This window comes from Neobacillus cucumis, from assembly GCF_002860255.1.
GTDB classification, from domain to species: Bacteria; Bacillota; Bacilli; order Bacillales; family Cytobacillaceae; genus Neobacillus; species Neobacillus cucumis_A.
This window is the reverse complement of record NZ_PGVE01000052.1, coordinates 57,672-158,423: the sequence shown is the minus strand read 5'-3', so window position 1 is coordinate 158,423 and position 100,752 is coordinate 57,672. Positions and strand designations below refer to the sequence as shown.

The 100,752-nt window shown below is 38.9% G+C and carries 90 protein-coding genes, 3 pseudogenes and 1 riboswitch (1 of these 94 cut by a window edge); of the genes and pseudogenes, 28 read left to right on the top strand and 65 right to left on the bottom strand.

Going from position 1 to position 100,752, the window contains the following annotated elements:
• Positions 1 to 306: 306 nt before the first annotated feature.
• The 5 genes from CVD27_RS14020 to CVD27_RS14005 form a co-directional block, all read right to left on the bottom strand.
• Positions 307 to 918 (bottom strand): VanZ family protein, encoded by a 612-nt coding sequence (locus tag CVD27_RS14020; protein WP_257984360.1) that lies wholly within the window; start codon positions 916 to 918, stop codon positions 307 to 309.
• 118 nt (positions 919 to 1,036) lie between these two features.
• Entirely contained in the window at positions 1,037 to 1,189 is a 153-nt protein-coding gene (locus tag CVD27_RS28150; RefSeq protein ID WP_180960280.1) for a hypothetical protein, read from the bottom strand.
• Between the two features lies 1 nt (position 1,190).
• Entirely contained in the window at positions 1,191 to 2,438 is a 1,248-nt protein-coding gene (locus CVD27_RS14015; RefSeq protein WP_101648527.1) for a Ger(x)C family spore germination protein, read from the bottom strand.
• On the bottom strand, positions 2,413 to 3,519 hold the full coding sequence (locus tag CVD27_RS14010) for a GerAB/ArcD/ProY family transporter (protein ID WP_101648526.1): 1,107 nt from the start codon (positions 3,517 to 3,519) through the stop codon (positions 2,413 to 2,415). The genes CVD27_RS14015 and CVD27_RS14010 overlap by 26 nt, the downstream gene beginning before the upstream one ends.
• A gap of 5 nt (positions 3,520 to 3,524) precedes the next feature.
• Positions 3,525 to 5,066, bottom strand: coding sequence for a spore germination protein (locus CVD27_RS14005; RefSeq protein ID WP_101648533.1), 1,542 nt, complete (start codon positions 5,064 to 5,066; stop codon positions 3,525 to 3,527).
• A 144-nt stretch (positions 5,067 to 5,210) separates the two neighbouring features.
• Between CVD27_RS14005 and CVD27_RS14000 the strand changes: the two genes are divergently transcribed.
• From CVD27_RS14000 to CVD27_RS28145, 6 genes are all read left to right on the top strand, one after another.
• Positions 5,211 to 5,780, top strand: a complete 570-nt coding sequence (locus tag CVD27_RS14000; RefSeq protein WP_101648525.1) for an HAD hydrolase-like protein — start codon at positions 5,211 to 5,213, stop codon at positions 5,778 to 5,780.
• A 54-nt stretch (positions 5,781 to 5,834) separates the two neighbouring features.
• Complete coding sequence (locus tag CVD27_RS13995) at positions 5,835 to 6,857, top strand: S66 family peptidase (RefSeq protein WP_101648524.1); 1,023 nt, start codon at positions 5,835 to 5,837, stop codon at positions 6,855 to 6,857.
• 112 nt (positions 6,858 to 6,969) lie between these two features.
• On the top strand, positions 6,970 to 7,668 hold the full coding sequence (locus tag CVD27_RS13990) for a DUF421 domain-containing protein (RefSeq protein WP_101648523.1): 699 nt from the start codon (positions 6,970 to 6,972) through the stop codon (positions 7,666 to 7,668).
• A 170-nt stretch (positions 7,669 to 7,838) separates the two neighbouring features.
• On the top strand, positions 7,839 to 8,717 hold the full coding sequence (locus CVD27_RS13985) for a DMT family transporter (RefSeq protein WP_101648522.1): 879 nt from the start codon (positions 7,839 to 7,841) through the stop codon (positions 8,715 to 8,717).
• A 239-nt stretch (positions 8,718 to 8,956) separates the two neighbouring features.
• Positions 8,957 to 9,475, top strand: a complete 519-nt coding sequence (locus tag CVD27_RS13980; RefSeq protein WP_101648521.1) for a DoxX family membrane protein — start codon at positions 8,957 to 8,959, stop codon at positions 9,473 to 9,475.
• A 530-nt stretch (positions 9,476 to 10,005) separates the two neighbouring features.
• The gene (locus tag CVD27_RS28145; RefSeq protein WP_180960279.1) at positions 10,006 to 10,158 is read left to right on the top strand and encodes a hypothetical protein; all 153 of its coding nucleotides are present in this window, start codon (positions 10,006 to 10,008) and stop codon (positions 10,156 to 10,158) included.
• 92 nt (positions 10,159 to 10,250) lie between these two features.
• On the opposite strand, the gene CVD27_RS13975 is transcribed toward CVD27_RS28145, so the two are convergent.
• From CVD27_RS13975 to CVD27_RS13950, 6 genes and pseudogenes are all read right to left on the bottom strand, one after another.
• Positions 10,251 to 11,492 carry a sensor histidine kinase gene (locus tag CVD27_RS13975; protein ID WP_101648520.1) on the bottom strand — a complete coding sequence of 414 codons (1,242 nt, stop codon included), beginning with the start codon at positions 11,490 to 11,492 and terminating at the stop codon, positions 10,251 to 10,253.
• Between the two features lie 8 nt (positions 11,493 to 11,500).
• Complete coding sequence (locus CVD27_RS13970) at positions 11,501 to 12,172, bottom strand: response regulator transcription factor (protein WP_101648519.1); 672 nt, start codon at positions 12,170 to 12,172, stop codon at positions 11,501 to 11,503.
• A gap of 58 nt (positions 12,173 to 12,230) precedes the next feature.
• On the bottom strand, positions 12,231 to 13,046 hold the full coding sequence (locus CVD27_RS13965) for an RnfABCDGE type electron transport complex subunit D (protein ID WP_101648518.1): 816 nt from the start codon (positions 13,044 to 13,046) through the stop codon (positions 12,231 to 12,233).
• On the bottom strand, positions 13,047 to 13,928 hold the full coding sequence (locus tag CVD27_RS13960; protein WP_101648517.1) for an FAD:protein FMN transferase: 882 nt from the start codon (positions 13,926 to 13,928) through the stop codon (positions 13,047 to 13,049).
• A gap of 2 nt (positions 13,929 to 13,930) precedes the next feature.
• Positions 13,931 to 14,398, bottom strand: a complete 468-nt coding sequence (locus CVD27_RS13955) for an FMN-binding protein (protein WP_101648516.1) — start codon at positions 14,396 to 14,398, stop codon at positions 13,931 to 13,933.
• A 257-nt stretch (positions 14,399 to 14,655) separates the two neighbouring features.
• Positions 14,656 to 15,761 (bottom strand): annotated as a pseudogene (locus tag CVD27_RS13950) (MFS transporter).
• Positions 15,762 to 16,341: 580 nt separating this feature from the next.
• Here CVD27_RS13950 and CVD27_RS13945 point away from each other — a divergent pair.
• Positions 16,342 to 16,833 carry a M15 family metallopeptidase gene (locus CVD27_RS13945; RefSeq protein WP_374703073.1) on the top strand — a complete coding sequence of 164 codons (492 nt, stop codon included), beginning with the start codon at positions 16,342 to 16,344 and terminating at the stop codon, positions 16,831 to 16,833.
• A 46-nt stretch (positions 16,834 to 16,879) separates the two neighbouring features.
• Here CVD27_RS13945 and CVD27_RS13940 read toward each other — a convergent pair whose 3' ends face one another.
• Positions 16,880 to 17,734: a LysR family transcriptional regulator gene (locus CVD27_RS13940; RefSeq protein ID WP_101648514.1), complete on the bottom strand. Its 855-nt coding sequence runs from the start codon at positions 17,732 to 17,734 to the stop codon at positions 16,880 to 16,882.
• Between the two features lie 123 nt (positions 17,735 to 17,857).
• On the opposite strand from CVD27_RS13940, the gene CVD27_RS13935 reads away from it, so the two are divergent.
• A complete protein-coding gene (locus CVD27_RS13935; RefSeq protein WP_101648513.1) occupies positions 17,858 to 18,625 on the top strand; it encodes a class I SAM-dependent methyltransferase in 768 nt (255 codons plus the stop codon).
• Between the two features lie 281 nt (positions 18,626 to 18,906).
• Here the strand turns inward: CVD27_RS13935 and CVD27_RS13930 are convergent, their stop codons facing one another.
• Positions 18,907 to 19,344, bottom strand: coding sequence for an SRPBCC family protein (locus CVD27_RS13930; protein ID WP_101648512.1), 438 nt, complete (start codon positions 19,342 to 19,344; stop codon positions 18,907 to 18,909).
• Between the two features lie 194 nt (positions 19,345 to 19,538).
• Here CVD27_RS13930 and CVD27_RS13925 point away from each other — a divergent pair, with 194 nt between their 5' ends.
• On the top strand, positions 19,539 to 20,507 hold the full coding sequence (locus tag CVD27_RS13925) for an NAD(P)-dependent alcohol dehydrogenase (RefSeq protein WP_101648511.1): 969 nt from the start codon (positions 19,539 to 19,541) through the stop codon (positions 20,505 to 20,507).
• Between the two features lie 159 nt (positions 20,508 to 20,666).
• Here CVD27_RS13925 and CVD27_RS13920 read toward each other — a convergent pair whose 3' ends face one another.
• Both CVD27_RS13920 and CVD27_RS13915 read right to left on the bottom strand, forming a co-directional pair.
• A complete protein-coding gene (locus tag CVD27_RS13920; RefSeq protein WP_101648510.1) occupies positions 20,667 to 21,383 on the bottom strand; it encodes a lipocalin-like domain-containing protein in 717 nt (238 codons plus the stop codon).
• A gap of 143 nt (positions 21,384 to 21,526) precedes the next feature.
• Complete coding sequence (locus CVD27_RS13915) at positions 21,527 to 21,850, bottom strand: winged helix-turn-helix transcriptional regulator (protein WP_101648509.1); 324 nt, start codon at positions 21,848 to 21,850, stop codon at positions 21,527 to 21,529.
• Between the two features lie 207 nt (positions 21,851 to 22,057).
• Between CVD27_RS13915 and CVD27_RS13910 the strand changes: the two genes are divergently transcribed.
• The 5 genes from CVD27_RS13910 to CVD27_RS13890 all read left to right on the top strand — a co-directional run bounded on the left by CVD27_RS13910 (position 22,058) and on the right by CVD27_RS13890 (position 26,989).
• On the top strand, positions 22,058 to 23,155 hold the full coding sequence (locus CVD27_RS13910) for an FAD-dependent monooxygenase (RefSeq protein ID WP_101648508.1): 1,098 nt from the start codon (positions 22,058 to 22,060) through the stop codon (positions 23,153 to 23,155).
• A gap of 41 nt (positions 23,156 to 23,196) precedes the next feature.
• Positions 23,197 to 23,928 (top strand): GTP cyclohydrolase II, encoded by a 732-nt coding sequence (locus CVD27_RS13905; protein WP_101648507.1) that lies wholly within the window; start codon positions 23,197 to 23,199, stop codon positions 23,926 to 23,928.
• A gap of 67 nt (positions 23,929 to 23,995) precedes the next feature.
• Positions 23,996 to 25,087, top strand: a complete 1,092-nt coding sequence (ribD, locus tag CVD27_RS13900; RefSeq protein ID WP_101648506.1) for a bifunctional diaminohydroxyphosphoribosylaminopyrimidine deaminase/5-amino-6-(5-phosphoribosylamino)uracil reductase RibD — start codon at positions 23,996 to 23,998, stop codon at positions 25,085 to 25,087.
• 47 nt (positions 25,088 to 25,134) lie between these two features.
• Positions 25,135 to 25,707 (top strand): 5' nucleotidase, NT5C type, encoded by a 573-nt coding sequence (locus CVD27_RS13895; protein ID WP_101648505.1) that lies wholly within the window; start codon positions 25,135 to 25,137, stop codon positions 25,705 to 25,707.
• A 79-nt stretch (positions 25,708 to 25,786) separates the two neighbouring features.
• Complete coding sequence (locus CVD27_RS13890; RefSeq protein ID WP_101648504.1) at positions 25,787 to 26,989, top strand: CynX/NimT family MFS transporter; 1,203 nt, start codon at positions 25,787 to 25,789, stop codon at positions 26,987 to 26,989.
• A gap of 750 nt (positions 26,990 to 27,739) precedes the next feature.
• Here the strand turns inward: CVD27_RS13890 and CVD27_RS13885 are convergent.
• The 11 genes from CVD27_RS13885 to CVD27_RS13840 form a co-directional block, all read right to left on the bottom strand.
• Positions 27,740 to 29,068, bottom strand: a complete 1,329-nt coding sequence (locus tag CVD27_RS13885; protein ID WP_101648503.1) for an alpha-glucosidase/alpha-galactosidase — start codon at positions 29,066 to 29,068, stop codon at positions 27,740 to 27,742.
• 37 nt (positions 29,069 to 29,105) lie between these two features.
• The gene (locus CVD27_RS13880; protein ID WP_101648502.1) at positions 29,106 to 31,322 is read right to left on the bottom strand and encodes an alpha-galactosidase; all 2,217 of its coding nucleotides are present in this window, start codon (positions 31,320 to 31,322) and stop codon (positions 29,106 to 29,108) included.
• A gap of 22 nt (positions 31,323 to 31,344) precedes the next feature.
• Entirely contained in the window at positions 31,345 to 32,175 is an 831-nt protein-coding gene (locus CVD27_RS13875) for a carbohydrate ABC transporter permease (RefSeq protein ID WP_101648501.1), read from the bottom strand.
• Entirely contained in the window at positions 32,175 to 33,014 is an 840-nt protein-coding gene (locus CVD27_RS13870) for a carbohydrate ABC transporter permease (RefSeq protein WP_374703074.1), read from the bottom strand. Before CVD27_RS13870 ends, CVD27_RS13875 begins: the two co-directional genes overlap by 1 nt.
• Before the next feature lie 180 nt (positions 33,015 to 33,194).
• Positions 33,195 to 34,460 (bottom strand): ABC transporter substrate-binding protein, encoded by a 1,266-nt coding sequence (locus tag CVD27_RS13865; protein WP_101648499.1) that lies wholly within the window; start codon positions 34,458 to 34,460, stop codon positions 33,195 to 33,197.
• Between the two features lie 319 nt (positions 34,461 to 34,779).
• Positions 34,780 to 35,808 carry a LacI family DNA-binding transcriptional regulator gene (locus tag CVD27_RS13860; protein ID WP_101648498.1) on the bottom strand — a complete coding sequence of 343 codons (1,029 nt, stop codon included), beginning with the start codon at positions 35,806 to 35,808 and terminating at the stop codon, positions 34,780 to 34,782.
• 391 nt (positions 35,809 to 36,199) lie between these two features.
• Positions 36,200 to 36,511, bottom strand: coding sequence for an IDEAL domain-containing protein (locus tag CVD27_RS13855; RefSeq protein WP_101648497.1), 312 nt, complete (start codon positions 36,509 to 36,511; stop codon positions 36,200 to 36,202).
• 124 nt (positions 36,512 to 36,635) lie between these two features.
• Positions 36,636 to 37,049, bottom strand: coding sequence for an RrF2 family transcriptional regulator (locus CVD27_RS13850; protein ID WP_101648496.1), 414 nt, complete (start codon positions 37,047 to 37,049; stop codon positions 36,636 to 36,638).
• Positions 37,050 to 37,226: 177 nt separating this feature from the next.
• Positions 37,227 to 37,361, bottom strand: a complete 135-nt coding sequence (locus tag CVD27_RS27765; RefSeq protein ID WP_142384099.1) for a BA3454 family stress response protein — start codon at positions 37,359 to 37,361, stop codon at positions 37,227 to 37,229.
• Positions 37,362 to 37,381: 20 nt separating this feature from the next.
• On the bottom strand, positions 37,382 to 37,777 hold the full coding sequence (gene spxA, locus CVD27_RS13845; protein WP_101648495.1) for a transcriptional regulator SpxA: 396 nt from the start codon (positions 37,775 to 37,777) through the stop codon (positions 37,382 to 37,384).
• 396 nt (positions 37,778 to 38,173) lie between these two features.
• Positions 38,174 to 38,743, bottom strand: coding sequence for a DUF429 domain-containing protein (locus CVD27_RS13840; protein WP_257984359.1), 570 nt, complete (start codon positions 38,741 to 38,743; stop codon positions 38,174 to 38,176).
• A 349-nt stretch (positions 38,744 to 39,092) separates the two neighbouring features.
• Here CVD27_RS13840 and CVD27_RS13835 point away from each other — a divergent pair.
• From CVD27_RS13835 to CVD27_RS13820, 4 genes and pseudogenes are all read left to right on the top strand, one after another.
• A pseudogene (locus CVD27_RS13835) lies at positions 39,093 to 39,754 on the top strand (DUF899 domain-containing protein).
• A 108-nt stretch (positions 39,755 to 39,862) separates the two neighbouring features.
• Positions 39,863 to 40,441: a DUF2087 domain-containing protein gene (locus CVD27_RS13830; RefSeq protein WP_101648494.1), complete on the top strand. Its 579-nt coding sequence runs from the start codon at positions 39,863 to 39,865 to the stop codon at positions 40,439 to 40,441.
• An 81-nt stretch (positions 40,442 to 40,522) separates the two neighbouring features.
• On the top strand, positions 40,523 to 41,749 hold the full coding sequence (locus CVD27_RS13825) for an MFS transporter (RefSeq protein WP_101648493.1): 1,227 nt from the start codon (positions 40,523 to 40,525) through the stop codon (positions 41,747 to 41,749).
• Between the two features lie 291 nt (positions 41,750 to 42,040).
• Positions 42,041 to 42,509 (top strand): annotated as a pseudogene (locus CVD27_RS13820) ((deoxy)nucleoside triphosphate pyrophosphohydrolase).
• Here the strand turns inward: CVD27_RS13820 and CVD27_RS13815 are convergent.
• The 16 genes from CVD27_RS13815 to CVD27_RS13745 all read right to left on the bottom strand — a co-directional run bounded on the left by CVD27_RS13815 (position 42,423) and on the right by CVD27_RS13745 (position 61,404).
• Complete coding sequence (locus CVD27_RS13815; RefSeq protein WP_257984358.1) at positions 42,423 to 42,818, bottom strand: DUF3427 domain-containing protein; 396 nt, start codon at positions 42,816 to 42,818, stop codon at positions 42,423 to 42,425. The pseudogene CVD27_RS13820 and the gene CVD27_RS13815 sit on opposite strands and share 87 nt — an antisense overlap.
• Positions 42,819 to 43,136: 318 nt before the next feature.
• Positions 43,137 to 43,313 (bottom strand): hypothetical protein, encoded by a 177-nt coding sequence (locus tag CVD27_RS28140; RefSeq protein WP_180960278.1) that lies wholly within the window; start codon positions 43,311 to 43,313, stop codon positions 43,137 to 43,139.
• Between the two features lie 112 nt (positions 43,314 to 43,425).
• Complete coding sequence (locus CVD27_RS13810; protein WP_101648492.1) at positions 43,426 to 45,024, bottom strand: xylulokinase; 1,599 nt, start codon at positions 45,022 to 45,024, stop codon at positions 43,426 to 43,428.
• 189 nt (positions 45,025 to 45,213) lie between these two features.
• Positions 45,214 to 46,722 (bottom strand): xylulokinase, encoded by a 1,509-nt coding sequence (locus CVD27_RS13805; protein WP_101648491.1) that lies wholly within the window; start codon positions 46,720 to 46,722, stop codon positions 45,214 to 45,216.
• Between the two features lie 77 nt (positions 46,723 to 46,799).
• Positions 46,800 to 47,468, bottom strand: a complete 669-nt coding sequence (locus tag CVD27_RS13800) for a transaldolase family protein (protein ID WP_101648490.1) — start codon at positions 47,466 to 47,468, stop codon at positions 46,800 to 46,802.
• A 142-nt stretch (positions 47,469 to 47,610) separates the two neighbouring features.
• On the bottom strand, positions 47,611 to 49,401 hold the full coding sequence (locus CVD27_RS13795) for an L-fucose isomerase (RefSeq protein WP_101648489.1): 1,791 nt from the start codon (positions 49,399 to 49,401) through the stop codon (positions 47,611 to 47,613).
• The gene (locus CVD27_RS13790; RefSeq protein ID WP_101648488.1) at positions 49,398 to 50,894 is read right to left on the bottom strand and encodes a rhamnulokinase; all 1,497 of its coding nucleotides are present in this window, start codon (positions 50,892 to 50,894) and stop codon (positions 49,398 to 49,400) included. Before CVD27_RS13790 ends, CVD27_RS13795 begins: the two co-directional genes overlap by 4 nt.
• A 17-nt stretch (positions 50,895 to 50,911) precedes the next feature.
• Positions 50,912 to 51,562 (bottom strand): class II aldolase/adducin family protein, encoded by a 651-nt coding sequence (locus CVD27_RS13785; RefSeq protein WP_101648487.1) that lies wholly within the window; start codon positions 51,560 to 51,562, stop codon positions 50,912 to 50,914.
• A gap of 15 nt (positions 51,563 to 51,577) precedes the next feature.
• Positions 51,578 to 52,567 carry a Gfo/Idh/MocA family protein gene (locus CVD27_RS13780; protein WP_101648486.1) on the bottom strand — a complete coding sequence of 330 codons (990 nt, stop codon included), beginning with the start codon at positions 52,565 to 52,567 and terminating at the stop codon, positions 51,578 to 51,580.
• A gap of 122 nt (positions 52,568 to 52,689) precedes the next feature.
• Positions 52,690 to 53,679: an ABC transporter substrate-binding protein gene (locus CVD27_RS13775; RefSeq protein WP_101648485.1), complete on the bottom strand. Its 990-nt coding sequence runs from the start codon at positions 53,677 to 53,679 to the stop codon at positions 52,690 to 52,692.
• 64 nt (positions 53,680 to 53,743) lie between these two features.
• Positions 53,744 to 54,748 (bottom strand): ABC transporter permease, encoded by a 1,005-nt coding sequence (locus CVD27_RS13770; protein ID WP_101648484.1) that lies wholly within the window; start codon positions 54,746 to 54,748, stop codon positions 53,744 to 53,746.
• A 36-nt stretch (positions 54,749 to 54,784) separates the two neighbouring features.
• Entirely contained in the window at positions 54,785 to 56,290 is a 1,506-nt protein-coding gene (locus CVD27_RS13765) for a sugar ABC transporter ATP-binding protein (protein ID WP_101648483.1), read from the bottom strand.
• Between the two features lie 70 nt (positions 56,291 to 56,360).
• Entirely contained in the window at positions 56,361 to 56,792 is a 432-nt protein-coding gene (locus CVD27_RS13760; RefSeq protein ID WP_101648482.1) for an RbsD/FucU family protein, read from the bottom strand.
• Positions 56,793 to 57,026: 234 nt separating this feature from the next.
• Positions 57,027 to 57,998: a substrate-binding domain-containing protein gene (locus CVD27_RS13755; protein ID WP_101648481.1), complete on the bottom strand. Its 972-nt coding sequence runs from the start codon at positions 57,996 to 57,998 to the stop codon at positions 57,027 to 57,029.
• Entirely contained in the window at positions 57,995 to 59,791 is a 1,797-nt protein-coding gene (locus CVD27_RS13750) for a cache domain-containing sensor histidine kinase (RefSeq protein WP_101648480.1), read from the bottom strand. The genes CVD27_RS13755 and CVD27_RS13750 overlap by 4 nt, the downstream gene beginning before the upstream one ends.
• 17 nt (positions 59,792 to 59,808) lie before the next feature.
• A complete protein-coding gene (locus CVD27_RS13745; protein ID WP_101648479.1) occupies positions 59,809 to 61,404 on the bottom strand; it encodes a response regulator transcription factor in 1,596 nt (531 codons plus the stop codon).
• 1,004 nt (positions 61,405 to 62,408) lie between these two features.
• Between CVD27_RS13745 and CVD27_RS13735 the strand changes: the two genes are divergently transcribed.
• A complete protein-coding gene (locus CVD27_RS13735; protein ID WP_101648477.1) occupies positions 62,409 to 63,962 on the top strand; it encodes an ABC-F family ATP-binding cassette domain-containing protein in 1,554 nt (517 codons plus the stop codon).
• Between the two features lie 228 nt (positions 63,963 to 64,190).
• Here the strand turns inward: CVD27_RS13735 and CVD27_RS13730 are convergent, their stop codons facing one another.
• Genes CVD27_RS13730 through CVD27_RS13715 form a run of 4 tightly spaced genes read right to left on the bottom strand, consistent with a single transcriptional unit; the run spans position 64,191 to position 67,932 of the window.
• The gene (locus tag CVD27_RS13730) at positions 64,191 to 64,700 is read right to left on the bottom strand and encodes an RNA polymerase sigma factor (RefSeq protein ID WP_101648476.1); all 510 of its coding nucleotides are present in this window, start codon (positions 64,698 to 64,700) and stop codon (positions 64,191 to 64,193) included.
• Between the two features lie 17 nt (positions 64,701 to 64,717).
• Positions 64,718 to 66,673 carry a DUF6449 domain-containing protein gene (locus CVD27_RS13725; RefSeq protein ID WP_101648475.1) on the bottom strand — a complete coding sequence of 652 codons (1,956 nt, stop codon included), beginning with the start codon at positions 66,671 to 66,673 and terminating at the stop codon, positions 64,718 to 64,720.
• Positions 66,648 to 67,550 carry an ABC transporter ATP-binding protein gene (locus CVD27_RS13720; RefSeq protein ID WP_101648474.1) on the bottom strand — a complete coding sequence of 301 codons (903 nt, stop codon included), beginning with the start codon at positions 67,548 to 67,550 and terminating at the stop codon, positions 66,648 to 66,650. The genes CVD27_RS13725 and CVD27_RS13720 overlap by 26 nt, the downstream gene beginning before the upstream one ends.
• Entirely contained in the window at positions 67,543 to 67,932 is a 390-nt protein-coding gene (locus CVD27_RS13715; RefSeq protein ID WP_101648473.1) for a GntR family transcriptional regulator, read from the bottom strand. Before CVD27_RS13715 ends, CVD27_RS13720 begins: the two co-directional genes overlap by 8 nt.
• A 291-nt stretch (positions 67,933 to 68,223) precedes the next feature.
• Between CVD27_RS13715 and CVD27_RS13710 the strand changes: the two genes are divergently transcribed.
• Positions 68,224 to 69,666, top strand: coding sequence for a L,D-transpeptidase family protein (locus CVD27_RS13710; protein ID WP_101648472.1), 1,443 nt, complete (start codon positions 68,224 to 68,226; stop codon positions 69,664 to 69,666).
• 57 nt (positions 69,667 to 69,723) lie between these two features.
• On the opposite strand, the gene CVD27_RS28135 is transcribed toward CVD27_RS13710, so the two are convergent.
• The 4 genes from CVD27_RS28135 to yeiL form a co-directional block, all read right to left on the bottom strand.
• On the bottom strand, positions 69,724 to 69,885 hold the full coding sequence (locus CVD27_RS28135; RefSeq protein WP_180960277.1) for a hypothetical protein: 162 nt from the start codon (positions 69,883 to 69,885) through the stop codon (positions 69,724 to 69,726).
• Positions 69,886 to 70,105: 220 nt separating this feature from the next.
• Entirely contained in the window at positions 70,106 to 71,053 is a 948-nt protein-coding gene (locus tag CVD27_RS13705) for an L-lactate dehydrogenase (RefSeq protein WP_101648471.1), read from the bottom strand.
• A gap of 30 nt (positions 71,054 to 71,083) precedes the next feature.
• On the bottom strand, positions 71,084 to 72,700 hold the full coding sequence (locus CVD27_RS13700) for a lactate permease LctP family transporter (RefSeq protein ID WP_101648470.1): 1,617 nt from the start codon (positions 72,698 to 72,700) through the stop codon (positions 71,084 to 71,086).
• A 339-nt stretch (positions 72,701 to 73,039) separates the two neighbouring features.
• Entirely contained in the window at positions 73,040 to 73,711 is a 672-nt protein-coding gene (yeiL, locus tag CVD27_RS13695; protein WP_101648469.1) for a transcriptional regulator YeiL, read from the bottom strand.
• An 82-nt stretch (positions 73,712 to 73,793) separates the two neighbouring features.
• Here yeiL and CVD27_RS13690 point away from each other — a divergent pair, with 82 nt between their 5' ends.
• Positions 73,794 to 74,978 carry an MFS transporter gene (locus tag CVD27_RS13690; protein WP_101648468.1) on the top strand — a complete coding sequence of 395 codons (1,185 nt, stop codon included), beginning with the start codon at positions 73,794 to 73,796 and terminating at the stop codon, positions 74,976 to 74,978.
• Positions 74,979 to 75,040: 62 nt separating this feature from the next.
• On the opposite strand, the gene CVD27_RS13685 is transcribed toward CVD27_RS13690, so the two are convergent.
• On the bottom strand, positions 75,041 to 76,282 hold the full coding sequence (locus tag CVD27_RS13685) for an MFS transporter (RefSeq protein WP_101648467.1): 1,242 nt from the start codon (positions 76,280 to 76,282) through the stop codon (positions 75,041 to 75,043).
• Between the two features lie 194 nt (positions 76,283 to 76,476).
• Between CVD27_RS13685 and CVD27_RS13680 the strand changes: the two genes are divergently transcribed.
• Genes CVD27_RS13680 through CVD27_RS13670 form a run of 3 tightly spaced genes read left to right on the top strand, consistent with a single transcriptional unit; the run spans position 76,477 to position 78,097 of the window.
• A complete protein-coding gene (locus CVD27_RS13680; protein ID WP_101648466.1) occupies positions 76,477 to 76,953 on the top strand; it encodes an Lrp/AsnC family transcriptional regulator in 477 nt (158 codons plus the stop codon).
• Between the two features lie 20 nt (positions 76,954 to 76,973).
• Complete coding sequence (locus tag CVD27_RS13675; protein ID WP_101648465.1) at positions 76,974 to 77,561, top strand: chromate transporter; 588 nt, start codon at positions 76,974 to 76,976, stop codon at positions 77,559 to 77,561.
• A complete protein-coding gene (locus CVD27_RS13670; RefSeq protein WP_101648464.1) occupies positions 77,561 to 78,097 on the top strand; it encodes a chromate transporter in 537 nt (178 codons plus the stop codon). The genes CVD27_RS13675 and CVD27_RS13670 overlap by 1 nt, the downstream gene beginning before the upstream one ends.
• 88 nt (positions 78,098 to 78,185) lie before the next feature.
• Here the strand turns inward: CVD27_RS13670 and CVD27_RS13665 are convergent, their stop codons facing one another.
• Entirely contained in the window at positions 78,186 to 79,832 is a 1,647-nt protein-coding gene (locus CVD27_RS13665; protein ID WP_101648463.1) for a gamma-glutamyltransferase family protein, read from the bottom strand.
• Between the two features lie 265 nt (positions 79,833 to 80,097).
• The gene (gene uidA / locus CVD27_RS13660) at positions 80,098 to 81,903 is read right to left on the bottom strand and encodes a beta-glucuronidase (protein ID WP_101648462.1); all 1,806 of its coding nucleotides are present in this window, start codon (positions 81,901 to 81,903) and stop codon (positions 80,098 to 80,100) included.
• A 172-nt stretch (positions 81,904 to 82,075) separates the two neighbouring features.
• Between uidA and CVD27_RS13655 the strand changes: the two genes are divergently transcribed.
• Positions 82,076 to 83,305 (top strand): helix-turn-helix domain-containing protein, encoded by a 1,230-nt coding sequence (locus tag CVD27_RS13655; protein WP_101648461.1) that lies wholly within the window; start codon positions 82,076 to 82,078, stop codon positions 83,303 to 83,305.
• Positions 83,306 to 83,363: 58 nt separating this feature from the next.
• Here CVD27_RS13655 and CVD27_RS13650 read toward each other — a convergent pair whose 3' ends face one another.
• From CVD27_RS13650 to CVD27_RS13615, 8 genes are all read right to left on the bottom strand, one after another.
• Positions 83,364 to 84,665, bottom strand: coding sequence for an MFS transporter (locus CVD27_RS13650; RefSeq protein WP_101648460.1), 1,302 nt, complete (start codon positions 84,663 to 84,665; stop codon positions 83,364 to 83,366).
• A gap of 100 nt (positions 84,666 to 84,765) precedes the next feature.
• Positions 84,766 to 85,557 carry a 2-keto-4-pentenoate hydratase gene (locus tag CVD27_RS13645; RefSeq protein WP_101648459.1) on the bottom strand — a complete coding sequence of 264 codons (792 nt, stop codon included), beginning with the start codon at positions 85,555 to 85,557 and terminating at the stop codon, positions 84,766 to 84,768.
• A 267-nt stretch (positions 85,558 to 85,824) separates the two neighbouring features.
• The gene (locus CVD27_RS13640) at positions 85,825 to 86,715 is read right to left on the bottom strand and encodes an alpha/beta fold hydrolase (protein WP_101648458.1); all 891 of its coding nucleotides are present in this window, start codon (positions 86,713 to 86,715) and stop codon (positions 85,825 to 85,827) included.
• Between the two features lie 38 nt (positions 86,716 to 86,753).
• Positions 86,754 to 87,737, bottom strand: coding sequence for a DODA-type extradiol aromatic ring-opening family dioxygenase (locus CVD27_RS13635; protein ID WP_101648457.1), 984 nt, complete (start codon positions 87,735 to 87,737; stop codon positions 86,754 to 86,756).
• Between the two features lie 22 nt (positions 87,738 to 87,759).
• Positions 87,760 to 88,578 carry a bifunctional riboflavin kinase/FMN adenylyltransferase gene (locus CVD27_RS13630; RefSeq protein WP_101648456.1) on the bottom strand — a complete coding sequence of 273 codons (819 nt, stop codon included), beginning with the start codon at positions 88,576 to 88,578 and terminating at the stop codon, positions 87,760 to 87,762.
• A gap of 20 nt (positions 88,579 to 88,598) precedes the next feature.
• Entirely contained in the window at positions 88,599 to 89,078 is a 480-nt protein-coding gene (locus tag CVD27_RS13625; RefSeq protein ID WP_101648455.1) for a flavin reductase family protein, read from the bottom strand.
• Positions 89,079 to 89,137: 59 nt separating this feature from the next.
• Positions 89,138 to 90,322 carry an acyl-CoA dehydrogenase family protein gene (locus tag CVD27_RS13620; protein ID WP_101648454.1) on the bottom strand — a complete coding sequence of 395 codons (1,185 nt, stop codon included), beginning with the start codon at positions 90,320 to 90,322 and terminating at the stop codon, positions 89,138 to 89,140.
• A gap of 301 nt (positions 90,323 to 90,623) precedes the next feature.
• A complete protein-coding gene (locus CVD27_RS13615; protein WP_101648453.1) occupies positions 90,624 to 92,492 on the bottom strand; it encodes a V4R domain-containing protein in 1,869 nt (622 codons plus the stop codon).
• Positions 92,493 to 92,876: 384 nt separating this feature from the next.
• Between CVD27_RS13615 and ahpC the strand changes: the two genes are divergently transcribed.
• The 3 genes from ahpC (at position 92,877) to CVD27_RS13600 (ending at position 96,768) form a co-directional block, all read left to right on the top strand.
• Positions 92,877 to 93,440: an alkyl hydroperoxide reductase subunit C gene (ahpC, locus tag CVD27_RS13610; RefSeq protein ID WP_101648452.1), complete on the top strand. Its 564-nt coding sequence runs from the start codon at positions 92,877 to 92,879 to the stop codon at positions 93,438 to 93,440.
• 249 nt (positions 93,441 to 93,689) lie between these two features.
• Complete coding sequence (gene ahpF, locus CVD27_RS13605) at positions 93,690 to 95,219, top strand: alkyl hydroperoxide reductase subunit F (protein WP_101648451.1); 1,530 nt, start codon at positions 93,690 to 93,692, stop codon at positions 95,217 to 95,219.
• Positions 95,220 to 95,577: 358 nt separating this feature from the next.
• Positions 95,578 to 96,768 carry a glycerophosphodiester phosphodiesterase gene (locus CVD27_RS13600; RefSeq protein WP_257984357.1) on the top strand — a complete coding sequence of 397 codons (1,191 nt, stop codon included), beginning with the start codon at positions 95,578 to 95,580 and terminating at the stop codon, positions 96,766 to 96,768.
• 54 nt (positions 96,769 to 96,822) lie between these two features.
• Here CVD27_RS13600 and CVD27_RS13595 read toward each other — a convergent pair whose 3' ends face one another.
• From CVD27_RS13595 to fabF, 4 genes are all read right to left on the bottom strand, one after another.
• Positions 96,823 to 97,269, bottom strand: coding sequence for a YaiI/YqxD family protein (locus CVD27_RS13595; RefSeq protein ID WP_101648450.1), 447 nt, complete (start codon positions 97,267 to 97,269; stop codon positions 96,823 to 96,825).
• A 137-nt stretch (positions 97,270 to 97,406) separates the two neighbouring features.
• Positions 97,407 to 98,606 carry a phosphoglycerate dehydrogenase gene (locus CVD27_RS13590; protein ID WP_101648449.1) on the bottom strand — a complete coding sequence of 400 codons (1,200 nt, stop codon included), beginning with the start codon at positions 98,604 to 98,606 and terminating at the stop codon, positions 97,407 to 97,409.
• Positions 98,607 to 98,752: 146 nt separating this feature from the next.
• Positions 98,753 to 98,831: riboswitch (ZMP/ZTP riboswitch) on the bottom strand.
• A gap of 126 nt (positions 98,832 to 98,957) precedes the next feature.
• Positions 98,958 to 100,124, bottom strand: a complete 1,167-nt coding sequence (gene trpB / locus CVD27_RS13585; RefSeq protein WP_101648448.1) for a tryptophan synthase subunit beta — start codon at positions 100,122 to 100,124, stop codon at positions 98,958 to 98,960.
• Positions 100,125 to 100,315: 191 nt separating this feature from the next.
• On the bottom strand, positions 100,316 to 100,752 hold the 3' portion of the coding sequence (gene fabF, locus CVD27_RS13580; RefSeq protein ID WP_101648447.1) for a beta-ketoacyl-ACP synthase II. Its footprint extends 802 nt past the window's final position; only the last 437 of its 1,239 coding nucleotides appear in the window; its start codon lies beyond the right edge, outside the window; its stop codon occupies positions 100,316 to 100,318.

The window sequence follows — 100,752 nt, the reverse complement described above, 5'->3', positions numbered from 1 at the left end:
CTTGGATTTTGTCCTCAAGACGCCTTCTTGAAGACTCTTCTTGGATTTCCTTCTTGGATTTTGTCCTCAAGGCGACTTCTTGAAGACACTTTTTGGATTTTCTTCTTGGATTTTGTCCTCAAGACGCCTTCTTGAAGACACTTTTTAGATTTTTTTCTTGGCTTTTGTCCACAATACGCCTTCTTGAAGACTCTTCTTGGATTTTCTTCTTAGATTTTGTCCTTAATACGTCTTCTTGAAGACACTTCTTAAACCTTCTACTTTCATTTCCCCCTTAAAATTTGCTCTTTTAAGCCTTCAAGTTTCCTAACGAACTCGCAGTTTAACAACATTTTGAATAACAGGAGATATGAGATAGCCAATCCAGACACCAAGTACATTTAAGATTAAATCATCAATATCCATACTTCCGCGTTTGGTGAAATGCTGTAAAATTTCAATGAGAGTGATGCAGGCTGCTGAAATTAAAATTAAATTCCACCTAGAGAGGCCCCGAAAGAACATTAGAGCCACTACACCAAAAGGTACGAATAGAAGGATATTCGCAGTTAGATTATAAAAAGCAACAAGAAAATTTCCTTCGTCTAAAAGAAAACCTCCTATTGTTTTAAAAGGTATGTAATTAATTTGACTATAGTCCTGAGAGGCAGGACGGAAAAATAATAATATCAGTAAACCCACGGTATATACCGTTATTGTTATTTTTAAAAGAATTTTAGAAATTTGAATGATCCCTTTGCCCGCATAATAAACGACAAACAGAACAAAGATTGTCAGGCACATCCAAATTACACCAAGAACAGCCGGGTGAAGATAAGATAAAAGCCTGAACCAAACAGGCAGTAAACACACATATAGCACCTGTGAAATTCCAAGAGATATCCATAATAATTTTTTATTCATTTTTTTAAAATCCATATTATGTATTCTCCTCCTAAGTCGATTAATAATTATTTTACTAAAAACTTAAAGTTCTGAACAAAAAAAATTGAACCCAGCCAAAAAGCTAGGTTCACTCTAGTTATAGGGTCGTTTTTTATATGATAGTAAAAAACGGCAGGATAATAATAGTTAAACAAAGAAAAAAAACAGCCATGGCACCAAATTTCTGCTTGTCCTTCCATAAGGTAACGCCAAAACCAAAGGTATAAGCGGTAATGACAAAGAGAACAATGAATGTCCATAACATACTATTCCCCCACCTTTACAGGTTTTCTTGCTTGCTTTCCATAATCAATAATCTCCACATCCGGTTTGACAATGATATCTGCTTTTAAAAACGATTTCCCCCAATTGAATTTTTCATATTGCTGATTTGTTAGAAAATAGGGGCGGGCATAAAGCGATAAAGGATATGGTACACCCTTTAATTCCGTTTGAGATTTTCTAAATAATTTTTCATTCATTTCTTTGAAATAACTAACAAATCTTCTTTTTAAAATTTGCCTGTTTTTTTCTGAAGAATAGCTAACCATGGATGGGTTAGTCATAATTTCTACTTTTAAGGGAATGGTAATAGTTATTTGGGGCTTGCTTCCTTTTAAGCTCATCTTTACCTTATTATTCTCCCTTTTCATAATTCTTACGGCAAATTTCCTTTTTTTGTCTAAGAAAGGATTAGGGATATCAATCAATATATCTTTGATATTAGTTGTATCGTCAAGGATATTAACAATTCGGGTTTCCTGGCCAGTAAGTTTATCAATCATTACACCATTTTTAAAAACTGCCGATCCAATAAATTGTGTATTATCCAATTCTCCGCTTGCATTCACTTCGCCTGCAGTGTATTCGTCCTCACTTCTAATCTTGGGGTTCTTAACCTTTTTAGCAGTGGTATACATCGCTAAATAAAGATCTGCCCCTCGCTCTAGAGTTTTAAAATAACGGAATAATGTAGAATCCGGAATCAAGCCATTTTCAATTCCATGGTCGACCATATACTGAAAGTACTTATGGGGTCTAGTTTCCATTTTTGGTTTATTTTCCACAAAAAAGTCGCTTGGTTTTTCCTTAGAAACTGCTAAATAAGTATTCATACGGATTTCTTTATCTTTTTGAGTATCATATATCATACTGACAAACCTTTTTTCTTTTGCATATGCTTCAGAGACAATAATAATTTTTAGAAATTCGTAACTAATATCTCGAGAGATAATGGCATTAGCTGTCCCCTTGGCAGCAATAATATCATTGACATCAAATGAAATGACTTCTCGGGGCTTTTCATTTGAACCTCCGCCTCCCTGCATGCTTCCAACTTCTGGATTAGCAAGGAGCATGGTTACTTTAATTTTCCCTTTAATTTGGGACTTATCAATTCCCAGTCCAATAACATAGGACCGATCTTCCAGTTCCTCACGATCCCAACAGCCCGTTAAAAGGGAAACCATAACTAGAAATAACAGACTTTTACATACTATTTCTATTTTTTGCATGTTTAAATTCCCCTTTTAACAGTGCGACTAACCAAAGCATGAGTGAAATGGTTATTATCACAGGTCCAACTGAATTATATACCACCGTTTTAATATGAGAGACCACCCCTGCGGATTCCGGTATACTACCAATTAATACATATATGGCAGCTAAAGCTGGAAATAAGTATTCAAAATCTTTAATTTTGAAAATGTGGCCAAACATAAGCCCATTAAAATACAAAAACATGGTAAAACGTATAAATGCTAACATCAGCCAGATGACAAAAAAAATTATTTCTACATTTGGAAGGTAGCTGCCGAGAGAGATGTAACGAATAAGTGTATGGAAAGGGTAACCAATGTTACCTAAAGAGTTATCAAACATACAGATATAAACCACCAGGATCAAACTAAGTTGAATGGTGATATATACAAAAGTAATCCATGTACCATTTAGAAAATCTTTTCCAGACCTCACGTGAGGGATAATCGTTGTAAACAGAAAAAAATCAACGAAAAGAGACAGTCCCATTACACTTCCTTTTGCTATTTTTAATGGACCTGGTCCTAAAATCGGAAACATGGATCTAAGGGTACTATCCCTGTTACTTAATAATAAGGCAATGTACAATAAGATGACCGCATAGAAAACAACTAAATAAGAAACAGAACCAATCTGCTGAATTCCTTTTTTAGCACCATAAGCACAGATGGTCATTAATAAGGCATAGATCACTAGGGCTGGTGTAGTTGGGAAGTAAAACGTACGAATTATATTCGTATAGACTCTTGAATCGAACGAAATGCCTATAGAGCTAATTAGAAAAATAAGAAGACAAATGAAAAAACCAATATATTTTCCAAATAGGATACGAATAACAGAAAATAAATCCTTACTTTGATACAACGAAAGTGTTTTTAACAATAAAAGGTACGGAAAAAATAAGATACCTGCCGAAACAATTGGAATCATCCATGAAGCATTTTGTACTTGTTTATAAAACATTGCCGGGGTATCCTCTGTTCCCTTTGCCATAACCATTAAGAGAGCAATGGATACATATTCGCGAATACTAAGTTTTCTAGGTTGCTGCTCCATAAATTTTATCCCTTTCTTTGTCTCACCATATCCTTCGGCTTTAAATAACCAGGGCGAAACCTTTCTTTAAACGGAACATGCCGGATAATTAAATCCTTAGATGAGAAGTGTCGTGGTGTCATTGGTGCAAAGTAAGGAGTGCCAAAAGATTCTAATGAAGCCAGATAAAACAATCCTAAAATATACAAAGAAGTTGCCCCATAAATCCCCATTGCCCCCGCCACAAAAATAAATAAAAAACGGCTGATTCGAATAGCAAAGTTGAGGCTGGTATCACTGATAATAAATGAGCTTAGTCCGCTTAAGGCTATAACAATGATAACAATTGGACTAATTACGTTTGCTTGAACAGCTGCTTGACCTAAAATTAACGCGCCCACTATTCCGATTGTGGGTCCGATAGGAGAAGGAACACGTAATCCCGCCTCACGAATCAGTTCAAAGGCAGTTTCCATCATTAAGATTTCAATAATCGAGGGAAATGGTACCCTTTCTCTCGTCCCAGCGATTGCCATTAATAAATCTGGAGGAATCATTCCTACATGGTAATTGGTAATCGCAATATAAAAGGCAGATGAAAATACAGCAACAAACATCGCCATTAACCGTAGAATCCGAATGAAATTCCCATAGGGCGCCCGCAGGTAATGATCCTCTGGGGAATGGATCATTGCCCAAAAGGTGGCCGGCAAGACCAAACAACTTGGTGAATTAGACATTAATAAAATAATATGGCCTTCTTCGATAAAAGAGGCCGCACGGTCGGGACGCTCTGTATACAATAGTGTAGGAAAAAGGGATCTCGGCCGTTCTTCTAGATATTGTTCTAAAATGCTTAGATCAAGGATCTTATCTGTATTAAGTGCTGCTAATTTATCCTTTATCGTTCTACGCAGTTCGTCGTTTGCTAGATCTTTCTGATATACAAGAAAGACATCATTTCTTGATCGCTTCGAAACAACTTGTGATTCCACAATCAGATTTTCATTTTTTATCTTTTTTCGGATAAGAGCGATATTATCAATAACCTTTTCATTAAAGGACTCTTTGGCCCCTTTAACAATTACCTCATTATCTGATTTTTCTATTCCCCGTCCGCGCGTTTTAGTGGTTTCAAATAAATAACAAAGCTGGTCACCATCAATAAAAAGGGCAGTAATCCCTCCTGTAACAAACTCTGTAATTTCTCCAATATTGGTCGCTGTTTTTTGAATAGGATACGAGGCTATATCCTGTATATCTCTTGCAGTCTGTTCACTATTAAGTAATTTTTCAACGATCCCTTCCTGTATATTTTGGATATCCACCATTGTACTGAAATATATAATAAAGGCTCGGCGGTTTAAGGCGCGGACGGTAAACTCACGGATCTTAACATCTGTATTTGTTGGAAAACTAAATATGGATTTAAAAACCTCCAAATTGTGCTCATACTTCCTGCTTATATCCTGGCTTTTTAAATCAATTTCCTTTTGATTCGATTTTTCTTTAAACTGTGGTTCAGGATTGAGTATTTTTAGAAGCAAGTTTAGAGTCGTTTTCTTCATCATGAACCACCTCCAATTTTTAAATAGTTTTCCAACTTTAGGTGTCATTATGTATGAAAGGAAAGGTTTGGATTGATTGAATATAGCAGGATTTTTCTATAGGATAAGAAAAGTGGAAACTTTTAAGAAAAGAGGAATTTAAGAATGAATTTACTATGGGATTTTGATGGTACTCTTTTTGATACATACCCGGCACTGGTGGAGGGATTCATAAGGCTAAGCCAAAGGGACTTGGATCGCACTGAAGTATTAAGCTGGCTAAAGAAAGATTCAAAAACTGCCTTTATGCATTACGGGATCTCTGAAGACCTGCGTGGTGAATATCAGCGATTATATAATATGTACTCTGTAAAAAGCCTGCCTTTTGATCACGTTGAAAAGGTATTAGCGGCAGTCGATCAAAATGTTATTGTTACTCATCGTGATAAGGAATCAACCTTGATGCTGCTTGAAAAATTCGATTTATTAAAGTACTTCCAAGACGTGGTTTCTGTTGAAGAACAAGGGTTTACTAGGAAACCGCATACGGCTTCCTATGAATATGTTCTTAAGTCTCGCCACATCGATTTGGTTGTGGGAGACCGGGATTTAGATTTAATTCCAGCACGCGGATTAAATATTACTACCGTGGCCTTCCAAAATCCAAATATTACAGCAGACTTTCATATTGATCATTATGCAGATTTCATCCCAATGGTTCTAAATAAGTTATAGAAGGTTCATTAAGTTTCTGGTAAAATCATGTAAAAACCTTGGGGAGAGATACACATGATTACCTACCCACATTTGCGTTTGGATGAAGGAGTTTTAATTGGTGTAACAGCCCCATCCTCTGGTGTGCCAAACGAATTACATGAAGTATTAAAGGCGGCTTTACGCCGGATGGAGCAAAGAGGCTTCCAGGTAACCAGCGGTGATACGGCTTGGACACAATCTAAGGCAAAATCAGCCCCTGCATTAATCCGAGCAGCCGAAATTCATAGGATGATGAGGGATAATGAAATTGATTTGATTATCCCCCCATGGGGCGGTGAGTTGTTTTTGGAAACTCTCGAACATATAGACTTTGATAATATGAAAAAGAAGTGGGTTCTAGGCTACTCGGATATTAGTGGGTTGTTGCTGTCAATAACATTAAAGACAGGAATGGCAACTGCCCATGGGACTAATTTGGTTGATTTAAGAGGGGAATTCTCAGACGAAACAACCGCTATGTGGCAGACTATTCTGTCGACTCCAACAGGAGGTTCCGTTCTTCAGCATTCTTCCGAACGATATCAAAAGGAATGGAACCATGCTGCTCCCTCTCCATGTGTATTTCACTTAACGGAACCGACGAATTGGAAGACTGTTTCCGAACAGCCGGTTTCTCTTCAGGGGCGTTTACTAGGCGGTTGTATCGATATTATCCGCCATTTAATCGGGACCCCTTACGGTGATGTTGCAGGATTCCGTAAAAAACATCTTAACAGTGAGCCTTTGATTTGGTATTTAGAGAATTGTGAAATGAATACGGCTGATTTAAGGCGTTCCTTAGTGCAGATGCGATTAGCCGGTTGGTTTGATGATTGTTCAGGTATTATGTTTGGCCGCAGCTCTGTGAATACCCCTGTTGAAGGTTATACAGTTGAGGATGTATATATGGATCTAGCGGACGACCTTGGAATACCGATTGTTTATGATATTGATTGCGGCCATGTTCCTCCGCAAATTACCTTTGTTAACGGGGCACATGCAGAGGTGACGGTCGAGAATGGGAAAGGATCGATACTGCAGGAGTTTCGTCCATAACTTACTGCTCAAATGGGAAGACCTGACCGTGGAACTCTTCGTTTCTCAACAAGTATAAATCTCATTCCGAAGGAACAAACTATCCCCAACTACATGTCTTGGGAGAAAAGTGATGTCCGTTTTTTTAGAAATCATCATTCGAACCATTACAGCTTTTATCATATTGTGGCTCTTTTTACATATCCTCGGAAAACAAACAATTTTTCAAAAGGCCTACCATCTATTTATCGCTACAATTACCATGGGTACGATTGCAGGAAATCTAGCTTTTAATTATAAACTTGGATTCCTATACTTTATTCTTTCCTTCGTGATTATGGGTACCGTTATTTTCACCTTAAATATCCTCTCTGTCAAAAGCCGGCGTTTTCGAGAAAAAATTGCGGGAAGACCTACTACCCTTATTAAAGAAGGAAAAATCATGGAAGAAACGTTACAAAAGATTGGTTTTACAATCGATATGCTGAAACAGGCCTTACGCGAAAAAGATGTCTTTAACATTGAGGAAGTCGATTGGGCGATTTTAGAAGTGAATGGTTCCATATCCGTTTTAAAAAAAGCCGAATACCAAAGTATCACAAGAAAGGATTTAAATCTAAACTCTTCATCTCATCGGATTCCAGTAGAATTGATTATGGAAGGGAAGCTTTTATCCGACAACCTGTCCAACTCCCCCTACAATGAAGCCTGGCTCCAAGCAGAACTGCAGAAAAGAAACACCCAAGTGCCCGACATCTCCTACGCCGTCGTAGGGACACAAGGAAACTTGTATATTGATTTCTATCAAGACAAACAGCAGCAATCAACATAGGATTACTGCTGTTTTTTTCTTTGAACTTGAGTATTTAACAATCCTTTCCCTGCCATATCACCTTTCTGCCCAAAAACTAGCTCTCTAGATTTTGTTAAAAATCCTTCGAAAAACTGTTGTGAAAATATGTATTTTATGATTCGATAAAAATATGACTAGGGGGGTTAGACATGAGAGGAAAAATGAGACTGATCACGACCATGCTCATCTTTGGGAGTATTGGGGTTTTTGTAAAAAAAATGAACATGTCTTCAAGTGAAATTGCATTTCTACGAGGAGTAATCGGGAGCCTGTTTCTCCTTGTTGCTAGTCTTCTTGTTAAGCATAAGCCATCGTTCAAGGCATTAAAAGAAAACGCATTGCTGCTCTTATTATCTGGAGGAGCAATCGGGCTTAATTGGATTTTTTTATTTGAATCCTATCGATACACAACCATATCAAATGCTACTATTAGTTACTATTTTGCACCTATTTTTGTAATGATTCTGGCACCATGGGTACTGAAAGAAAAACTAACGGGCGTGAAGGTTGGCTGCATTGTTGCCGCTATGGTCGGCTTATTTTTAATAGTGAATCCTGGAGGTGATGGGCAAAATCACACCTTAGGTATTTTCTATGGGCTGTTAGCAGCAGCACTATACGCGAGCGTCATTTTAATGAACAAATTTATTAAAAATTTATCTGGATTTGAAACGACGTTAGTCCAATTAATAGCGGCTGCCATTGTACTGTTACCCTATATTGGATGGCAGGGTACACTTACATTTGCCGGTCTAAATTCGACCTCCATTATCTTTATCCTGATTCTTGGTATTATACATACAGGTCTTGCCTATTTTTTATATTTTACATCCATACAAGAATTAAAGGGCTCTACGATTGCGGTCCTAAGCTATATTGATCCAATTTCCGCAGTTATTATCGCTGCCATATTCTTAGGCGAAAGCATGACCTTCGTTCAAATGATTGGCGGCATTCTTATACTCGGCTCGACGTTTTTAAGTGAAAGACTAGAAATGAAAATCAAGACTCCCACTCCTACTTCCTAGTGGGAGTTTTTTTCTTCTAAAGAATCCATTTAACGTTTGTTCCATTCCTCAATCCCTTATACACCAACCTTTCCACCTTTTCGACTATTCAATTTTTCACAGTTTAAAAGACCTGTTCATAATTCTGTAAAAACATTTCGAACAAACTTTGAACTTATCCCTATTGCCATGTTTTTAACGTAAAAAAGGAATATAGTAGAAGCATAAAGAACAAACAAAAATGAAAGAAGGAATCATTTATGTTTAACAAATTTTTAAGAGAGAATAAAGCTGCCTCAGTTATTTTAACTGTTTTACGTTTATATCTTGGTTACTCTTGGATTACAGTTGGGATTGGAAAATTATCCAGCGGTGGCTTTGATGCTTCTGGATTCTTAAAAGGGGCAATCGCAAATCCCGTTAAAGGCCCGGACGGTGCAGTCGTTTTTGGCTGGTACGTGGACTTCTTAAAACATTTTGCATTACCAAACGTGGATATATTTAACGTCATCGTTCCTTGGGGTGAAACATTAATTGGTTTAGGCTTAATCCTTGGATGCTTAACAACAACTGCCATGTTCTTTGGCCTAGTCATGAATTTCTCTTTCTTCTTAGCAGGAACTGTATCTCACAACCCAAGAGACATCTTCTTAGGATTTATCATCTTAACTGCAGGCTACAATGCTGGTAAAATTGGTTTAGACCGCTGGGTTGTTCCTTTCTTAAGGAAAATGGGCAGCAAAAATACTGGAACTGAAAAATCTAAAGCGGCTGTTTAAGACAGAACACAACAAAAAAGACGATTCGGATTCCCGAACCGTCTTTTTATTTGCCTTCGATACAAAAAGAAAACCCTTTCAATCATTAATGTTATCTTAATAAACAATTAATACGTCTATAACAATTAAGACACAGTTTGTTAATATTAATGCTTTAAACTGTATATTAGTGGGGATAGCATGTGTGGCTATCATGGTATTTGGCGTAGGTGGAGCCGATACTAAGGGGACGGGAATTGAATAGATATTAAGTAAGTTATTATTCATTATCCCAATTTTGGCCAATTTGATTTTTTTAACTTTGATGATGCTCTTTGTTAAAAATTGCGTGACTTACAGTACCTAGTTATTCAGTAAGATATTATGTTGAATCAGCAAACTCTTGTCTAAAGAGTTAATACTATTTATCTGCGAGTGATGATTTCATATCCGAGAATATTCTCCCCTTATCCAAGAGCAACCCCTGCATAAATAATTGGTATACTTCTTCTCCTTCAAGAAACGATATGAATGGGGGGTGAAATATACTGATGAAAAACGAAAACAATGGCGGGGGAAATCAAATAAAGTACAGTATTTGGAATACTCGTACGGAAGAAAACATGGATGTGACAAAAGAGAAAATAATTGATGCGATGGATCGCTCGTCTCTTGAATCAAAATCAACAGAACAACAGCACTAAAAGCAGCCGAAAAGGGCTGCTTTTAGTTTTTTCTAATATATAAAGAAGAGAAGGAATTCCCATCTCTTCTCAACATTCAAATATATAAAAGACTAATTTTTAGCCGGCAGGTTGACAAACACGTGTGTCCCTTCCCCTGCCTTACTGGTTATCCGAATCTTACCTGAATGGGATTGAACAATCCACTTGGCAATAGATAACCCTAATCCCGAGCCTTCTAAATGACGTGTTCTTGCTTTATCCCCACGATAGTATCGATCAAAGATGTGAGGAAGATCTTCCCTCGAAATACCAACTCCTGTATCGGAAATTTCTATGATTGCACGCGAACTCTTACTACTAGCCTTAACAGAAATAGCTCCATTTTCTTTCGTATACTTTAGTGCATTATCTATTAGAATGATAAACAATTGTTTTAGTCTCTCTCTATCACCTATCATCTCGATTGGGTGAATATCAGTACTTAACTGAATCTTTTTAAGAGCAGCCAGCTTTTGAAATTCCTTAACCACTTGATGTAAAATGTCATTTAAATAAATGGGCTCTTTTAGTAACTCCAGTTGATCTGAGTCCCAACGTGCTAGAGTCAATAAATCAGAGGACATTTTGGACAAGTAGTTAATTTCTTGAATTGCCTGATGGATGATCTCACTTTCCTGTTCGATACTATGGTCAGGATGGCGGAATAAGTGTTCTAAATTTAGCTTCATAACAGAAAGCGGAGTCCGTAATTCATGAGAAGCATCAGCAACAAATTGCTGCTGCTTCTCCCAAGAGAGCTTGATAGGTATTAAAGCTTTTCTAGCAAGATAAATTCCCGCAAGAATGGCGATAAATACACTGAGGACCGAGCCAAAACCAATGACCATAAGTAAATGAGATAACATCTCTCTTTCACGTCTAAGGTTATAAATCACTTGTATTTTTTCAATAGGTGAATAGTTTTTATTTGTTGAAACAAAAACGTTAATATAGCGGTAAGACTCAGAACCAATGGAAAAGGATTGAAGTCCTTCTTTATTTAACAAATGTGAAAAGAGTTCAGTGTCTTTTTGAGTTAGAGAATTGTTGGGAATTCCTTTATTTAGTTTACGGTCATTGTTCCATAATAAATAGATTAGCCGATGATTCTCTTCTCGCTCCTGATTAAACTCCTCACTCATTTTCTCCTTTTCATGGAGTAAATGATCCTTTTTTTCTAAAATACTATTATCTGCCTGGTTGTACAAACTATAGTGCATATAGAGATAAATAAGGGCCCCAAATGTATTTTGGAGAATGAAAAAGACAAGTGCGTTCAGAATAACCAGCCTGAGTTTTGTTTTTTTAAACATCGAGCCCACTACTCCTTTAACATATATCCCACACCACGGACAGTCCGAATCAACTGGTCATACTCATAAGGAGCTAATTTTTTTCTTAAGTAGTGGATATATAAATCAACAATGGCATCCGTTGTTTCAGATTCAATTCCCCATACTCTTTGAAAAATCTGATCCCTCGTGAGTATTTGTTCTTTATTTTGAATGAGATAAAAAAGTAATTCATATTCCTTAATAGTCAACTTTAATACCTCATGATGGATAAATCCTTCATGCTGTTTTGTATCTAAAAGAATAGGGCCATATGTCATCTTCCCCTCAAAACCCATCTTCCCAGTCCGCCGCAGGAGCGACCTTACTCTCGCTAAAAACTCTTCAGTGGCAAAGGGTTTCACAATATAATCATCCGCACCAAAATCGAGGCCCTTTACTCGATCTTCAATTCGGTCCTTAGCTGTAAGAAACAACGTTGGAGTTTGAACCCCTTCGCTCCGCAGCTTTTTTATTAAAGAGAAGCCATCCATTTTCGGAAGCATGATATCAAGTGTAATTAAGTCATATTCATAGGAAGAGGCCATGAAATAGCCATCTTCCCCATTGTCAGCTTGATCCACTTCATATTGTTCATCTTCTAAAATAGTGGAAAGGATTCGTCTTAGAGGCATATCATCTTCTACGACCAGTACACGCATGGTTCACTGCACTCCCTTAACATTTCCATAAAAAATAGTCTTCCCCAACATTTAATAATTAGCTCCTTAAAGCCCTTTGAATTGGTTTTATACTAGCCCCCTTGGAAGAGGAGTGTTTTTGATAATAATTATAGACATTCCCTATAAACAGCCCAATAAATAAATAAGTTAAGCCGCCAAAAAGTCCATAAACAACGATCCCAGAAACGGCCGAAAGAATACCAAACATGACCTGTTTGTTATATTTAGCCGGGGATGTAGGAGGATCGGTAAGCATAAAAAAGGAAAAAAACAAAGCGGCATTAATAAATGGAGGCCGCAGTGCATCAGCTGCACTTCCGATATCAAAGCAGCCCATCAGAAATAGTAACACAAAAAAGGTCCCCAAAAAGGAAAAGACTTGTGGATACTTATTAACCCTATCTGTTATGAGATAGCCGCCAATCAATAGAAAGATGATCATCCACCACGGAAGATCTCCAAAAGCTCCCCACCAGCTTTGTCCTGTATGAAATATAATAACTGAAAATAGTAATCCAAAAGCCGCTGGATTAAAAATTGGTTTCTTTTTATAGACCAAAAGATGTTTAGATAAGATGGCTATAATAGCCGTTCCTGCCACAAAAAACCAGGGAGTTGTGACACTCAATACTAAAGATATAATTAACGCTGTAATAACTGTGGCATCCTTGCTGCTTTTTCGATTTGCCATAATACAATAAATCCGATCGACAGCAATAGATACTATAATGGCGATTGAACTATTCACCAACCCCATCATTGTCTTTGCCCCAATCGACGCAATGACTAAATAAGCAGCCATGGCAATGGTGACATATCCCTTTGGTGTTTTCAACCATTTTTTTGCCTCCACTTAAATCCCTCCTGCTTTAACTATTTTTATTTCAGGTGTAACTAGTATTCCTTTAAGATTCATCTCTTCTATAAACCCTTTCGCCTTTTCAGTACCCAGCAAAAAGGCAACTGTTGAAAATCCATCCGCCAGCATAGCAAATGGGGCAATGATACTGGCACTGACCCAGTCATTGGGTGATTGTTTAGTTTTTGGGTTCATTAAATGGTGTAATTCTGTTTTTGTTGGATTCCTGCGCTCATAACTTCCGGATGTGCAGACAGCTTCATTTGAAATTTCAATCGTGTCAATTATTTGTTCTTTTTGAAAGGGATGCTGGATCCCAATTTTCCAAGGCTGCTCGTTTTCATCATAACCGCCGGCATATAAGTCCCCGCCAGCGTTGATCACAAAACCCTCAAAGTCCTTTAATTCATGTGCAGCTAAGTCAATTGCAAACCCCTTAGCAACAGCTCCTAAATCGATGACTAAAGGTTTTTTTAAAGTTAAGGTACGAGTTTGTAGATTTAATTTAATATCTTGATAGGACACAGATGCAGCCGCATGGCTTTCCATTTTATCCCCTGTGAGATAATGGCGATTAAATCCCTGCTGCTCCATCACTTTTCCAACGGTTGGATCAAATAAACCTTCCGTCATTCTCGCCACTTCGATTGCAAAATGGAGAGGTTCAAACAGAAATGGACTAATTTTAACTGGAGTGCCGACTACTCGAGAAGCCTGCATTATTTCACTGGAAGAGGTAAAGCGGCTGCATGCTTGTTCGACTTGGCGAAAGGCACTAAACGCACGCTCAATCGTAGATTCTGCCTCTTCCTTTGACCCTTTTGTAACCACCTGTATATCAACAAAGGTGTCCATATATAATTTCGTTTTTCTCATGGTTACCCCACCTCGTTATGTGCTTGGTTAAGAGCATCCTGTACAGCATCTTCAAAAGCCTGCGTACTATAAGTAGCACCTGAAACATTGTTTACTTGGGCACTTTGTTTCTGCAAGACTTCGTTTGGCAGGCCTACTACGTCGCTTTCTGAATAATGCATTGCAAAGTCACTAATCTCAACTGCTGTAATCTGATCATTCTTAATGGTGACTTGGACATCAATGAATCCCCGCCGGTTCATGCCAGTCCCTGTGAAGATTCCATCTTTATAGAGTTTTTTAACTTGGACTGGATGGCTAGTCCTTTTTGTATGATTTAAGGTTTGGTTATTTGTTTGGACATTTGTAGCAATATGTTGAATGGGCTGATTATTAACAGCCTGGGTATCGGTTGTATAATATCCAGCTGCATATACTGCTGCAACAGCTGTAGAACAAAGGGCAATCCACTTTTTGTTCATTTTTTTCATTTCACTTATCCTCCTATTGCTTGCTCAAAACTATTACACAAGAACAGTTTAGCTTTGCAATATTAGAATTATCTTAGAAATAAAGTTTTTATAAGAAAAAAAGGCTTGATTAATAACCAAGCCTTTCTTTCCGTTAAGATGTTCCTTATTCACTTTATCATGCGTTTTAAGCAAATTGATTATCATTTGTTTCATTTTTAATCCCAACAAAGAAGCGAATCCTATGGCTTTTCCAAGTGAGACTTCACTTTGCTGGACTAGCTTTCTGATAGTGACCGAATTTTTCTTAATGAAGGAAATAAGTACATCCATAGACCAGCAACTAGAATAGTTCCTACTCCGCCAATAAACGCGGCTGGTACTGTTCCAATTAGTCCTGCCACTGTCCCAGATTCAAACTCCCCAAGCTGGTTAGATGTCCCAATAAATAGTGAATTTACAGCATTTACACGACCGCGCATCTCATCTGGAGTCTGCAATTGCACCAGTGACGATCTGATGACCACACTGATGACGTCTGACCCACCAATAAGCAGTAAAGCAAATAAGGAGACAATTAAGCTAGTTGATAAGGCAAAGAGCATTGTTGCCAAGCCAAATACAGCAAGCGCACCGAATAATTTAAGTCCAATATTATTCTTGAGCGGATAATAGGCAAGTACCAACGAAACTAATAATGCTCCTACTGCTGGGGCGGTCCGCATTAAACCCAAGCCCCAAGGCCCCGTTTGTAAAATATCTTGTGCATAAATCGGTAGAAGAGCAGTCGCCCCGCCAAGCAGGACCGCAAAAAGATCAAGCGAAATCGTTCCCAAAATAACAGGATGACGATAGATAAATTCTAATCCTAAGAAAATGGAACGAAATGAAACGGGCTCTGATTTTCGAACGAATTCATGTTCCGTACGAATCATAAATGTAAGTATAGCTCCAACAAGCAGCGCGGCTGTTGCTGTACTGTATACATAGGAAGCTCCTAATGAAAATAGGAAACCGCCAATCATTGGACCCAAGATTTGAGATGTCTGCCCAGCAGTGGTAGCTAATGAAATGGCCTGCTGCAAGATTTTTTTTCTACCAACTGTGGCAATAATGCCGACGAGGTTGGGCCTTCGAAAGCCCGGCAGGCTCCCAAAATAGCTGCTGCAGCCAAGATTTGTTCACGGCCGAGCCAGCCGTCAATATTTCCATATAGAAGGAATCCTGCAATGATAGCTTCTATTACTTGGCAAAAGAAGACGATTTTCCTACGGTCAAATTGGTCCGCAACCTGACCAACAACAAAGGTCAGAAGTACCATTGGTATAAACTGCGCAAGACCCACTAAACCTAAACTAAAAGCGTCATGTGTCAAATCATACATTTGCCAGCCGACAGCCACGGACAGCATTTGAAAAGAGGTCGAGGCTAATATCCTTGATCCCCAATAATTTCTAAAAGATGGCTGTCTAAAAAGTGAATCACCTGATTGAAGCAAACAATTTTCACACCCTTTTTTCAACTGTAATTTATTGCTATATTATACTCCTTTTCAAGCTAGGCTTCATTCCTTTAGTCCTTTAGCGAACTTTCTCTCTCTTTCTAGCGATTCTACCAGTTCTTCCTAGAGAACCATGAGATTTGATATTTTTCCGCAGCTTCTCTATTTAATTCCGCGAAAATCCAACATATTTCCACGGCAATTTTTTGTTATTTCGGCAAAATTCCTTTTTTAGGTACCTTTTTCGATTATTTTTTAAGCTATAATAAAGAAATGGAAAGTATATTTAGGAAATATAAATATATGAAACAACGACAATATTTATTGCATTTTTTCTCATAAAATTATTTTTCGAAAGGACTTGTCATATTTGAAGCTAAGACGGATAGGAAGTATAGTATTTATTTTCACTCTGGCGCTAGTTTTCATCTTATTTTATTTGGATTCTAAACCCTCTACGGAAGTGAAAAAAAAGCAGTCTGTTCCATTGCCGACTGAACTCAATCCGATTGTCAAGGATCGAACGGATCAATTGATCCAACAGGCCGCTAAGAAAGGGATAGTGGTCGTAATAACCGATAGTTTCCGTAGTGCGGAAGACCAGGATCGGCTATATCAACAAGGCCGTACGGCCGAAGGGAATATTGTCACCAATGCAAAAGGTGGCGAGTCATTTCACAATTATGGACTTGCCATTGATTTTGCATTAGAGACCCCTTCAGGTGATGTGGTTTGGGATCGCGAATATGATCGAAATGAAAATGGAAAAGAAGATTGGACCGAGGTTGTTCAAATGGCTAAAGCGTTAGGATTTAAATGGGGTGGCGATTGGAAGGGATTTAAGGATTATCCCCATTTAGAAATGAATTTCGGACTAACCATCGCCGATTTGCAGAATGGTGAGAGACCTGCCGGCACAACCTTAACAGCAGATCTCGAAACGGATCAACAGTGAATTTTATAGCACCGCATTTGCGGTGTTTTTTTACAAACTAAAATTTTTAAATCGCATTTTGCAAAAACTTTGTAAAGATTAACACTTCATCTGTTACTACTTTCGTTAATAGATAGGTAGTCGATGTGGGTGGAATAATTTTTTCATGCTTTATTTCAACTAGCTTATTCATCCCAATTTCCTCTTTTACAACAGTATAAGGTAAATAGGAAACCCCGAGTCCTGCCTCGATGAACCTTTTCGTTACTTCTACTTGATTCACTTTCATTGTTTTTATAGTTGAATAATATCTCTTAATCTCTGGTAATAGTTGATTCCAATAGTCTGGATGGTTATGCGTAATAAGCCTATATTTAGAGAGTGTAGTTTTTTCGTCTAAGGAAGGTTCGTTCGGTCCAACTAAAATGACTGATTCTTTGTGGACAATTTCTGTCTTTATGTTTGTTTGAACTGGCAGGATTCTAGTTAATCCTAAGTCTGCTCTTCCGGCACTGATTTCCTTGCCTATTTCATAGGAATTCAAGACATTTATAATTACTTCTATCGTTGGATTTTTATCAATAAATTGCCTTAATAATGCAGGTAGGAAGGATGAAGCAATCTGTGGGGCAACAGCAATAATCAACTTTCGGTTATACCCTTGTTTCCAAGATTCAAAGTCTTGCATCCCTTGTTCATAATTTGTGATTAACTCCCTTGCATAGGATAGAAACTTGTGGCCAGCTGGGGTCAAAACTACTTTATTTCCAATCCGCTCAAACAATTGTATGTTAAGACTCTCCTCTAGTCTTTTAATATGTTTGGTAACAGCTGGTTGAGTGAGAAATAGCTCTTCTGATGCTTCCCTAAAATTTTCATACTTAGCAGAAATGATAAATGTTCTTAACCATTTAATATCCATCATTGCTCCCTCAATAACAGTTCGTTATTAACTTTCTTATTTTTAGTTAATATCCATTATTTAACTCCTCCATTATAATCTAATCAACAAGAATATACATTTAATAAAAAGGGAGCGAGTTAGATGGAAAAAGTAAAAGACAGTTGGAATGCCAATTTGTATGATGGTAAACATTCTTTTGTATCGATGTATGGAGAAAGTTTGTTTGAATTATTAGCTCCTCAAAAAGGTGAAAAAATCCTAGACTTAGGCTGCGGAACAGGAGATTTAGCAAAGCAGTTATCTGAGTATGGGGCAGAAATGACTGGGGTAGATAAATCCGAAAAGATGATTGAACAGGCAAGAAATAAATACCCTGATATTAAATTCATCGTTCAAGATGCAACAGAGCTAGAATTTCATCATGAATTTGATGCCGTGTTTTCGAATGCTGCACTTCATTGGATTAAACAACCAAGAGAAGCTTTAACTTGTATTTATAATTGCTTGAAACAAGGCGGCAGATTTGTTGCTGAATTTGGCGGCAAGGGCAACATTCGGTCCATATCAGATGAAATAATAAATCAAATTGAGGCTGAGAATCTCCCATTTAATATAAAAAAATTCCCTTGGTTTTTCCCAAGCATTGCTGAATATACGTCTTTGATGGAACAAGCAGGATTTAGAGTGACCTTTGCACAACACGTTGACCGGCCAACCCCTTTAGAAGGAAAAAGCGGAGTAACAAACTGGATTCATATGTTCGGTGGCAGTATGTTAGATGGTTTTTCCGATGATCAAAAACATAGGATTATAGCAAAAGTGGAGGACAATTTAAGAAAAGTTATATTTAAAGATGGAAATTGGGTTGCCGATTATAAAAGGATTCGTGTAATCGGAATTAAAGAATAATTAGAAGGGCTCCATATTGGGACCCTTCTTTCTCTTTCTTATAGGAAAAATAATTTGATAATTTTTCAACAAACGAAAAATAAAGAAAAACAGTGAAATAATGAGAAAACACTATAAGATTTACGCTTACACTGGAAATGTCCCCGTTTTCAAGGTACGCTTTAAAACCTTGCAGTAAAAATGAACTAGAGTTTATAGTTAGTTTATTTAGAAACGACTCTCAAAGATAAGTAGAGAATCGTTTTTTTTTGAAAAAATATGTAACATTCCCCTTTAAAAGTTTAATCTTTCACTAGCCCTCCTCTTAGTTTACTGACACCGAATTCTAAGTAGCCTTTTAAACAGCTCAACATAAAAACCCAGCCTTCTTTATTATCTAGTATCTGACCAATGAAATCGTCATCCCCTTCATTAAACCCTTCTTCACTTATTTCAATTATCGTATTAGACTGGTCTACTTCTTTTAGTGATATGGTCACAATATGACCTTCACCATTTGCCCCCCATCGAAACACGATTTTCTTATTGTCCTCGATTTCCAACACTTCTATTTCCAATTGGGCATTGTACTCATCATATCTTATTGTAATAATCTTACCTGCTTGCCATCTTTCCGAACTTGATGAGAACCAAAAATGGCCAATTTTCGTAGGATCTACAAAGGCTTCAAACACTTCATTTGCCGGTTTTAAGATCTTAAATTTTGTTAGATTGTTCATTACCAATCACCCTTACTTTTTGATTAATGCTTTCTTTTTCTCATTATGTACAATATTTACTTTTGAAACAATCTAATTGGAAGAAATTTCACTAAGGATATCTCAATTAGTAGTACTTTTATAGTTCTTTTACCAATACTTATTAATTATTGATGGGTTTAGCAAAAAAATCCCAGTCAATTAGGAGGAGAATGATGAAAGCGATCGTTTATAACAAATATGGTCCACCTGATGTTCTTCAATTAAAAGAAGTAGAAATACCCCGCCTTGAAGACCATCAAGTACTTGTGAAAATTCATGCTGCATCCATAAATTTTGGGAACCTAGTTCTTTTAAAAGGCGAACCGTATTTAGCACGATTGGCTTTTGGTCTATTCAAACCAAAATACTCTATCCCTGGAGGCGATATAGCAGGCCGGGTGGAAGCAGTTGGGAAAGATGTGAAGGAGTTCCAAATAGGAGATGAAGTATTCGGTGACCTATCTGGCTGTGGCTGGGGCGGTTTTGCCGAGTATGTATCTGTTCCTGAAAATGCACTTGCCTTAAAACCAGCCAATTTGACCTTTGAAGAAGCAGCTGCCGTACCAATGGCGGGAGTAACCGCCTTACAAGCTCTCCGAGATAAAGGCAAAGTTCAGCAAGGACAGAAGGTAATAATAAATGGTGCCTCTGGTGGTGTAGGAACGTTTGCCGTACAGATTGCTAAATCTTTAGGAGCTGAAGTTACGGGTGTGTGTAGTACTAAAAACGTAGATATCCTGCAATCGATTGGAACAGACCATTTTCTTGACTATACAAAGGAAAACTTTACTGAAAAAACGGAGCGTTATGATCTGATTCTTGGCGTTAACGGACATCACCCGATTTCTGCCTATAAGCGTGTTTTAAATCTAAATGGGAGATTTGTTCACGTTGGAGGGTCGGGCTCTCAAATGTTCCAAGCTATGGTCCTGGGACCTTGGATTTCAATGACGGAAGGTAAGAAAATGGGGACCTTTTTACAAAGGGCAAACCAGAAAGATCTAAACTATTTGAAAAAACTGTTGGAAGACGGCAAAATAAAACCAGTTATAGACCGATGCTATAAGTTGAGTGAGGTGCCCGCGGCCTTCAGATATTTTGAAAAAGGCCATGCGCAAGGGAAAGTTGTCATCACTATATGATAGATTCCTACTATCTAAAGACTTTCTGCTCACCCAGTCCAACGTAATATTTTAGTTGCCTATGTTATATTAAAATATAGTTTTGTCAGAAAAGTAATACTTAACACAATAGAAAGCAGCCATCATCCTCCAATGGCTGCTTACTAAAAAATAAATCTATTATGGAGTTGTAGTCACAGTTGCCAGTTGAGAAACTTGTTCTGGAGTTAGAGAAGTTTCATAAACTCTTAAAACCGTTATGGTAAAACTCTTAATTGCTGTTGCAGTCCCCTTGGTAATCGTTGCAGTGAGGGTAATAGTTGCGTCTCCTTCACCAAATGCCGGGCGATTAACTACTCCAGTAGAAGAAACAAAATCAGGATTAGAAGAACTCCATGAAATAGCCGTGTCGCGTGTTCCAGCTGTAGGAAGAGTTAAATTGGAAGTAATCCGGCTTGTATCTCCTAGGCTTAAATCTTGTTGAACATCCTCAACAACCTGGTGATCATTTAGGTTTGCTCTCTGGACTCCCCATACTGCCACTCCACTTGTCATATTATCGTTGGTCTTATTGGATAGAGCACTAAATGTAATGACATATTTCTGTCTAGCCTCATCCCATTGACGCAGGAATACGCCATCGTAGGTTACGTCATCTAAGGTTAGTTCTGCCTGGTTTTGATCAGTTAATTTCCATGTTCCAGCCGCAGCCCCCGAAACCTTACCGTCATTTGTCAAATGAAGGACAGTTGAATTTTTTACCGCTGAAGAAATTTCCTTATCATGGTTAACAAAATTATAATCGCCAGCAATTTGTTTGGAATTCACTTTCCTCTCATTTTCCCCAGCATATCTATTTGGTGCAACAACCGGCCATCCGTCCTTATTTATCACCATTTCATGAACACGTACCTCATGGTTTTCTCCCTGGTTAGGAAAACGGGTATGGAAAATTAAATAATATCTTCCTGTTCTATAACTCTATCTTTTCCGCAAAAAAAATCGGATGATTTTCATCATCCGATTCATTGTTTTTGATTTTATTGATCCGATTCAATTGGCAGCCAGGTTTGTGACCACTTTTCAATCTCTCTGACTATAGGCTCTAAAGCTAATCCTTTATCCGTTAGAGAATATTCAATCCGTACAGGCGTCTCGGGGAACACCTCGCGTTTAACGATTCCTTGATTTTCTAAATCTTTCAGACGCTCCGAAAGAACCCTCCCACTGATTCCTATAGAAGATTCTAACGCACAAAAGCGTTTCGATCCTGTGAGCAGCTGATAAATGACAAGACCTGTCCAGCGCTGGCTTAACATTACCATAGCCTTTTCGAATCGAGGACATATTTCAGGTTGATTCATGGTTTTCCCCTCCTATTCATTAATATCATATTACAAATCACAATAAAATTACAATACATAATTAATTTATTTGACACAAGTTCATTTCAAAAATATAATTAGTTACATAAAGTAAGTAAGTTGCAAATTACACAATAAGTTAGCAGTGACTAATTTAAGTCGAAAAATTAACCAAGATACAAGAGACTAAATAAGGTGGTCCTTAACATGAATCTTGAAGCAGATGTTTGTATAGCCGGTGGTGGTCCAGGAGGCTCATTTTTAGGATATTTGCTTGCGAAAAAGGGTATATCAACCATTGTTCTCGAACGACATTCAGGAATCGACAAAGAATTTCGGGGCGAACATCTTAATCAGGACGGAGAACGGGTTTTAAAAAAATATAACCTGTATAATAAAGTACAAGAAGCTGGACTCCTTTTAATGGAACGAGTTGAATATTGGCAGCATGGACAGGTAATTAAGACAGTCACACCGGCAGATGGAGAGCTGCATGTCGGTATCCATGTTCCGCAAAGAAATTTATTAAGTGTATTGATTCAGGAATCTAAACCTTATCAGAATTTCAATCTTTTAATGGGGACAAAAGTGACTGAATTACTTTTTAATAAAAATGGGTGTGTAACTGGTTTGAGAGCATTAAAGGGAGAGCAAGAAGTGACTATTAAAAGTAAGATAGTCGTTGGTGCAGATGGCCGCTTCTCAACCGTTAGAAAACTTGCGGAGATCCCCTTCTCAATCATCAAACATGGGTATGACTTGCTTTGGGCAAAGATCCCAAGCCCGAGAGGCTGGGAACCAACTATAAAAAATGCGCTGATCAACGGTAAGCAGCTTGCTCTATTTACGCAAGCGGGCGGATTTATTCAGATTGGCTGGAACATTGAAGAAGATTCCTATCATGCCTTGAAGAAACAATCATTTGCCCCATTTATTGATCAAGTGATAGAAGCATTTCCGGAGTTAACGGAACCGATTCATCAGCACATTCAATCTTGGAACGATTTTATCTTATTAAAAGTGCAAAGCAGTCAATCTCCTACCTGGTCGAAAGACGGAATTGTTATAATGGGAGATGCCGCTCATACGATGAGTCCCACCGGTGCCTTTGGGATCAATTGTGCATTACTAGATGCCGATGTATTATGCGGCGTAATTATTGAGGCATTGAATAACCATGATGTGAGTGCCGCTCAATTAGGTAAATTAGAACAGGTTCGTCGTGCTGACGTTGAGAAATTACAGCTGCAGCAGTTAATAAAAGAAGAAAGCTATCAAGACAATTTTAAGGTACCTGCTCTTTAATAAAGAACATGTAAATAAAATGCAGGATTGGGGAAATGATGATGGAACAAGTTCAATTAAAGGCCGATGTCCTCTCTTTATTAGAGGATAAAATAAAATTAATTATAAAAGGCGAGGAAGCCATTTATTTGGTGGGTCCAATTAAATTGCCTGTTAATTTGTATGGAGAAACAATCGAATTTAAGTGGTATAGCTGGCTGAAGTCCGACAAGGTTACGGAAGATTTCCAGCAAGTGATTCATCACTTATCATCTGCTAAGCTGGCAGAATTTCAGCAATCAAGCGTCCTTGTTTATGGGAATTTTGAATATGGCGAGGATGCCTTGATCAGAATGCATTCTATTTGTCACACTGGCGATATCTTTGGCAGCAAACGTTGTGATTGTGGCTTTCAGCTTAGACAGTCTATGAAAATGATTGTTGAGCATGGAACCGGAGCGTTGTTTTACCTAGCCAATCATGAAGGCAGAGGGATTGGTTTATTTAGCAAAGCCATGGCCTATATTCTTCAAGAAAATGGTTATGATACAGTTGAGGCGAATGAAGGTCTAGGATTTGCAGATGATACAAGAAACTATGAAGACGCTATTGAAGTTCTTAAAGCACTAAGATCGAAGCCCGTAACACTGATTACGAACAACCCGAAAAAACTTAAAGCCTTGAAAACGGCAGGTGCACCACTTTCCGGCAGAACTCCATTATGGGGAGATATATCTGAATACAACGAGAAATACTTAAAAACAAAAGTAAAAAAATCGGGACATTTAGAGTAGCTTGAATAAGGATTGATTAACAGGATGGTGATCACACCATCCTGATTTGGCAGGAGGATATGGTTGTATGAATGATGAGTTTTATATGCAATTGGCATTGAAAAATGCGCAAGCCATGAAAGGTCAGACAGATCCGAATCCCCTTGTTGGCGCTGTGATTGTCAATGACAACCGAATTTTAGGGGTCGGAGCGCACATGAAAGCCGGAGAACCCCATGCTGAAATCCATGCACTTCGTATGGCTGGGGATCACGCGAAGGGCGCGACCATCTATGTCACCCTTGAACCTTGCTCCCACCACGGTAGAACAGGCCCTTGTGCGGTCGCACTTGTTGAGGCAGGAATTAAGAAAGTAGTGATCGCAACGTTAGACCCGAACCCAGTTGTTGCAGGAAATGGGGTTAAGATTCTTAAAGACGCTGGAATTGAGGTCGTTATCGGGGTTTGCGAGGAAGAATCCCGCCAGATGAATGAAGTGTTTAATAAATTCATCGTGGAGAAAATACCATTTGTCACATTGAAAGCAGCTACCACGCTTGATGGCAAAACAGCTACCCATACAGCCAGCAGCAAGTGGATTACCTCTCCTGACGCAAGAGGGGATGTACACCAGTTAAGAAGTGAGAATATGGCTATCCTTGTTGGAGTCAATACTGTGATTGAAGACAATCCTGAACTGACTTCGAGAATTCCAAACGGACGCAACCCCATACGAGTGATCTTGGACTCTTCCCTTCGGATTCCATTGGAGGCGAAGGTGATAACCGATCAGCAGACGGATACTTGGGTTTTTACTAGTGAAAATTTTGATAAAGAAAAACGGAAAGTGTTAGAGGATCTTGGTATCCCTGTCTTTGTGACGAGCGGTTCGAATCAAGTGGATCCAGCAGATGTAATGAAAATGTTAGGAGAAAAGCTTGTTTCCTCGGTTTTCATAGAGGCAGGCGGTACCCTAAATGCTTCTCTTTTTGAAAAGCAATTAATAGATAAAGTGATCCTATATGTGGCTCCTAAGCTGGTTGGCGGCAAGGACGCTCCTACTTTCTTAGAGGGAACGGGAATAGCGGAAATGGGCGATGCAGTTGAGTTATCTAATTTAACCGTTACGCCCATTGGGAAGGATTTTAAATTTACTGGATATCCTATATATATTAACTAATGGACGGTGCTGGTCACCATCCATTTTTTTCTGAAAGAGGTGCCTACATGAGGTTTGGTTTTGATATTGATGACACACTAATTAATTTAAGAGAGCATGCCTTCCACATTTATAATAAAAAGTTAGGTAAAGAAATCGGTCTTGAGGTTTTCAAAGAATTAAAAAGAGTAGAAATTCATGAACCCTTTGGGATGACAGCTGAAGAAGGCTCGCAGATGTGGAAAAATACACTAGAAGATATTTACTATACAGATTGCCCTGCCTTTCCAGGAGCTGTTGAACTTCTGCAGGAGCTTGAAAGACAAGGACATGAAATCTATTATATAACGGCACGCTATCAGGAGCATGGCGAGCGTACGAAAAAATGGTTACTAGAACACGGCTTCCCTGTTCATGATGACCGGTTCTTCTGGGGAATGAAGGATCATGAAAAAGTAAACACTATTAAGCAATTACATTTAGATTTTTACTTTGACGATAAACCGGAGATTCTGGAGACTCTTACAGATCAAAAGGTAAAAGTTTTTCTGAAAGATCAATCGTATAACAGGCACGTAAAAATGCCTCGTATTGTTAGTTGGCCAAAATATAAGGATTTTATCAGGGAGTTAGCCGACTAAACAATGGTGACCCTTTCACTCCATCTCGAATGATTATGATATACTATTGAAGGTTTATTTACAGAGAGGAGTCTTATTAGTGGAGTTACAACATGAATCAAGTGCACGCATGAAATCGACATATATATTTTTATTAGTTACGGGGATTGTATTAGTAGCCTTTAATTTGCGCCCTGCCATAACATCTGTCGGTCCATTAGTTGGAATGATCCAAGAAGATGTTGGACTTGCCCATTGGAGTGCGGGGTTATTAATGAGTTTCCCATTACTTGTCTTTGCTACGATGTCACCCATTGTTCCAAAGATTGCCAATCGTATATCAAATGAGATGACTTTACTAGTTGGTCTGATCGCACTTATTATCGGGATTGGGATTCGGTCCATCCCCATGACTTTTTTCCTTTTTACTGGAACTCTATTGATTGGAGTCGGTATAGCCGTTGGGAATGTTTTGCTGCCCGCCGTAGTAAAAGATAAATTCCCCGATAAGTTCGGTCTAATGACAAGCGTGTATTCCACTTCCATGGGATTAGTTGCCTCATTAGCATCAGGACTAAGTGTTCCTTTGGCAAAAGATTTAAACCTCGGGTGGCAGGGAGCCCTTATTGTATGGGGAATCCCAGCCATCATAGCGATATTGTTATGGACTTATCTTCTTCGGTTTAACCAAGGGAAGCAGGGAGGAATCAAAAAGCCTTCTTCAAGTTCTAAGGAAATGTGGCTTTCTCCGCTTGCCTGGCAAATTGCGATATTCATGGGCTTTCAATCCTTTTTATTTTACGTAACAATTTCATGGTTACCTGAAATCTTACAAAGTCACGGTCTTAGTATGGGAACAGCTGGATGGCTGCTATCCATCACCCAGTTAGTCGGACTGCCTGCCAGTTTCTTTATTCCTGTCATCGCAGGCCGATATCAATCCCAGGTTTGGATTGCTATGATTTTAGGATTGTTATCTATTATTGGTTATGCAGGATTACTTTTGGGATCCTCCTATCCTATCTTAATTATTAGCATTATTTTTATTGGGGTTGCATTAGGAGGAAACTTCCCGTTGGCGCTGAGTTATATAGGTCTTCGCTCAAAAAACGCCAATCGTGCGGTCGAGTTATCAGGAATGACTCAATCAACTGGTTATATTCTTGCTGCCATAGGCCCGTTGCTTATCGGTTACTTGTATGATAGGACCCACTTGTGGACCATTCCATTGATTACTCTGATTGTCATCTCGGTAGTCCTGACGGTATTTGGTATGATGTCAGGCCGGAATCGGTATGTATAAGAGCCTTACGCTCCTACTGAAACAGGTCCCGTTACCAATCGTAAAACTAGAGTATTATTAATTAAAACAATAGACAAGCAGCATCGCATTTTGCGGTGCTGTTTGTCTATTTGAAAAAAGTCTGCTTATTATCTAAGTTATCCAATATAATGAAATTATTTAATTTAGAAAGAAAACACGTCCGGTGAATTAATCAGAATTATTGACGACTTTTATTTAAAAAAATGAGGCAACATGGTAGACAATAGCCCTTATTGGCGACCGGTAAGCCAAAAAAATAAGGCACTAGGGTAGACAATAGACCTTATTAACGACCGGTAAGCCAAAAAATAAGGCACTAGGGTAGACAATAGACCTTATTAACGACCGGTAAGCCAAAAAATAAGACACTAAGGTAGACAATAGCTCCTATTAACGACCGGTAAGCCAAAAAATAAGACACTAGGGTAGACAATAGACCTTATTGACGACCGGTAAGCCAAAAAATAAGACACTAGGGTAGACAATAGCTCCTATTAACGACCGGTAAGCCAAAAAATAAGACACTAAGGTAGACAATAACCATTACACATTAATTGTGTTTGAAATAGTTACCAAAGCCCGTTACTCTTACTGTTGGCATCATTATTAATTAAACGTTTGATTAGTTTTTTCCGTAAAAAAACCTTGCTAAATCAGCAAGGTTTTCAAATATTTCCTATCTTTATCATTATCCATTTTAACACTAGTTGCTGCCAAATATCAGCAACTCTAAATAGTTAAAGCCGCATCTTCACTTTTTGCAAATTTCGGCAGCCACTCTCCATGCGCCTCAATTAAATCATCACATAGTGAAACAATATCATCTAGAGACAATTCTGCTGCTGTATGTGGGTCTAACATAGCAGCTTGATAAATATATTCGCGCTTCCTCGTAATCGCCGCTTCAATTGTTAATAGCTGCGTATTGATATTCGTGCGATTCAATGCAGCCAGCTGTTCAGGAAGATCGCCTACATATGTTGGAGTAATACCGCTCCGGTCTGCAATACACGGAACCTCCACACAAGCCTTCTCAGGAAGGTTGCTGATTAATCTTCCGGTATTTAGGACATTGCCGCCAAACTTAAATGGAATATTCGTTTCAATGGCTTCAATAATTCGTGAACCATATTCTTTCGAACGGACATGCTCTAACGCCTTATTGTTCACTAAATCCTCTCTCATGGTTTCCCATCGCTGAATTTGCTCTTCGCAGCGGCGCGGATATTCATCGAGTGGTATATTAAATCTTTCAATTAACTCTGGATATCTGGACTTAATAAAGTACGGATGGTATTCAGCATTATGTTCGGAAGATTCCGTTACATAGAAACCGAATTTATCCATTAACTCAAACCTGACCATATCATGATGTTTGGTTTTTTGCTTTTCTTTCGCCCTTCTTTTAATCTCAGGATAAAGGTCTTCCCCATTTCTTTTTACTTCCAAAAGCCAAGCCATGTGGTTGATGCCGGCAATCCTTTCTTGAACCCCTTCAGGATCCATTCCCAGTGATTTAAATAAATCCTTTGTACATACTTGAACACTGTGACACAATCCGACAGTTTTTATAGAGGTAAAACGGTTCATTACACCTGTTAATACGGCCATCGGATTCGTGTAGTTTAAGAAAAGAGCATCCGGGCATACCTCTTCCATGTCCTTTGCAAAATCAAGCATTACAGGAATCGTTCTAAGATTACGGAAAATCCCTCCAATTCCCACTGTATCCGCAATGGTCTGCCTCAGCCCATATTTTTTAGGAATTTCAAAATCAATCACAGTACTTGGACGGTACCCGCCGACTTGAATGGCATTAATAACATATTTGGCCCCTCTTAAAGCTTCCTTTCGGTCTAGATAAGCCTTTATTTCAATCTTTTTATTTAAGCTATCTTTTAAATTCTTAAGCATATTCTCGGAATCTCTTAGCCTTTGTTCGTCAATATCAAAAAGGGCAAATTCAAATCCTTCTAATGCTGGAACCAGCATACAATCCCCTAGCACATTCTTTGCAAATACTGTACTTCCTGCACCTAAAAATGTTATTTTTGACATGTCTTTTCCTCCTATTTTCTGTTAATATTCTTTTTATCTAAGATAAGCTTGATAGTTTAAAAACCTGTGAAGTAAAGTCTCCCCATTGTAAGGAGCCGGCAGCAATCCGATCCAACTGGATACCTGCATTCATCAGTTCGTCTCCATAAAATGAACCCTGAATTCCTTCGATTTTATATTCCATATCATCACGAAGTCCTTTTAGAACAAGCCGTTCATAGCCCGCATTCGGTTTTCCAAGCACTTGATAGCGCCCAGCTAACGCTTCTTTTTGGTCCTCTGAAACAACCATCCAGCTCGTCACATTACCATCTTTTTCAAAAGGGCTAAGCAGGCGGTAAAAGGTACCTGTCTGCAGAAGGTTGCGGTTTTCTTTATAAAAATTGATTTGTTCTCTTACTGCTGACTTTTCTTCTTCAGACATTTTCGTTACATCCAGCTCGTAGCCAAACGCACCAAAATAAGCAGCATTTGCCCTTGTATCTAAGCTTGTCATTCGGCCAACCTGGTGGTTTGGCACTGCAGATACATGCGCCCCCATTGAACTTAATGGATACACAAAAGTAGTACCATATTGGATTTTCAAGCGTTCAACCGCATCGGTATCATCACTCGTCCATCCTTGCGGTGCATAATATAAGAGTCCTGGATCAAAACGGCAGCCGCCGCTTGCACAAGATTCAAATAGTACATCAGGAAATTTAGAGGTTAACCTCTCGTATAAATCATATACCCCAAGTATATAGCGGTGGGCTACTTCTCGCTGACGATCAGCTGGAAGCTGAGCCGATCCGATTTCTGTCATATAACGGTTCATATCCCATTTCACATAAGAAATCGGAGCTTCATCTAAGACTTTTGCCATCATTTCATATATGTAATCCACGACATCCTTACGGGAAAAGTCGAGAACATATTGATTTCTGCCGTGCGACTGGCGTCTATTTGGGACGTGAATGATCCAGTCCGGATGATTACTATATAATTCACTTATTTTCGAAACCATTTCAGGTTCAAACCACAATCCAAACTGTAAACCTAATCCATTGATTTTCTCAGCAAGACCTGTGATTCCATTTGGAAGCTTTCGTGTATCGACAAACCAATCTCCAAGGGAGGTGGTGTCATCGTCTCGCTGGCCAAACCATCCATCATCCAATACAAACAATTCCACGCCTAATTCCTTCGAAGCACTTGCCATTTCAAGAATCTTTAGTTCATTAAAATCAAAATACGTGCCTTCCCAGTTATTAATTAATACTGGTCTTTCCTGATCACGCCACTTTCCTCTGGCCAGTCTAGAGCGATACAATCCATGAAAGGTTTGACTCATTCCATTTAAGCCTGTATCAGAGTAAACCATGACCACTTCAGGCGTTTGAAAACTCTCCCCGCTTTGAAGCAGCCAATTAAAATCGAAGGGATTGATTCCCATTGTGATGCGGGACACATCATAATAATCTACTTCTACCTGGGCAAGAAAATTACCGCTGTAGACCAAGCTAAATCCAAACACTTCCCCTTGATGTTCGTTGGTATCTGGCCGTTTTAGAGCAAGGAATGGATTTTGCTGGCTGCTGCTTGTTCCTCTTGCACTGGAGATGCTTTGAATTCCCGACTCTAGTTTTCTTGTCTTTACATGGCGCTCTCTTGCCCATGCACCTGATAATTGGACCATTTCAAAATCAGAATCAAAGAAGTCCACGCTCGCACTCATTGCCCTTGTAAGATTTAAATTTTCTTTCCCGTGGTTCACAAATTTCACACTGCGGGTGATAGCGCTGAACTGTTCAAAAATGCTGTAGGATAAGATTAATTCCGCGTCGATTACATCATCATACAAAGAGATTTCCAATGTAGATGCTTCATGATCCTTCTCTACATAGGTAGCTGGAAGTCCTTCAAGTTTAGGCTTACCCGAATATATCTTATGATCTTTATAGATAAAGTTTGTCACCCTGCTGCCATTTTCCTGTAGAATCTGAAAAGCAGGTTCACGGAAATCAGTCGTCCCATAGCCAGGATATTCCTGTTTCGATGTATCCAACGAAAAGGACAAATCCCCTTCAAATACACAGGCAACATTGGCCTTGGCTTCACTTGTATAAAGGTGAGCGAAGGATTTCCGGTGTCTCAGCTTTTTCCCAAAATACAAATGTCCCAACTGGTTATTCTTTAAAATAGTAAAGATATAACTGACTTTTTCAGACTGAAGGTGAAATTCTTTTGAGTTTTCATTGTAATAAATAGGCATTTTTTCTGTTCCTCCAAACGTGTTAACCTTTCACTGAGCCGGCAGATAAACCTTGAATAAAGTGTTTTTGTAAGAATAAGAAGAGCACAGCCATTGGCATTACGGCTAAAATGGCTGCTGCTGCCACTAGATTCAGGTTGTTTGTATTTGATCCAAAGAATCCTGACAGTGCCACTGTGATTGTCTTCACTTCATCAGCCTGCAGGAAGAAAATCGCAAATTGATAGTCATTCCATATATAGACGCAAGAAATGATTAAGATCGAGGCAGTAATTGGTTTTAATAAAGGGAAAACCACTTTAAAGAAGGTCCCAATGGTACTGGCTCCATCTATTTTTGCTGCTTCTTCCAATTCTTTTGGAATGGTTGAACGGATAAAGCCTGCATATAAAAAGATCGTTAATGGCATAAAAGAAGCGACGTTATTCAAAATGGCGATGAGATGGGTATTCATCAGACCCATATCCACGACCAAATTGTATAAAGGTACTAAAGCAGTTAATGGCGGGATGACCATCACAGAGATAAATAATATATACATATACTTATTTAACCTTGTTTGCCGTCTAGCAAGCGGGTAGGCCGCTAATGATCCAAAAACAATCAACAATAGAGCGGAAAAAAAGGTGATAATGACGGTATTGAGAAAGGCATTTCCTAAATTAGCCATTTCCCAGGCTTCGGAAAAGTTAACGAAGGACCATTGTTTAGGGAAAGCCCACTTGGAGCTGAAATCCCCTTTCTCTTTAAAAGCTGTTGTAAATAGGATATAAAATGGAATTAAGTGAAATAAGGTAATAGCCAGAGCAATCCCCGTTAAGACGGTCTTCTTTCGTTTATTCATGTAATCCATTATGCCTCGACCTCCTTGCGCTTAAAGAAAATCAATGTGGCCAAGCTGATGATGAGGATGATGATTGCCATTAAAACACCCTCCGTAGCAGCATACCCGGCATCCTGTCTATTAAAATATAAGTCATACATAAAGGTAGACATAGATTGCGAAGCATTCCCCGGTCCGCCGCCTGTAAGTGAAACAATCACATCAAATAATTTCAAACCGCCGATAATATTTAAGACCATATTAATCGTGACAGAAGGCATCAATAATGGCAGCGTAATATTTTTAAATTGCTGGAAAGTAGAGGCGCCGTCTATTTGAGCAGCTTCATAGTATTCCTTAGAAATACTTTGTAAGCCTGCTAGATAGATAATCATCGCTACCCCTACAAATTGATAGGTATTGACGAACACGATAATCCACTTATTCATATTTGGATCAGCTAAAGCATTGATCTTATCTAAACCGATAAATTGCATTACATCATTTAGGGCGCCTCCTTGATAGGCAAAGAAGAAATACCAGATGTATCCCATAATTAAGGGACTAATGATAACAGGCAGGTACACAATGGTCCGTGTGATGGCCCGTGCTTTAATACTCTGGTTCAGTAATAATGCATAAAGCAGACCCAGAATATTTTGAAAAAAGGTACTCCCTATTCCGTAGATTAACGTATTCCCTACAACTAGCCATGTATCCGAATCCTTAAGCAATCTCGCGTATTGCTTCAATCCAACATAATCGTAGGTCTGGGAAAAACCATCCCAATTGGTAAATGAAATTCTGATCCCCATGAGGAAGGGGTAAATGATAAAAAAGCAGATGAGTGCAAGAGCCGGAAGGTACATCCACCACAGCGATGATTCTTTCTTACTTTTTAATTTCTCTAGTTTAACGTTTATTTTCGCAGGTGCTGCTTTTTGAGTTTCCACTTCTATCATCAGTATTCAACTCCTATAAAAGATCTTCTACAGTTGGAGTACAGGGGCAGCCTGCTTGTCTGCCCCTATATCCCATCCCTTGTTCTTTTACTTTTTCTGATCCTTTAGACGCTTGAATTCCTCGCCCACTTTCTTCGATACATCCTTCGGCGACATCTTGCCGGATAATAATTCTTGTCCGGTTGCACCAAGAACATCCCACATGCCGCTTGGTAAATAAACGCGGTCAAAATATGGCTGGACTTTTACATCCTTGAAAGTTTCATAGTCACTAGAGTAATAGTTTTTAGCATCCGTATTCGTTAAACCTGCCGGTAAGGCAGTCCCTTCAGCAATTTCTTTTACGATATCAGGCTGGGAGATATACTCAATAAACTTCTTAGCTTCTTTCTTATGCTTTGAATCTTTCCAAACAGCCAGTGTATGGCGTTCTCCACCAATCCAAACCGGATCGTCTCCTGAATGAATCACAGGCATTGGGATCACCCCTAATTTCACCTTAGGATTTAATTCTTCAACAGATGGTCCTAACATCCCCCCGCCGATAATAAACCCAATTTTATTTTGAGCCATCAGTTCCGTCATTTGCTGATTTTGAGCAGTTAGAACATCTTCGTTCAATAAGCCCTTATCCTTCATTTCCTTGAGTTTTTCAGGGAGGAAGGTGTAGTCGGACCAATTAATATTTCCTTCTAATAATTGTTTCTCAGAATCAGGATTTGATTTTGTCACAAATAATGGAGTCAAGAACTGGTCAAAGTATTGACCAAACGCCGATTTATCCGAACCAGCGAACCATAATGGAGTGACTTCGCCCTTACTTTTCTTTTTAATTGTTTCTAGTGCAGTCATGAAGTCATCAAATGTGGTTGGCGGCTTGATTCCGTACTTCTCTAATAGTGACTTATTGTATGTAATTCCGTCTTTTGCCTGGTTTAATGGATAGGCATAGACTTTCCCTTTGTCATCTTTCAGGATTGGATCTAAAGCAGGATCCAGGTTTTTTACCCAATCCATATCGCTTAAGTCTTCCGTATAATTTCCGTAGCGCTTTTGAGCCCAGCCGTGGGTATCAAATAAATCCGGCATATCATTGGCTGCCATTTTAACGCGCAGCATGCCTTCATAACCATCAGCAGGATAATTATATTTAATGTCTATACTAGGGTTTTCTTTCTCAAATTTTTGAATGACATTTGTGAGTGTTTTCTGGTCAGCTTCATTTGTTACAGTTGAATAGAGTGATAATGTTACTTTGCCGCTTTCACTGGATGAAGAACTTTTACTAGAGCACCCCGCCATCATGGTTGTAAGGGAAGCTGCAATCGCTAAAGCTTTAAATATTTTCTTCATATAGATACCCCCTGGATTTCCAAATGTAGTTGATTGATTGCCGTACCGATTTGTTCACAAAACAAATTTTAATATAAATGACTACTAGGACAAATTATCTTGAGCATAGGAAGGAAGCACTATATAATATAAGTACTCCTTTTTCTTTTCGGGAGTCTAAGGTTTATTCATCCTTCGTAATTAGTGATTGGCCGTCACAAAATCTACTACTCTAAAAATAGATTACGGATGAATAAGCCTCTTCCTCTTTAATAGACTCATCATTGATTCTTGGCATCACACCCTTCAAAGAGAGATTTAGATAAAGCATGAAGACAACCTATTTTACAGCCCCACAGCTTTGTCTCACCACCAATTCAGAAGGTAAAACGACTTTCAATGGCAGTGTTCTTCCATTTAATCGATCCATTAATAGTTTTACTCCTGTGTGACCCATTTCTTTTGTATGGACCTTTATGGTTGTTAAAGGTGTACTTGTAAACTGGGCAATTTCGATATCATCAAAACTTACAATGGCTACATCGGTTGGCACCGAAAGCCCGGCTTCCTGTAAAGCTTTTAATGCACCGATTGCCATTGGATCACTCGCAATAAAGAAGGCTTCAGGCAAGTCCTTTAGTTGAAGCGCTCTCTTCATCAATGCATAACCTTGGGACATTTGATATTCACCGATAAACGTCCACCTAGGATCATGCAATCCCTCACTTTCCATGAACTTCTCGAAGGTCGTAAGCCGCTCATCCTCAACCTTAATTTTTCCACTATTGGCATGTTCCTTTTCTACTCCGCCAATGTATCCAATCCGTTTGTAACCCGCCTTCAATAAATGATTCAACGCTAGTTCGGTAGACTTTACAAAATCGATTACCACTGAGTCATAAAGGCTATCATCTGGAGAATGGTTAATGTATACAACGTTTTGAATGTGATCACTCACTTTTTTGAGGGCTTTTTCACTAATTCTTCCAATCACAATTAAACTATCAAAATCATGAATATATGGATTGGAACCTGCTTCATAAAGGCGAACTGTGCTGGTTGTTGTGATTCCTTGCCGTAATAACTCTTCCTCTACACCTTGACGGATGGATAAGAAGTAGGGATCACTCATTTCTTCTTCTAATGTTTGGCAAAGTAATATCCCCACATTGGGTGTCTTTTTTGCAGATTCCATATGTTTTTCCGCTTGCCGTTCAAGGATGGTCTTATAACCTAGTTCCTTTGCTGTTTGTAATATTCGAAGACGGGTTTCCTCTAAAACGGAAATAGTCTGATCATTATTCAACACTCTCGAAACAGTGGTAGGAGATACTTTTGTCATATTTGCTATATCTTTAATTGTCGCCATTTTAAAACTCCCCACTAAATGTTTTACTTATCACTCAATAAATATCACTAAATTATTTACTGAGTTCTATCTAATCATATCAGCTAATGAAAGGGTTTTCAACATTATTTTTAGAAAATTTAGTAAAAATATCACTAACCATGCAAAAGATTCAAAGATAAGTCAAACTCTGGTTTGAAGAAGACTTAACCTTAACTCAGGAATGAAATTAGGCGTTCCTTAATATTTTAGCAAAATAGGAAATTGGGGATATTCCGTGTAAAAGGATAAAATGTCCTACTAAATATTTTAGTAATGAGACCAAATAGAAAAAGCCAACCAAAAATGTGGTTGACCTCTTTCAACGTTCGGTGATTTTTGAATCCTCATTCAATTGTTTTTTAAACATATTTTAAAATTGATTTACAAGCTGATTCATTTCGTTTAATTTGGAAGAAAGCTCAAAGAACCAGTCTTCATCCCCTGTAGATAAAGCCAAGTCAATCAGAAATAGAATTTGTGCCTTGTTGCTCACATTAGAAACAGGCAGTTTCTTAACACGGCCACTCAATAGGGCCACTGTTTTTCCAACGATCTGATGATTATCACTTGTAACGGCATTTACCTTCACTACTCCTGGAACATCCAGTGATTCAATGTAACCAATGATTAATTCCCCGTCTCGTAATGTTCCCTTAACCCAATCACCTATTTGTAACAACATTTATTTCACCTTCTTAGTCTTTTTAATGTTAGTCATTAGTATATGCAAGATCCGCTAATCTGTAATTTTTTTTATTACATTTTAATTAAACGAAACGCGCAACCCATTTAAGGGTTACAACACGTTATTGTTCTTGGTTAACAAGGTCGATTATTTCTTTTAATGTGTAGTCCTTTAAATATTCACCCAAATGCTCTTCCGCACCTAAGAAAATAGAAAATAGAACCCTTTGCATATTCGCCCCTACAATACACCGTTCATTTGAATCAGGGCACTTAGGCTGCAGAGCACCTTCAGAGGTAATTTTATAAATATCCCAGAGATTGACTTCATCTAGTTCTACTGCAAAAAGAAAACCGCCGCCAGTTCCCTCTTTTGATTTTATAAATTTATGTTTTTTTAACAAACTTAGCACTTTACGGATCCGTACAGGGTGTACACAGGCGCTCGCTGAAATCGCATCACTTGTTGACATCCGGTCGGGCTGCAGCGCAAGAAAAGTTAAACTATGAATGGCAAGTGTAAAATCACTATTCATGGCCTGCCCTCCTAAGAAATAAAAGCCTGCTAATCACCTTATACAGCAGCCTTATTAGTATTTACCAATGCACTGTAATACTAAACATTACAGATTACCTTGTCAAGCACTTGATAAAAGCTCTAAGATCACTTAAACCTATATAAACATCCTATTTTTTATTAGGCAATGATAAATTTAACTATTCCATTGTTTTCTAACTTGTTCTTCTGCAATCCGATTAATCTTTTCCCATGTCATTTCTTTTTTTGCAATCACATTTGTATGATAAGTTCTATTCTTATAATTAACTGTTACAAATACTTCAATCATTTCTTTTTCCTCCTAAAAAACTAATTTGCCATTTTTTGTAATTCGGTGTTCAAAAATGTGCGAAGCTTACGTGGCAGAAAACTGCGAATTTCTTCCTCGTTATATCCCACCTGTAATCTTTTTTCGTCTAGGATAATTGGGCGGCGCAACATTTTGGGATGCTTAATGATTAATTCATAGAATTCATTAAGCGGAAGTGATTCAATATTTATATTTAATTCCTGAAAGGTTTTTGAATTCGTTGAAATAATTTCACTAGTGCCTTCCTCAGTCAATCGAAGAATGGATTTAACCTCATCGACTGTAAGGGCATTAGCTAAAATGTTTCTTTCGATATAGTCAATTTGATGTTCTTCAAGCCAAGCTTTTGCTTTCCGGCAAGAACCACAACTTGGTGTTGTATAAAGAGTCACCATGTGTGAACACACTCCCTGCTTATATTTGGTATGGTACCAAACTTACCTAGACATTTAGATAAATACCCAAATGTGAGTTGGTTCAAACTTTTTGTCCTAAACTTAAAATGTAATAAAAAAGTTTACAGTTTAGGTTTTAAAAATGCCCAACTTATTTTTTCTAACCTATACTGTAACTTTAATGTTTACAGTTGAAAAAGTCAATTGGAAAGTATTAACTTTATATAAAAAATTTTAATGCCTGCCAGTCATTCTGAAACCTTGTCCATTTGGACAAACAAAGACATCTTCATACAACCTCCAAAGTCTAACAACAATAATCGTAAGGATGCAGCGGGGGCTTTGCTGGATATAGCCAGCTTGTTCTTAACAGGGGTTCTTTCCAATGCCAAGCACCTAAGGCCGCGGCACAGGCATCAATCCAATGACTTGGTTCCTCTTTAAGAATAGAAGTTCGATTAAATTTTGCTGGCTAAGCCAGTCCCACATCATTATTCGCGCTGCCAAATCTTGTTTGTAACTTAATACAAGCCCAAAATCTGTCTTCTGCAGTCTTGATCCCATAACCGCTCCTGGATGAACTTCGACGATAGAAACAGGATAGTGAGTAGTAAGATTCCCGATTTCTCTACTAAGCTTAATCCCTCTTAGTGTTAAATAGACCATTTTGTTTAGAGTAGGAGGCATAATAGATCCGGGCTTCATCCCTAATCCAATGATAAACTTTCGAAGCTCACGGTCACCTTGCCGGTCCCCTCCCCCATCTTCGTAGGACAGAGGTGCATCGATACCGACTACAACTTCATCTGACTGACTTTGTTCTAGAATCTCATTTACTATCTGCTGATCACTAACATTATTCATCCATTTCACGAACTTTAATTGGTTTCCTTGCTTTTCAAAAACGGTCAAAACTGTATCTTTATGATTACTTGGTCCCGATAAATCAATGCCAATTACTCTCATGATTAACCATCGCTTTCTTTAGATATAGAGGTCCCAATCAAACACTATTTTAAAAAATTTCCCCTTCAGTTTCCAATGATAATTTCCCAGAGCCTTATTTACTGGGGCAGGATTTATTTTTGCAGGAATAAAGGTCAAATCTAACTGCTAGTAAGCTTTCTATCCTCCATAGTAAGCGTATTCTTATTCATCCGTTTCCTTTCAAAAACCAAATTTTAAAAAACAGTCTCGGTGTTTATAAATGTTTAAATTTAGGTTAGATGAGCCACCTTAGATATTGGAAGAATAAGTGTGAAAACTGATATTGAGGTGTTTTATCGATGGAACATAAAGTTCTGCCTAGGGATGAATGGATCGTGGCCAGAAAAAATTGTTACAGAAAGAAAAGGAATTCACTAAGTTACGGGATGAACTCACACAACAGAGACGAGATTTGCCGTGGGAAGCCGTCCGCAAGTCTTACAGCTTTGACGGTCCTAGCGGGAAGATGTCACTGTCAGACTTATTTTCTGGAAGAAGTCAACTGATTGTATACCATTTTATGTTTGATCCTAATTGGGATCGTGGCTGCAAACATTGTTCTTTTTGGGCCGATCACTACAGTGGGATGATTCCACATTTAAATCACCGTGATGTAACTTTTGTCTGTATTTCACGTGCCCCTTTAGAAAAGCTGGAAGCATTCAAAGAGCAAATGGGTTGGACCTTTCCTTGGTATTCAGCGGGGCATATGGATTTTAATTTTGATTTTCAAGCATCTTTTACAGAAGAAGAAATTGAAAATAAGCAGTCATTTTACAACTATACACTTCAGAATCCTATGAGTACTGATAGAGAGGGTGTAAGTGTTTTTTTCAAAGATAAAGAAGAAAATATATTCCATACATACTCCACTTCGCTCGTGGTATTGACATGATGAATATCACCTACCAGTTTCTCGATTTGGTGCCAAAAGGTCGACAGGATGATCTTGGGCTGCGGCATCATGACCAATATGTTCCCAAAATATAAATTTCGGCGAGGAGGACCTCGCTTTTTTTATTCGTAGAAACTTATTGATTATTACACCTACTTCAATTATCATCTAATTAGATAATTGTTAAAGTAGGTGTATTTTTTATGCAATTGAATAAAATTGTTGAATTTCATAAAGCATTAGGCGATCTGACTCGAATTCGTATTATTGCATTGCTCCAACAGGGTCCCTTGCACGGCCAAGCGATTGCTGGAAAGCTTGGACTTAAACCTCCAACCATTACCCACCATATAGCGAAGCTAAGAGAGGTTGGATTGATCAAAGAGAAACGCGATAAAAACACCATCTATTTTTCACTTAACGCAAAAATATTAGAGAGCAGCGCTAAAGCGATTTTAACGGTTGGAACAGGAGGTGAAGCAAGGATGGAAATGTCGGTTACAGCTGAGGAACGGACGGCTATTATCAATAATTTCTTCACAAAAGATGGAAAACTCAAGAATTACCCTGCCCAGCGAAAGAAAAAGCTGGTTGTACTTGAATACATGGCCAAGGGTTTAGAATTTGGGAGAGTATACCAAGAAAGGGAAATTAATGGATATTTAAAGCAATTCCATGAGGACTATGCCACATTGCGCCGCGAGCTTATCATGTGTCAGTACATGTACCGGGAGAATAATCAATATGAGCTAAATCCTGTTGAGCTATGGTGGTTGAGTTAAGGGCGTTAATAAGCGTCCGTTTTTTATACCAAACTAATTAGATAGATATAAAATTAGATATTTATAAAAGAAGGTGATCACTTGGTTTTAAGGGAAGAAAAACAGTATCGCAAGTTGTTTTTGGCGGGGGTTGTAAATGGAATTGGAGATCGCTTTAGTTCTGTTGCTGTATTAGCGATGCTGTTACAAATAACAGGCTCAGGCTTGGCAGTGGGAATGACGTTAGCTATTCGGTTAATCCCCTTTATCTTTTTTGCTCCTTTGGGGGGATGGCTGGCCGACCGGTTCTCTAGAAAGATCATCCTAGTAACAACAGATTTGATTCGTATCGCATTTGCGCTGTCCTTTTTATTGGTTCACAGTAAGGAGGAGCTTTGGATTGTTTATGTAAGTACCTTCTTTTTAGCTGCTGGGGAAGCCATCTATAGCCCAGCAAGAAAGTCATCCATCCCCCGTCTCGTCAGCAAAGAAAAGCTCATACAAATCAATAGCTTAGAACAGGTATTGATCGGAATCGTTCTAATTGGCGGGGCCTTTTCTGGGGGAATTGTGGCCTATATTTTTGGAGCCCATGTAACATTTTGGTTTAATGCCACTTCGTTCTTAGGAGCAGCCGCTATTATCTCAACGATTAAGTTCCCTGAAAACGAACAGGTTGAGGTGGATAGCGCATCTGAAAAGGAAGCTTTATTTACTGTATTTAAAAAAATTATTTTGATGTCTGCTCCTGTTCTAATCCTTTTAATCTGTGAAATTTTAATTGCTTTTATGAACGGAATGGATAATGTCCTCATAAGTGTATACGCCGTGAAGGAGTATCATATGGGGGATATTGGTGTTGGTCTTTTTTATGGAGCGTTAGGGATTGGGTTAACGTTAAGCTACTTTGTTGCCAACCGGCTTAGAAAGAATTTCTTAGTTACGGGTTTAGTCTGTTTGATGCTAGAAGGAGCTTCTCTTGTATTATTAAGCAGAACTCATTTAGTGATCTTTGCGTTTGTTCTATTTTGTGGTGCTGCTTTTGTGTCAGGGATTGGGAATGCCAGCTTCGATACTGTACTAATGAATGAACTCCCTGAGAAGTATCAAGGAACGATGTTTGGACTGTTAGCGACTGTTGGAAATACAATATTGGGTTTGTCTATGTTTTTATCGGGGATGGCTTTAGATTTTGTTGCTCCTCGTATGTTGGGGTTGATTGGTGGGGGTGCTTATATTTTGATTGCTATTAGTCTCATGGGTGTCGTTTCATCAAAGGCGTACCATAAGAAACTTCCGTCGCAGAAAGAACTTACTTCCCATTTATAGTTTAGATGTTAATAACTAATTAAACGTTTGGTTAGTTTTGTTGGACCATATGTATCATAGGTTTTAACGATTTAATTAATCGTTTGATTAATTTTTTGAGTCTTCAATATTTAGAGCTCTGGCAATTTAACTACACGTTAATTAGTTTTAAAGTGTAGTTGTTACTGCTACTTTCAATAACAGGTAACAAGAGCCATACCTCTTTAAATTTCTTAAATTGTCGTTAACGAGAATTTTCTAGTAAAAGATGATATGATTTTTACTAATAGATCACCCTTGTAGGAGGCTATCATGAAAAAGCTTGTAAAAGTAGTCGCAGCAATTATTGAAAATGAAAACCAAGAAATCTTATGTGCACTAAGATCGCCTGAAATGTCTATTCCAAATATGTGGGAGTTCCCAGGTGGTAAAGGTAGAAGCAAATGAAGACATCTTCTCAGCATTAGAGAGAGAAATCTCCGAAGAGTTAGATTGTAAAATTGATACATACAAAGAAGTATTTAATGTCAATACACACGAGTACGAAACATTTATTATTAATCTAATTTCCATCAAATGTAGAGTGGTTGAAGGATCTCCTACAAAAAGTGAGCACGCTAAGCTTATATGGGTAAAAAGAGAAAATCTTGATTCTCTTAAATGGGCCCCAGCTGACATTCCAGCAGTTGCACAGTTAATTAATGAAAAAAAGTCTTCTCAAACTGAGAAGACTTTTTTTCGTAATCTCTGTATAAAGACTAGCCGGAACTTCATTTTCTAATTCCATTCTGACTGTAATCGGCTTATCTCTTTCGAAAAATATGGAATTTCCTTTCCCTATATAAATATAAGGCTCCGTTTTTCCATCAATTTCTCTATACTTTCTAATAAACAAATGAAGATTAACACCTCGTTGTTTATTAAATATTATATTCTTCCCTCTTTCGGACTGTTGAGTGGTATTGTTTACTGATTGCCATTGAAATTCACCTGGATTAATAAATTTATCTTTATAATTAATACTTTCCTTTACATCCTCTTCCTTATGTAGATCAATAAATAAAAAATACTCATTCCCATTCGCAAGCAAACCGGAGCCTCTAAAGAACTATGAATTTTCCGATAGTTAGAAAGTAACCACCGGCTCCTGTTTGGTACATGACGTTTCCTAAATTAATAAACTTTTCTTCTCATGGACAGACGGGCTTAACACAGAGTTTCTTCTTTTTGGGTAAAAGCTCCTCTCAATAATAGATATTGAGTCACTCATCTTTGCGACTTTTCCGGTGAGTTTATTCACTACTATCCCCTGCTCTGACTCCTCACCATCCATAATCCTAACTTCCCCAACACGAGCTTGTTTAGGGTTTACCGCTAGAAGGACACGATGAGGTCTCCTTGGGTCACGTCACTGAACTTTCCCTCGAACCCAGTCCTCATAACTAACAGCAATAATTGTGGTATTTGAAGTCCCCTTCTTTTGAAGGGTAATCCGTTTCCGCCAGCCAACAACATGGTTTAGTTTTAGTCGCCTGTTCCGAGTTTTGCCTTCAAGCCCTCCGCACGATACCTCACGGCCAAGCATTGCTTGTCAGCTATACACTTCCGCCACACCTACGGTGTGTTAGGGACTTTCACCCTTAAGTTCAGTGCGCTGCCAAGCGCACAAAAGAAGCAAGAGAACCGTCCCCTTGCTTCTATTTAAGATAGTCTATTGCCGCTCTTTCAATGGCAAGTCCAATGGTGTAACGTTTCATAAATTGCTTAAAGCCCTCGACGTCCTCGGGATCAGGTGACATCGTCATACCTGCTTTTTCTGCAAAAACTTTCTGGCTTAAATACTCTTCCAATGTTTCATGATTCACTTTGTTTATCATATAAGCTGCAAGTAAGGCAATCCCCCAGGCTCCGCCTTCTCCTGCTGTTTCCATAACGGAAACTGGAACATGGAGAGCAGCGGACATGATTCTCTGTCCCACACCTTTGGTTTTAAATAAACCGCCGTGACCAAGGATTTCATCCAATTTCACTTCTTCTTGATTGAGAAGAATATCCATACCCAATTTGAGCGCGCCCAATGCCGTAAATAAATGGACACGCATGAAATTAGCCAGGTTGAAATTGCTATCGGAGGAACGGACAAACAATGGACGTCCTTCTTCGAAGTGAGTAATGTGTTCACCGGACAGATAACCATATGCGAGTAAGCCGCCGCAATCGGAATCTCCTTGAAGGGCCAAGTTGTACAGAGTTCCATACAACCTATTTATATCAACATCCATACCCATTGCTTTTGCAAATTCGTCAAACAAGCCTACCCATGCATTCAGGTCTGAAGAACAGTTGTTGGAATGGGCCATTGCTACCAGATTTCCAGTAGGGGTAGTCACGAGGTCGATCTCGGGATATACTTTGGAGAGTTCTTTCTCTAGGACCACCATGGCAAATACAGAAGTTCCCGCCGAAACATTACCCGTACGCTTCGCAACGCTGTTTGTAGCGACCATTCCGGTACCTGCATCACCTTCCGGCGGACAAAGCGGAATACCGTCCTCAAGCTCTCCGGTAACATCCAATAGCTTCGCCCCTGCTTCTGTCAGCACGCCTGCGTTTTCTCCCGCCAGCAATATCTTTGGTAAAATATCTTCCAGTTTCCATGGCAGATGATTAGGCTCAATCAATTCATTGAATTGATCAATCATGGTTTGATTATAGTTCCTTGTATTTAAATCAATCGGAAAAACACCAGATGCTTCCCCAACTCCCAGTACCTTCTGTCCGGTCAGTTTCCAATGAATATAACCAGCCAGGGTAGTCTGGAAGCTAATGTTTGCAATATGCTCTTCATGATTTAAGATTGCTTGATAGAGATGAGCAATACTCCATCTTTGTGGAATTTGATAATTAAACAGTTCTGTCAGAGCTTTTGAAGCCTGTTCAGTGATATTGTTACGCCAGGTGCGAAAAGAGACGAGAAGCTCTCCATCCTTATCGAAAGCCATATAGCCATGCATCATCCCGCTAAAACCGATCGCGCCTACTGTTTTTATAGATACTCCATATTGCTGTTTCACATCAGTCGCCATCTTTTGATAGCAATCCTGTAAACCCCTCCATATATTCTCTTCGCTATACGTCCAAATATTGTTCACATAGCTATTTTCCCAGTCATGGCTGCCAGATGCGATCGGCACATGGTCTTCTCCAATAAGGACAGCTTTTATCCGTGTTGAACCAAGCTCAATACCAAGCACTGTTTTGCCATTTTGAATGGCATTTTTTATTTCAAAACTCATGTGACTTTCCTCCAAAATAGATTATCGTTATGCCGGGGCTATCTTCTCCTCGATTGAGGCTCCCATATTTAGGGCGTGCTTGCTTTTTGCAGGTTAAAAAAATGGAACTTCTCGATTTTTTTAAGTATTTTGTAATACTGAGGATCAAACCAATGCCTAAAGAGACCCCTAATCCAATTTATCTGAAGATCAAATCACAATATTTATATCTTTAATTCGTTCATATAGCATTTTAAAAAGTTCCATTCGACGCTGATATAGGTCTGCAAATTCTTTTTCCGGCTCAAGTCTTTTACCCCTTTTTACTAATTGGCCTGCTTCTTCAAAACTTTGGAACATTCCAATTCCAACACCACCGGCTATTGCAGCACCAAGCGAAGTGGCATCAGATAGATTATGGTTTAACTGAACCGGAAGCTGCATAACATCACATAGAATCCCAGTAAGCGCTTTACTTTTTGCACCACCGCCGATGATTTTTACTTCTTTTGCCAATTTGTCAGCATTCAAAATTTCTGCTATGGATGCAAGTGAAAATGAAACCCCCTCCAGGACTGCTTTCACTAAATCAAATCGATTATGATATAGAGACAAGCCCAGGAAACTTCCGCGAATCGAATCATTCCATAAAGGTGATCTTTCTCCTAATAAGTAGGGATGAAATACTACTCCACGGGATCCGGCAGGGACATGTTGAATCTGCTCCTCAAACTGTTCAAATTCTAAACTAACCTCCATCGTGCTCCAATCGCTAATAGTCGAAAACTGTTTTATTGCCCATTCGTATGCGGCTCCAGCCGTTTTCATGGTCCCTAACACATTGTAATAATTAGGATTTAAGTCACAAAGGTTAAAAACCCGTTTGTAAGGATCAATATATGGCACGTCAGTTACTTTGGAAACCCAAGCAGTTGTGCCTAAGTTAATATACATGTCCCCTTCATTTATACATCCAGCTCCCATGGTAGCACATGCACCATCTCCGCCACCAATGACCACGGGAGTCCCTTCAGTAAGTCCTGTTTCCAATGCTGCTGTATGGCTAACATGGCCAATTACTTGTGTTGAAGGAACGATATCCGGCATTTTAGAACGATCAAGAGCTAATTCCATAAAGATGGAATCTTCCCATTTCTTATTAAGCAAATGAAAAGCACCGTTCAAAGAGGCATCTGAATAATCCGTCACACCTAACGTTCCGGTCATCTTATAGGCAAGATAGTCCTTTGCTTGTAAAAAAAAGGCAGATTTTTTATATTTTTCAGGTTCTCGTTTTTTCAACCAATACATTTTCATCAAAGTGTAATGAGGGTCGATTCTGTTTCCCGTAAATTTGTATAGTTGATCTTCATCGACCTTATTAAAAATTTCCTTTTCAAACTGTTTGCTTCTGGAATCAGCGTGAATAATAGACATGTAGAGAGGGGTTCCCTCTTTGTCTACCGGTAAACACCCATTCATATGTCCACTAAAAGTGATTACTGCAATGTTACATGGTGAAATGGATGTCAATACTTCCTTTGTTGTTTTCACAACATTTTGCCACCAATGCTTGGGATCCTGTTCAGCAATCCCTCCATGGTGATAAAATGTTGGGTATGAACAGGAATTAGAAGCAACGATTCCACCATCTTGACGATACAATGTGCATTTATGATTTGTTGTTCCTAAGTCATGAGCCAAGATATATGTTTCCAAAAAAATAACTCCTCTCGGTTAATTTTTGGATAAAGTAAGGTTTATGAGCAGTCTTCCCCATTACTTTTCACTAAAACTTATTTGCAGTTAATGACTCCAAAACGTTTCTGCCAATCTTTAGAAAATCCTTCAACACTAATAATGGACGAAGGATGTTCATGAAGAGCTTCAATAATATCAGGACTGGCTGTAATAGAATGTGCACCTGCTAAACTGCATTTATGGACCTGGTTTACATTTTTAAAGCTAGCTGCCAATACTTTTGTTTGCAATTGGAAAGTATTAAACAACTTGACAATGTCAGCTACAACTCCAACACCATCTCCAGAGAGTTGATCAATTCGATTTACATATGGTGCTACATACTGTATACCGCAGTTAGCACACATTAATGCCTGTTGGGCTGTAAAAATAGCTGTGCCAAGTGTATTGATTCCAAGTTTATTTAATTCCTTCATTGCTTTATATCCCTCTTTAACTGCAGGGACTTTAATATAAATTTTTCCACCCAGTGTCTGAACGATGTTTTCCGCTTCTTGAACCATTTCATCTGCTGTTTCTGAAAGTGTTTGGACAAACAACGGTCTTTCCCTACCAATAATGGTCTGTATTTGCTTTAATACATCCCAGTAATCTTCTTTTTCTTTTGCTAAAATGCTGGGATTGGTTGTTACCCCTTCTATTTGGTAATTCTCTATTAGGTGGCGAATTTGTTGCAAATTAGCTGAATCAATAAAAATTTTCACATTCTACTCTCCTTTTCTGCTTTTTTGTTCATAGAAATGCTAACTATTAGCCCAATCAACGCAATTACCATTAGTTGAAAATTTTATAAAGAAGATGCCTAAAAAGGGAATATCCCCTTTTTGAGGCATCTTCTTTAGTTCATTAACGATATAAAGGACCGAAGTTTTGGCAAGCACGGTAATCAGCTGCTTCAGGATCTTTCGTTCCAAACATTCCCCATGCACTTGGCCTAAAAATTTGCTCTTCACTGACATTGTGCATATTAACTGGAATTCTGAGCATTGAAGCTAATGTAATTAATTCACTTCCAATATGTCCATAACTCACTACACAGTGGTTGGCACCCCAGTTATTCATTACGGAGTAAACATCTTTGAATGCACCTTCACCTGTTAAATTTGGAACAAACCACGTTGTTGGCCAGGTAGGGTCTGTCCGTTGGTCCAAGGTATGATGAACTTCCTCTGGAAGCTCAACCGTGTAGCCCTCTGCAATTTGCAAAACAGGCCCTAAACCTTTAACAAGGTTGATTCGAAAAGCTGTTACCTCCATATTGCCCTTTGTTAGAAAATCACTTGAGAATCCGCCACCACGGAAATATCCTGTGGATGCAGGTCTCCATGAAGTTGCATTCAAGCACTTCTGTGCCTCATCCTCAGTAATTTCCCAGAACGGTTTTATGGCCGGCTTACCTTCCTTTGTTTGCTCACCGGTACCATCAAGAGCAGCAGAACCTGAGTTGATTAAATGAATAAAACCATTTTCTGCTAAACCTTCTGGTTTGTAACCCGTTACACGTTCTACCGCCTCAGGGCTCCAATAGGTCCTTACATCCGCAAAAACTTGAGCAGTATTTGTTAATAGATGGCCGAACAACATCGATACCCCGTTTAGGCTATCATTTTCCGTTGCCATAATGTATGGAGGGCGAATTCCATTCCAATCAAAGGAGGAATTCAAAATAGTTTCCATAAAGTCGCCATTCGGAAAATGATCTGTCCATTGACGCTGACCTTGGAAGCCCGCTGCGATGGCATTATGTCCTAAAGCTTCTTCCCCATAGCCAATTTTCTCTAAACTAGGATTGCCTACCATTAAATCTCTTGCAATCAATGTCATTTTGACACTGACTTCCCAGTCTTTATCCTTTTGCTCTCTCGTTCTCTGCATGTCTGCAGAATTATTATCAGGGCCTTCCTGACAATATTCTTTTACCCAGTTTAATGCTCGATGAAATTCTTCTTTATCGTATATTTCCTCATCCATCCGTCTTACAAATTCTGTCATGTCAATATATTCATTTCTCATTCCTAAATAGTCTTGGAAAAAGTCTGGGTTAACCGTACTTCCGGCAATTCCCATTGATACGGAACCCATTGATAGATAGGATTTTCCTTTTATGCTGGCAACCACAAGACCCGCTTTTGCAAATTGTAAAAGTTTTTCCTGTACATCCAGAGGAATAGAAGTATCGCTTAAATCCTGTACATCCTTACCATAGATGCCAAAGGCTGGAATGCCCTTTTGATTATGCCCCGCCAACACTGCTGCAAGGTAAACTGCTCCTGGGCGCTCTGTTCCATTAAATCCCCATACTGCTTTTGGAATATCTGGAGTCATATCCATTGTTTCAGAACCATAGCACCAACATGGTGTCACCGTAATAGATACTCCTACTCCTTCACTCGAAAATTTTGCGGCTGTTTGTGCTGCTTCAGCTACTCCCCCAATGCAAGTATCAGCAATCACACATTTGACGGGCTCGCCGTTGTAATGACGTAAATTCTCTGTTAACAAGTTTGCTACTGATTTTGCCAGATTCATAGTCATATCTTCAAGAGATTCGCGAACTCCATTTCTTCTTCCATCAATTGTTGGTCTGATACCAATTTTTGGCAATTTCCCATAGAATCTGTTTTGAACGGTTGTCATGATAAAGTCTCCTCTACATTGTAATTAGTTAATAGTTTAATAAAGTGTCCATATGCTTCTTGCCATTCTAATTGGTTTTGAGGTTCATATACCTTAACGGGAAAGGAATTTTTGACAATTTCACGGCCCTCTTTTAAGTCCTTCATTTTTCCAAGTGCAATCCACTGTGTTAACGAATTTCCGATTGCACTGGCTTCAACAGGTCCAGCGATTACAGTCCGGTTTGTCGCATTTGCGGTAAACTGACAGAACAGTTCATTTTGGATACCCCCGCCGCCCATATGAATAGTCTCGATTGACTTTCCAGCAAGTTGCTCAAGTTTCTCTAAAACCCACCGGTATTTAAGTGATAGACTCACCAAGATACAACGAAGGAATTCCCCTGGAGTTTCAGGTGCCTCCTGACCAGTTCTAATGCAATAATTTCTAATTTGTTCCGGCATATGATTCGGGTTAAAGAAAGCTGAATCATCAGGGTCAATTAAACTAGTAAATGAGGCGGTATCCCGAATAAGCTGGGCCTCCTCCTCGTATGTAAAAATCCTGCCTTCTTTTGACCATGCAGACTTACATTGTTGGATAAGCCACATTCCCATAATGTTTTTGAGGAGCCTGTATTCACCATCGGCCGTTCCCTCATTTGTAAATCCCCATTCTAATGCCTGTTCTGTAATAACAGGCTTCTTTACTTGTACTCCCATTAAAATCCAAGTGCCACAACTCATAAAAGCGGAATTTTCCGTTTGGATTGGCAGGGCAGCCAGTGCACACGCGGTATCATGACCTGCTCCAGCTATTACCTTTACAGGACCGATACTGAATTCGTTTTGGATGGTATAGAGTGTTGGTCCAAGTATCGTTCCAGGCATAACAATATCTGCCATCATATCTCTGCGAAGATTTAAACGCTCCATTAGATCGGAGTCCCAATTACGCTCCTGAATATTGAACAAAGATGTGGTTGTACTAATCGTATATTCATTTGCTCTAACACCTGAAAAAAAATAACTAAGCAAATTGGGCGTTAATAAAAGGGTTTTGGCCCTTTCTAACAAACTCGAGTTATTATTTTTAATCGCATAAAGCTGACATATTGTATTGATTGCCGCAGGCTCTACCCCAGTCCTGGTATATAAGACCTCTTTTTGAATCACACTTAATAGTTCCATCAGACTTTCCTTTGTATGTGGATCTCGATAAGAGTATGGATTTCCAAGCAACTCACCCGTTTCCGAAAGAAGACCGAAATCAACACCCCATGTATCGATTGATAGCGACTCAATTGATTTATGGCCTTTTTTTATACTTTTTCCGATCCCTGCCTTCATTTCCTGAAAAGTTCGCAGGATATCCCAATAATAGTGACCGGTTACATGGACGGGATGATTAGGAAATCGATGGACTTCTTCTAAAAACAAGCGATTCCCATCAAAACCGCTTACCATTAAGCGGCCATTTGATGCACCTAAATCGAAAGCCCAAACTTTATTCATGCATTCACGCCCTTTACTTACCTTGCTTCTTTCAATAATTGTGATCGGTATTTCTCTGAAGATAGATTTCTTAAATCCTGACATTCTTCTTCCGTTAGCACTCTGGGTGCTCCAACGGTTGAAGCAATGGTATAGACCTTAGCCGATTCCTCCATAATCTGCATAAAGAAATAGGCTTCCTTCATCGTTTTACCTACCGTTAACACTCCATGATTTCGCATGACCACTACATCATTTTCGGAGATCACATTCGATACAGCATTTGCTAGTACTTCAGTAGTTGGAATCATATATTCAAGGTAGGCAACGCTCTTAATGATAGCTGGAAAATCCGGAAATAGACTTGGAATATTTTGTCCGGTTGATGATACCCCTACCGAATAACTTGGGTGAGCATGTAAGACTGATGTAATATCCGGGCGTTTTCGGTAACATTCAAGATGCATTAATATTTCGGAAGATGGCTTTAAATCATCTAAAATTTCACCTGTTTCAATATTGACCCGTACCCATTGGTGATCCTCGATTTCCTGCAAATCATAACCACTAGGGGAAATGTACATGATGTTTCCGTCTCTCATACTTAAATTCCCGCCTGCGCCTACCACAAGCCCTGTTTGAACAATCTTAGTTGAATATAATTTCAACTCGTTTATCACCTTTAACAACGGTAACACCTCCGTTTAAGCATTATTTTCTTTGTTTGCTTCTAGCAATTGATAAAGTGTTTGAATGACTTTCAAATTGTTATAACTATTTTCACCTGAATAGATAGGTTCCTGGTTCGAAAGGATACAGTCTGCAAAATGCTCTACCTCTAATCGATACTGATCCCCCTCTATCATAAACTCTGTCAGCTCACCATCCTTAACTAGTTGGACAACTCCCCTGCCTGATTGCAGATCTGGGCGGTAAGCATATGGAACGCGGATGGTTCCATTTGTACCGACAATTTCATATTCATCCTTAGAATCTGCATCAAAACTACAGGCAAACGTAGCAAGAACATGGTTCGGGAACAGGAGTACCCCGGCAGCCGATGTATCGACGCCATCCTGATTGGTCTCTGAAAGGATTTTCAAGCTAAGCGGTTCTTCCTCCACAATATACCGAAGAGAATTGACACAGTAACATCCAATATCAAACAAGGCACCTCCGCCTAAATCAGCGTTTAAGCGAATATTTCCTTCCCGTTCTTCCATAAAGAAGGAAAAAAATGCTCTCATGAGCTTCACATCACCAATTGCCTTATCCTTAATTAAATCTTTTACCTTTTGATGCTGTGGATGGAATCGGTACATGAACCCTTCCATGAACATAACACCGTTTTGTTTACAAACCGATATCATCTCCGCAACCTGTTCTGCCTCTAGCGCAGCTGGCTTTTCACATAAGATATGTTTTTTTGCTTTTGCAGCCTTTATGGTCCACTCATAATGCATATTATTTGGAAGTGGTATGTATACAGCATCAATCGCTGGATCTGCCAATAACTCATCGTAACTTTCGTAGAAGACAGGTATTTGAAATTTTTCTGCTGCCAGCTTGGCTTTTCCACTGGAGCTGGCAATCGCGTAAACTTGCCCATTGGTTGATCTTTGAATAGCAGGAATAAGCTTCTCTACAGCAATTTGGGCGGTACTAAGAATTCCCCATTTTATTTTTCTTTCCATTCACTCACCCCTATTTACTAAATAGCAAATGTGATTCGTTTTTATTTAATGATTTAATAACGTATATTCAATTTGGGATAGAGAGGCTGTTCAGCCATTGAACCGCCTCTCCACCTTTGATTTTATTCGTAAAGAACTTCTTTAATTTTTGGATCATCGAGATTCGTCTTATCGTACCAGAAGAAACCAGTGTCGATTGTTTTTGGAACTTTTTTACCATCTAGAGTATCAATAGCAGCTTTAACTGTTTCGTAACCAATTCCAATTGGATTCTGAGTGATTGCCCCTGCCATTACACCACTCTTAATCGCATCGATTTGAAGTTTTCCAGAGTCGAAGCCGACTACAGTCACTTTCTTTTTGTTTAATTCCTTAACAGCATTTACTACCCCAATCGCTGATCCTTCATTGGTACCAAATAGACCTTTTAAATTTGGGTGCGCTTGCATTATGGCCTTGGCAGCGTCAGTTGATTTTAATTGGTCACCACCGCCATATTGGATATCAACAATCTTAATTTTTGGATATTTTGATTTGATTTCATTTACAAAACCATCTCGTCGATCAACACCTGTTTTACTTGTCTGGTCATGAGCAACAACGGCCACTTCCCCTTTTTCACCAATTAATTCAGCCATCTTGTCAGCTGCTAGTGCTGCCGCAGCTTTGTTATCCGTTGCTGCAGTTGCTACCGGGATTTCCCCTTCAACACCTGAGTCAAATGCTACAACTGGAATTTTTTTGTCTTGTGCCTGTTGCAATAAAGGGAGAGCCGCCTTAGAGTCAAGTGCTGCAAAGCCAATTGCATCTGGCTTTTTATCCAGTGCATTACGAAGCATTTCAACTTGTTTATCAACCTGTGCTTCCGTTTCAGGGCCTACAAACGTAATATTCACATCATATTTGTCTGCTGCTTCCTCGGCTCCCTTTTTGACAGCCTGCCAGAATTGGTGTTGGAAGCCCTTTGAAATGATGGCAACATAACGCTTTCCGTCATTTTTTTCAGGAGCTTTACTACTTTCTGTGCTTGCATTGTTTGAAGAGCATGCGCCTAGAATTATGGAGAGTGCGAGTGCTGACGATACAACTAAACCTGCTTTTGTTTTTTTCAATTTGAATTCCCCCTACGTTAAATTAATTTTATATATTGTTCTCTTTAGAGAGTGGTACCCGCCGTTATTTTGCTGATTTTTTGTTTCTTAAAACATCTGCGTAAACAGCTAGTAAGATAACTAGTCCAACAACGACTGTTTGCCATTCTTGAGGTACTGAAAGAATTTGCAGACCATTGGTTAACACACTCATAATCAAAGCCCCAATAACAGTTCCAAGAATGGTTCCTGTACCACCACTTAAGGAAGTTCCCCCGATTACAACTGCTGCAATTGCTTCCAATTCATATCCTGCGCCTAACGCTGGCTGAGCAGAATTTAAACGAGATGCCATTACGATACCTGCGACCCCTGTAAAAACACCTGCAAGCATGTAAATGATTATTTTCCACTTATTAACACTCACTCCAGATAGGCGAGTCGCTTCTTCATTGCTTCCAAGGGCAAATGTATATCTTCCGATGATGGTTTTATTTAAAATGATGCTAGCTACTATGGCCATTCCAAAAAAGATGAAAACAGCATTGGGAATACCTGACCCAGGGATAATCGATCCCATAGCAATTTTGTTAAAGCCTGGTAGAGAGGTGAAATAGATTGGAGTAGCTTTAGAAATAACAAGAGCCAATCCCTTAGCAATCATCATCATGGCTAATGTGGCGATAAATGGCGGAATCTTCATTCTTGCAATCGCAGCGCCGGAGATCCACCCAGCTGCAGCACCCGTTAAAATCCCCCCAAGAACTGCTACCCAAACCGGTAAACCCAAGTTGACGGCAAAAACACCAGTCATAACCGAAGATAAGGTCAATACCGTTCCACATGATAAGTCAATTCCGCTTGTAACAATAATCATCGTCGCACCTAATGCAAGGATCCCAGTTACTGCTGTTGACAAAAGAATTCCGATAATATTATCGAATTGAAAAAAGTTAGATGAAGAGATTGCAAAGATTAAAATAAGCACAATTAAACTTGCAAATGCTAGTACCTGCTGAAGAGCATTTGCATTGACCATTTTTTTCTTCTTCTCTTCAACTGGCAAGACTACTGCTTTTTGCATTTCCATTCATGTCCACTCCCTTATAATCTGTGTTTGTATTCATTACCCAATTCGCTTGGTTGCAAGCGCCATAATCGATTCTTGCGACGCTTTCTCATCATTTTTCAATTCCCCAGTAATTCTTCCTTCACACATAACAACGATTCTATGACTCAGTCTCAATACTTCAGGAAGTTCCGAGGAAATCATAATGATGGATTTCCCTTGCTCAGCCAGCTCATTTAGCAGCCTGTAAATCTCGTCTTTTGCCCCGATATCAATCCCACGGGTAGGTTCATCAAAGATTAAAATATCTGAATCTCTCGTTAACCATTTTCCAATGACAACTTTTTGCTGATTTCCACCTGAAAGATTTTTCACCAATTGGTTACCTGACGGTGTTTTGATTCTTAATTTTTTAATCATCTCTTCAGATTGTTGATGGATCTTAGAAGAATTCATAAACCCGAGAGGTTTTAAATAGTCTTTCATGGTTGCAATCGCAACATTTGTTTTTACATCCATCCCTACTAAGAGACCAAATTGCTTACGGTCCTCAGACAGATAGCCAATTCCATTTTGTACAGCATCAGTGGGACTATTAATATTCACCTTTTGGCCTTTAATGTGAATTTCCCCCGAATCTATTGGGTCTGCTCCAAATAGGGCACGAGCCACTTCTGTTCTTCCGGCCCCCATCAATCCGGCAAAGCCAACAATTTCTCCCTTATAAAGTTCAAAGCTTACATCTTTTATAGCCTTTCCCCTGTTTAAGCCCTTTACTTCAAGTACCTTTTCCCTGCTCTGTTGACTAATAATTGGTTTTTGATTATTATCAATTTTTCTTCCAACCATCATCGAAATAATTTGATCAATGGTTGCATCCTTTGTGTTTATGGTTCCTACATATGTACCATCTCGCATAATCGATACACGATCAGTAATTTTCTTAAGCTCTTCCATACGGTGAGAGATGTAAACAATTCCCACACCATCTTGACGCAATTTCCTAATCATAACGAACAATGCATCGATCTCGGTATCCGTTAAGGCGGCGGTTGGCTCATCCATAATCAATACTTTTGAATCAAAGGAAAGAGCCTTTGAGATTTCAACCATCTGTTGCTTAGCAACCGATAAATTACCTACCAATTCACGAGGATCAAGGTTAACATTTAATCTCGCGAATAATTTTTTAGCTCTGTTATTAAGCTCTTTTTCATCTAAAAAAAGATTTAAAAAATTTTTAGGTTCCCTTCCGATAAAAATATTTTGGGCAACTGTTAAATGCGGGGCTAAATTAAGTTCTTGGTGAATAATACTGATTCCAAGCCCTTGCGCCGCTTTTGTGTTTGGTATCTCTATTTCTTTTCCCTGGTACTTTATCGTTCCAGCATCCTTTTGATAGATACCAGTTAAAATTTTCATTAGTGTGGATTTCCCGGCTCCATTTTCCCCCAAAAGAGCATGAACTTCGCCTTCATTTAAATCAAATTGAACACCAGAAAGTGCTTGTACACCTGGGAAAGCCTTGCTTATTCCTTGCATTTCCAGTAAATTTTTACTCATTTGATCACCTACTAATCTATCAATTTTGTAAGGCAAATAAATTTCTTATATCAATTAGTTAACTATGGTGTTACTCGGTCACAACTCCCTTTTTTAGAATAACGTTAGCGTAGAGAGCGCTTTCACCAGTTGCAACAATTGCATATGCCTTCTTTGCCCGTTCATAAAATTCAAAACGGTCAACCATTTCAAATTCTTCAAAATGATGATCGTATTTTTTAATCAACGACTCATAGGTTTCCCAAATGGATGGAACAACAGGGTCCCCCTCGACTACCTTCATCAGTGAAACAGAATGATCACTGTAAGTATCCAATGGAAGGAATTTTAAGATTGCCTCTAATACTTCAGGAACCCCATGCCCGTCACATCGGATTAAGTTAGCCGCACAAGAAGCAGCAGGGAAATTTCCATCCGCTAAAATAATTTCATCCCCATGTCCCATTTCTAAAAGTATTTTCATAAAATCAGGACTAATTATTTTGGGTATTCCTTTTAGCATTTCTATCGCCCTTTCGGTTTATATTTAGATTAGGCAGGGAACCGGGAAATTGAATTGTTCCCACTTTTTTTAAAGCGCTTTCCACTTTTTGTCCTCACCTTTTATATCATTTTGTTGCTTGTTATAAGGATACTACTGTTTAAAAAATTAATTAATTTAAAATATTCCACATATTATTTGAAATCTTCCACAAAAAAAAAGATAGGAATAAATCCCATCTTTTCACTACTTCTTTTAATGTTCTTCGAAAGGAAACAACAGTTTTTGATTTTCAGGAGAATACATATTGTCTTTTGTTATAATTTCTGAATCTGTATATAGTAATTTTCCCTTAGGTTTCCCTTCTAAAATGGACACAGCCTGCTTAACAGCTAAATATCCCATATTAAATGGTTTCTGAACAACTGTTGCTTCTAGAGCTCTATCCCTCAAAAGGTCTAATATTTTTGGAGAACTATCAAATCCAACCACCTTAACCTCCGATGTCAGCCCCATCTCCTTATTAGCTAAGGCAATGCCGAGGGTCGTAAACTCATTAGCGCCAAAAAAGCCTTTTAAATCAGCATGATCCTTCAGAATTTGTTTTGTTAGCCGATAAGCTTCACTCACATCACTTCCACTGAATTTAATGTCGATAACCTGAATATCTGGATATTTCTTAATGACCTGTAAAAATCCCTTTTCTCTCTCGATTGCCGTGGCAGTTCCAGCCACAGTATTAATAATAGCGAGCTTCCCCTTTCCTCCTACAAGATGAGCCAGATAGTCAGCTGCTTGTCCGGCTGCCCTGACATTATCTGTGGCGATATGGCCTTCAGATAATTGATCAGGCAGCCTTGAATCCACAGTCAGCAAATGGATCCCTTTCTCTTTCGCTTTCTGTGCCAGGGGAGCAAGGCGCTTGTAATCTGCCGCAGCCAAAATAATCGCATCCGGCTTATTATGTATAGCTTTTTCCATCAATTTCAACTGTTCATTAACATTTTTCTCAGAAGAAGGGGCCCAAAATACCGTTTCTGCATGAAATTCCGTTCCCGCGGTTGTTGTCCCCCATTTAACCTGTTTCCAAAAATCAAGATCCTTCGATTTGGCAATAATGATGATCTTCCAAGGTGATTTAGGAACAGGCTTGGCATATATCACTTTCCAAGTAAAAGCAGCTGTAAGGATTGCAATGATAGATAGACCAATCAGCCATTTTTTCATAGGGTTACCACCGGTATCCAAATAGAAACTGTCGTTCCTTGATTGACCTCACTTTGAAAGGACACGCCAAAATCTTGTCCATAATAGATTTGAAGGCGTTCATGCACATTTTTGACCCCTACTCCATTTCCTTTTGAGTTTTCACGATATTCATCAGAATAGATGTTTTTAATTTTAGACGAATCCATTCCTACTCCGTTATCAATCACCTGAAGGAGAACCTTTCCTTCCACTTCCTTGCCAAGAATTCGAATGAGGCCTTTCCCCGTTTTATTTTTTATCCCATGGTAAATCGCATTCTCAACTAAGGGTTGTAGAATTAATTTAATCGTTTGGTAGGACATGATCGCAGGATCAACATCGATAATAAAGTCCAGTTTATTCCTGTATCTCATCTTCTGAATAAGCAAATAGTTTTTGACATGTTCTATCTCACCGCTAATCGACACGGTTTCATTCCCTTTATTCAAACTGATCCTAAACAGTTTAGCTAAAGAAGATGTCATATCAATCACCTCTTCATTTTGATCGCTCTCTGCCATCCAAATAATCGAGTCTAATGTATTGTATAAGAAATGAGGATTAATCTGAGACTGCAGAGCCTTAATTTCACTTTTTCTAAGCGCTTTCTGCTCTTCAACGACCTGTTGCATCAATTCCTTTATTTTTCTTGTCATCATATTGAATGAACTGCTCAATCTTCCCACTTCATGGTTATAAGAGAAATCTAATTCAATATCGAAATTCCCCATTTCTACCTCTTTCATTGATAATTCAAGCTTTCTAATTGGACGGGAAATTCGGCTTGAAATGACAATGGCGATTAGGAGAGACAGTAAAAGACTAATGACAATCATCATCATAAAAAATTTCTTTGTCTTTTTTCCATCCATGATCATATCGTTTACATTCGTCACACTTACGACCTTCCACCCCGTTAAATGAGAGGTAGTAATCGTATAAAGCTTTCTCTCCCCGTCGTGATCGATAACAAAACTTTTCCCCTTTGCGTTCAATACTTGGGTAATCATTTCCGTTTTGAGCCTGCTGTAAATCATCTGCTGCTGGGGGTGGTAAACGATATTTCCTTGCTTATCCATGATGAAGATGTAGCCTTTGGACCCCAATTGAACCTTTTTACATATCTCAGAGATAATTTTGTAATTTAGATCGATGAGTAAGATCCCTTTTCTCGCATGACTATCCGTACTTTTTAGCTCTTTGCTTAAGGACACGACCCAATGAGGATCGTCCACAAAGGCTTGCACATGGGAGGAAGAAACAACGGGCTCTCCATGGGACTCTTTAGCTGCTAGGTACCAATCTTGATTCTCAATCTTGATATCATCCTTAATTTTGAGTTTAGGATTGCTTTTTAGGATTTGGCCGTTATAACCAAAAGCAAATATGGAAACGATGTCATTTCTTGCATTGATAAACGAATTGAATAAGTCAATCAGCTTATTCTCCTGTTCTCCTTTTTCTATGAAACTTCCATTTTCATTTGAAGAAAAGTACTGCTGGAAGCTTGGATCGTTTTGAACAATGGAGGAAATATCATCCATATAACGAATATAGTAATCGACATTCTCCTTTACCTGTTTCGTAAGCTGGAGATTATATTCCTTTGCATTTTCCTCCAAAGTATTGGAAAACTTATCATATGAAACAAAACCAATAATGGTAATAATCACTAAAATAAGAGCAGAAAAAGAAAAAGCTATATGAAATTGAATACTATTTAACTGCAGAAAAATGTGCTTTATCCATTGTTTATTTAATTTTGCTTGCAAGGCCTATCCCACTCTCCCTATCTTGCTGTCTGTACTGACGACCGGTAATCTTTCGGGGAAACTCCCACTTGCTTCTTGAATACCGTACTAAAGTATTGGGGGTCACTGTACCCTGCCATTTCAGCAATTTCATATGTTTTGTAATCTGTCCCCCTTAATAGTTGCTTAGCTTTTTCGAGGCGAAATTTGGTTAAATATTCAACAAATGTCTCTCCGGTTTCTTTCTTAAAAGTTAAACTGAAATAACTGACACTGACATGAAGATACTTACAGATAGTTGATAATGAAATGCTGCTATCAGCATAGTGGTCTAGTATATATTGTTTAGCTTGTTCCACTTGCTGCTTGACTGATGAGGTACGCTTTTCGGAGATTAGAAGATTTGCATCCTTGCAGACACTCTTTAGCCAATCTTTAATTTCATTCATTGTCTTATATTGATGAAATTCTGTCATAGGGCCAAGGGACTCTCCCCAAAATGGCTGCGCTTCTAATCCTAGCTCATAAAATGTTTTATTGATCATGACTAACAGTTCCATAATATAGAGTTTACAACGATTTAATCCCGACTTTTCCAAATAGGAAAAGATCGAATCTATCAGTTGATGTGTTTCTTCTATAGATCCTACTTTGATATTCGTCAACAGTTTTTTCTCCAAATCCAAGGGCTGAGAAAACACCGATTGTTTCTTTTCCATATCAGAAATATGGATAACTTGGTTTTTACCCAATATGAAACGGTATTCAAGTGCTGCTAATGCTTCCTGATAACAAACATGGATATCCTTTGCCTGAGAAGCGAGATTACTTATTCCAATTGTCACCGCGGTTTTCAGCTTAGCCTGTATGACCTCCTGAATTTCTTTCGAAATGGAAAATGCTAATTCTTGAGCATGCTGCTCATTCAAACAAGACATGAGGATAACAGTTTGTCCATGCCTGTTACTAAAGGCAATCATTTCCTCCCGCCCCCTAAACCACTCGACAGATAAATTTAGGATCGCAAATTGTAACAGCTGTGTTTCTTCAAAACCATGATCCATAGAATCAAAATCTATTAATAAAACCATACACGAAGGCGTGGATAGCGGAATGGAAAGATAGCTGCAACTCCGACCAAACTCCTCATCTGAAACGGGAAAAGAGATCAGCTGATTCAGAAACCTCTCTTTCAAAAGAGGAAGACTTTCCTTAACCTGTCTTCGTAAAGACTCAAGGTACGCCTTACCAGACATCTCTTCATCCAATGTTTTCTTCACATCCAATAATAGCGTTTTCATTTCTTTGGAAGTAATTGGTTTTAAAATATAATCTTGCACCCCGAGTTTTATTGCATTTTGAGCATACTCAAATTGATCGTATCCGCTTAAGATAATGACTTTTATAGATGGAAAAATGGTTTTTACTTTCTCAGTTAAGGCCAAACCATCCATGATTGGCATAGAAATGTCAGTTATTAGAAGATCCACTTGGTTTGATTGAATCATATGTAATGCCTCTTGACCGTTTTCTGTTGTACCGATTAGCTCGAAACCTAATTCTCCCCACGGGATTCTGTTTCGAATTCCCTCGCGTACGATTTCTTCGTCATCAACAAGAACAACTCTATACATGCTCTGCTCCCTCTCTATCAAAAACGATGCTATTATTCAGAATTCATTATACAATAAAAACTTGCCAATGATTAACAAGAAATAACCCACTTTAATCTAAACCCAAAAAGTTATACACAGAAATTTAGGCAACTACTTGAGCAACCGTACTCATGCCTCTTTATTTTTCCTTAATTCGTTTGTGATAATAGTAATTAACTCAACTTTCGCACCGATAAAATAAGCGTTAATCGTTAATTGTATTGAATTTTAAGTAAATCTATTATTTATCTTACATGGTTAATAAAAAATGAAAAACACCTCGTTCATTGGTAGAGTGAGATTGACTAGAAATCACAAACCATATAGAAGAGGTGTCTTCTACATGATAGACCAAAATAGTCAATAGAATCAACTATAAAAAAGAACTTAATTCCGTTTTTTCTGAGCTTAAAATGAAGAAACACTTACATGATGCAGGCATAAGAAAAACCGGGCAAAAACCGCCCGGTCCTTTTTGGTTTTGAGTATATCCGAAAGTTTGTATTCTATGCTTTGTACTCCTTTATAGTATTCAGGGTAGATTTGTCCACCACATTTCTCGCATGAAAATATAGGAGGGGTCGTTGGGTCCCCATCATCCATTAAATCAAAGTCCCTGACCACATTTAACGGAATATCCTCCTTCTCATGACACACCAAACAAAGCTGACGCTCTGTTTGTGGGAATACATGGGGTGTTGATGAGTTACACCTGTTTTTTTAAATTTTGTTTAGAACTCAACCAATTCTTTCATTTTTTCTACATTTATTCCCAAATGGGAATAACTCATTTCTTTCCTCTAGGTTCGGTTGTATAATAGACTCTTACTTAACTGTTATACACCCCAGTAAATATAATTCAATAATCTTCTTTTATTAAGATGGGGCAAACCTAATTTTCACAAAAATAACTTCAAGATAGAAAAAGCAGCCAAAATCTAGTAAGATATCCACATGTGACATTAGATAGAGGGGTTAAAAAAATGAGCGTTTTAAATGTACAAAATTTAAGTCATGGTTTCGGTGATCGTGCGATTTTTAATAATGTGTCTTTTCGACTTTTAAAAGGGGAGCACGTTGGACTAGTTGGGGCAAATGGTGAGGGTAAGTCTACTTTCATGAATATTGTTACTGGGAAGTTACAACCCGACGAGGGGAAAGTGGAGTGGTCACGAAAAGTTCGTGTTGGTTATTTAGATCAGCATGCTGTACTTCAAAAGGGTACTACGATGCGTGAAGCTTTGAGTACTGCTTTTCAATATCTTTTTGATGCTGAATCAGAAATCAATGAACTTTATGCAAAAATGGGTGATGATGGTGCTGACATCGATGCATTACTTGCAGAAGTTGGAGAGCTACAAGAAACTTTAGATAGTAATGATTTCTATCGAATTAATTCAAAAGTTGAGGAAGTTGCTCGTGGTCTAGGGTTAGACGATGTTGGACTCGATCGAGATGTAGATGATCTTAGCGGTGGGCAACGTACGAAAGTTTTACTAGCTAAGCTTTTGCTAGAAAAGCCTGAAATCCTATTACTAGACGAGCCTACGAACTATTTGGATGAACAGCATATCGAATGGCTGAAGCGCTATTTACAGGAATATGAGAATGCATTTATCTTGATTTCACATGACATTCCATTCTTGAACAATGTTGTTAACTTGATCTACCACATGGAAAACCAAGAGTTGAATCGCTATGTTGGTGACTATGATAACTTCTTAAAAATTCATGAAATGAAGAAGCAACAGCTAGAGTCTGCTTACAAGCGCCAACAACAAGAAATTGCTGATTTGAAAGACTTCGTTGCTCGTAACAAGGCAAGTGTTGCGACTCGTAATATGGCGATGTCTCGTCAGAAGAAGCTCGACAAAATGGAAGTTATTGAATTGGGGAAAGAGAAGCCGAAACCAGAGTTTAACTTCAAAGAAGCTCGTGCAGCTAGTCGTTATATTTTCACGGCTGAAGATCTTGTTATTGGTTACAATGAACCACTTTCTCGCCCTCTGAATTTGAAAATGGAACGCGGACAAAAAATCGCATTCGTGGGTGCAAACGGTATTGGGAAGTCTACTCTTTTAAAAAGTATTCTTGGGCTAATTAATCCAATTTCGGGTAAAGTGGAACGTGGTGAGTATCAACACATTGGTTACTTCGAGCAGGAAGTTAAACAGGCCAATTACAACACTTGTATTGAAGAAATTTGGAGCGAGTTCCCTAGTATGAATCAGGCTGAAGTCCGAGCGGCTCTAGCAAAATGTGGATTAACGACGAAACATATTGAAAGTAAAGTTGAAGTCCTTTCTGGTGGGGAAAAAGCCAAAGTCCGATTGTGTAAAATTATTAACACAGAAACGAATTTATTAATCCTAGACGAACCTACCAATCACTTGGATGTGGACGCAAAAGAAGAATTGAAGCGTGCGTTAAAGGCATATCGCGGAAGTATTTTGATGGTATCCCATGAACCTGATTTCTATCGTGAAATTGCGACTGATATTTGGAATTGTGAGGATTGGACTACGAAAGTGTTTTAAATAAAAATTAAGGGGTACCCAATGAATAAAATTTCACTTGGGTACCCCTTTTTATAAACCATCCAAAATTTTTCAATAAAAATATACTTAAGATTTTTTAAAAAAGCTCATCCAATCTAAAGTTAGAATCTATTTTAATATTAATTTTGCAACAGCTTCCACATGTGTGGACTGTGTAGACATCAGAAATTTAATAACAAGATAAGGCATTATAACTTATTGTTCGGTTCATTGTACAAAGACTTGCTTTAGTTGTTTTCTTGCCCGATATAACCTTGTCTTGACCGTTGCAGATTTCAAACCAAGCAGGCGGGCAATTTCGTTTTCCTTTAGACCATATTTCACTTTAAGGACCAGCACTTCTTGAAATTCCTTTGATAAATTCTTCATTGACCGGTCCACGTCTTTTTGAAAAAGGCGAATAGCAACATCTTCCTCAGTATTCCCACCATTTATATTATGACTCATCGTTGGTTCCATTTTGGTAGAGTCCACTAGCAGCCATCTATTTCTTTTTTCTGATCTTAAAAAGTCAATCGAAGTCCTGGCTGTAATGGTAGACAGCCAGGCACCTAATTTTTTCGTATCTTCGATTGTATCTATTTTTTTAAATGCCTTTATAAAAGCTTCCTGAACGATATCCTCTGCCCATCGCCTGTCTTGTGTGTACCTAAAAGCAATATAGAGCAGACGGTTTGCGTACTCAGAATATACTTGGTTAAAATCAATCGTATTCAATTCTCCACCATCCTATTTTATTTGAAATGATCCTTAATGAAAGCTGGAGCATGCTTTTCATCAAAATACATGACTTCATAATAATGGCCAGAGCGGAAATAAAAGACAGCTGTGTAATCGTTATTCGAATCCGCACTTACGTTATTTAACATTTGTTCAATCTGGTCTTTATTGGTTACATCCAAGGTATCTGTGCTTTTTTCTATGTCCGTTTTCACTTTTTCAACATCTTCTAGATTTTCAGCTCCACCTTTGGCAACAAGGACATGTGTAACATCTTCTGCGTTTGCTTTGGCCTCTTTAAGCAATTCTTTTTGCTTTAACCATTCGGTCAAGTTATGATAGATGGGCTTAAATTCAAAGCTCAGATAGTGGTCACTGCCTAGATACACTTCAATCGCTGAGCCCTTGAAGTAACGGTTATCTTCATATGATTCTGCTAGCACATCTTTCCTTAAAGCTGCAATCACTTCTTTTATATCGTTGGAATTAGACAAGGCAACTCCCTGAGAATCAGGCCCATTCCCCCTTAGAGTGAGGGTTTTAATTTTATTTTCCTTTAATTTAAAAATCTCATTGGTTGATCGCTTATATTCCTTTGATTCATAGATTGGTTTGAAAAAATCCTCATAAAGACGTTCATTTACACTGTATTCCCTTGTCACTTTGCTCCCATTTTTCAATTCATATTGAATATAGAAATTCACTGAATGGGAATTTTCCTTTTGCTGATTAATTTTTTTATCAGAAAGAAGTTGCTGGTGAAGCCTCCGAACCGCCTCAATATTTGCTTTTTCCTTCATTGGCAATGGCGTATAGTATTCTCCATAAGTATCCTCATTCGTATAAAAACCGAATTGATTGGAGAAAAGGACGTTTTTGATTTGAGCTTCTTCAGGAATTTTATTTTCATAGAATCCTAGAATGTGAACTCCTATAACAAGGACGGCGGTAATCGCTAAATAAAAAATTAAGCCTTTTATTCGTCCGAAAACCCGCCACGTTTTTCTTAAAATCATTTCTGCTCCTAAATAGCCAATCACTGCCCCAATGACATAACCGAAAATGGTCCAGTTAAAGCTTCGATAGGAAACTTCTTGAAAGTACGAACCACCAAGAAGCATCATACAAAATGTAACCCCATATTTAAAAACGGAACGTAATTTTGGAAAAGCAATCGCCTCTGAGGCTGCTTCCAAGTTTCTTTTCTTATAGAAAAATAGTGAAAGCCCATATAGCACGATGGTTAAAATCATGTAAGCAATCCCATCATTCCATTGAAACTTCCTGCTGTCGAGAACAGCGGCATACGTAATGGGAGACAATTTTTCAAGCTGTCGATTTAGAAAATAGTCGCTTGGAAATCCATAGAGTACTATTTTTAAATTGAAAAATAGCAACATCGTCATCCCGATTGGGAAAAAGAGAAACGTATAGGCTAAAACTGCCTGGACAATTGACATCCCTGTCATCATTGCAATAAACACAGCGGCTGTGTATAAAAGCAACGTGATGACTAATGTCGTGCCAGCCCAGTAGAATATATCCTTTATACTAAACAAGTTACTGAAGTCTAGAGTGTTATGCATAAGAAGGATGATGAATGTAATGACGGCAACAGGCAGGATTAAAAATATCATCCCAGTCAGAGCATATTGATGAAAAATCCTTTCCCTTTTAAGAGGAATACTATGCATAAGGTCTGCAGCTTGTTTCACATGAAGATAACGAAATAAGAATACCGCCAAGATGACTGGGATAATAACCATTAGCCCAATTTGAAAGGTAAAATTAACGAGAAAAAGATTGTTAGGTGCTGGATAATAACTTTTGGTTTCGTCAGAATATATCATTAATAGCTGAATTGGCAGAATAAATAGCAAGCCTAGAAAGTAAACAATAGAAACCCAGCCAGTCCCTCGGCCAATTTGAAGCAGTACTTCTCTGTTAAACCAAGACATTCTTGATGGCATAGCCGATATCCCCCATTTCATATATAAAGATCTCCTCAAGAGTAAGAGGCAGCAAGTCAAAAATAACAGGGTTTGTCTGAAGAATTTGTTTCTCGATTTTCTCTTCATCACCTCTAACAATGAAAAGGAACACGCTTCCTCTTTTTTCTGTATGAAGTGGATTAAGATTTAATAGCAGCTTATCTGGAGGAGTACCATTTTTATAAGCCACCTGTATTTTATGAATATCAGATTTCAGATCATCCAATTCTTTTTCGATTAAGAGTGTGCCTTTATGGATAATCCCGATATGGTCGCAAATGTCTTCAATCTCACGAAGATTATGTGATGATATCAGAATCGTCATTTCTCTTTCTGCGACATCATGAATCAATAGATTCTTCACTTTTTTCCGGACAACAGGGTCGAGGCCATCCAATGGCTCATCCAAAATGAGGATCTCTGGATTGGCGGAAAGGGCGAGAATAAAGGCAATCTGTCTTTGCCACCCTTTTGAGAAGGTATGGATTCTTTTATTCACATTCAAATCAAAAAGCTCGGCCAGTTTTTGATACCTGTCTTCCGCCCATGTTGGGTAGCAGCTTTTATAAAAACGAGCCATTTGCTTTGTTGTATATTGCGAGAAAAAATAAGGCTGATCTGGTATGTAAAAGACTTTTTGCTTTATATTGATATTTTCAAAAACACGTTCCCCATTAATGATTACTTCTCCGCTATCCTGACGATAGATCCCTGCCAACAGTTTAATTAATGTGGTTTTCCCTGCACCATTTGATCCGATCAGACCGTAAATAGAGCCTTTGTTGATGGATAAGTTGACATGATCCAGTGCGATAAAATGGTCAAATTTCTTGCTAACACCTTTCATTTCAATCATTGCTTTCGCCTCCCCCTTTTGCTTTGTCAAGGTCTTGAATTAATTTGATGAGGTCACTCGCTGGGATTCCCATATACAAGGCTTCCAATACTAATTTTTCAAGTCCCTTTCGTACATCCTCTATTTTCTCTAAATCCTTTATTTGATTGTTTGGATTCACAAAGCTGCCTTTTCCTTTAATGGAGTAGATAAATCCTTGGATTTCTAATTCCCGATATGCCTTTTGAATCGTATTTGGATTGATCGAGAGTTCTGTTGCTAATGTTCTAACTGATGGCAGCTGTTCATCCGGCTTTAATATTTCATTCATGATAAGCTCCTTCATTTTATCAACCAACTGTTCATATATCGGCTTTCGGCTCCTTATGTCTAGCTCAAACATAACGGGGTGCCCCCAATCTGTACTAAGTGTACTATTGTTCATAATACAGTTTGATTATATTCCAATACATTCCAAAAAGAAAGACTAATTTTGGAAATTTTTTTGATCGGCATACAACTTAAAAAATTAAAGCATGCACAAAATACGACAATGTTCGTTCATGACATTATGTAGAATAGTAGTATAATTTTCTACTATTTCAAAATATAGGTAATATTAGAAACAAACTCAGCAGGTTTAGTCCATATGATGTTAACAGCTGGATGATCAGGTATTATGGGGGGAATTTTTATGGAAAGTATGGTAAATATTCAAGAAATGGGGAACCAACACGTAAAATCAGCTAAGTGGTATACGAACTGGAAGTTCTTCACAATAAGTATCCTCTTTATTCTCGCACTCATCATTGCAGCAGGCAGCTACTATCAGGCAAATCACTTCAATTCAGAAATCAAGATTAATGATATCAAAGTCGGTGGAATGACGGCTGATCAGGCACTAAATACATTAAAAACGACCGTTTTTAAAAATGTCGTATATGTCGGAGATCAACAGATTTTAGATGGAAATGATACAAAGATGGGATTTACGGATAAAGATCTGCCCGATATTCAAAAGTTATTAAAGAGCCAGTGGACTTTTTTTCCTTCTTCAAAAGCTAAGGATTATTCATTAAAGCCCAGCAATCAGGATCTGTATCGAAACCAGACGTTGAAAAAACAGGTGGAAGAAAAGCTGTTAGCCATGAATCAGAATTTAAAAGCGCCCCAAGATGCGGTAGTTCGTTTGGAACAAGGCAAAATTGTTGTCTCTAACAGTACTAGCGGAGAGAAGTATGATGTTGCCAGTCTTCTGAAGGACTACGACAAGCAAGAATATACTAGTGAGATTCGTCTCAATCCAGCATACATACAGCCAATTAAAGAAGACAGCGAGTTTATAAAAAATGAACAGAAAAGGCTGGAAGAATTCCTTGCTCAGACCGTTGATTATAAGGTGCAGGATAAAGTTTTTACCTTAAACGCCAGCGACTTAATCAAAAATGCCTCTATTACTAGAGATTTAAAGATTAAGATAAATGATGAAGGTGTTATTAAAAATAAGATTGCTGAAATTAATAATTCCCAATCCACATTAAATAAAAATTTCACTTTCAAGACCCATTCAGGTTCGGTGATATCGGTTAAAGGTAAAGGCTATGGCTGGGCCATAGATGTTGAAAAAGAAGTACCGCGTATTAAGGCAGCTTTTGAAAATGGGGAGAAATCAGTATCCGCCTCCAATATTTACGGAAATGGCTGGAAGGGGGAAGGCTACGGATATGAAGCGATTACGAACAATGGCATTGGCGATACGTATGCTGAGGTCTCTATTGCAGAGCAGCGAATTTGGATTTACAAAAATGGGAAATTAGTCGTCACAACGAATGTCGTTACCGGCACACATAGTACCCATCATGATACATCACCAGGAGTTTGGTATATTCTCTATAAACAGACACCTTCCGTACTAACGGGCAGAGAAAACGGAAAAATCACTTATCAGGTTGATGTTAATTATTGGGCTCCTTTTACAAATGATGGCCAAGGATTCCACGATGCCAGCTGGCGAGGCAATTGGGGAAGTAAAGCCTATCTTACGTCAGGGTCGCACGGCTGTGTCAACACTCCGCCAAGCATTATGAAAACCGTGTATAATAATCTCAGCACCTATGAGCCGGTTGTTGTTTATTGAAAAACCACAAAATCTTACGCCCATTAAAAATAGAGCACCCTTACGGATGCTCTATTTTTAATGATATAAAACCAAGTCTCGTTCATTTGCAGTGAATACCCCTCGGTCAAACCGCACAAGCACTAAACCAGTTTTCGAATAACAAGGCTGAATGACCACTCCGATATTTCCATCAAAACGACCTTTTCTAATGACTTTATCATGAGTATTGAATTTCAATGAAAACCCTCCCTGATTTAGTAGATTGATTTGCGTTTGGGACTAAGTCTTTCTATGAATCGACTATACAACTTTAATACCTAGTTGTTAACTCTTACGTAAGAAAGTTTAACATAGTTTTCCACATAGGACTTTTAGTGCGGTTCATCGCGTCCAATCGAAACCAGGTTCTTTCTAATTTAGTATTTATATTAATCTGATTGAGGCACCAGAACTAATTCTAAATTACCGGTTTCATCGTTTCTTTTAGCACTAAAACAGAATGATTGAATTGTTCTTTTTCCTTATCATCCAGCTCAATTTCAATGATTTCTTGAATGCCGGAACGATTTATTTTTGCTGGAACTCCGATATATACATCATTTTGTCCATATTCTCCACTTAGATAAGCAGATACTGTCAGGATACTATTTTCATTATTAAGTATTGCTTTTGTAATCCGGACAAGGGACATTCCGATTCCATAATACGTTGCCCCTTTTCGCTCAATAATCTGATAAGCTGCATCACGGACGTTAACGAAAATGTCATCCAGGCTTTCTTTTTTTAAATCACCCTTCCGTTCCAAAACCGTATCGAGATGCTCAATTCCGATCATTGCATGGCTCCAAACAGGAAGCTCAGTATCTCCATGTTCACCAATAATAGCTGCATGAACATTTCTTGTATCAACATTAAAGTACTTCCCTAGTGCAAACCTTAGCCGTGCAGAGTCTAATACTGTCCCTGAACCGATGACACGTTCTTTTGGCAGTCCTGATTCTTTCCACGTTACATACGTTAAGATATCTACTGGATTTGTTGCCACTAAGAATATTCCATCGAATCCACTTTCCATAATGCTTTTTACAATTTGTTTAAATATTTTCGTATTTTTTTCAACTAATTCTAATCGGGTTTCACCTGGCTTTTGGGCAAGCCCCGCAGTGATGACAACTAAGTCCGCACTGCTGCAGTCTTGATAAGAACCGCTCCAAACGTTTATTGGTGATGGAGCGAAGGGCATTCCATGATTAAGGTCCATTGCTTCGCCTTCAGCTTTCGCTTCATTTACATCAATTAAGACTAATTCCTCAGCTACTCCCTGGTTAATCAATGAATACGCATAACTGCAACCTACAGCACCTGTTCCAACTAGTACAACTCGATTTACTTTTTCTTTATTCATAATCAAAAATCTCCCTTCGAATGAAAAAATTTAGAATATTAACCAACTTATGATTCCAATTATTACAAGTAAGCCAATGCTATATTTAATTGTCACTTTAAATAAATCACTCTCTTTTCCTGCTATCCCAACTGCTGCAGCAGCAACAGCGATCGATTGAGGTGAAATCATTTTCGCCATTGTACCACCCATTACATTGACAGCAACCATCGCTTCAGGTGGTATTCCAATTTGTGAAGCAGTAACAGATTGAAGAGAGGCAAATAAGGAACCGCTGTTTACAACAGAGCCTGTTAAAAATACTCCTAACCATCCTAGTACGGGTGAGAATAAAGGAAATACTTCACCGGTTGAAGCAAATGCTAAACCGAGTGTTGATGACATACCAGAGTAAGTACAAATATAAGCAAAAGCAAGGACACTGCAAATCGTTAGGACTGGTGAGAATAATTCTTTTGCCGTTTCTTTTGTAGTGTCCAACAGTAACTTACTGCTGCAGCGAAAAAGAATACTTGCGACTATGATTGTAAGGATAATTGCCGTTGTAGTAGATGAAAATAAATCTAATTTAAATACTGCTGCATATGGTGTATCTTGTGGAACGATTGGTGCATGCTTGATCACTAAGTTGTTTAACCCTGGAATTGGCAGTAATAATACCAACTTTTCTAAAGGACCACCTGGAATGAATAAATTTTTGAAAAAAGACAGGTTAAACAAAGTAACACATAAGGTTAAAAAAATAAATGGCAGCCAAGCATAAGCAATTTTTCCAAAAGAGTATTTAATCTGTCTATCTGCCATTTTTTCTTTATTAATGCGGAAAATTTCTTTCGGTTTCCATACTTGCAAGAATAATCCTAGTGCTACTAAGCTCACAATGGCAGCAAAGATATCTGCAAGTTCAGCACCTAAGAAAGTTAGAACCATTGCCTGTGTAAGCCCAAAAGATACACCGCTGACTAATATGGCTGGGAAGGTTTGTCTAATCCCTTTCAATCCATCAATGATAAAAATTAGTAAGAATGCTACAACTATACTTAAGATTGGAAGGACCAATGCCGTATATCTTCCAACAACAAGACCATCTAACCCTGTAAGCAAGGAAGGAACAGTTACTGGAATCCCCATTGCTCCATAAGCACCACCTGCAATGTTGGCAATTAAACAAAGACTTGCTGCATAGATAGGGCTAAATCCAAGTCCTACTAAAATAGCTGCTGTTATCGCGACAGGTGCTCCAAATCCTGCGGCACCTTCCAAAAATGCTCCAAACGAGAATGCTACAATGAGAACTTGTAGTCTTTGATCGGCTGTAATAAAAGAGATACTATTTTCGATAATGGCAAATTTGCCTGTTTTTACGGTTATTTTATAAAGGAAAATAGCAGCAAAGACAATAGATGCTACCGGCCATATACCTGCTAATATTCCATATATAGCAGACATCAAAACTAAGATCGCAGGCATTTCATATAGAAAGACTGCAACCATTCCGGCAACAATGATACTGTAGAGTCCTGCCATATATCCTTTTAATTTAAAAACGGTGAGCATGACTATAAAAAAGATGATAGGAATAGCTGCTACAATTGCTGACAACCAAATGTTATTTAATGGATTATATACTTGCTCCCATACATTCATGCTGTTCATCTCCATGTTAGATTTATATCTTTTATTATTGGCCAATTATAATAAAACATTGATTCATACTGTGAAATGTTAAATATAATCCAATAGTTTTACTTTCCCTATTAATGTTGGTTTTTAACATTTTCACCGTAACAAGGTTAGTATATCATCTAGTTTGTGATTTTTTTCACAATATATTTGTATAAAATATGAACTTTAATTTTATTGAGCTAATATCTGCAGTGATGCAGGAACTGATTTAAGATTAGCAATAAAAAAACAAAGAGTTTTTACCCTTTGTTTAATAAAAAAGCCCATTTAAAATTATAGATTCTTTTGCAACTCAAATTTTCACTTATTTTTCAGCAGCTCAGCAAGGTCGTGCAGTGATTTGTGCTGATGAATACGATAGTGGCGTCCTTCTTTTTGCAAATATCCTTTCTCGCAAAATTGGGAAAGTACGTGTAATAAGTGGCGATAAGAGACGCCTAAAAAATCACAGACTGTTACGTGTTTCTCTTTATAGACATCTTCATCAGCCGTTTGCAGAATAAAATCGGCCAGCCGGTTTTCGAGCGGAAATGCTAGACTTTGTGAATACTTTGCAGCCATCTGGGTTGCTTTTATACTTAAAAACTTCGTTAGTTCACGTAAAAACGTAGCATCTTCTAACAATTGTTTGCGATAGCGATGAAAAGGAATCGCAAAGCAAATGGTTTTTGTGGAGGTTTGAATTCCTTTTGTATAATACACTTCATTTAATAATTCCATTTCCCCGATATAATCATAGGCATTAATAAAATTAATTAAGGAAACTTTCCCATTTTGATGGGTTACATAAATTTTTGCTTTTCCTTCAATGACATAGAATAAAAAGTTCGGTCTCATGCCTTCTTTAATAATCCATTCATCTCGTTTATATTCATGTACTTCGATAAACTCTTCAATACGAAAGGAAAATAAATGGGCAATGGAGTGTTCCTGAATATAGCGAAGCCTTTTCTCATTTTTATAAATTTCCATCTTTCACCTCAAGGAATATGAGATATCTCCTATTATTGTACGAATCTCCATGATAAGATGCAATCAATGGAGGGAAACAAAAATGAACACACAACGCTGGATGAGTAGACAGTTTTTTAGTTTTTATATAACATGGGGCGTTTTCCTGCCTTATTGGACCGGATGGTTGATTCACGCAAAGGGGATTTCGGTTTCACAAGCTAGTTTGATTATGAGCCTAGGTTTGGTTGCTAGAGGCTTTTCAACATTAGTTGCTTTTCCTTATTTATCGGGGAAGTTTAGTAGTAAAACCTTAATAAATGGAGCAGCCATTGGCACGTTAATTTCCATTTTATGTTGTATTCCAGCTAGTTCCTTTGCCAGCCTGCTTGCGGCTACGTTACTATTGAATTTCTTTTATCCTGCGTTAATGCCTGCTTTAGATAGTGCTGCGGGGATTCTTGTTCAAAGTAAACAACTCAAACATTACGGAAAGAGCAGGTTGTGGGGATCTATCGGGTTTGTCGTAGCTGGTATGATCTTAACTTTCTTTACAGGAGCGCTTGGGGATAAGGTAATCTTATGGGCGCTTTTACTAGGCATATTTGTATTCTTGTGTCTTGGATGTATGCGTGCACCCGTTGTTTTATCAGAAAAACCAAAAGTGGGCCAAACAAAAAAAGCTGGGATGCTAAGTTTATTTCGTGCCAAGCACTTTATATTAGTACTCCTCATCGTGATTTTACTGCAAGCGGCACATGCTTCCTATTATAACTATGGCTATATTTTTCTCCAAGGAATCCATGCGCCTCAGTATTTAATTGGTTTGATTATTAATATTGCTGTAATTGCAGAAATCATTTTCTTCGCCATCGCAGATCGGAGCTTTCAAAGATTTTCAGTAGGCTCCTTGCTGGCCTTAGCGGCACTTGGGTCAACTGTACGCTGGATCTTGGTATTTGCCTTTCCTAATGTAATTGTATTTTCTATTGCCCAAACCTTGCATGCCTGCTCCTTTGCCATGGGGCATTATGCCTTTATGAAATATTTAATTAAAAATATTCCACATGCGCAAATTCCAAAAGCACAGGGAATGTATTCAGCCTTGGCACTGAGCTGGAGCACGGCAGTGTTCACAGTTTTTGGAGGCTATCTCTACGAAATCGAACCAAGATACGCCTTTATTGGAATGATCGTTTGTACCATTCCATCCATGCTGCTTGCCCTCGTGTATCGGAAATTAGAACTTAAAAAGTTAAAACATGGTGACAGTTCACTTGCTTCCTAGAATCATGGGGACGGTTCTCTTGCCTCCAAAAAGTGGAGGCACAAGAACCGTCCCCTTGCTCTTCAGACAGTCTCTTCCTTCTTACCAACGATTATGGCTTTTCTTTTTGATTGAAAACCTGCTGCCACCCCGGTTCCATCTGTAAACATGAACAGCAAGGCCCCTACGATTAATAAACCGCCGGATAGATAAAAACCAAACTCTAAGCTTCCAGTTCGATCCGCAAAGTACCCTGTTATATATGGAGCAAAAATTGAGGACAGCATCCCGCTAAAATTAAAGAAGCCATACACTCTGGAATACATTGAAGCAGGTGTAATATCTGCCATATAAGCTATCAATACAGGATCAAGCGCTAACTTTCCAAGTAATCCATAAAGAGCTAGTCCCACAAGCAAAAAGGAATAATTTTGCGTATAGGGAATAGAAAATTGACATAATGCACCGGCCAATGCCAGCCCGATAATGATCGGTTTTTTGTTCTTCACTTTATCTGACAAATAGCCAAACAAGATAGCACCTGGAATCGATGCCCACGGAACCAAAGAAGAAATAACCCCTGTTTGTGAAGCCGCAACCCCTCTTGTCGTCTGTAAATAATAGGGAAGCCAGGTCAGCATTCCAAAAAACCCGTAAAGCGAGCAAAAAATAAGGATGTATACGAAAATATGATTCTTCGTAAATAATGTTTTCATCTCTACTTTTTCTTTAATCACTTCACTTTGCTTCTGTTTATGACTGTCATCTCGAACAAAAATAGCAATTAACACTGCAATAATAATGGTTGGAATTGCAAACACATAGAATGGAAATTGCCATCCCTTATGTAATGTATAGGAAAAATAACTGGAGGATATGAAGCCAAGTGAAATTCCAAATGCCATCCCACTGTTTATGATGGCTGCTACAAGCCCCCGATATTTTTTGGGTGTAATGGTGGATGAAATTCCATATTGTGACCCATAATAGGTTCCTTCACCAAGCCCTGTTAAAGCACGAACCACTAAAAAGACGGCAAATGATGGAGCCATTCCACTTAACATTGTTGCTGCACCAAATAGCAAATAACCTATAACTAGTACCTTTACTCTCCCATATTTGTCTGCTAAAAAACCGGTAGGAATTTGCATAAAAGCATATGCGGCAAAAAAGACGGTGGACATTAAGCCCAATTGCGTTTTATTTAAGTGCCACACCTCCCCAATACTGCCCATTACTGGAGATAGGATATTTCGATCGGCATACATGAATACCCAACCTAAAAAGAAGAGGAAAATAACGAATGCTGGATGTGTTTTTTTCATAATACAAAACTCCTTTTTCTGAATTTTGAGGTTATTGTATCAGCATTCCTCTCAAAAAGAAGGAATTGTGTCAGTATATCTCACACACTTTTTTACCTTTCGCAATATTTGAATCTTTTTTTTATCCAAATAGAATGTTAAAATCACATTATAGTTACTAAACGTAATATCCAGAAAAAGGAGTTGACTATCAGTTGACCTCAGATTTCAGAATTCCAGATTTAGAGATTGATGAGATTGATAAAAAAATACTATCAATCTTACATGAAAACAGCCGGACTTCTTATACAGACATCGGAAAACAATTAGATTTATCACGTGTCGCCATTCAAGCAAGAATTAATGGTATGGTGGAGCAAGGGGTAATTGAGAAATTTACAACCGTGATCAATCCTGCAAAAATTGGATTTCATGTTTCTGCCTTTTTCAATGTTGAGGTGGAGCCCCAATATTTAGAACAGGTTGCGGAACAGTTGGCAAGCGATCCAGCGGTTACAAGCTTGTATCATATGACTGGACCAAGCAAACTGCATATGCACGGGATTTTTTCTAATAATCAAGAGATGGAGAAGTTTTTAACGAAAAAGTTATACCCTCTTACCGGAGTTGTTAGTGTAGATTCTCAATTGTTAATCAATCGCTATAAAAGCCGGATGGGGATGAAATTATAAAGAATCAGGGGGAGAGAAGGTTGAAATCTTCATATAAAGAACTTATTTTGGCTATGGTTCGAACAGGCATCTTAGGCTTTGGAGGGGGACCATCCGTTATCCCGTTAATTCGGTATGAAGCGGTAACTCGGTATCATTGGGTGAAGGATGAGGAGTTTGGAGAAACACTGGCCATTGCAAATGCTTTACCTGGCCCGATTGCGACAAAAATGGCGGCCTATCTGGGATATAAACTAAAAGGGCCCATTGGAGCAGCGTTCGGAATTCTGGCTCATATTTTGCCAACTTGTATCGCAATGGTACTTCTATTAACACTTATTAATGTCCTAAGCTTTTCAAGCAGAGTGACGGGAATGATCCAATCCGTTATGCCAGTCATTGCTGTAATGCTAGGCTTAATGGCTTATGAATTTGCAGCTAAAGCAGTAAAAGGATTAGGAAAAGTGCTGGGATGTATATTTTTTATTCTTTCCTTTCTCTTTCTTCAAATCATCCCTATTCATCCCGCAATTGTGATCGTCATTTTCCTAGGTTATGGCGCTTTACACTATAAACTTCAGGATCGAATACAGAAGAATAAATCGAAAAGTAAGGAGATGTCAGCATAATGGTCTTTATTTACTTATTTTTAGGCTTCTTTTGGGCCAATTTACTTGGGTATGGCGGAGGACCGGCTTCCATTCCTCTCATGTATGGGGAAATTGTCACTCATTATAATTGGCTGACCAATGCTGATTTTACGAAAATGCTCGCTTTAGGAAACGCACTGCCAGGACCGATTGCTACCAAAATAGCGGCATATGTAGGCTATGACGTTCTAGGCTGGTGGGGATTCCTTATCGCTCTAATCGCAACCATTCTGCCTTCTGCTGTTGCTTTAATTTTACTTCTAAAAATCATGAGTAAGCACCGCCAATCAACCATTGTAAAAGGAATGACTTTATTAGTGCAGCCTGTCATAGCCATGATGATGGCCATTCTTACTTGGCAAATGTTCGGCGACTCTTTCCATTCATTAGGTATCATTCAATCAATGGTAATCGGTCTTATTTCGCTCATTGCCTTGACGAAGTTTAAATTACACCCCGCCTTCCTTATTATTGCAGCGTTCATTTATGGCGGGGTTTTCCTTCCATTGGTTTAATCAGAAAAAAGAGGCCAGAGTGGCCTCTTTTCATTGTTCTTTTTACGAAATGAATAGGGTTCGCCTTTCTATTTATCCTAATCTCTTCTTACCATGAGGCAACCGATCCATCTGTTCGAGGCTCTGTGCCGCCTGCAAGAGTTCCATTTTCACCACGTATGATAACTTGGCCTCTTCCAAATGAACCAGAATCAAGCGCTCGTACAATATGATGTCCTTTTCTTGCCAATGCCTGTGCAATATGATCAGGCACGGTCGGTTCAATATGGACTGTTTTTCCGTTAACCCATTGCCAGCGTGGTGCATCTAACGCGGCTTGAGGATTTAATGAAAAATCAATTAAGTTCATTGCCACTTGAAGATGTCCTTGGGGCTGCATAAATCCTCCCATCACCCCAAATGGACCAACAGGCTGATCGTCTTTCGTGATAAATCCTGGAATAATAGTATGGTAGGTTTTCTTATTAGGTTCCAAGGCATTTTCATGCTCTGGGTCCAGCTTAAATCCGTGCCCTCTATTTTGAAAGGAAATCCCCGTTCCTGGAACAACCACACCAGAACCGAATCCCATATAGTTACTTTGAATATAAGAAATCATATTTCCTTCTTCATCTGCGGCTGCTAGATAAACAGTTCCTCCTTTTGGCGGGTCACCCGGCACAGGTTCAAGTGCTTCTGAACCTATTAAACTCCTCCTTGTCCGCGCATAGGAATCTGATAATAATTCTTCTGTGGTCCGGCTCATTTTATCCTCTTGGGTAATATAATGAAGGCCGTCAGAGAAAGCAAGCTTCATAGCCTCAATTTGTAAATGATAGGTCTCCGGGCTATCCTTTTCCGCGAAATAATCCTCTTTTAAAATATTTAGTGCCATCAATGCAACAAGGCCCTGCCCATTGGGAGGAATCTCCCACATATCATAACCTTTATAGTTAACAGAGATTGGTTTAACCCATTCCGGTGAATAAGCGGCCAAATCTTCTTTTCGCAAATAACCGCCATGCTTTCTAGAGAAAGCATCAATTTGATCTGCAATATCCCCCCTATAAAATGATTCTGCATTTGTCTCCGCAATCGATTGTAGAGTTTTGGCATGGCCTTCGGACTTCCAAATTTCTCCGATGCGCGGCGCTCGGCCATTTGGGGCAAACGTATCAAACCAGCTTTGAAAAACTTCCTCCTTGAAGGCATTCATATAGGTTTGGTAGGCTAGTTCCCAAAAATGTCCGGTTGTTGGAGATATCGGGAAACCTTCTTTTGCGTATTGAATTGCTGGTTTTAATACTTCGGTTAATGGCAGACGCCCAAATCTCCTTGAAAGCTCCGCCCAAGCTGCCGGTGCACCCGGAACAGTTACAGGTGTCCAGCCGTACTTAGGCATTTCCTCATATCCCGATCTTTTCACTGCATCAATTGAAATACTACTTGGGGAAGGACCGCTTGAATTTAAACCATGCAGTTCTCCTTTTGTCCAAACAAGCGCAAACGCGTCCCCGCCAATTCCATTAGAGGTTGGTTCCACCACGGTAAGACAAGCCGCGGTTGCAATTGCTGCATCGATGGCATTCCCTCCCTTTTTTAAAATTTCGAGACCAGCTTGGGCCGCTAATGGCTGTGAAGTCGCAATCATACCCTTTTTGGCATAAACGGTGTTTCTTCTTGATGAATATGGATGATAAAGAGCATCATAACTCCCTACTGCCCCTTCAACTTTTCTCTTTTCTGCAGCAATCATCAGTACTCCTCCTATTTCGTTCTTTCTGTAAAAAATTATATCAGCCCTTTCTTTTAATAAAATAAAACATGTCAGAAAAACTAACATGTTTTTTTCGTTCCGTAATAAAAAAGGCTGATTTTTCTTTCTTAAAGATATTATTTAGGATGAATTCTTTTACTAAATGTAAACAAAATAATCAATCTTATTGCACAGAAACAAGGGCGGTTCTTCTCATGCCTGAAAAAAGTAAAGGCATAAGAACCGTCCCCGTGCTTACTTCTTCTTATTTTTTGTATCCTAGGTTCGGTATTTCGTTCCAGCGCTTGCTTAGGTAGCGGACGACCATTTTTGGTTCTCTTGCGCGGGTGAATATTCCTTTTTTGTTTCCTTGGACACGCATGATGCCGTACTTTGTTTGGAAGTCGGCAAAGTTCCATAATTGTTCGCCCACAAAGTTAGGGATTTCATCAAATACTTTGCTGTTCATACGGTAATAATCTTCTTGGTATTCTTCACTGAATGGCTCTCCAAAGGCACTATGGAAACCGGCTACGGTATCTGCACCATATTCGGTATACATAATTGGTTTGTCCGGGTACATTTCTTGCCATTCTAACAGCTCTTGGCGTGTTTTTTCTTCTGCCGTCTTCAAGTCACCTGTTTGTACATACCAGCCATAATAGCGGTTTAGAGCGATTACATCCACCAAGTCTGTACACTTGTCGACCTTTGGCGTTGCCAACATGATATTCACGAAAGTGCAAGGACGTTTTTGCGGATCTAATTCGCGGGCAAGCGCAAATAAAGGGGCAAAGTATTCATAAGAACCTTTTGAATAGCTGGCTGGCTCGTTGGCTATAGACCACATGACGACACAGGCATGATTCTTATCCCGATCGATCAATTCACGGATTACTTGCTGATGGGCTTCCGTGGTTCTCAGTTTCGTCCAGGTACCGTCCTCAATCTCTCCTCCTTTTTCCAAAATCGATAAATCAAATGTGAAGGAGGCAAACAATCCGACAGCTGGTGTTTCATCAATAACGACAATTCCTTCCTGGTCACATAAACGCATCATTTCTTCGGAATATGGATAATGGGACGTACGGAATGAGTTGGCGCCCATTGTTTTCATCAATTTGATATCATGCACATTGTAGGCTTCATCCAGACCACGGCCGTGCACAAACGTATCTTCATGCTTGCCAAAGCCTTTGAAGTAGAATGATTCACCATTAATTAAAAACTTGCCATTTTTCACTTCTACCTTGCGGGCACCAAATTGTTCTTGATAAACATCTTCCACTTCACCATTTTTTAATCCTTCTACTTTAGCTGTATATAGATAAGCATTGAGCGGCTGCCACAGATGAACATTCTCGATTGCTGCGTTTATCTCTGTTCCGGTAGCTTGAGCAACGGTGTTTCCTTGCTCATCAAGAATCGTTACCCTCACTTCATCGAAATGGCCGCCGGTTTTAACAGAAACTTGTACATCTGCTTTCTTAGCCGCTAGATCAACGTTGGGAACAATCACAATATCATCAATATAATTCAAAGGTGTGGAATAAATTTTGACCGGACGATGCAGACCTGCATAGTTAAAGAAGTCAAAATTCTCATCGACTTTACGAATGATTTTTCCATTTTCATCTTTCTTTTCGCTATAATTTCCAACAGGCAAAGTTGTATGATCTAATAGATTGCTCACACGAATGGTTAAACGGTTCGCGCCTGAGACTAGAAATTCATTAATTTCAGCTTCAAATGGAGTAAATCCGCCTTTATGATGGACGACAAACTTGCCATTGACATAAACCCATGCTTCATGAGTAGCAGAACCAAATCGCAATACTAATCTTTCATTAAACAATGCTTTGGCCACGGTAAATTCCTTTTCGTACCATACATACCCGCAATGCTGGCGAATTTCTGCTGATACTGCCTGATCATTAAAGGAAGCTGGAACAGCCATCGACTCACCTGTTGGCAGCGGTTGATTCACATCTACTTCATTATCAATCATAAATTTCCAAACACCGTTTAGATCCATGACCACACGGCTGTCTGTAGAAATTGGATATAACATCTTTTCTCCTCCATTCAAGTATATCTTGAGTTATTTAAAGCATTTTGTAAGGGCTTTAATTCCATTTTAAATAATCCCTTCATTTAATAATCGTAAAATTTTTACTAGATTCGTAATTTTATTGCTTTTTTTTATTGTTCTATATACTGTAAAAAGGAAAGGAGGGGCTTTCATGGAAGGAAACTTTAACATTCAAGAATTCATAAAAATTAGCCAAATGCTGCATTCTGTGACAAAACTAGATATTCGATTAAATGATCAAAATACGAAGACCATTTACCAATTGACCAACTATTCGATTCCGGCAGTTTTACATCAAAGAGAACCTGAATATGCACAGATCAATGATGTTCTTCAACACCACGATTCCAATCATTACTACCACTACATGAATCCATATGGTCTTGAGTATATAGCCGCGGGCATTTGGCTGGACCATGCTTTTAATGGAAGCATCCTCATCGGACCGTTCATCTCTAGTCTGTCGGTGCTTGATCTAATCAAAGACATCATTTCAAAAAACAATCTTCCTATCGGTGAACGCAAACAATTGGAACAATTCTATCAATCTTTGCCTATTTTAAGTGATGCTGAATATAAGCATATGGGGGAATTGCTAGTACAGTTATGTGTTCATACCTATACCAATGCCAAGCCTATTTCCTCTGATATCCTGAAGCCTGTGCTGAAACCGGACCTTCAAGAAATGAGCATCGAGGAAAACAACCAAATGATTGAACATCGGTACGAGCACCAAAATAAGCTGATGGATGCAATCACTAGGGGAGATAAAGCTGCATTAAATCACTTATTTAATCCAATGACAGATTTAGTAGCGTTTTCTGACAGAGTACCAGGCAGTCCGATTCGGTCCTCCAAGAATATCGGATTTGTCTTCAATACCTTGTGCAGAGTGGCAGCCGAAAGGGCAGGAGTCCATTCCGTTTATCTGCATAACATTTCAGAAAGGTTTGCGATATTGATTGAAAGGACAACAAACCTTCCCCATTTGAAAAAGTTATTTGTGTTAATGGCGAATGAATATTGCGAACTTGTCGCGGCTTTTTCTACGGGTCATTACAGTCCGCTGGTAAAAAACGCAGTAGATTATATTCTGCTGAACTTAGGAGGTTCATTGACACTTCAACAAATTGCGGGCCAAATCCATGCCAACCCTTCACACCTGTCGCGCAAATTTAAAGAAGATACCAGTATGACTATCACTGAATACATTAATCGCAAGCGTGTAGAGGAAGCCAAATTATATCTGCAAAAAGGCAATCGTTCCATCACCGACGTTGCCTTTATGGTGGGATTTAATGATTTAAATTACTTTAGTAAAGTATTTAAAAAATTCACGGCCCTAACTCCCTCTCAATATCTAAAAAGAAAATCCGTGTAGAAACATGGGGACGGTTCTTGTGCTTCCAAATAACGGAAGCACAAGAAACGTCCCTCTGCTAAATGACGTTGGATGGTTTTGTATTTACTGTTACAGTGTTTTCAATTTTCTTAGGGCGAACGATTAGCCACACCAAACCGCCAAATACGAGCAGAATCAACCCGCATAATTGGAAAGCGTAATGGAAGCCTGCAGCTTGGCTGGATGAATTCTCGATCAGCCATCCTGTAACGTACGGACCGACAATACCGCCCAATGAAGTGATGGCCATAAACCATCCTTGAATCTTCCCTTGATGTTTAGGTGAAACCAAATCTACTAAAATGGCTGGTCCCATCACAAGGCTGATACATCCAAAGGTTAACCCTAGTGATAATAAAGCAATGGCTAAGATATTGGAAGCTGCTATTGCTCCGAAAAAGTAACTGATGGCCCCAACTGACATGACAGATCCAAGGACAAAAACACGGCCCTTTACCACGCTCTTTGTTCTATGATAGATACGGTCCGAAATGGAAGAAAAGGTAATCTGTGATAAAGTAATCATAATCCAAGGAAGTGCTACGACAATACTTAAGGTTTCTTCACTAAGTTTGCGGACATTTTCCAGATAGTTAGGCAGCCAGTTCAATCCAATCGTGAACGACCAATAAGTAGCAAAACCGCAAAGAGCTACGAAAATAAAGTTCCTTGAGAATAGCACAGAAGTGAATTTTGTTTCGTTCCCTGCGCTTGTAACATTGGATGTCTCTTTAACTTCTGCTGCCACCTCGGTTGTAACTGCTTTCTCTTTTGCGGCCCATATCCACACCATAATCCAAATAAGCCCTACTGCCCCGGTCGCAATAAATGCAGAACGCCATCCATAATTCATAATAAGATGCATTAATACTGGTGCTGAAACGGCTACACCCAGCGGTCCGCCAACGGAAACAAGTGTTAAACCGATCCCCAATTTTTCCTTCGGAAGATATTTGGAGGCGGCTGTCATCGCTAATGAGTAAGAAGGTCCTTCCCCGGCTCCTAAAATGATCCTTGTAACCAATAGATAAGCAAAACTGCTGACAAAAATCGTTGAAAATTGAACAATCGACCAAACCGCGACCATACCGGCAATTACTTTTTTTGCTCCGATTTTATCCGCCACACTTCCTCCCAAAACAGCTGCCAGTGAATACAGCAGGAAGAAGACACTTCCTACCCCCCCCCATTGTTCCGGTGTTAATCCTAACTCCTTCATAATCGACACTGAGGCAAATCCAATGATCGCCTTATCTGCATTACTAATCACTGTTAATAAGAATAATAAGAAAATAATCAACCATGCTTTTTTAGATACTGTACCCTTCCTTTGCTCCATAAAAGGACCTCCTTAAATTTCTCCCAGCTTTCTATTAATAAATCTGTTTTCTTTATAGAAAGACCTTTCCACCCCCAATGAAAAGGTCTTTTTCCTTAAACTACTTAAACGTAACTTCCACTTTACCAAGATGTGAAAATCCGGCCGTAAACCGATCCCCTTTTTCAGCCACAACCGCAGCGGAGAGTGCACCTGATAAAATGACTTCTCCTGCTTTTAAAACTACGTTGTACTCAAATAACTTATTGGCGAGCCAGGCTACGCATTTGGCAGGATGACCTAGTACATCATAACCGTAGCCGGTATTCATCAGCATCCCGTTTTTAAATAATTTCATTTCAATCGTTGGCAAATCGATATCCGTTACTCGATACCGCTCATCACCAAGGACAAACAATCCGCTCGATGCATTATCGGCAACGGTATCTGCTAACGTAATCTTCCAATCGGTAATCCTGCTGTCAACAATTTCTAAAGCTGGAGCGATGTACTCGGTTGCAGCAAAAACATCCTCGGCCGTGACATTCGGCCCTGTCAAATCTTTGTAAAGGATAAAGGCGATTTCCCCTTCTACTTTTGGCTGAAACAATTCATCCAGTTGGATAGTCCCTTTATTGCTAACTTGCATTGAATCCAATAAATGTCCGTAATCAGGCTGATCCACACCGAGCAGCTTTTGCATGGCAACAGAGGTTAAGCCAATTTTCTTTCCGACGATGTTCTTCCCGGTTTGAACCTTTTGGTCAATCATCTGCAGCTGAGCCTGATAAGCCTCATCAACGGTCAAATCTGGATATCTTTCCGTAAGTGGTGGAATTGATTCCTTGGAGGCTTCTGCCTTCTGAAGCATTTCGTATATATGCTGCACACGATAAATGACATGATTGCTCATTGAAAAAACTCCTTTAAAAGAGGCTATTTTCGCATAAATTGTTGTTTTTCGTAAAAGTTCATCGACCCGTATAGCTTTATGCATCGTGGCATCTTTTCGTAAGAACATGTGCGAAAATTGCCCTGTAACTTAGTAAAATCGTTCTATACAAGGTCCAACAGCAACAATGTTTACGAAATGAGCCTCAAAAAAGAGCACTACTTGATAGATTCAAAATATAGTTAAACTATGAATCGATTCAGGTAGTGCTCTCAAAAGTTGATTTTATTATTTTGATGCTAATGCCAGATCATTTTGCTTAGCAGCTTCTGTCGTATTTTTTAATAAAAAGTTTGTTAAGATGGTGTTAAATTCTTCAGGTTTCTCCCACTGCGGCCAGTGTCCTGCATCTTTCATCACAACCAGTTCGCTGTTTGGAATCATATCCTGGATTGGTTTTGCTTCCTCTACAGTCGAAGTTGGATCATGGTCTGTCCAAGCCAGCAAGGTTGGAACATTGATTTTGCTGCACCATGAAGGATCCCAGCTGTACAGTTTCCGGACTTCGATATCCTGCAGGCAGACGATATGGTGAACTGCTTCTTGGTAGGAGGCTTGCGTATAAATTTTGTAGCGGGATTCTATTAGTTCTTCAGTAACCTGGCTCTTATCGTACATTAACCACTCAAGTCTTGTTTTTACATTTTCATAGTTAGCTTCCAGAACGGCTTTTAATGTGGACTCCTTGAGCCTCTGCATAACTTCCGGTTTGTTATTGACGTTCCCAGGTGTGTTCAGCACCATGGCTCTTACATATTCAGGATGCTCTGCCGCAAACCATGCAGCCACCCAGCCGCCTAGCGACTCCCCTGAAAGATACACTTTCGATAAGCCTAATGCTTGGATAACTCCCAATAAATGCTCGCTGTAATAATCGATCCCATATTGACGGTCAGGTTTTGCTGTGTAGCCGTGCCCAACCATATCAATGCAAATAACTCGGAAGTTCTTACTTAAACCTCTAATATTTCGTGCATATGCCTCAATATGCCCGCCAGTGCCATGGAGCAGAATCAAGGGCTCCCCATTTCCAGATTCCAGTACTCTCGTTTTAATCCCATTAGCATCTAAATAATAGAGTTTATATTCTAAATCAGCTAAGTCTGTCCAAATGGTCATCTTACTCTCCCCTTTAGTTAAAAATTAAATATCCCATTTCAAATACTGACTTCTTGTTCGGATGAAACTTTCGGCTGTTTCTGGTCTACCGGCTGGCTAAATTGAACAATGGCCATACCTGTTACCCATTCAGGAATCGGCTCATAGCATGCCACACTTGCCTCAAAATTCTTTAGTGCACCTAGAAGCACCAGCCAGTTACGGATTTCCTGGCCGCCGTTTCCTAAATGTTTTTCAATATAAGCGGCACTCCAGTTTCTTAATGAAGTATGATCTTTTTCAGTTACTAAGCGTAAAAATTCACGGTCAATCTGCTCATTTACAGGTCCTGATTTAATACGAGTGACATTCGTTTCCCGTAATTTTAAATATTCATCCAGCTGATTGATTTCCTGACGGCCATTTTTTAAAACATTTACCAGGAATTGATCTTCTGGTTTTTCACTTTCAATCTTTGGAATCGGCACCCAATGAGATAATCCGCCCGAGGCCACAATCGCTACCTTCAAATCCTGATCCCACGATTCAATCGCTTGTCGGATCATATCACCAATTTGGAAACAGCGATCCATGGTTGGCAGCGGCGGCGCGGAAGTATTAACGGCGATTGGTACAACCGGAATTTGCAGATTTGGATTTAAAAAGTAAATCCCTTGCGTATGACCGTGGTCGACCTTCATTTTTAATGTAAATGCAAAGTCAACATTGCTTTCCAAACTTGTGTGAAGGATATGCTTAGCTAATTCCTCTTGCACCGGGATTTTGTATTTTGGCAGCTGCCAGTCTCCCCAGCCTTCACATTCGCCAATTCCAATCGTAAAAGAAGGCATATGGTCATAAAAGTAGCTGTTAAAATGATCATCGGAAACTAAGACAATCACATCTGCACCTGAATCTTCTAGATACTTCCTCATTTCAGCTGCCGTTTGGAGGAACCGCTGCCCTTTTTCACCTCCTCCTGCTTCATTTGTCATAATCATCGGACTATGTGACATCGCGACACCTGCGATAAGTTTAGCCATTCAATCCGCCCCTTTTCTTTTTTTAAGATATACGTAATTTCCTAGATTCAACGATTCCCTTTTGCCAGACAATCGATAGCTTCCCTTTTAAAAATAAAGGAATCTCATCTCTACATTTAATCGTTATGCCGTCGCTCAAAACGATAACTTCCCGATGTACGGAACCACCACTGTCATTTTTCAATGTCACCTCATAGCGGCCTGGGCCTGGAATGGTGTAATAAGGATATAGCGTAAATGTCTCTCCATTCCATTCGCCTTGTGTTTCATAGAATCTACCGATAAACTCAGGCAGTTCGGCGACTTTCCCTTTTAACAGCCGTTCCCGAATACAGGTGGAACTGATTTTCTCACCTCTCAGCTCTACTTTGGCTACCTTAGTAACATCAATCCGGCCGCCTGAATCTTGTTTTAAACGATCCAAATGACCTGCACCGTAGGAACCATAGGAAAAATCAAATCCAGCCACTGCATGAAAGACACCAAGACCATTCAAGTAATCCAAAACAAACTGCTCAGGGGACAAACCGGCAAACTCTTGATTAAATTCAACGATATAGAAAGTATCTACACCCATTTTCCGCAGTTTTTCTTCTTTTTCAGCAAGAGGCGTTAAATAGTTTACGTGAACTTTCCCTTTTGAAATCACCGTTTTTGGATGAGGAAAGAAACTCATGACAGATAAAGGTACTTGCCTTTCCTTTGCCTTTTGAATTGCTGTGTTGATGACCTCACAATGTCCGAGATGGAGACCATCGAAACAGCCAAGTGCCATTACATTCGGACTCGCCTTTTTCTGCCAATCGGCTAAATTTTGCTGGTTTAGTAGAATGGTTTCCATAATGGTCTCCTCCCCAGGTATTAAATGGTCACGGGCTGTTCTTTGACTAAGGAACGGTATTTGCCACTGTAAAAAATCAATGGCTCTTTTTCTTCTAGTTGAATATCTGTTACCTTGCCAATGAATAAGGTGTGGTCACCTTCCACGTGCTCAGCCGATACTTCACAGGCAACTTGAACCACTGCACCAGGCAATACTGGCTTTCCATCAAGGCTGCCAAAGGTTACCTCCTTATGCTCTTTCAACTGACCAGCAAAAATCATGGAAAGCTCGTGTTGATCGGCGGCTAAGATATTTACTGTGAAGATCTTGCTTTCCTTGATTTTGTTCAGGATTTTAGCTTTTTCACCGATGGATATGACAATAAGCTTTGGATCTAGTGATACAGACATGAACGCATTTGCTGTCATTCCATGAATATCTCCATCTACTTCTGTGGCAATGACGGTAACCCCTGTGGCAAACCTCCCCATCGCTGTGCGGAACTGACGATCATCCATAATAAATCCTCCCTTTGATTAAATACCTCTATAAAACTTAAAAATATTCTTTTGAACCGTTATCCCCGGACGCCGCTTTCAAAACCAAATAAATCTTTTCCGTAGGCCGCAACAGCATCTTCGACTAATGATGTTTTATGTGTGGCAACAGCCATGATATCCCTTAAGAACAATTCCATTGGGCCGCCTTTATACAGCGCTCCTCCTCCAAGCGTTAACAGAGATCTCACTGCAATATCCACGCACAGTTTAATCACTTTAGTACGTATTGCAAAGAATTCAGAAGGCGGAGTTTGACAGCCATCTTTTTCATAGTTCACCAGCAAATCAATATATTTATCCAATAAAGCTTCCGCAATTTGAAAATCAGTCGTCATTTCAGCTAATACCCGCTGACTCCTTGGGGACTCACTTTCCCTGACTCCATCCATTAGGCGTACACGTTTTTCGGTAAGCGTTTTAAATTCCTTCAACATTCGCTCTGCTCCGCCAAGGGCCATATAACCGAATCCAATATAAAAGGAAGGAAAGAATGGAACATGATAGAATGGATATTCGGCATCATATTCGTCTAATGGCGGTCTTCTTGTCAGTTCAGCTTGATCTAACCTTAGGATCCGCTCCATTGGGACATATACATTATCCGCAATGATTTGATTGCTGCCGGAACCTCTTAACCCGAACGTATCCCAATTGTGGACAATTTCCACTTCTGAAGTTTTTAACATCGGCAGACAGTACACTGGTTTTTCGTTCTCTGGGAACTGAATCATCACCCCCACTCCAACCCAGTCGCTATAGTTGATTCCGCTGACAAAACTCCACTTTCCACTGATTAGGTACCCATCGCCGTCACGTTCTGCTTTTCCTAATGCTGCAAAGATATCGGCAATTAACCCGCCTTGATTGATAATTTCGTCTGCCCCTTTTTCAGGAAGAAAGGCTGGAAGCATATTATGAAGCGGATACAGATAGGTCAGCCATGCCGCTGAAATATTGTAATTCGCCACCTTACGCACAACCTTGGCGAAAGCTTTCAAATCTGCTTGCGGGCCACCGTATTTCTTAGGAAGCATCATCCGTGCAATTTGTGTTTCTCTAATAAGGTCCACCACATTTTGAGATATCGTGGCATTTTTTTCCGCTTCCGCTGCCTCCTTCTCGGCTAATTGACCGATTCGTTCCGCACCAGCCAATAAATCCTCAACCGTGGCTGTTTCCCCTTTTAAAAGTTGACTTGCCATTTGCTGCACCCCTTTTTAGTTTTGATAATAAGATAATTAGTTATGGACTGTGTCCTTTGGTAAATAAATTTGATATCGCTTACATTTGTAATCTAACAAGTTTTTAATGTTTGTAACTTGTAAATAAAGTTTAATATAATTTCGAATATTCACTCTAGAACAGAAATTGTTCATGTTTTTATATTAAATAGACAATGTTTGTTCATTGAGAAGGTTTTATCACATTGCACTAGGTACATAGTTCAAAGCAAGCACTGCAAAATACCCACTAAAAAACCACCCGGGTTATACCGGATGGCGTTTAATCAAATGTAATTTCTCCCATAGCAATCAAAGACTTTATAATTAGAAGCAGCTGATGCATTTCCTGAGCATCACGAAGATCCTTTTCCAGCAAGCTTTCAATTCTGCTGATCCGATGCCGGAGTCCGCTCATAGACAATGCTAAATCCAGCATGGTTTGCTCAAGCTTCCCTCCGTTCAGCAGAAAGATATACAATGTCTTCAGCAGTTCCACCATTTTATGATCCTGAATGTTATACAGCGCTCCAAGCTCCTGCTTGGCAATCATTTTGATCGCGCTGATATTCTTTGAATTAATCAGCACCCCTACAATGCCTAAGGATTGAAATGGAACGATTTTCTTCTTGAACGCTAAACGTAAGGCAATGGCCGCCTCCTCATAACACCTGAGGGCTTGGTTTATATCTTCACCTAATCGGCTGATACCAAGTTTAAAATGACTTCTAGGAAAATTTTGATGCATATAATCAAAGTATTCCTGCATGGCATTTTGTATTGCTTTGTTTTGCAGTGTTTCATTTGTGATAAATAACACCATGTTCCCGTCCCGGTGTCCGGCTAATATATGATGCTTTTTCTCCTTAAAATAGCGAAAAGTTGTTTCAAAGATTTGTTCCTGCAAGAGAAAGTCATCTTCAATAGAGCCTTGCGTTTTCTTATATTCCATAATCGCTATATAATAGTTTTGTTCCAAGTTAACACCGGTGTATTTTCCCCGTTTGATAATCTCACTCGCAGGCAGCCTATTCTCTAAGATTTGTTCTAAGAAACTGCCTTTCATTCTTTCAAATGTCTCAAACTTCGTTTTCTCATTTAAGAGAATCAGAGAGGCTGCATTGGCAAATCGGTCTAAAAACAAATAATCTTCTTCATGATAATGATTTTTGATATCTTCATAGAAAAAGGAACAGTAACCGATAACTTGCTTTTGTAATAGGATCGGTGTAATTAGGCGTTCTTGAATGGATGTTTTGATGATTTTTTTTCTAAATGGTAAAAGCGGATTTGTCTTTAATTGTATTTTTTGAAGATAATTTTCCATGTCGGATGCCAGGAGCAAATATGTATCTGAGTCAATTCCCGAATAGGTAATTGTACGGTGAACGTTATCTTCTACAATAATTGGGATTTGCACCATTTGATAAACCATGTCAGCAATAGTTTGTAAGCCGCTTCCATTGATAATCTCTTCCGTTAACTGGTTTTGAAAATGGGCCAGGCGGGTAACGACATTTTTTTGGTCAAGTAATTGATCATACGTTAATTCTAGTTCCTTGACGATGGTGGTTTCATTATAAAAATCTAGTTCATGTGGATCTTGAAGTTCCATTTCCCAATCCTTTTTTGGCTTCATGATCCAGCGGCACTCTGGATCACCTTTACCAACACATGCGGTTTCTCGAGCTAGAAGCGGCTCTCCAAATACGGTAGACATAAACCCACTCGCAAAACCTATTAAAGTATGACATACCGGACCATCTGATTGTCCGAAACGTTTTATATGCTCTTCAGCCTCATATGATTCATACCAAGTACCGAATGAATAAAAGTCACGGATTTGCTTTTTTTCATCTAATTCAAAGGTACAATCATGTTTAATCCCGCTTATATGACCATTTTTGATGTGCAGGATAGGGCCATGCTTGATGAGATTTTCTATGGAGGAGTCCGTTTGCAAAGCTTCATTGGCTACATTGATCCCCATTTCCCAGCCATAATGAAACAAAAATCCCTTAATCCGTTTGATTCCTATATTTTTGACCAGCTGCTGTCTTAAGATACCGAAAACAGAGGCTGATGTAATAATCTTGCGATTTTCTTTAACAGCCTCATGGCTATAATTTTCTTCCGTAATTCTAACGCTCATGCCACCACATCCTGTTTTGATGATAGATTGAACATAATAAGAAATATTCAAATGCAGAGCCTGACATCTTCTTTTTACAATGTAAGCGCACACATATTATTCTAATGGAAGAATCTGAATACTTCAAAGAAAATTACGGCAAGATACTTAATGTTCATCTACATTATTTCGCTATCAAGTTCTCACTAACTTCTCTAAATGAGAATAATATTGGATGAAAATAGAAATACTTTTACTATCATATTAACTATGTAAAACAAAGCATCCATACAATTGAGACATTCCACTTGACAATGCAACGAAGTGTATATGATAATACTTATTGAATTAGAATTATTATAGTTTACCAAAAACTATCAAACCAACTTTAGGAGGAATTTGATTATGTCATTAATCGGAAAAGAAGTACAAGCATTCACAGCACAAGCTTACCATAATGGTGATTTCATCACTGTATCTGATCAAAACTTAAAAGGAAAGTGGAGTGTTGTTTGCTTTTATCCAGCAGATTTCACATTCGTTTGCCCTACTGAGTTAGAAGACCTTCAAAACCAATATGCAACATTAAAAGATCTTGGTGTAGAAGTTTACTCTGTATCAACAGATACTCATTTCACTCATAAGGCTTGGCATGATCATTCACCAGCAATCAGCAAAATTGAATATATCATGGTTGGTGACCCTTCTCAAAAGATCACTCGCATCTTTGATGTTTTAGATGAAGAAGAAGGTCTTGCACAACGCGGTACTTTCATCATCGACCCAGACGGTAAAGTTCAAGCTATGGAAATCAATGCAGATGGCATTGGCCGTGACGCAAGCACTATTGTGAACAAGATTAAAGCAGCACAATACGTTCGTAACAATCCAGGTGAAGTTTGCCCTGCTAAATGGCAAGAAGGCGGAGAAACACTTAAGCCAAGCCTTGACCTTGTAGGTAAAATCTAAGGAATATATGTAAGAGAACGTTCAAAAATACTAAGGGGATTGGATTCATCCAATTCCCTTTTTTAAATACATAATTAAACTGTTAATGTGGAATTTAAAGGATCACTTTTTCTTCTTAAAAGCCTAAACAATAGGTTTTTTCACTTGACAAGATAATGGGTTTTATATGATAATAATTATTGAATTAGAATTATTATCATTTATAGAATTCTCAACTGACTCGCAGGAAAAATTTAAGGAGTGAGATTAATGATACTAGATAAAGATATTAAAGCCCAGTTAGCCCAATATCTCCAAATGATGGAGGGAGATGTGCTTCTTAAAGTAAGTGCAGGCTCCGATGACGTTTCCCGTGACATGCTTGATTTAGTCGACGAATTAGCCAACATGTCCTCCCATATTAAAGTAAAAAAGACTGAATTAGAAAGAACCCCAAGCTTTAGTGTCAATCGTATCGGCGAAGACACTGGGGTAACGTTTGCCGGTGTTCCTCTTGGACACGAATTTACTTCATTAGTTTTAGCTCTATTACAGGTAAGCGGAAGATCTCCTAAGGTAGATCAAAAGCTAATTGATCAAGTAAAAAATATAAAAGGTGATTATCACTTCGAATCATATATCAGCCTAACCTGCCATAACTGTCCTGATGTGGTACAAGCCCTAAACATCATGAGCACTCTTAACCCTAACATCACTCATACGATGATTGATGGAGCCGCATTTAAAGAAGAGGTAGATAACAAGAACATCATGGCTGTACCAACTGTCTTTCTAAATGGAGAATCCTTCGGCAGCGGCCGTATGACACTTGAGGAAATTCTTGCCAAGATGGGCAATGGTTCTGATGCATCAGAGCTTTCTGATAAGGAACCATTTGATGTGCTTGTTGTTGGCGGCGGCCCTGCTGGTGCAAGTGCGGCCATCTATGCAGCACGTAAAGGGATTCGTACAGGAATTATTGCTGAACGCTTTGGCGGACAAGTGATGGATACCTTAGGTATTGAGAACTTTATCGGTACGAAATACACGGAAGGACCTAAACTCGCCGCAAGTCTTGAAGAACATGTGAAAGAATACAATGTAGATATCATGAATTTACAGCGTGCAAAGCGTTTAGAGAAGAAGGATCTTATCGCCATCGTACTAGAGAACGGTGCTATTTTAAGAAGTAAAACTGTTATTCTATCAACAGGTGCCCGTTGGCGTAATATCGGAGTCCCTGGTGAGTCGGAGTTCAAAAACAAAGGTGTTGCCTACTGCCCACACTGTGATGGTCCATTATTTGCAGGAAAAGACGTTGCCGTTATTGGCGGCGGTAATTCCGGTATTGAAGCAGCGATTGACCTTGCAGGTATAGTAAAGCATGTAACCGTTATTGAGTTTGCTCCTGAATTGAAAGCTGATTCTGTCCTACAAAACCGACTTAACAGCCTTCCTAACGTAACGGTAATTAAGAATGCACAAACTAAGGAAATTACTGGTACTGATAAGGTAAATGGAATTACTTACATGGATCGTGATACACAAGAAGAGCATCACGTTGAATTGCAAGGTGTGTTTGTTCAAATTGGACTTGTACCTAATACGGATTGGCTAGAAGGGACAGTAGAACGTACTCGCATGGGTGAAATCATTGTTGATCAGCACGGTGCTACTAGCGTCCCTGGAGTTTATGCTGCAGGAGACTGTACAAATAGCCCATATAAGCAGATCATTATTTCGATGGGATCCGGTGCAACAGCAGCACTAGGTGCATTCGATTATCTGATTCGAAACTAGTTTTTGCATAATATCTATATAAAAAAAATCAGGGAATTGGATAAGTCCAATTCCCTTTTTATGTTACCATTCTCCAAGGATTATTACCCCGTAGCCTTCAATAGAGAGATTCTCCACAAATATAAATTTGTATAAAAACGCTATCAATAATAGTGTTTGTACCTAGAGACACGCTTGTTATCTATTTCTTCCTTTCAAACTACCAGCTAAAACAGTATTCAAGACCTAATAATATAAGCTTTCATAGGATATGATAATATTCCTGATACATAGCTCTTATAGTACAATTTTGATGGAAAATAATTCTTTTTCCATTTCAAACAGCTTTGTTAGGAGTTGAATTAATATTAAAAAAAGCTTGCTTGCCATTTTTGCTTGCCTGTCTATTTCAGCAGCTCCCTATTGCGTTTTAGCACAGCCGCTTCAAGGCACAGAAACTAAATATAGACAAATGACCTTACGTCCAATAACCACAGATGTAATGGTAATTGCTCATCGCGGGGCATCTGCTTATGGACCTGAAAATACACTGGCAGCCTATAAGCAGGCCATCATGATGAAGGCCGATTATGTGGAATTCGATTTGCAAATGACAAAGGACGGTCATTTGGTTACCCTCCATGATGAAACCTTAGCGAGGACCACCAATGCAGAGGCATTTTTTCCAAATCGTGCACCATGGCGGGTAAAGGATTTTACGTTAGAAGAGATCCGCCGACTGGATGCTGGATCATGGTTTAATAAGACATATCCTGCTCAGGCAAAAAAAGAATTCATCGGGCAGCATGTCCCCACCCTGGAGGAAGCAATTAACTTTGTCCAACAGCATGGAAAAGGAGAAGTTGGTCTTTATATAGAAACCAAAGCACCGGGTGTTTATCCAGGCATGGAAGAGAATGTAATTGAGATCTTAAACAAAACAAACGTCCTCGATAACCGGAAGCTTTTCCTCGAATCATTCAGTGAACAGAGCCTTCGTAAATTGAAAAAACTCGCCCCTCAGGTAAAGTTGGTTCAACTTTATAAAAGAGGTATGCTTGCAGGTAAAAATGTATATCAAGAATTCAAACGAGTTTCGGAATATGCAGCTGGTGTAGGTCCTAGTAAGGAACTGGTTGGCCGGAAGCTGGTTAGAGCCGCTCATCAGTATTACCTCCTCGTCCATCCATGGACTGTCAACACTCAGGACGATATGGTATCCTTGCTTTCGCTTGGAGTGGACGGTCAATTCACTAATAATACCGACCAACTTGTGGATTTACTGGAAAAGCCATTTATTTCACACGGAGTTGCCAACGGGGATATAACGAACACCTCAGCCATTTTATGGGTCCGTACCAATGGAAACACAAGAGTTCGTTTTGAAATTTCAACGGACAATCACTTTAACAGCCATACGATGGTTAAAACGGGCCATGCCGATGAATACCATGATTTTATAGCAAGTGTAGAATTTATCGGATTAAAGCCTAGTACAAAATATTACTACAGGGCTTATACGGTCTCCAGCAAATACATTATAACCGGTTCGTTTCAAACACTACCATAAGCACGGGGACGGTTCTCATGCTTCTGAAGCATGAGAACCGTCCCCGTGTTTCCATTATTCCAAACTAGAAATGATTTGTTTAAAAAGCTTCTTAAATTGTTCTCGATCTTCTGCTGTAAATGGCTTGGGGCCTTTGGTTCGCTTGCCGCCTTTTCGAGCCATTGCACTTAGGTATCGCGTTTGTAATAATTGATCAATGTTTTCATTTGTGTAACGAAATCCTTTATGGTGAAGGACTATATTTCCTTTGGCTAATCCTAGTGATGCAAGACCGTAATCCTGCGTAACAATTATATCCCCAGTCTCCGCCAGCTTCATAATTCGATAATCGGCTGCATCGGCTCCAGAATCCACATAAATAGTTTCCACTCCTGATGGTTGCTCCGCATTAGAAAAATGAGAAAAGCTCGTAACAAGGATAACCGGAATTTGTGCACTCCTTCCTTCAGAAATAATAATATCTTTTACCGGACAAGCATCTGCATCAACATAAACTTTCATCTTTATCTCTCCTGTAAATCTAGTTAATCTCTAAATATTTTTCCCTAAAATCCATATAAATAAGCACAGGGACGGTTCTCATGCTTCTTAGAGCCGAGAACTGTCCCTGTGCTTCACTTATATTTTATTAGGAATGCTTAGATAATACGTGCAGTAACGATTCCTTCGATTTGACAAATCTTCTTAGCCAATCCTGGAATTACATCCCCGTTTACTTTGTCTTCGATGTCAATCATCGTATAGGCAAATTCGCCACGGCTTCTGTTCACCATGTCAGCAATGTTTAGGTTATAGCTAGAAATGGCTAATGTGATCTGCCCAACCATATTTGGTATGTTTCTGTGGAAAGCTGCGACACGACGTTTTCCTGTGTAAGGAAGCTCAGCATTTGGGAAATTAACTGAGTTTTTGATGTTTCCTGTTTCCAATAAGTCCTTCACTTGGCGAGCTGCCATAATCGCACAGTTCTCTTCTGATTCTGCTGTTGACGCACCAAGATGAGGAATTGAAATGGTATTTTTCATTTTTAAGACAGTTTCATTAGGGAAATCTGTAATATATCTGCCAACAGTTCCTTCTTCCAATGCAACGGCCATGTCGACTTCATTCACTAACTCACCACGTGAGAAGTTTAAAATTTGAACACCCGGCTTCATTTTGCTAAATGATTCTTTATTAAACATCCCTTTGGTGTCGTTGGTTAAAGGAACATGAACAGTAATATAATCAGACTCAGCAAATAACTGATCAATGGTCATCGCTCTCTGTACATTACGTGACAAATTCCATGCTGTATCGACAGAAATGAACGGGTCAAACCCGATAACATCCATATCTAAATCAAGGGCATCATTTGCTACAAGTGCTCCGATCGCACCTAAACCAATAATACCAAGTGTTTTTCCTTTAATCTCTTTCCCAACAAATTGTTTCTTGCCTGCTTCAACTAGCTTTGGCACCTGATCTCCTTCGCCTTCTAGCGTCTTTGTCCATGCCACACCTTCAAAAAGGTTACGGGAAGATGCCATAAGACAAGTTAACACCATTTCTTTTACTGCATTCGCATTGGCACCAGGTGTATTAAAAACAACAATCCCTTGCTGTGTGCATTTTTCAACCGGAATGTTATTGACACCCGCTCCAGCACGAGCGATCGCTTTTAGATTAGAACCGAATTCTAATGAATGCATATTAAAGCTGCGGACAACAATTGCATCAGGATTCTCACTGTCATTATCAACTGCAAAATTACCTTTATTAAATACCTTTAGGCCGCTTTCTGCGATATTGTTTAATGTTTTAATTGTTTTCACGTTGTCGATAACTAGTGTGCTCATCTTTATACCTCTCTTTAGATAGGATAGTTTATGAAAATATTAAAATACCTAATTCATCCTTACATTGTACAAAATTTCACAATTACAAAATTATGGAATACCGCCTCCTATTATACAGAAAGAGGTAAGGGAAACAATTCTTCCCTTACCTCTGCCCAGGCGAACGGCTTCGACACTATGTGCTCCCTCACGGTTATCCGCGTTTCGCCAGTCACACATAGCCTTTTAAATTTATTTTTTATTTTAACAAATTTTCTAATACTTTTCAATTGTAAAATAATCCTTTGAAAAATTATTATCTAAATTGTTTACAAATGTGCAAAGTGAATGATTCGGGTTTCAGCAATTATTCTATTTATTTTTTAGCATCTCAAAAACCTGCTCTACATCTTTATCGCCGCGTCCTGATAAATTTACAATCAGCACATCATCCTCTGTTAATTCTTTTGCTAGTTTAGAAGCATAAGCTACTGCATGAGAGCTTTCTAGTGCTGGAATAATGCCTTCTGTCTTACTAAGTAATAGAAAAGCATCTAACGCTTCTTGTCCAGTAACTGTTACGTACTCGCCTCTTCCACTTGTCTTCAAGTAGCTATGTTCTGGTCCAATACCAGGGTAATCGAGACCAGCTGCAATCGAATAGGTTGGTTTAGGGTCGCCATTTTCATCTAATAATGTCAAACATTTAAAACCATGGATAACTGCTGGTACCCCTTCACTTAAGCTTGGGGCCTCCGCTGGTTCTACTCCAATGAGGCGGACATCTTTTTCTTCAATATAGTGGGCAAATGCACCAATTGCATTACTTCCACCGCCTGCACAGGCAACGACCGCAGTTGGCAGCTTCCCTTCTTTTTCAAGGATCTGGCGTTTGGATTCTTCACTAATAATCGACTGAAAATGTTTAACCATTGTTGGATACGGATGAGGGCCGACAGCCGAACCTAATAAATAGAAAGTATTTTTATAGTTTTGGATTAAATCTCCTAATGCTTCATCAACAGCATCCTTTAAACGGCCTTGTCCCTTTGAAACAGGAACAACTTTTGCACCAAGTAATTCCATGCGAAAAACATTTAGTGCCTGGCGTTCGGTATCTAACTTGCCCATATAGATAACACATTCCATTCCAAACATGGCACATGCTGTTGCCGTTGCAACGCCATGCTGACCTGCGCCTGTTTCTGCAATGATTCGCTTAACTCCCATTCGTTTGGCTAGTAAAATCTGCCCGATAGCATTATTGATTTTGTGGGCTCCAGTGTGATTTAAGTCTTCTCGTTTTAAGTAAATTTTCGCGCCGCCTATTTTTTCCGTTAAATTCTCTGCAAATGTTAAGGGATTTTCTCTCCCGATATACTCTTTTAAATAGTATTTATATTCTTCAATAAATTCAGGATCATCCTTATAGCGCAAGAATTGTTCTTCTAAAACGTCCATGACTGTCTGCAAATCCTCTGGAATAAAACTGCCTCCAAATTCACCAAAATAACCTTTCTCTACACTTACTCCATCCATGCTCATCTCGTCTCCTTCTAAACTATATTTTGTATCAGTTAACTGATAACCGAATATTCTAACTATTATTTTAACAGTTTCCTCCTTTCCAGCAAACTGTTTTTATTTGGATATAATAAATCAGTGCCATAAAATAAATCTATAATAGAAAAAGTACCTTTTGGAGTTCCAAAGGTACTTTTAATTAATAGTTATTCAGTAAACTTTTTAAATATCAATGTAGCATTGTGTCCGCCAAAACCTAATGAATTAGAAAGTACAACTTGTACATCTTTTTGTTTTGCCACGTTAGGGACATAATCTAAGTCCAGTTCTTCATCAGGTGTTTCATAATTTATGGTTGGAGGAATGATACCTTCCTTGATAGTTAATAGAGAAATAATAGCTTCGATTGCCCCGGTTGCTCCCAACAAGTGGCCTGTCATTGATTTTGTCGAACTTACAGAAAGCTTATAGGCATGCTCTTTAAACACTTCTTTGATGGCTAATGTTTCATACAAATCATTGTATGCAGTGGAGGTACCATGTGCATTGATATAGTCCACTTCATCCGGTGTAATTCCAGCATCCTCTAACGCTAACTTCATTGCACGCTGGGCGCCTTCCCCTTCAGGCGCAGGTGTCGTAA

Coding starts and splice junctions, on each gene's coding strand:
- CVD27_RS14020 (WP_257984360.1), bottom strand. CDS start 918: ATGGATTTTAAAAAAATGAATAAAAAATTATTATGGATATCTCTTGGA.
- CVD27_RS28150 (WP_180960280.1), bottom strand. CDS start 1,189: ATGTTATGGACATTCATTGTTCTCTTTGTCATTACCGCTTATACCTTT.
- CVD27_RS14015 (WP_101648527.1), bottom strand. CDS start 2,438: ATGCAAAAAATAGAAATAGTATGTAAAAGTCTGTTATTTCTAGTTATG.
- CVD27_RS14010 (WP_101648526.1), bottom strand. CDS start 3,519: ATGGAGCAGCAACCTAGAAAACTTAGTATTCGCGAATATGTATCCATT.
- CVD27_RS14005 (WP_101648533.1), bottom strand. CDS start 5,066: ATGAAGAAAACGACTCTAAACTTGCTTCTAAAAATACTCAATCCTGAA.
- CVD27_RS14000 (WP_101648525.1), top strand. CDS start 5,211: ATGAATTTACTATGGGATTTTGATGGTACTCTTTTTGATACATACCCG.
- CVD27_RS13995 (WP_101648524.1), top strand. CDS start 5,835: ATGATTACCTACCCACATTTGCGTTTGGATGAAGGAGTTTTAATTGGT.
- CVD27_RS13990 (WP_101648523.1), top strand. CDS start 6,970: ATGTCCGTTTTTTTAGAAATCATCATTCGAACCATTACAGCTTTTATC.
- CVD27_RS13985 (WP_101648522.1), top strand. CDS start 7,839: ATGAGAGGAAAAATGAGACTGATCACGACCATGCTCATCTTTGGGAGT.
- CVD27_RS13980 (WP_101648521.1), top strand. CDS start 8,957: ATGTTTAACAAATTTTTAAGAGAGAATAAAGCTGCCTCAGTTATTTTA.
- CVD27_RS28145 (WP_180960279.1), top strand. CDS start 10,006: ATGAAAAACGAAAACAATGGCGGGGGAAATCAAATAAAGTACAGTATT.
- CVD27_RS13975 (WP_101648520.1), bottom strand. CDS start 11,492: ATGTTTAAAAAAACAAAACTCAGGCTGGTTATTCTGAACGCACTTGTC.
- CVD27_RS13970 (WP_101648519.1), bottom strand. CDS start 12,172: ATGCGTGTACTGGTCGTAGAAGATGATATGCCTCTAAGACGAATCCTT.
- CVD27_RS13960 (WP_101648517.1), bottom strand. CDS start 13,928: ATGAGAAAAACGAAATTATATATGGACACCTTTGTTGATATACAGGTG.
- CVD27_RS13955 (WP_101648516.1), bottom strand. CDS start 14,398: ATGAAAAAAATGAACAAAAAGTGGATTGCCCTTTGTTCTACAGCTGTT.
- CVD27_RS13940 (WP_101648514.1), bottom strand. CDS start 17,734: ATGGATATTAAATGGTTAAGAACATTTATCATTTCTGCTAAGTATGAA.
- CVD27_RS13935 (WP_101648513.1), top strand. CDS start 17,858: ATGGAAAAAGTAAAAGACAGTTGGAATGCCAATTTGTATGATGGTAAA.
- CVD27_RS13930 (WP_101648512.1), bottom strand. CDS start 19,344: ATGAACAATCTAACAAAATTTAAGATCTTAAAACCGGCAAATGAAGTG.
- CVD27_RS13925 (WP_101648511.1), top strand. CDS start 19,539: ATGAAAGCGATCGTTTATAACAAATATGGTCCACCTGATGTTCTTCAA.
- CVD27_RS13920 (WP_101648510.1), bottom strand. CDS start 21,383: ATGGTGATAAATAAGGACGGATGGCCGGTTGTTGCACCAAATAGATAT.
- CVD27_RS13915 (WP_101648509.1), bottom strand. CDS start 21,850: ATGAATCAACCTGAAATATGTCCTCGATTCGAAAAGGCTATGGTAATG.
- CVD27_RS13910 (WP_101648508.1), top strand. CDS start 22,058: ATGAATCTTGAAGCAGATGTTTGTATAGCCGGTGGTGGTCCAGGAGGC.
- CVD27_RS13905 (WP_101648507.1), top strand. CDS start 23,197: ATGGAACAAGTTCAATTAAAGGCCGATGTCCTCTCTTTATTAGAGGAT.
- ribD (WP_101648506.1), top strand. CDS start 23,996: ATGAATGATGAGTTTTATATGCAATTGGCATTGAAAAATGCGCAAGCC.
- CVD27_RS13895 (WP_101648505.1), top strand. CDS start 25,135: ATGAGGTTTGGTTTTGATATTGATGACACACTAATTAATTTAAGAGAG.
- CVD27_RS13885 (WP_101648503.1), bottom strand. CDS start 29,068: ATGTCAAAAATAACATTTTTAGGTGCAGGAAGTACAGTATTTGCAAAG.
- CVD27_RS13880 (WP_101648502.1), bottom strand. CDS start 31,322: ATGCCTATTTATTACAATGAAAACTCAAAAGAATTTCACCTTCAGTCT.
- CVD27_RS13875 (WP_101648501.1), bottom strand. CDS start 32,175: ATGGATTACATGAATAAACGAAAGAAGACCGTCTTAACGGGGATTGCT.
- CVD27_RS13870 (WP_374703074.1), bottom strand. CDS start 33,014: ATGTACCTTCCGGCTCTTGCACTCATCTGCTTTTTTATCATTTACCCC.
- CVD27_RS13865 (WP_101648499.1), bottom strand. CDS start 34,460: ATGAAGAAAATATTTAAAGCTTTAGCGATTGCAGCTTCCCTTACAACC.
- CVD27_RS13860 (WP_101648498.1), bottom strand. CDS start 35,808: ATGGCGACAATTAAAGATATAGCAAATATGACAAAAGTATCTCCTACC.
- CVD27_RS13855 (WP_101648497.1), bottom strand. CDS start 36,511: ATGTTGTTACAAATAGGTGATTGGGTTAAGGGAACATTACGAGACGGG.
- CVD27_RS13850 (WP_101648496.1), bottom strand. CDS start 37,049: ATGAATAGTGATTTTACACTTGCCATTCATAGTTTAACTTTTCTTGCG.
- CVD27_RS27765 (WP_142384099.1), bottom strand. CDS start 37,361: ATGATTGAAGTATTTGTAACAGTTAATTATAAGAATAGAACTTATCAT.
- spxA (WP_101648495.1), bottom strand. CDS start 37,777: ATGGTGACTCTTTATACAACACCAAGTTGTGGTTCTTGCCGGAAAGCA.
- CVD27_RS13840 (WP_257984359.1), bottom strand. CDS start 38,743: ATGAGAGTAATTGGCATTGATTTATCGGGACCAAGTAATCATAAAGAT.
- CVD27_RS13830 (WP_101648494.1), top strand. CDS start 39,863: ATGCAATTGAATAAAATTGTTGAATTTCATAAAGCATTAGGCGATCTG.
- CVD27_RS28140 (WP_180960278.1), bottom strand. CDS start 43,313: ATGCTTGGCCGTGAGGTATCGTGCGGAGGGCTTGAAGGCAAAACTCGG.
- CVD27_RS13810 (WP_101648492.1), bottom strand. CDS start 45,024: ATGAGTTTTGAAATAAAAAATGCCATTCAAAATGGCAAAACAGTGCTT.
- CVD27_RS13795 (WP_101648489.1), bottom strand. CDS start 49,401: ATGACAACCGTTCAAAACAGATTCTATGGGAAATTGCCAAAAATTGGT.
- CVD27_RS13790 (WP_101648488.1), bottom strand. CDS start 50,894: ATGAATAAAGTTTGGGCTTTCGATTTAGGTGCATCAAATGGCCGCTTA.
- CVD27_RS13780 (WP_101648486.1), bottom strand. CDS start 52,567: ATGGAAAGAAAAATAAAATGGGGAATTCTTAGTACCGCCCAAATTGCT.
- CVD27_RS13770 (WP_101648484.1), bottom strand. CDS start 54,748: ATGGAAATGCAAAAAGCAGTAGTCTTGCCAGTTGAAGAGAAGAAGAAA.
- CVD27_RS13765 (WP_101648483.1), bottom strand. CDS start 56,290: ATGAGTAAAAATTTACTGGAAATGCAAGGAATAAGCAAGGCTTTCCCA.
- CVD27_RS13760 (WP_101648482.1), bottom strand. CDS start 56,792: ATGCTAAAAGGAATACCCAAAATAATTAGTCCTGATTTTATGAAAATA.
- CVD27_RS13755 (WP_101648481.1), bottom strand. CDS start 57,998: ATGAAAAAATGGCTGATTGGTCTATCTATCATTGCAATCCTTACAGCT.
- CVD27_RS13745 (WP_101648479.1), bottom strand. CDS start 61,404: ATGTATAGAGTTGTTCTTGTTGATGACGAAGAAATCGTACGCGAGGGA.
- CVD27_RS13735 (WP_101648477.1), top strand. CDS start 62,409: ATGAGCGTTTTAAATGTACAAAATTTAAGTCATGGTTTCGGTGATCGT.
- CVD27_RS13725 (WP_101648475.1), bottom strand. CDS start 66,673: ATGCCATCAAGAATGTCTTGGTTTAACAGAGAAGTACTGCTTCAAATT.
- CVD27_RS13720 (WP_101648474.1), bottom strand. CDS start 67,550: ATGATTGAAATGAAAGGTGTTAGCAAGAAATTTGACCATTTTATCGCA.
- CVD27_RS13715 (WP_101648473.1), bottom strand. CDS start 67,932: ATGTTTGAGCTAGACATAAGGAGCCGAAAGCCGATATATGAACAGTTG.
- CVD27_RS13710 (WP_101648472.1), top strand. CDS start 68,224: ATGGAAAGTATGGTAAATATTCAAGAAATGGGGAACCAACACGTAAAA.
- CVD27_RS13705 (WP_101648471.1), bottom strand. CDS start 71,053: ATGAATAAAGAAAAAGTAAATCGAGTTGTACTAGTTGGAACAGGTGCT.
- CVD27_RS13700 (WP_101648470.1), bottom strand. CDS start 72,700: ATGAATGTATGGGAGCAAGTATATAATCCATTAAATAACATTTGGTTG.
- yeiL (WP_101648469.1), bottom strand. CDS start 73,711: ATGGAAATTTATAAAAATGAGAAAAGGCTTCGCTATATTCAGGAACAC.
- CVD27_RS13690 (WP_101648468.1), top strand. CDS start 73,794: ATGAACACACAACGCTGGATGAGTAGACAGTTTTTTAGTTTTTATATA.
- CVD27_RS13685 (WP_101648467.1), bottom strand. CDS start 76,282: ATGAAAAAAACACATCCAGCATTCGTTATTTTCCTCTTCTTTTTAGGT.
- CVD27_RS13670 (WP_101648464.1), top strand. CDS start 77,561: ATGGTCTTTATTTACTTATTTTTAGGCTTCTTTTGGGCCAATTTACTT.
- CVD27_RS13665 (WP_101648463.1), bottom strand. CDS start 79,832: ATGATTGCTGCAGAAAAGAGAAAAGTTGAAGGGGCAGTAGGGAGTTAT.
- uidA (WP_101648462.1), bottom strand. CDS start 81,903: ATGTTATATCCAATTTCTACAGACAGCCGTGTGGTCATGGATCTAAAC.
- CVD27_RS13655 (WP_101648461.1), top strand. CDS start 82,076: ATGGAAGGAAACTTTAACATTCAAGAATTCATAAAAATTAGCCAAATG.
- CVD27_RS13650 (WP_101648460.1), bottom strand. CDS start 84,665: ATGGAGCAAAGGAAGGGTACAGTATCTAAAAAAGCATGGTTGATTATT.
- CVD27_RS13645 (WP_101648459.1), bottom strand. CDS start 85,557: ATGAGCAATCATGTCATTTATCGTGTGCAGCATATATACGAAATGCTT.
- CVD27_RS13640 (WP_101648458.1), bottom strand. CDS start 86,715: ATGACCATTTGGACAGACTTAGCTGATTTAGAATATAAACTCTATTAT.
- CVD27_RS13635 (WP_101648457.1), bottom strand. CDS start 87,737: ATGGCTAAACTTATCGCAGGTGTCGCGATGTCACATAGTCCGATGATT.
- CVD27_RS13630 (WP_101648456.1), bottom strand. CDS start 88,578: ATGGAAACCATTCTACTAAACCAGCAAAATTTAGCCGATTGGCAGAAA.
- CVD27_RS13625 (WP_101648455.1), bottom strand. CDS start 89,078: ATGGATGATCGTCAGTTCCGCACAGCGATGGGGAGGTTTGCCACAGGG.
- CVD27_RS13620 (WP_101648454.1), bottom strand. CDS start 90,322: ATGGCAAGTCAACTTTTAAAAGGGGAAACAGCCACGGTTGAGGATTTA.
- CVD27_RS13615 (WP_101648453.1), bottom strand. CDS start 92,492: ATGAGCGTTAGAATTACGGAAGAAAATTATAGCCATGAGGCTGTTAAA.
- ahpC (WP_101648452.1), top strand. CDS start 92,877: ATGTCATTAATCGGAAAAGAAGTACAAGCATTCACAGCACAAGCTTAC.
- ahpF (WP_101648451.1), top strand. CDS start 93,690: ATGATACTAGATAAAGATATTAAAGCCCAGTTAGCCCAATATCTCCAA.
- CVD27_RS13595 (WP_101648450.1), bottom strand. CDS start 97,269: ATGAAAGTTTATGTTGATGCAGATGCTTGTCCGGTAAAAGATATTATT.
- CVD27_RS13590 (WP_101648449.1), bottom strand. CDS start 98,606: ATGAGCACACTAGTTATCGACAACGTGAAAACAATTAAAACATTAAAC.
- trpB (WP_101648448.1), bottom strand. CDS start 100,124: ATGGATGGAGTAAGTGTAGAGAAAGGTTATTTTGGTGAATTTGGAGGC.